This is a genomic window from Herbaspirillum rubrisubalbicans, from assembly GCF_003719195.1.
In the GTDB taxonomy this organism is placed as follows: domain Bacteria; phylum Pseudomonadota; class Gammaproteobacteria; order Burkholderiales; family Burkholderiaceae_D; genus Herbaspirillum; species Herbaspirillum rubrisubalbicans.
In genome coordinates this window covers 5343070-5457217 of the sequence record NZ_CP024996.1, presented here as the reverse complement: position 1 = coordinate 5457217, position 114148 = coordinate 5343070, and the positions used below count along the sequence as shown (strand labels likewise).

101 protein-coding genes and 1 pseudogene (1 of these 102 cut by a window edge) are annotated in these 114148 nt (G+C 62.3%); 48 read left to right on the top strand and 54 right to left on the bottom strand.

The annotated features are described in order from the left end of the window. Positions 1-307: 307 nt before the first annotated feature. Complete coding sequence (locus RC54_RS24245; RefSeq protein WP_061788588.1) at positions 308-2986, top strand: DNA topoisomerase III; 2679 nt, start codon at positions 308-310, stop codon at positions 2984-2986. 76 nt (positions 2987-3062) lie between these two features. On the opposite strand, the gene RC54_RS24240 is transcribed toward RC54_RS24245, so the two are convergent. Further along, positions 3063-3839: an exodeoxyribonuclease III gene (locus tag RC54_RS24240; protein ID WP_058897333.1), complete on the bottom strand. Its 777-nt coding sequence runs from the start codon at positions 3837-3839 to the stop codon at positions 3063-3065. 172 nt (positions 3840-4011) lie between these two features. Between RC54_RS24240 and pyrE the strand changes: the two genes are divergently transcribed. Further along, entirely contained in the window at positions 4012-4671 is a 660-nt protein-coding gene (gene pyrE / locus RC54_RS24235; protein WP_017450114.1) for an orotate phosphoribosyltransferase, read from the top strand. A 111-nt stretch (positions 4672-4782) separates the two neighbouring features. On the opposite strand, the gene RC54_RS24230 is transcribed toward pyrE, so the two are convergent. The 6 genes from RC54_RS24230 to RC54_RS24205 form a co-directional block, all read right to left on the bottom strand. Next, complete coding sequence (locus tag RC54_RS24230; protein ID WP_017450113.1) at positions 4783-5280, bottom strand: LapA family protein; 498 nt, start codon at positions 5278-5280, stop codon at positions 4783-4785. Between the two features lie 175 nt (positions 5281-5455). Beyond that, positions 5456-5983, bottom strand: coding sequence for a TlpA family protein disulfide reductase (locus RC54_RS24225; RefSeq protein WP_061788587.1), 528 nt, complete (start codon positions 5981-5983; stop codon positions 5456-5458). Positions 5984-6160: 177 nt separating this feature from the next. Continuing rightward, the gene (locus tag RC54_RS24220) at positions 6161-6820 is read right to left on the bottom strand and encodes a BON domain-containing protein (RefSeq protein WP_061788586.1); all 660 of its coding nucleotides are present in this window, start codon (positions 6818-6820) and stop codon (positions 6161-6163) included. Further along, a complete protein-coding gene (locus RC54_RS24215) occupies positions 6813-7409 on the bottom strand; it encodes a phosphoheptose isomerase (protein WP_017455023.1) in 597 nt (198 codons plus the stop codon). The genes RC54_RS24220 and RC54_RS24215 overlap by 8 nt, the downstream gene beginning before the upstream one ends. A gap of 123 nt (positions 7410-7532) precedes the next feature. Further along, a complete protein-coding gene (locus tag RC54_RS24210; RefSeq protein ID WP_058897330.1) occupies positions 7533-7901 on the bottom strand; it encodes a YraN family protein in 369 nt (122 codons plus the stop codon). Positions 7902-7908: 7 nt separating this feature from the next. Beyond that, positions 7909-9174 carry a penicillin-binding protein activator gene (locus RC54_RS24205; protein ID WP_061788585.1) on the bottom strand — a complete coding sequence of 422 codons (1266 nt, stop codon included), beginning with the start codon at positions 9172-9174 and terminating at the stop codon, positions 7909-7911. Between the two features lie 13 nt (positions 9175-9187). Between RC54_RS24205 and rsmI the strand changes: the two genes are divergently transcribed. After that, a complete protein-coding gene (gene rsmI, locus RC54_RS24200; RefSeq protein ID WP_058897328.1) occupies positions 9188-10111 on the top strand; it encodes a 16S rRNA (cytidine(1402)-2'-O)-methyltransferase in 924 nt (307 codons plus the stop codon). On the opposite strand, the gene RC54_RS24195 is transcribed toward rsmI, so the two are convergent. The 6 genes from RC54_RS24195 to RC54_RS24170 all read right to left on the bottom strand — a co-directional run bounded on the left by RC54_RS24195 (position 10112) and on the right by RC54_RS24170 (position 17630). Further along, positions 10112-11341 carry a septal ring lytic transglycosylase RlpA family protein gene (locus tag RC54_RS24195; protein ID WP_373281428.1) on the bottom strand — a complete coding sequence of 410 codons (1230 nt, stop codon included), beginning with the start codon at positions 11339-11341 and terminating at the stop codon, positions 10112-10114. Positions 11342-11495: 154 nt separating this feature from the next. Beyond that, positions 11496-12605: a rod shape-determining protein RodA gene (rodA, locus tag RC54_RS24190; protein ID WP_058897326.1), complete on the bottom strand. Its 1110-nt coding sequence runs from the start codon at positions 12603-12605 to the stop codon at positions 11496-11498. A gap of 106 nt (positions 12606-12711) precedes the next feature. Beyond that, a complete protein-coding gene (mrdA, locus tag RC54_RS24185; RefSeq protein ID WP_058897325.1) occupies positions 12712-14685 on the bottom strand; it encodes a penicillin-binding protein 2 in 1974 nt (657 codons plus the stop codon). Between the two features lie 19 nt (positions 14686-14704). Continuing rightward, the gene (mreD, locus tag RC54_RS24180; protein WP_058897324.1) at positions 14705-15214 is read right to left on the bottom strand and encodes a rod shape-determining protein MreD; all 510 of its coding nucleotides are present in this window, start codon (positions 15212-15214) and stop codon (positions 14705-14707) included. Further along, positions 15211-16302: a rod shape-determining protein MreC gene (gene mreC / locus RC54_RS24175; protein WP_174526044.1), complete on the bottom strand. Its 1092-nt coding sequence runs from the start codon at positions 16300-16302 to the stop codon at positions 15211-15213. The genes mreD and mreC overlap by 4 nt, the downstream gene beginning before the upstream one ends. A 284-nt stretch (positions 16303-16586) precedes the next feature. Next, positions 16587-17630, bottom strand: a complete 1044-nt coding sequence (locus RC54_RS24170; RefSeq protein WP_006465688.1) for a rod shape-determining protein — start codon at positions 17628-17630, stop codon at positions 16587-16589. 360 nt (positions 17631-17990) lie between these two features. Here RC54_RS24170 and gatC point away from each other — a divergent pair, with 360 nt between their 5' ends. The 3 genes from gatC (at position 17991) to gatB (ending at position 21345) form a co-directional block, all read left to right on the top strand. Continuing rightward, entirely contained in the window at positions 17991-18293 is a 303-nt protein-coding gene (gene gatC, locus RC54_RS24165; protein WP_017450101.1) for an Asp-tRNA(Asn)/Glu-tRNA(Gln) amidotransferase subunit GatC, read from the top strand. Between the two features lie 72 nt (positions 18294-18365). Further along, on the top strand, positions 18366-19832 hold the full coding sequence (gene gatA, locus RC54_RS24160; RefSeq protein ID WP_058897321.1) for an Asp-tRNA(Asn)/Glu-tRNA(Gln) amidotransferase subunit GatA: 1467 nt from the start codon (positions 18366-18368) through the stop codon (positions 19830-19832). A gap of 52 nt (positions 19833-19884) precedes the next feature. Next, a complete protein-coding gene (gene gatB, locus RC54_RS24155; protein WP_061788583.1) occupies positions 19885-21345 on the top strand; it encodes an Asp-tRNA(Asn)/Glu-tRNA(Gln) amidotransferase subunit GatB in 1461 nt (486 codons plus the stop codon). Positions 21346-21446: 101 nt separating this feature from the next. On the opposite strand, the gene RC54_RS25840 is transcribed toward gatB, so the two are convergent. The 4 genes from RC54_RS25840 to RC54_RS24130 form a co-directional block, all read right to left on the bottom strand. Continuing rightward, on the bottom strand, positions 21447-22202 hold the full coding sequence (locus RC54_RS25840) for a putative type VI secretion system effector (protein ID WP_244216413.1): 756 nt from the start codon (positions 22200-22202) through the stop codon (positions 21447-21449). A gap of 9 nt (positions 22203-22211) precedes the next feature. Beyond that, positions 22212-25139, bottom strand: a complete 2928-nt coding sequence (locus RC54_RS25550; RefSeq protein ID WP_156481257.1) for a T6SS effector BTH_I2691 family protein — start codon at positions 25137-25139, stop codon at positions 22212-22214. Positions 25140-25141: 2 nt separating this feature from the next. Continuing rightward, on the bottom strand, positions 25142-26068 hold the full coding sequence (locus RC54_RS24135) for a DUF4123 domain-containing protein (RefSeq protein WP_244216412.1): 927 nt from the start codon (positions 26066-26068) through the stop codon (positions 25142-25144). A 308-nt stretch (positions 26069-26376) separates the two neighbouring features. Continuing rightward, complete coding sequence (locus tag RC54_RS24130; protein ID WP_061788580.1) at positions 26377-27324, bottom strand: cupin-like domain-containing protein; 948 nt, start codon at positions 27322-27324, stop codon at positions 26377-26379. Positions 27325-27473: 149 nt separating this feature from the next. Here RC54_RS24130 and RC54_RS24125 point away from each other — a divergent pair, with 149 nt between their 5' ends. Further along, complete coding sequence (locus RC54_RS24125) at positions 27474-28364, top strand: TauD/TfdA dioxygenase family protein (RefSeq protein WP_026051880.1); 891 nt, start codon at positions 27474-27476, stop codon at positions 28362-28364. On the opposite strand, the gene RC54_RS24120 is transcribed toward RC54_RS24125, so the two are convergent. The 11 genes from RC54_RS24120 to aptA form a co-directional block, all read right to left on the bottom strand. Next, on the bottom strand, positions 28328-29932 hold the full coding sequence (locus RC54_RS24120; RefSeq protein WP_058897318.1) for a methyl-accepting chemotaxis protein: 1605 nt from the start codon (positions 29930-29932) through the stop codon (positions 28328-28330). The genes RC54_RS24125 and RC54_RS24120 overlap by 37 nt on opposite strands. 197 nt (positions 29933-30129) lie before the next feature. Further along, positions 30130-31644, bottom strand: coding sequence for a M81 family metallopeptidase (locus RC54_RS24115; protein ID WP_061788579.1), 1515 nt, complete (start codon positions 31642-31644; stop codon positions 30130-30132). A gap of 37 nt (positions 31645-31681) precedes the next feature. Next, a complete protein-coding gene (locus tag RC54_RS24110; RefSeq protein WP_061788578.1) occupies positions 31682-32941 on the bottom strand; it encodes a Zn-dependent hydrolase in 1260 nt (419 codons plus the stop codon). A gap of 28 nt (positions 32942-32969) precedes the next feature. Next, positions 32970-33674: an ABC transporter ATP-binding protein gene (locus RC54_RS24105; RefSeq protein WP_061788577.1), complete on the bottom strand. Its 705-nt coding sequence runs from the start codon at positions 33672-33674 to the stop codon at positions 32970-32972. Beyond that, entirely contained in the window at positions 33671-34438 is a 768-nt protein-coding gene (locus RC54_RS24100) for an ABC transporter ATP-binding protein (protein ID WP_058897314.1), read from the bottom strand. The genes RC54_RS24105 and RC54_RS24100 overlap by 4 nt, the downstream gene beginning before the upstream one ends. Beyond that, positions 34435-35433: a branched-chain amino acid ABC transporter permease gene (locus tag RC54_RS24095; protein WP_061788576.1), complete on the bottom strand. Its 999-nt coding sequence runs from the start codon at positions 35431-35433 to the stop codon at positions 34435-34437. Before RC54_RS24095 ends, RC54_RS24100 begins: the two co-directional genes overlap by 4 nt. A 32-nt stretch (positions 35434-35465) precedes the next feature. Next, positions 35466-36332 carry a branched-chain amino acid ABC transporter permease gene (locus tag RC54_RS24090; protein ID WP_044531565.1) on the bottom strand — a complete coding sequence of 289 codons (867 nt, stop codon included), beginning with the start codon at positions 36330-36332 and terminating at the stop codon, positions 35466-35468. A gap of 84 nt (positions 36333-36416) precedes the next feature. Continuing rightward, positions 36417-37610 (bottom strand): ABC transporter substrate-binding protein, encoded by a 1194-nt coding sequence (locus RC54_RS24085; RefSeq protein WP_082686131.1) that lies wholly within the window; start codon positions 37608-37610, stop codon positions 36417-36419. Beyond that, entirely contained in the window at positions 37607-37897 is a 291-nt protein-coding gene (locus RC54_RS24080; protein ID WP_231738839.1) for a hypothetical protein, read from the bottom strand. Before RC54_RS24080 ends, RC54_RS24085 begins: the two co-directional genes overlap by 4 nt. A 290-nt stretch (positions 37898-38187) precedes the next feature. Then, positions 38188-39681, bottom strand: coding sequence for a CoA-acylating methylmalonate-semialdehyde dehydrogenase (locus tag RC54_RS24075; RefSeq protein ID WP_017450083.1), 1494 nt, complete (start codon positions 39679-39681; stop codon positions 38188-38190). A gap of 27 nt (positions 39682-39708) precedes the next feature. Beyond that, positions 39709-41037 (bottom strand): omega-aminotransferase AptA, encoded by a 1329-nt coding sequence (aptA, locus tag RC54_RS24070; RefSeq protein ID WP_058897312.1) that lies wholly within the window; start codon positions 41035-41037, stop codon positions 39709-39711. A gap of 336 nt (positions 41038-41373) precedes the next feature. Between aptA and RC54_RS24065 the strand changes: the two genes are divergently transcribed. Continuing rightward, the gene (locus tag RC54_RS24065) at positions 41374-42792 is read left to right on the top strand and encodes an aminotransferase-like domain-containing protein (RefSeq protein ID WP_058897311.1); all 1419 of its coding nucleotides are present in this window, start codon (positions 41374-41376) and stop codon (positions 42790-42792) included. Positions 42793-42797: 5 nt separating this feature from the next. On the opposite strand, the gene RC54_RS24060 is transcribed toward RC54_RS24065, so the two are convergent. Then, positions 42798-43730, bottom strand: a complete 933-nt coding sequence (locus tag RC54_RS24060) for a DMT family transporter (protein ID WP_061788575.1) — start codon at positions 43728-43730, stop codon at positions 42798-42800. A gap of 139 nt (positions 43731-43869) precedes the next feature. Here RC54_RS24060 and RC54_RS24055 point away from each other — a divergent pair, with 139 nt between their 5' ends. The 9 genes from RC54_RS24055 (at position 43870) to RC54_RS24025 (ending at position 49465) form a co-directional block, all read left to right on the top strand. Beyond that, a complete protein-coding gene (locus RC54_RS24055) occupies positions 43870-44817 on the top strand; it encodes a LysR family transcriptional regulator (protein ID WP_058897309.1) in 948 nt (315 codons plus the stop codon). Positions 44818-44859: 42 nt separating this feature from the next. Next, complete coding sequence (locus RC54_RS24050) at positions 44860-45312, top strand: AAA family ATPase (protein WP_058897308.1); 453 nt, start codon at positions 44860-44862, stop codon at positions 45310-45312. Between the two features lie 43 nt (positions 45313-45355). Further along, positions 45356-45982 (top strand): LbetaH domain-containing protein, encoded by a 627-nt coding sequence (locus RC54_RS24045; RefSeq protein ID WP_061788574.1) that lies wholly within the window; start codon positions 45356-45358, stop codon positions 45980-45982. 141 nt (positions 45983-46123) lie between these two features. Then, complete coding sequence (locus RC54_RS24040; protein WP_061788573.1) at positions 46124-46660, top strand: GbsR/MarR family transcriptional regulator; 537 nt, start codon at positions 46124-46126, stop codon at positions 46658-46660. 2 nt (positions 46661-46662) lie between these two features. Beyond that, a complete protein-coding gene (locus tag RC54_RS25835; protein WP_061788572.1) occupies positions 46663-47079 on the top strand; it encodes a thiol-disulfide oxidoreductase DCC family protein in 417 nt (138 codons plus the stop codon). A 58-nt stretch (positions 47080-47137) separates the two neighbouring features. Then, positions 47138-47593: a hypothetical protein gene (locus RC54_RS25830; protein WP_061788571.1), complete on the top strand. Its 456-nt coding sequence runs from the start codon at positions 47138-47140 to the stop codon at positions 47591-47593. Beyond that, positions 47590-47712, top strand: coding sequence for a hypothetical protein (locus tag RC54_RS25935; RefSeq protein ID WP_255220982.1), 123 nt, complete (start codon positions 47590-47592; stop codon positions 47710-47712). Before RC54_RS25830 ends, RC54_RS25935 begins: the two co-directional genes overlap by 4 nt. Beyond that, entirely contained in the window at positions 47709-48989 is a 1281-nt protein-coding gene (locus tag RC54_RS24030; RefSeq protein WP_061788570.1) for an SDR family oxidoreductase, read from the top strand. Before RC54_RS25935 ends, RC54_RS24030 begins: the two co-directional genes overlap by 4 nt. Before the next feature lie 14 nt (positions 48990-49003). After that, positions 49004-49465: a DUF2269 family protein gene (locus RC54_RS24025; protein ID WP_058897303.1), complete on the top strand. Its 462-nt coding sequence runs from the start codon at positions 49004-49006 to the stop codon at positions 49463-49465. A gap of 175 nt (positions 49466-49640) precedes the next feature. Here RC54_RS24025 and RC54_RS24020 read toward each other — a convergent pair whose 3' ends face one another. The 9 genes from RC54_RS24020 to RC54_RS23980 form a co-directional block, all read right to left on the bottom strand. Further along, positions 49641-52070, bottom strand: coding sequence for an FAD-dependent oxidoreductase (locus RC54_RS24020; RefSeq protein ID WP_061788569.1), 2430 nt, complete (start codon positions 52068-52070; stop codon positions 49641-49643). 574 nt (positions 52071-52644) lie between these two features. Beyond that, positions 52645-53286, bottom strand: a complete 642-nt coding sequence (locus RC54_RS24015) for an ANTAR domain-containing response regulator (protein WP_171427086.1) — start codon at positions 53284-53286, stop codon at positions 52645-52647. Between the two features lie 4 nt (positions 53287-53290). After that, on the bottom strand, positions 53291-54451 hold the full coding sequence (locus RC54_RS24010) for a transporter substrate-binding domain-containing protein (RefSeq protein ID WP_017450068.1): 1161 nt from the start codon (positions 54449-54451) through the stop codon (positions 53291-53293). 9 nt (positions 54452-54460) lie between these two features. After that, the gene (locus tag RC54_RS24005; protein ID WP_058897301.1) at positions 54461-55462 is read right to left on the bottom strand and encodes an asparaginase; all 1002 of its coding nucleotides are present in this window, start codon (positions 55460-55462) and stop codon (positions 54461-54463) included. 130 nt (positions 55463-55592) lie between these two features. Next, complete coding sequence (locus tag RC54_RS24000) at positions 55593-56300, bottom strand: ABC transporter ATP-binding protein (protein WP_058897300.1); 708 nt, start codon at positions 56298-56300, stop codon at positions 55593-55595. Beyond that, entirely contained in the window at positions 56297-58030 is a 1734-nt protein-coding gene (locus tag RC54_RS23995; RefSeq protein WP_123020494.1) for an ABC transporter permease subunit, read from the bottom strand. The genes RC54_RS24000 and RC54_RS23995 overlap by 4 nt, the downstream gene beginning before the upstream one ends. A gap of 70 nt (positions 58031-58100) precedes the next feature. Then, complete coding sequence (locus RC54_RS23990) at positions 58101-58934, bottom strand: branched-chain amino acid ABC transporter permease (protein ID WP_017450064.1); 834 nt, start codon at positions 58932-58934, stop codon at positions 58101-58103. 82 nt (positions 58935-59016) lie between these two features. After that, entirely contained in the window at positions 59017-60126 is a 1110-nt protein-coding gene (locus tag RC54_RS23985; RefSeq protein ID WP_231739141.1) for a substrate-binding protein, read from the bottom strand. Positions 60127-60247: 121 nt separating this feature from the next. Then, the gene (locus RC54_RS23980) at positions 60248-61144 is read right to left on the bottom strand and encodes a nitrilase family protein (protein WP_058897297.1); all 897 of its coding nucleotides are present in this window, start codon (positions 61142-61144) and stop codon (positions 60248-60250) included. 544 nt (positions 61145-61688) lie between these two features. On the opposite strand from RC54_RS23980, the gene RC54_RS23975 reads away from it, so the two are divergent. Both RC54_RS23975 and RC54_RS23970 read left to right on the top strand, forming a co-directional pair. After that, positions 61689-62156, top strand: a complete 468-nt coding sequence (locus RC54_RS23975; RefSeq protein ID WP_058897296.1) for a GNAT family N-acetyltransferase — start codon at positions 61689-61691, stop codon at positions 62154-62156. Between the two features lie 56 nt (positions 62157-62212). Beyond that, positions 62213-62854, top strand: coding sequence for an HAD family hydrolase (locus RC54_RS23970; RefSeq protein WP_061788568.1), 642 nt, complete (start codon positions 62213-62215; stop codon positions 62852-62854). 7 nt (positions 62855-62861) lie between these two features. On the opposite strand, the gene RC54_RS23965 is transcribed toward RC54_RS23970, so the two are convergent. Both RC54_RS23965 and RC54_RS23960 read right to left on the bottom strand, forming a co-directional pair. Next, on the bottom strand, positions 62862-63587 hold the full coding sequence (locus RC54_RS23965) for a DsbA family protein (protein ID WP_058897294.1): 726 nt from the start codon (positions 63585-63587) through the stop codon (positions 62862-62864). Positions 63588-63655: 68 nt separating this feature from the next. After that, positions 63656-64267: an NAD(P)-dependent oxidoreductase gene (locus tag RC54_RS23960; protein ID WP_061788567.1), complete on the bottom strand. Its 612-nt coding sequence runs from the start codon at positions 64265-64267 to the stop codon at positions 63656-63658. 142 nt (positions 64268-64409) lie between these two features. Here RC54_RS23960 and RC54_RS23955 point away from each other — a divergent pair, with 142 nt between their 5' ends. After that, positions 64410-65327, top strand: coding sequence for a LysR family transcriptional regulator (locus tag RC54_RS23955; RefSeq protein ID WP_061788566.1), 918 nt, complete (start codon positions 64410-64412; stop codon positions 65325-65327). Positions 65328-65343: 16 nt separating this feature from the next. Here the strand turns inward: RC54_RS23955 and RC54_RS23950 are convergent, their stop codons facing one another. Continuing rightward, positions 65344-65904 carry a PAS and helix-turn-helix domain-containing protein gene (locus tag RC54_RS23950; RefSeq protein ID WP_026051878.1) on the bottom strand — a complete coding sequence of 187 codons (561 nt, stop codon included), beginning with the start codon at positions 65902-65904 and terminating at the stop codon, positions 65344-65346. 270 nt (positions 65905-66174) lie between these two features. Between RC54_RS23950 and RC54_RS23945 the strand changes: the two genes are divergently transcribed. Together RC54_RS23945 and RC54_RS23940 are read left to right on the top strand one after the other, a co-directional pair. Continuing rightward, the gene (locus RC54_RS23945; protein ID WP_058897291.1) at positions 66175-66870 is read left to right on the top strand and encodes a CoA transferase subunit A; all 696 of its coding nucleotides are present in this window, start codon (positions 66175-66177) and stop codon (positions 66868-66870) included. Between the two features lie 13 nt (positions 66871-66883). Beyond that, positions 66884-67534, top strand: coding sequence for a 3-oxoacid CoA-transferase subunit B (locus RC54_RS23940; RefSeq protein WP_017450056.1), 651 nt, complete (start codon positions 66884-66886; stop codon positions 67532-67534). Between the two features lie 107 nt (positions 67535-67641). Here the strand turns inward: RC54_RS23940 and RC54_RS23935 are convergent, their stop codons facing one another. Further along, positions 67642-69117, bottom strand: a complete 1476-nt coding sequence (locus RC54_RS23935) for a sensor domain-containing diguanylate cyclase (protein WP_174526043.1) — start codon at positions 69115-69117, stop codon at positions 67642-67644. A gap of 198 nt (positions 69118-69315) precedes the next feature. On the opposite strand from RC54_RS23935, the gene RC54_RS23930 reads away from it, so the two are divergent. Then, positions 69316-70716 carry a sensor histidine kinase gene (locus tag RC54_RS23930; protein WP_058897290.1) on the top strand — a complete coding sequence of 467 codons (1401 nt, stop codon included), beginning with the start codon at positions 69316-69318 and terminating at the stop codon, positions 70714-70716. Beyond that, complete coding sequence (locus RC54_RS23925) at positions 70701-72044, top strand: sigma-54-dependent transcriptional regulator (protein WP_058897289.1); 1344 nt, start codon at positions 70701-70703, stop codon at positions 72042-72044. Before RC54_RS23930 ends, RC54_RS23925 begins: the two co-directional genes overlap by 16 nt. On the opposite strand, the gene RC54_RS23920 is transcribed toward RC54_RS23925, so the two are convergent. The 4 genes from RC54_RS23920 to RC54_RS23905 all read right to left on the bottom strand — a co-directional run bounded on the left by RC54_RS23920 (position 72041) and on the right by RC54_RS23905 (position 75503). Next, positions 72041-73276, bottom strand: coding sequence for an MFS transporter (locus RC54_RS23920; protein ID WP_058897288.1), 1236 nt, complete (start codon positions 73274-73276; stop codon positions 72041-72043). The two genes, RC54_RS23925 and RC54_RS23920, sit on opposite strands and share 4 nt — an antisense overlap. Before the next feature lie 81 nt (positions 73277-73357). After that, positions 73358-74116 (bottom strand): SDR family oxidoreductase, encoded by a 759-nt coding sequence (locus RC54_RS23915; protein ID WP_058897287.1) that lies wholly within the window; start codon positions 74114-74116, stop codon positions 73358-73360. 111 nt (positions 74117-74227) lie between these two features. Beyond that, positions 74228-75037: an SDR family NAD(P)-dependent oxidoreductase gene (locus RC54_RS23910; protein ID WP_061788565.1), complete on the bottom strand. Its 810-nt coding sequence runs from the start codon at positions 75035-75037 to the stop codon at positions 74228-74230. Positions 75038-75170: 133 nt separating this feature from the next. Beyond that, entirely contained in the window at positions 75171-75503 is a 333-nt protein-coding gene (locus RC54_RS23905; RefSeq protein WP_017450050.1) for a DMT family transporter, read from the bottom strand. 232 nt (positions 75504-75735) lie between these two features. Here RC54_RS23905 and RC54_RS23900 point away from each other — a divergent pair, with 232 nt between their 5' ends. The 3 genes from RC54_RS23900 to RC54_RS23890 all read left to right on the top strand — a co-directional run bounded on the left by RC54_RS23900 (position 75736) and on the right by RC54_RS23890 (position 78132). Then, on the top strand, positions 75736-76470 hold the full coding sequence (locus RC54_RS23900; RefSeq protein ID WP_058897285.1) for a hypothetical protein: 735 nt from the start codon (positions 75736-75738) through the stop codon (positions 76468-76470). 91 nt (positions 76471-76561) lie between these two features. Continuing rightward, positions 76562-76909, top strand: coding sequence for a DMT family protein (locus RC54_RS23895; RefSeq protein WP_017450048.1), 348 nt, complete (start codon positions 76562-76564; stop codon positions 76907-76909). Continuing rightward, positions 76906-78132, top strand: coding sequence for an MFS transporter (locus RC54_RS23890; protein WP_061788564.1), 1227 nt, complete (start codon positions 76906-76908; stop codon positions 78130-78132). The genes RC54_RS23895 and RC54_RS23890 overlap by 4 nt, the downstream gene beginning before the upstream one ends. A gap of 4 nt (positions 78133-78136) precedes the next feature. Here the strand turns inward: RC54_RS23890 and RC54_RS23885 are convergent, their stop codons facing one another. Then, on the bottom strand, positions 78137-78880 hold the full coding sequence (locus RC54_RS23885) for a helix-turn-helix domain-containing protein (protein ID WP_058897283.1): 744 nt from the start codon (positions 78878-78880) through the stop codon (positions 78137-78139). A gap of 183 nt (positions 78881-79063) precedes the next feature. On the opposite strand from RC54_RS23885, the gene RC54_RS23880 reads away from it, so the two are divergent. From RC54_RS23880 to RC54_RS23860, 5 genes are all read left to right on the top strand, one after another. Further along, positions 79064-79477, top strand: coding sequence for a hypothetical protein (locus tag RC54_RS23880; RefSeq protein ID WP_061788563.1), 414 nt, complete (start codon positions 79064-79066; stop codon positions 79475-79477). 21 nt (positions 79478-79498) lie between these two features. Next, positions 79499-80323 (top strand): DUF2145 domain-containing protein, encoded by an 825-nt coding sequence (locus RC54_RS23875; RefSeq protein ID WP_061788562.1) that lies wholly within the window; start codon positions 79499-79501, stop codon positions 80321-80323. 11 nt (positions 80324-80334) lie between these two features. Next, the gene (locus RC54_RS23870; RefSeq protein WP_058897280.1) at positions 80335-80706 is read left to right on the top strand and encodes a c-type cytochrome; all 372 of its coding nucleotides are present in this window, start codon (positions 80335-80337) and stop codon (positions 80704-80706) included. Between the two features lie 68 nt (positions 80707-80774). After that, complete coding sequence (locus RC54_RS23865) at positions 80775-81704, top strand: glycosyltransferase family protein (RefSeq protein WP_058897279.1); 930 nt, start codon at positions 80775-80777, stop codon at positions 81702-81704. Next, complete coding sequence (locus RC54_RS23860; protein ID WP_058897278.1) at positions 81701-82600, top strand: hypothetical protein; 900 nt, start codon at positions 81701-81703, stop codon at positions 82598-82600. Before RC54_RS23865 ends, RC54_RS23860 begins: the two co-directional genes overlap by 4 nt. Positions 82601-82606: 6 nt before the next feature. Here the strand turns inward: RC54_RS23860 and RC54_RS23855 are convergent. Continuing rightward, positions 82607-83477 (bottom strand): annotated as a pseudogene (locus RC54_RS23855) (oxygenase MpaB family protein). 390 nt (positions 83478-83867) lie between these two features. Here RC54_RS23855 and RC54_RS23850 point away from each other — a divergent pair. From RC54_RS23850 to RC54_RS23835, 4 genes are all read left to right on the top strand, one after another. Further along, a complete protein-coding gene (locus RC54_RS23850) occupies positions 83868-87044 on the top strand; it encodes an efflux RND transporter permease subunit (protein ID WP_061788561.1) in 3177 nt (1058 codons plus the stop codon). A gap of 3 nt (positions 87045-87047) precedes the next feature. Next, entirely contained in the window at positions 87048-88256 is a 1209-nt protein-coding gene (locus tag RC54_RS23845; RefSeq protein WP_061788560.1) for an efflux RND transporter periplasmic adaptor subunit, read from the top strand. Between the two features lie 44 nt (positions 88257-88300). Continuing rightward, on the top strand, positions 88301-89758 hold the full coding sequence (locus RC54_RS23840; RefSeq protein WP_373281430.1) for an efflux transporter outer membrane subunit: 1458 nt from the start codon (positions 88301-88303) through the stop codon (positions 89756-89758). Between the two features lie 174 nt (positions 89759-89932). Further along, positions 89933-91483, top strand: coding sequence for a methyl-accepting chemotaxis protein (locus RC54_RS23835; RefSeq protein ID WP_061788558.1), 1551 nt, complete (start codon positions 89933-89935; stop codon positions 91481-91483). A 120-nt stretch (positions 91484-91603) separates the two neighbouring features. On the opposite strand, the gene RC54_RS23830 is transcribed toward RC54_RS23835, so the two are convergent. Together RC54_RS23830 and RC54_RS23825 are read right to left on the bottom strand one after the other, a co-directional pair. Further along, entirely contained in the window at positions 91604-92347 is a 744-nt protein-coding gene (locus RC54_RS23830) for a response regulator (RefSeq protein WP_058897272.1), read from the bottom strand. After that, a complete protein-coding gene (locus tag RC54_RS23825) occupies positions 92344-93888 on the bottom strand; it encodes an ATP-binding protein (RefSeq protein WP_244216411.1) in 1545 nt (514 codons plus the stop codon). The genes RC54_RS23830 and RC54_RS23825 overlap by 4 nt, the downstream gene beginning before the upstream one ends. Before the next feature lie 136 nt (positions 93889-94024). Between RC54_RS23825 and RC54_RS23820 the strand changes: the two genes are divergently transcribed. The 4 genes from RC54_RS23820 (at position 94025) to RC54_RS23805 (ending at position 101057) form a co-directional block, all read left to right on the top strand. Continuing rightward, the gene (locus tag RC54_RS23820) at positions 94025-95317 is read left to right on the top strand and encodes an efflux RND transporter periplasmic adaptor subunit (protein ID WP_061788556.1); all 1293 of its coding nucleotides are present in this window, start codon (positions 94025-94027) and stop codon (positions 95315-95317) included. 11 nt (positions 95318-95328) lie between these two features. Next, entirely contained in the window at positions 95329-98484 is a 3156-nt protein-coding gene (locus RC54_RS23815; protein ID WP_058897269.1) for an efflux RND transporter permease subunit, read from the top strand. Continuing rightward, entirely contained in the window at positions 98484-99965 is a 1482-nt protein-coding gene (locus RC54_RS23810; protein ID WP_061788555.1) for an efflux transporter outer membrane subunit, read from the top strand. Before RC54_RS23815 ends, RC54_RS23810 begins: the two co-directional genes overlap by 1 nt. A 234-nt stretch (positions 99966-100199) precedes the next feature. Next, positions 100200-101057 (top strand): NAD-dependent epimerase/dehydratase family protein, encoded by an 858-nt coding sequence (locus RC54_RS23805; RefSeq protein WP_061788554.1) that lies wholly within the window; start codon positions 100200-100202, stop codon positions 101055-101057. Positions 101058-101076: 19 nt separating this feature from the next. Here the strand turns inward: RC54_RS23805 and RC54_RS23800 are convergent, their stop codons facing one another. Then, positions 101077-101799 carry a FadR/GntR family transcriptional regulator gene (locus RC54_RS23800; RefSeq protein WP_061788553.1) on the bottom strand — a complete coding sequence of 241 codons (723 nt, stop codon included), beginning with the start codon at positions 101797-101799 and terminating at the stop codon, positions 101077-101079. 442 nt (positions 101800-102241) lie between these two features. Here RC54_RS23800 and RC54_RS23795 point away from each other — a divergent pair, with 442 nt between their 5' ends. Next, complete coding sequence (locus RC54_RS23795; protein ID WP_017450036.1) at positions 102242-103498, top strand: MFS transporter; 1257 nt, start codon at positions 102242-102244, stop codon at positions 103496-103498. An 85-nt stretch (positions 103499-103583) separates the two neighbouring features. Here the strand turns inward: RC54_RS23795 and yfcF are convergent, their stop codons facing one another. Beyond that, entirely contained in the window at positions 103584-104234 is a 651-nt protein-coding gene (yfcF, locus tag RC54_RS23790; protein ID WP_061788552.1) for a glutathione transferase, read from the bottom strand. A gap of 432 nt (positions 104235-104666) precedes the next feature. Between yfcF and RC54_RS23785 the strand changes: the two genes are divergently transcribed. Together RC54_RS23785 and RC54_RS23780 are read left to right on the top strand one after the other, a co-directional pair. After that, positions 104667-105071 carry a DUF2384 domain-containing protein gene (locus RC54_RS23785; RefSeq protein ID WP_244216410.1) on the top strand — a complete coding sequence of 135 codons (405 nt, stop codon included), beginning with the start codon at positions 104667-104669 and terminating at the stop codon, positions 105069-105071. Beyond that, a complete protein-coding gene (locus tag RC54_RS23780) occupies positions 105068-105583 on the top strand; it encodes an RES family NAD+ phosphorylase (protein ID WP_082686130.1) in 516 nt (171 codons plus the stop codon). Before RC54_RS23785 ends, RC54_RS23780 begins: the two co-directional genes overlap by 4 nt. Positions 105584-105591: 8 nt before the next feature. Here the strand turns inward: RC54_RS23780 and RC54_RS23775 are convergent, their stop codons facing one another. Beyond that, a complete protein-coding gene (locus RC54_RS23775; RefSeq protein ID WP_058897262.1) occupies positions 105592-106326 on the bottom strand; it encodes a GntR family transcriptional regulator in 735 nt (244 codons plus the stop codon). A gap of 246 nt (positions 106327-106572) precedes the next feature. Here RC54_RS23775 and RC54_RS23770 point away from each other — a divergent pair, with 246 nt between their 5' ends. The 3 genes from RC54_RS23770 (at position 106573) to RC54_RS23760 (ending at position 110348) form a co-directional block, all read left to right on the top strand. Beyond that, on the top strand, positions 106573-107814 hold the full coding sequence (locus tag RC54_RS23770) for an MFS transporter (protein WP_058897261.1): 1242 nt from the start codon (positions 106573-106575) through the stop codon (positions 107812-107814). After that, on the top strand, positions 107811-108629 hold the full coding sequence (locus RC54_RS23765; RefSeq protein ID WP_061788550.1) for an amidohydrolase family protein: 819 nt from the start codon (positions 107811-107813) through the stop codon (positions 108627-108629). Before RC54_RS23770 ends, RC54_RS23765 begins: the two co-directional genes overlap by 4 nt. Before the next feature lie 168 nt (positions 108630-108797). Continuing rightward, the gene (locus RC54_RS23760) at positions 108798-110348 is read left to right on the top strand and encodes a methyl-accepting chemotaxis protein (protein WP_058897259.1); all 1551 of its coding nucleotides are present in this window, start codon (positions 108798-108800) and stop codon (positions 110346-110348) included. Between the two features lie 105 nt (positions 110349-110453). Here RC54_RS23760 and RC54_RS23755 read toward each other — a convergent pair whose 3' ends face one another. Next, positions 110454-111092 (bottom strand): cysteine hydrolase family protein, encoded by a 639-nt coding sequence (locus tag RC54_RS23755; RefSeq protein ID WP_058897258.1) that lies wholly within the window; start codon positions 111090-111092, stop codon positions 110454-110456. Positions 111093-111320: 228 nt separating this feature from the next. On the opposite strand from RC54_RS23755, the gene RC54_RS23750 reads away from it, so the two are divergent. Beyond that, the gene (locus tag RC54_RS23750) at positions 111321-112991 is read left to right on the top strand and encodes a phosphoethanolamine transferase (RefSeq protein WP_061788549.1); all 1671 of its coding nucleotides are present in this window, start codon (positions 111321-111323) and stop codon (positions 112989-112991) included. A gap of 80 nt (positions 112992-113071) precedes the next feature. Beyond that, positions 113072-114148 carry the 5' portion of an NAD(P)/FAD-dependent oxidoreductase gene (locus RC54_RS23745; RefSeq protein WP_061788548.1) on the top strand. The gene runs 210 nt beyond the window's last position, so only the first 1077 of its 1287 coding nucleotides appear in the window; the start codon lies at positions 113072-113074; its stop codon lies beyond the right edge, outside the window.

The following is a 114148-nucleotide window of genomic DNA, read 5'->3' as shown; positions in this document are numbered from 1 at the left end:
ACATTCGTATGAATGCGTATAAAAGCGTATGAAACACCGAGACGGCAAGCCCTTGTGCTTGCCGTTTCATTTGCATCACGCTTATCATTCCCCCGCATTGGCCCGATATTGGCTACTATATAAAATTCTGTTGTCCACAGGCAATGAAACGCCGGCCACTTGCGCAGCTTGCCGCCGCTGATCGTTTCCCAACTGGGATGACATGACGTTGTTTCGGGACATTCCGGCCCCACTTAAGGCTGGTGCATTTTCCACACAACGCCAGCAACCGCTAGCAACCGACCTCTCACCACCGAGACCCATACTTATGAGCAAGACCCTCATCATTGCCGAGAAGCCCTCTGTCGCCAACGACATCGCCAAGACGCTCGGCGGCTTCACCAAGCACGATGAGTATTTCGAATCCGACGAGTACATCCTGTCCTCGGCTGTCGGTCACCTGCTGGAAATCGCAGTCCCCGAGGAATACGACGTCAAGCGCGGCAAGTGGAGTTTTACCCACCTGCCGATGATTCCGCCGCACTTCGCGCTCAATCCGATTGCCAAGACCGAGTCGCGCCTGAAGGTGCTCTCCAAGCTCATCAAGCGCAAGGATGTGACCACCCTCATCAACGCCTGTGACGCGGGCCGCGAAGGTGAACTGATCTTCCGCCTGATCGCGCAATACACCAAGGCCAAGCAGCCGGTGAAGCGCTTGTGGCTGCAATCGATGACGCCCGGCGCCATCCGCGAGGGCTTCGCCCATCTGCGCGATGATGAAGAAATGCTCCCGCTGGCCAATGCCGCGCGCTGCCGCAGCGAAGCCGACTGGCTGATCGGCATCAACGGCACCCGCGCCATGACCGCCTTCAATTCCAAGGAAGGCGGCTTCTACCTGACCACCGTGGGCCGCGTGCAGACGCCGACCCTGTCCATCGTGGTGGAGCGTGAAGAGAAGATCAAGAAGTTCGTCCCGCGCGACTACTGGGAAGTGCACGCCGAATTCGTCTGCGCGGCCGGCATCTACAAGGGCCGCTGGCTGGACAAGGGCCACAAGAAGGATGAAGCCGATCCCGAGAAGCGCCCCGAGCGCCTCTGGAGCAAAGCTGCTGCGGACTCCATCGTGGCCGCTTGCCGCGACAAGCCGGGCAGCGTCACCGAGGAATCCAAGCCGACCACGCAGATGTCGCCGGGCCTGTTCGACCTGACCAGCCTGCAGCGCGAGGCCAACTCGCGCTTTGGTTTCTCGGCCAAGAACACCCTGGGCCTGGCCCAGGCGCTGTATGAAAAGCACAAGGTGCTGACCTATCCGCGTACCGATTCGCGCCACCTGCCCGAGGACTACATCAACACGGTCAAGGACACCCTGGAGGCGCTGGCGGAGAACAACAACTACCACCAGTTCTCCAAGCAGATCTTGAAGCAAGGCTGGGTCAAGCCCAACAAGCGCATCTTCGACAACACCAAGATCAGCGACCACTTCGCCATCATCCCGACCACCCAGGTGCCCAAGAACCTGTCGGAGCCGGAACAGAAGCTCTACGACCTGGTGACGCGCCGCTTCATGGCGGTGTTCTTCCCGCCAGCCGAGTTCCAGGTGACCACCCGCTTCACGGAAGTGTCGGGCCACCAGTTCAAGAGCGAAGGCAAGGTCATGATCAACCCCGGCTGGCTGGCCATCTACGGCAAGCAGGTCGAGGAAGACGACAAGGACAAGGAAGGCGGCGGCAACCTGGTGGCCGTGGCCCCCGGCGAGAAGGTCAAGACCGACAAGGTCACCGCCAACGGCCTGGTCACCAAGCCGCCCGCCCGCTACACCGAAGCCACGCTGCTGTCGGCCATGGAAGGCGCGGGCAAGCTGGTGGATTCGGATGAACTGCGCGAAGCCATGGCCGGCAAGGGCCTGGGCACGCCGGCTACGCGTGCGGCCATCATCGAAGGCCTGCTGAACGAAAAGTACCTGCTGCGCGAAGGCCGCGAAATGATGCCCACCGCCAAGGCCTTCCAGCTGATGACGTTGCTGCATGGCCTGGGCGTGGACGAACTGACCGAACCCGAACTGACCGGCGAGTGGGAACACAAGCTGGCCCAGATGGAGCGCGGCAAGATCAGCCGTGACGAGTTCATGCGCGAGATCGCGCAGATGACCCAGATCATCGTCAAGCGCGCCAAGGAATACGACAACGACACCATCCCCGGCGACTACGCGACGCTGAAGACGCCTTGCCCCAACTGCGGTGGCGTGGTGAAGGAAAATTACCGTCGCTTCGCCTGCACCAAGTGTGAATTCTCGATGAGCAAGGTGCCGGGTGGTCGCCAGTTCGAGATCGCCGAAGTGGAAGAACTGCTGCAGAACCGCACCATCGGCCCGCTGCAAGGCTTCCGCTCCAAGATGGGCCGTCCGTTCGCGGCCATCCTGAAGATTTCGCGCGACGAAGAGATCAAGAACTTCAAGCTGGAATTCGACTTCGGCCAGGATCAGGCCGAAGGCGAAGGCGGCGAGCCGGTGGACTTCAGCGAGCAGACCCCGCTGGGCGCCTGCCCCAAGTGCGGCAGCGGCGTCTACGAAATGGGCCTGGCCTATGTGTGCGAAAAGACCGTGGCCAAGCCCAAGGCCTGCGACTTCCGCAGCAGCCGCATCATCCTGCAGCAGGAGATCCTGCCGGAGCAGATGGCCAAGCTCCTGAACGATGGCAAGACCGACCTGCTGCCGGGCTTCATCTCGCAGCGCACGCGCCGGCCCTTCAAGGCCTTCCTGGTACGTGGCAAGGATGGCAAGATCAGCTTCGAGTTCGAGGAACGCAAGGCCAAGGCGCCCGCCAAGGGCAAGGCGGCAGCAGCGGATGCCGATGACGGTGCCGACGAGGCAGTTGCCAAGCCGGCCGCCAAGAAGACGGCGACCAAGACGGCGGCCAAGACCACCGCCACCAAGACCAAGGCGGCAGCAGCCAAGAAGCCGGCCTTGCGCAAGGCGACGCCGAAGAAAGCAGCGGCTCCCGACGCCTGATTCTCGGCCGGCCGGAAACGACAAAGCCCTCGCACTTCACGGTGCGAGGGCTTTTCGTTGGCGAGCTCAGTGTGGCTTAGTCGCTGTAGACCACCGTCAACGGCGCATGATCCGAAAAACGCTGCTCCTTGTAGATCGCCGCGCTCACCGCCTTGGCCGCAATGCCCGGCGTGGACACGTGGTAATCGATACGCCACCCGACGTTGTTGGCCCAGGCCTGGCCGCGATTGCTCCACCAGGTGTAGGCTTCGCCGGTGGTCTCGGGATGCAGGCGGCGATACACATCCACCAGGCCCAACTGATCGAAAATGCGTGTCATCCAGGCGCGTTCTTCCGGCAAAAAGCCCGAATTCTTCTGGTTGCTCTTCCAGTTCTTCAGGTCGATTTCCTTGTGGGCGATGTTCCAGTCGCCGCAGATGACCACTTCGCGGCCGCTCTTTTCCAGTTCCATCAGGTGCGGCAGGAAGGCTTCCATGAAGCGGAACTTGGCTTCCTGGCGCTCCTCGCTGGAGGAGCCCGAAGGCGCATAGAGCGAGATCACGGTCAGGTCGCCATAGTCGCATTCGACATAGCGGCCTTCGTCATCGAATTCGGTATTGCCAAAGCCGATGCGCACCGAGTCCGGCTGGCGGCGGCTGTAGACGCCCACGCCCGAGTAACCCTTCTTCTGGGCATAGTGGAAATGGCCGACATAGCCGGCCGGGGCCAGGAATTCATCGGTCATGTCGGCTGCCTGGGCCTTCAGTTCCTGCACGCAGACGAAGTCCGGCGCTTCCTTTTGCAACCACTCGAAGAAGCCCTTCTTGGCGGCCGAGCGGATTCCGTTGAGGTTGGCGGAGACGATTTTTGGCATGGATGTCCTGTTTGCTTGCTGCGCTAGAGTGTTCAGTCAGGCCGGTAGCATAACCGATAGGATGAATCATTTAAAATGACGGCCTGATGAAGGCTTTGCACCGCCGGCCTTGCCCAACGGCAAGCGCCAACGGTTCGCACCTTCCGTTTTGACTCTTCCCGGGAAATGCATTGTGAGCAACTTGAGACAGGAATTCATCGAATTCGCGGTATCGGCCGGCGTGCTGCGCTTTGGCGAATTCGTCACCAAGGCGGGCCGTACCTCGCCTTACTTCTTCAACGCCGGCCTCTTCAGCGAAGGCGCGACCCTGGCCCAGGTGGCGCGCTTCTATGCCCAGACCCTGCAGGATTCGGGGGTGGAATATGACATGCTGTTCGGCCCCGCCTACAAGGGCATCACCCTGGCTTCGGCTACCGCCGTGGCGCTGGCCGGCATGGGCCGCAACGTGCCTTTCGCCTTCAACCGCAAGGAAGCCAAGGACCATGGCGAAGGCGGCACCATCGTCGGTGCCAAGCTGCAGGGCAAGGTCGTCATCATCGATGACGTGATCTCGGCCGGCACCTCGGTGCGCGAGTCGGTGGACATGATCCGCGCCGCCGGTGCCACCCCTTGCGCGGTGCTGATCGCACTGGACCGCATGGAGCGCTCGGGCAAGGATGGCGCGCTGTCGGAACTGTCGGCGGTGCAGGAAGTGGCCCGTGAATATGACATGCCGGTGGTCTCCATTGGCAACCTCAACGACCTCTTCGACTACATCTCCAACGGTGGCGATGCCGGCCTGGCCCAGTACAAGGATGCGGTGGCGGCCTATCGTAGTCGTTACGGCGTTTGAGTCATTCCAGTCGGCTGGAGAGCTGGATAAGGCTTTGTCAGGCAATAAATGAAGGAAAAAGGCTGGTTCCTCGCGGATCCAGCCTTTTTTACGGGTACGGGTGAATTTTTCTTACATCGTCCTGATCGCCCCAGCCACCTGCTGGCGTTGTAGACGATCATCGAGTTCACCGACCTGGGCGGCCACGGCATTCTCGGTCTGTTCCACGCGCTGGTGGATATCCCGCTGCAGGGCATCCAGGCGTTGCGCCAGCAGGGTTTGTTGTTCGCTCTGGCGGGTCTGCAACTGTTCCAGCTCGGTCTTGAGATAGTTGCGCAAGTCGTTGAAGCGCGAATGTTCGGCCTGGTCAGCCAGGGCGCGCTGGGCTTCCAGCTGCTTGGTCAGGCGCCGGCTTTCCAGCATCACGCTGGTCTGCAAGGCCAGGATGTAGAGCAGGAAGAAGGCCGTCAGCACCACCACTACGCCCAGCATCACCGCGCCCAGCGGGGCCTGGAATTCGGTATAGATCAGCGACAGGGTGGTGGTGGCGGTAAAGGCGGTCCAGTTGACGGCGGCGAAGATGGCCACCAGCGCCAGCAGCACGATCAGGAACAGGGTTCGGAATTTCATGGCAGCCTCCTTGTTTGTGAATATGTCGGCAGGTGCAGGCAAGTGCTTGTCATGGCGACTATGAATTTATTGGACTGCGACCAGCCAGGGGATGTTCCTTGCAGTTGCCATCCTGCAATCGGAAATGAAAAAGCCGGCATCAAAGCCGGCCTTTAATGGGTAGAGGGGGAGGGGCTCAGGCTGCCGCCAGTGCCTTCTCCAGCAATTGATGCAATTCCGCAAACTGCGGCTCGCCGACATAACGCTTGATGATGTTGCCATCCTTGCCGATGACGAAGGTGGTCGGGGTCAGCTTGACGTCGCCGAAGGCGTTGGCCAGCTTGTCTTGCGTGTCCAGCGCGACCTTGAAGGGGAGCTTGCGGGTTTCGGTGTAGTTCAGCACGTAGTTGGGCGGGTCATAGCTCATGGCCACGGCCACGAAGTCCAGGCCGCGGTCCTTGAACTTGTTGTAGGTGTCGATCATCTTGGGCATCTCGCCCACGCAGGTGGTGCAACTGGTAGCCCAGAAGTTGACCATGACCACCTTGCCGCGCAAGTCCTTCAGGGCCACCTGCTGGCCATCGAGCTGGGTGAAGGTGACGTCGGGTGCGGCGTTGCCGGCATTGACCTTGAAATAGGCGAAGGCGGCGATGGCGGCCACCACCAGGACGGCGGCCAGCTTGATCATGAGACCGCTCTTGGCAGCGTTTGCCTGTGCTTGCATGAAGAACTCCGGGTTCCGGGTAACGGATGCGATGAAGGAGCCGGCACCAAGCCGCTCCAGACGTATCCCGCCATTATAGACCGCCGTGCCGGATCCTGCGGGCGAGCGCTTGACGTGAAAACCGCCGGACGGGCCGGCGGTTTGACCTGTATCAGGCATCAGGGGCGAAGCCTGCCATCAACTGGTGGCCTTGTTCTCGCTGGCCGGCTTGCGTTGGTATTCCTTGAGTTGGTCTTCGGTGATGTACTCGAACAGGGTCACGACCTTGTTCACATCCGAGACACCGCTGGCGATCTGCGCTGCGCGCTGACCTTCACGCGGGGTCACGCGGCCCATCATGTAGACGATGCCACGCTCGGTGGTGACCTTGAAGGCGCTGGCGTAGAGTGCCTTGTCGTCCACCAGGCTGGCCAGCACCTTGCTGGTGATCAAGGCATCGGTGGAACGCGAACCGAAGCTGGAAGAGGGGCCCACTTCCAGTTCGTTGTACACCGTCTCGACGTTCTGGATGGCCTTGACCTCGCGCTCGGCGGCGGCCTTGGAGGCTTCGTCAGGCACTTCACCCGACAGCAGCACCTTGCGGTTGAAGGCGGTCACGTTGACGTGGGAGCCGGCGGCCACCACTTCGGGAATGCGGGCTTCGCCCTTGACCACGATCGCTTTGTCTTCCGTCTGTGCGCCCAGGGTGCGGCGGTCGGTGGCGGCAAAGGTGGTGGCCAGCGCACCGCCGGCCAACACGGCAAAGCAGCCCTGCAGGCTCAAGGCCACCATGCCACCCAGTGCCACCGCCGCCAGTGGGCGGCGCAGGCGGGTCAACAGCGATCGTGCATCATTCATTGGCTTCATCTCCGAAAAGAGCGACGTCGATACCGTCGCAAATGCAGTGCAGCGAGACCAGATGCACTTCCTGGATGCGCGCAGTACGGTCATGCGGCACACAGATATGCACATCGGCATCGGTGAGGATCTTGCCGATCTTGCCACCACCCTTGCCGGTCAATGCCACCACGCGCATATCGCGTTCGTGGGCCACTTCGATGGCCGCCAGGATGTTGCCCGAATTGCCCGAGGTCGAGAAGGCCAGCAGGATGTCGCCAGCCTGGCCGAAGGCCTGGACTTGCTTCGAGAAGATTTCCTGGTAGCTGTAATCGTTACCGACCGCCGTGAGGATGGAGGTGTCGGTGGTCAGGGCCAGGGCCGGCAGTGGCAGGCGCTCACGTTCGAAGCGCCCCACCAGTTCGGCGGCGAAGTGCTGGCTGTCGGCGGCCGATCCACCATTGCCACAGGCAAGAATCTTGTTGCCATTCGACAGTGCAGTGAACATAAGTTCAATCGCCTGTTCGATCGGTTGCGCCAGAACGCTGGCTGCTTTCATCTTCAGGTCGGCGCTTTCCTGGAAATGGGCGAGGATGCGGGGATTTGTCATAGTGGCTGCGATTATAGAGGACTTGGCGGTGGCCAAGCCCGGGCAATTGGTAACGTGAAGTTTCTGGCAATCCGGTCGCACATGATACGACCAGCGCCGGGATGATGCAGCACTCCTGCCCCTTCAGGCGCTGATGGCGTTGCGCAACCACTGCATTTGTCCGCCCTCCAGGGCAATGACGTCGAAGCGGCAGGGTGGCAAACCGGGCTGGCCTTGCAGCCAGACCTGGGCCGCCAGCAGCAGGCGCCGTTGCTTGGCCGGGGTGATGCTGGCCGCTGCCCCGCCATAGGCGGCACTGGCGCGGGCGCGCACTTCGACGAACACCACCGTGGCACCCTCGCGCAGGATCAGATCGATCTCGCCACCCTTGCAGCGGAAATTACGTTCGACCAGCGTCAAGCCCTGGCGCTGCAGATAGGCCAGGGCCTGGTCCTCGGCTGCGTCGCCGCTGCGCTGGCGGGAAGTTCGCCCTAGCAGGTCGCGCAGCGCCATGCCCGCCTCAGTACTGGTCGGCCAGCGGCACCGGCCAGCCATCCTGGTAGACGGCCTGGGTTTCCTGGCGCTGGAAGAAGGTGGCGCCGCCGCTGTTCATGTTCACATTCAGGCGACCGGTGACGCCATCGATGTCGAAGCTGGATTGGCGCTGGGCGATGCCGTAGGCCACCCGATAGGCGTCGATGCCCAGCGCATACAGGCGCGCCAGATCCGCATTGGGACGCTCGCCCTCATTGATGGCCGGGCGCGGATAGCGGGCCACGGCCAGGTTGTCCGGCTGCAGTTGCCAGGGAATGTCGATGAGGCGCACGCCATCCAGTTCGGGCAGCTTGTCGTTGGGATTGTCGCGTTTGAGCGTATAGGGATTGATCTGCGAGGTGCCGTACAGCGGCAGCTCGTTGCCCACGGCGCTGCGCAATTGCGCGGTCTGCGCCGCATCCAGGGCCACGAAGATCAGGGCCGGCTTTTCCTGCTCCACGCGCTTGGCCAGTTGCGCCAGGCCGGGGGCGGACAGGGCATTGGCAGGGGTACTCAATTCCAGCGTTTCGACCTGCAGGCCCAGTTGCCGGGCGCGTAGCTGGAAGGAACGGGCTGCGCGCTTTTGCCAGGCGATACCGGTGGACACGGCGAAGATCTTGCCGGGTGCTTTTTCCTTTTCCACCCAATTTGCCACCTGGCGTGCCTCTTCATCGATGGACAAGCCTACGGCCAGCATCTGCGGCGGCAAGGGGAGGTCGGCTTCGCCATTCATGTCCGGCTGGGCCAGCGCCACGGTGGGTTTGTTCACGCGCCCGCTTTGCGCCACGGCGGTGACGGCGCTGCGCGAGAGCGGGCCGATCAGGATGTCGTACTTGCTGGCCGCCTCATCATAGGCGCGCTGCATGTCGGCGGCCGAGTCGCCGGTCTCGACGATGGCTAGCTGGATGTTTTCCTTCTGGCGTGAATAGGCGGTCAACAAGCCCATGCGCACTGCATCGGCCGCCGCGCCGAAGGCCCCGCTGCGGGAAGGCAGCAGCAACACCATCCGAATCGGGGCCGCAGCCGGAGCGGCTGCTGCGCCTTCGGCGGCGGCTTCCATCTCGGGTGAGGTGCCCGGCGGCAAGGCCAGCGGGGCAGGGTTGGAATTCGTTGCGGAGGATGCCGGTGTGGCAGCCTGGGCCAGCAGGGGTACACTGTCGGCTGCTGCAGCGCTGGCCGTCACCATCCAAGGCGCCAGCACGCTTGCCAGCAAGGCCGCTTGTGCGGTCATTTTCTTCAAACCAGTGAACATCCCGTCCCCTTCAATGAATCAGAATTCCAGCGTCGCCGCCGCCATCCTGCAGGATGCCGCCCAGCAAACCTATCCGGTGTCGGCATTATATGTGCTGGCCACGCCCATCGGGAATGTCTGCGACATCAGCCTGCGCGGCCTGCACGTGCTGGCCCTGGCCGATGCCGTGGCCTGCGAGGATACCCGCAATACCAGCCAGTTGCTGCAGCGCTATGGCCTGTCCAAACAGTTGCTGGCCACCCATGAACACAATGAGCGCGAAGCCGCCGCCAAGATCATCGAGCGTCTGCAGGCCGGCCAGCGCGTGGCCTTGGTCTCCGACGCCGGTACGCCCGCCGTCTCCGATCCGGGCGCCCGTGTCGTGGACGCCGTGCGCGCAGCAGGGTTCCAGGTCATTCCGCTGCCGGGGGCATCGGCGGCGGTGACGGCCTTGTCGGCCTCGGGCCTGGCCGATGCACGCTTCCTCTTCGTCGGCTTCCTGCCGGCCAAGACGCGCCAGCGCGAGACCGCTCTGCAAGAGCTGGTCGATCAGCAAGCCGCGCTGGTGTTCTATGAAGCTCCGCACCGCATCGTCGAGACGGTGCAATCGATGCTGCAGGTGTTCGGCCCCACGCGCCAGGTTGTGCTGGCGCGCGAACTGACCAAGCTGTTCGAGCACATCCACCGCTGCCCGCTGGGCGAAGCGCCAGCCTGGCTGGAACAGGATGCCAACCGCCAGCGCGGTGAATTCGTGGTCTTGCTGGAGGGGGCGCAGCCGGTCGAGGGTGAAGATGCCGAGGGTGAGCGCGTGCTGCGCATCTTGCTGGAAGAGTTGCCGGTCAAGCAAGCTGCGGCCCTGGCCGCGCAGATCACCGGCCAGAAGAAGAATGCCTTGTATGAACGCGCCCTGCAGATCAGGCAGGGCGCGCAAGAGGATGATCAGGCGTCAAGCCAATGATCAGCGCTCGACGATGAAAGGCGTGCCGGCGCTGCGCTGGCGCACCAGCATGGCGGCATTCTGCGCCTCCGGGCGGGTCGGATAAGGCCCGGCGTAGAGACGATAGAGGCCGTTGACCTGCACTGCCTGCATGTTGTCCACAATGCCCGAGAGGCTGGGCAAGAGCTTGTCGCGCGCCACCAGGGCATTGGCTTCCTGGGAATAGGCGCCGAACTGCAGGTAATAGCCCGCCGTCAACGGTACTGCCTGCGGCATGGCTGGGGAGGGTGCCGTGCCGCTGGCCACCGCATTGATGATGCCGCCGCCACCGGCCAGGCCGGCGCCGCCTGCGGCACTGCTGGTACTGGCGTTGATCGGCTGCACCGCCGCGACGGTGGGTTGCGGCGGCAGATTTTGCGCACTCACCCGATTGATTTCCACCGCGCCCGTGGACACCCCAGCACCGGTGTCGGCCGCGCGGTTGATGGGATCGGCCGCCGCCAGCATGGTGGTGCTGCTGCCATTGCGGCGCGCATCGGCCATGCGCTGCGCTTCGTCGGGCAGTATGCGTTCGACTTCCAGTTCGCTGCTGCCGGTGCCGAGATAACCCAGCTTGAGCGCGGCGGTATAGGAAAGGTCGATGATGCGGTTGGAGTGGAAGGGCCCGCGGTCATTGATGCGCACGATGACTTGCTTGCCGGTCTTCAGGTTGGTCACCCGGGCATAGGACGGGATGGGCAGCGTGGGGTGCGCGGCCGTCATCTTGTACATATCGTAGAGCTCGCCCGAGGAAGTCTTCTGGCCGTGGAACTTCTTGCCATACCAGCTACCGATGCCGCGCTGGATGAAGGGCTGGTTGTTGTCGGTGATGGGCACGTAGGTCTTGCCGAACACCGCATAGGGCCGGCTGGCGGCCTTGGAGATGGGTTCCACCTGCGGTTCGGCATCGGCCACGTCCAACAGGCCATCGGGAATATGGTCACCCGGGCCGTCATCCTTGTAGTAGCCGCCCCGCCCCGATCCGGCGGCCGGCAGGGCCGGCACATTCGACGGCCGGGCGCTGGCGGACTTGGTCGGTGTGCCCGGCACCTGGGCGCCCTGATAGGGCGATTGCTGGGTGGTGCCGCAGGCCGCCAGCAGCAGTGGCAGCACCAGGCTGCCCCAGCGCAGTGCCGCCGGCATCGGCAGCGCCAGCGGCCGGCCCGCTCGAGAGCTGGCCCTGCGGAAATGTTCGTAAGAGATGGTTCCCATAGCCTGTCCTTGGTCAACAGTCGATGCGCCGGGCCAGGTGACCTGTCCCGGCCGGAATGTTCGCAACGATACCAGAGTGCGCCGCAACGAGGCTGACAACTTGTCAGTGCCGCAAGTTCAGCTGCGGCCTGCATATCGCCCGACGGAATAGGCCCTAGCTCTGCACCAGCTTGCGATGGCGCTGGATACTCATCAGGATGCCGGCGCCCAGGCCCAGCGTCACCAGCGCGGTGCCGCCATAGCTCATGAAGGGCAAGGGCACGCCCACCACCGGGAGGATGCCGCTGACCATGCCCATGTTCACGAAGGCATAGGTGAAGAAGATCATGGTGATGGCCCCGCCTAAGAGACGCGTAAACAGCGATGGGGCATTGGCCGTGATCATCAGGCCACGGCCGATCAAGAGCAGGTACAGGATCAGCAGCACGATATTGCCGATCAGCCCGAATTCCTCGGAATAGACCGAGAAGATGAAGTCGGTGGTACGTTCGGGGATGAATTCCAGGTGGGTCTGCGTGCCCATCAGCCAGCCCTTGCCGGTCACCCCACCCGAGCCGATGGCAATGGTCGACTGGATGATGTGGAAGCCCTTGCCCAGCGGATCGGAGGTGGGGTCGATCAGCATCATGACGCGCTGACGTTGGTAATCGTGCATGAACGACCACACCACCGGCAAGCTGGCCGCCCCGGCAATCACCAGGCCCAGCAGGATCTTCCATGGCAGACCGGCAAAGAAGATCACGTAGAAGCCCGCGGCCAGCACCAGCAGGCCCGTGCCCAGGTCAGGCTGGCGGATGATCAGGAAACCCGGGATCAGCAGCAGGACCGCCGCCACCAGGAAGGCATCCCAGCGCAACATGCCCTCCCGTTTCTGGAAGTACCAGGCCAGCATCAGCGGCATGGCGATCTTCATGATCTCGGAGGGTTGCACCACCATCCCGATGTTGAGCCAGCGGCGCGAGCCCTTCTTGATGATGCCGAACAGCGCCACTGCAATCAACAGCGTCACGCCTATCGTATAGACCGGTACCGCCAGCCGCAGCAGCAGTTGCGGCGAGACGTTGGCGGCGATCCACATGATGACGAAGGCCACCAGGATGTTGCGCAGCTGGTCTTCCACCCGACCCGGAAAGTTCATGCCGGCGGAGTACAGCGTGACAATGCCGACCGACACGATCAGGAACACGATCAGCGACAGCGCGCCGTCGAACACCGTCAGGTGCGGCTTGATGATTTGCCACAGGGGCGGACGTTGCAGGCTCATGCCGGCTCCTCGTGCGTACTGCTTGTTGCGATGTCTGGCTTGGCGCCGGGCCGGGCCCTGGCGCAAGGGTTCCTATCAGGTGCCGGGTACCGTGCAGGAAAAGACTTCATTCCTGCACATCCGGCTGGACGGTCGGCGTATTGCTGCTGCCGCCTTCCTCGGAGGTGGGGCCTTCGACCGGGGTATCCGCGCTCACCGCCTCGGGTGCGACCGACTTGATCGGCTCGTTGGGACGCTTGCCCAGCATGAAGTAGTCCATGGCCTTGCGCACCAGAGGCGCGGCCACGCCGGCCCCCCAGCCACCGTTCTCGACCACCGCCGCAATGGCGATGCGCGGCGCATCCGCCGGGGCAAAGCCGATGTAGAGGCCGTTGTCATGGAAGATGCGCGAGAGTTTCTTGGAATCATACTTCTGGTTCTTGGCGATGTTGACCACCTGCGCCGTACCGGTCTTGCCGCCCGATTCATACGGTGCGCCCCGGAAGGCGGCCGCACCGGTACCTTCCTTGACCACGCCCACCATGGCGCGCTTGATGAAGTCGATGTTTTCCTGCTTCAAGGGGATGCGGTAGCTTTCCTTGGGCACGGTCTCGGTGCGCTCGTGGGTCACGCCATCCTCGATGATCTTGACCAGATGCGGCTTCATCACCACGCCATTGTTGGCCAGGATGGCGGTGGCCTGCGCGAGTTGTAGCGGGGTGAAGCTGTTGTAGCCCTGGCCGATGCCCAGCGACACCGTGTCGCCGGCGATCCAGCGCTTCTGTTCGGGTTTGCGGAAGGCGGTGCGTTTCCAGTCGGTGGAGGGCAGGATGCCGCGCTTTTCATGTTCCAGGTCGATGCCGGTGATCTGGCCGAAGCCAAAAGGCTTCATGAAGTCATGGATGGCATTGACTCCCATGTCGTTGGCCAGCATGTAGTAGTAGGTGTCGCAGGACACTACGATGGAGCGGTACATGTCGACAATGCCGTGGCCGCCTTCCTTGTCGTCGCGGAAGCGGTGGTTGCCCAGCACGAAGAAGCCCGGATCGCGGATGGCGTCCTGCGGACGACGCTTGCCCAGTTCCAGCGCGGCCAACGCCATGAAGGGCTTGTAGGTCGAGCCGGGCGAATACAGGCCCGACAGCGGGCGGTTCAGCAGTGGTCGGTCGGGCGACTTGTTCAACTCGTCCCAGCTCTGCTGGTCGATGCCTTCGACGAACAGGTTGGGGTCGTAGGAGGGCTGCGAGACATAGGCCAGGATGTCGCCGGTGGCCGGGTTGATCGCCACCAGCGCGCCCTTCTGGTCGCCGAAGGCTTCTTCCACCACCTTCTGCAGCTCGATGTCGATGGACAGGATCAGGTTCTTGCCGGGTGTAGCCGGGGTGCGCGAGAGCGAGCGCACGGCGCGTCCGCTGGCCGAGATTTCCACTTCCTCGTAGCCGGTGGTTCCGTGCAGCTGGGTCTCGTAGCTCTTTTCCAGGCCTTCCTTGCCGATGTAGTCGGTGCCGTTGTAGTTGGCTTCGTCGTCGGAGTCGGCGATGCGCTCGGCATCGCGCTGGCTGATGCGACCGATGTAGCCGATCACGTGGGCCGCCGTCTTGCCATACGGATACTGGCGGAACAGGCGCGCCTGCACTTCCACGCCGGGGAAGCGGTAGCGCTGAGCGGTGAACTTGGCCACTTCCTCATCGGTCAAGCGGGTGCGGATGGGTACGCTTTCGAAGTTCTTGGATTCTTCTTGCAGGCGGCGGAAGCGGCGGCGGTCGCGCGGCTGGATTTCCACGATGGTGCTTAACTCATCAATGAGGTCATCGATGTTGGTCTTGATCTTGGAGGGCGTGATTTCCAGCGTATAGGCCGAATAGTTGCGCGCCAGCACCACCCCATTGCGATCCATGATCAGGCCGCGGTTGGGTACGATGGGCACCACCGAGATGCGGTTTTCCTCGGCCTGGGCGGCGTAAGCGTCGTGGCGTACCACCTGCAGCCACAAGAAACGCGCCAGCAACAGGCTGAAGCACACCAGCACCAGGACGCTGGCGGCCAACAGGCGCATCCGAAACAGCCTCAGCTCATGCGCGGTATTCTTGAATTCGGTCATGCTGCTTGCACCTGGCCCCTCAGATGGGACGGTTTTCGTCGCGATCCACGGCGCGGCGCTGCGGCGCCAGCAACAGGATGCTCACCACCGGCCACAGCAGGGCCGACACCACGCTCTCGCTGAAATAAAACCAATCCGGCGACTTGCCCGTGACCAACAGCTGGATCACCAGTTGCACCGCCTGCGCCAGCAACATCAGCGGCAGCACATGCAGTGCCTGGGTGCGCAGCGGGAACCACAGCACGCGGCGGTGGATCATGATGGCGAAATACGACAGCAGGGTATAGGCCAGAGCATTCTCTCCCAGCAGCGTGGATTCGTTCACATCCATCAGCAAGCCCATCAGGAAAGCTGCGCTGATGCCCACCTTGCGCGGCTGGTGGATGTTCCAGAACACCAGCGCCAGCGCCACGAAGTCGGGCACGCCCACCATCTGCCCCCAGGGCATCAGGTTCAGCACGAAGGCCACGATGAGGCTAAAGGCGATGAATAGCGGACTGGCCGGCAGGAGGATGGTTTGATTGTTCATCGTGCAGATTCCTTGGCGGCTGGCTTGGTACTAGCGGCCGGTGCAGCCGGTTTGGTCGGGGTTGCCGGTGTTGCAGCGGCTGCGGGCTTGGCCGCAGGCGGTGCCACCTCGGCTGCGCCCTTGCGCTCTTCCGTCGGCTTGTCTTTTTGGGAGGCACTGGCCTCCTCGCCACCGTTGTCGCGGGTGCTGTCACGCAGGCGGCGCTTGAAGAGCTTGGCCGACTTTTCATCGACCACGTCCGGCTCCGGGCGCGGCGGCATGTTCTGTTCCACCAGCAGGATCAGCAACTGGCGATGGCGGTCGATGCCGGCCAGCGGGCGGCAGACGATACGGGCGAAAGAGTCGGCCGAACGGGTTTCCACCAGTACCACGCTGGCCACCGACAGGCCGGGCGGGTAGACGCCGTCGATACCCGAGGTCACCAGCACGTCACCCTTCTGGATATCGGCGTTGGCCGGCATGAAGCGCAGGTCCAGCGCGCCGGTCTGGCCGCGGCCATAGGCCACGCTGCGCAAGCCGTTGCGTAGTACCTGGACCGGGATGGCCTGGTCCTTGTCGGTCAGCAAGGTCACTTCGGAGGTGAACGGAAACACCCGTGTCACCTGGCCCACGATGCCCACATCGTCAATGACCGGCTGGCCGGGCATGACGCCCTGCTGCGAGCCGCGGTTGAGGATGATCTTGCGGGTGAAGGGATCGCGTGCGTCATACAGGATTTCGCCCACGATGGACTTGACCGGCACCTTCTGCTGCATGTCCAGCAGCTTGCGCAATTGCGCGTTTTCGGCCGCTAGCAGGCGCTCCTGCTGCATCAGCTGGGCATTGACGATCTGTTGCTGGCGCAGTTGGTGGTTTTCCTTCTGCAGCGAAGCCATCGAAGAAAAATAGTCGGCCGAATTGGTGAAGGCGTCGCGCGGCACCATGGCCACCGTCTGGAACGGATAGAGGGCCGTGCCCAGTGCCTGGCGTAGCGTGCCCAGCACGTGCATACGGGCGTCGACCACCAGCATGACGACCGAGATCAATGCGAAGACGGTCACGCGCACCCGGGCTGAGGCGCCCTGCTTGAAGAGTGGTGGGATTTCCATGGCGTCAGGCCGCCAGCAGGGCCGCGAAAAGCAGCCGTCTGCAGGCGGAGAACTCACTTCCTGCGTCAAAAACGGTAACAAAAAGGGGAGCCGAAGCGTTCCTCGGACCCGGTTCCGGCCGACCTCCGACCCCAGGCGCAAAGGAGATGCGCCCCGGGTGGCTGGTCGGTGTGAACTGCGTCATAGTGAACGTATCGGTTCCCCGCTCATCCGGCAGTACATCGCTGCCGGTTCATGCTTGACTGCAATCCCGTCCCGTGGGACGGGGGCCGGCGTCGGCCGGCTTATTCGGCCGAGAAGATCGAACCCAGCTTGTCCATGCGGTCCAGTGCCATGCCCGAGCCGCGCACCACGCAGGTCAGCGGGTCTTCGGCCACGATCACCGGCAGGCCGGTTTCTTCCATCAGCAGACGGTCCAGGTCGCGCAGCAGCGCGCCACCACCGGTCAACATCATGCCCTTTTCGGCGATGTCGGCGCCCAGTTCCGGCGGGGTCTGTTCCAGCGCGTTCTTCACGGCCGAGACGATGTTGTTGAGCGGATCGGTCAGGGCTTCCAGGATTTCATTGCTGGAGATGGTGAAGGAACGCGGGATGCCTTCGGACAGGTTGCGGCCCTTGACTTCCATTTCCTTGACTTCCGAGCCGGGGAAGGCCGAGCCGATTTCCTTCTTGATCGCTTCGGCGGTCTGTTCGCCGATCAACATGCCGTAGTTGCGGCGGATGTAGTTGACGATGGCTTCGTCGAACTTGTCACCGCCCACGCGCACCGAACCCTTGTAGACCATGCCGCCCAGCGAGATGATGCCCACCTCGGTGGTGCCGCCGCCGATATCGACCACCATCGAGCCGGTGGCGTCCGAGACCGGCAGGCCCGAGCCGATGGCAGCGGCCATCGGTTCCTCGATCAGGTACACCTGCGAAGCACCGGCGCCCAGGGCGGATTCGCGAATGGCGCGGCGTTCCACCTGGGTCGAGCCGCAGGGTACGCAGATGATGATACGGGGGGAGGGACGGAACAGCTTGGAGTCGTGCACCATGCGGATGAATTGCTTCAACATCTGCTCGGTGACGGTGAAGTCGGCGATCACGCCATCCTTCATCGGGCGGATCGCCTCGATGTTGCCGGGCACCTTGCCCAGCATCTGCTTTGCTTCCTTGCCGACTGCCTGGATGGTCTTCTTGCCGTTGGGGCCGCCTTGCTGGCGGATCGCCACCACCGACGGCTCGTCCAGCACGATGCCATGGCCGCGCGCGTAGATCAGCGTGTTCGCGGTGCCCAGGTCGATCGCCAGATCGTTCGAAAAGTAACTGCGGAGAAATCCAAACATGAGTTGTCCTGATGCGCCCGCCACGGGGCGCCTAGCTTTTTGATAGGGGGAGGGTGTCCGTTCATGCTGCGGCGACGCGAAAATCAGGCGCCAGCAAGGCATTAATCCGACATTCTACCTTATAATTTGCGAGAAACCAGCAAGCCGGTTTGCCAAAAACATCCGCATCCCGAGTCGTTCCGGCCGCCATTTGGCGCGGGTTTGCCGTTTTTTGCGCGAACCATGCCATGACTAGGTCGACCTGTCCTGCAGGTACCCCGTCATGGGTACCGAGGCCCTGCAAAACCGTTTCCGGCCTCCTTGGCTCACGGGTCTTCCCATTTCAACATCTCGCGGCGCGCCCGGCGCGTCCTATCGACCATGTCACTAGCCCTTTCCGACGTCAAACGCATCGCCAACCTATCCCGACTGGAGCTCACCGAGGCCCAGGCCGAGCAAACGCTGGAGAAGCTCAATGGCATCTTCGCCCTGGTGGAACAGATGAAGGCCATCGATACCTCCGGCGTAGAACCGCTGTCGCACCCGATCGCCGCCATCGAGCCGGCACTGGCGCTGCGCCTGCGCGAGGACGTCGTGACCGAGTCCAATCGCCGCGAGGACTATCAGCAACCGGCCCCGGCCACCCAGGATGGCCTGTACCTGGTCCCCAAGGTGATCGAGTAAGCCCGGCACCACGCCCAGAACCCGTCCGCATCCGGCCCAGCCGGCCCGCCAGACCGCAGCGTAACCCATTCCATGCACAAGCTCACCCTCAAAGAACTGTCCGCGCAACTGCAAGCGCGCAAGATTTCCGCCACTGAACTGGCGACCCTGTTCCTGGACCGCATCGAGGCCAGCGATCTCAATGCCTTCCTGCACGTGGATCGCGCCTTGACCCTGGCGCAAGCCCAGGCCGCCGATGTCCGCCTGGCAGGCAATGATGCCGGCCCCCTGACCGGTGTGCCCATTGCCCATAAGGACATCTTCGTGACCCGCAACTGGCGTACCACGGCCGGTTCGCACATGCTGCAAGACTACGTGAGCCCCTTCGACGCAACCGTGGTCGAACAGTTCAATGCAGCCGGAACCGTCACCCTGGGCAAGCTCAACTGTGACGAATTCGCCATGGGCTCCAGCAACGAGAACTCCTTCTACGGCCCGGTCAAGAATCCCTGGGACAAGACCGCCATCCCCGGCGGCTCCTCGGGCGGCTCGGCCGCTGCCGTGGCCGCGCGCCTGGCGCCAGCGGCCACCGCCACCGACACCGGCGGCTCGATCCGCCAGCCAGCCTCGCTGTGCGGCGTGACCGGCATCAAGCCCACCTATGGCAGTGTCTCACGCTACGGCATGATCGCCTTCGCCTCCTCGCTGGACCAGGGCGGCCCGATTGCCAAGACCGCCGAAGATTGTGGCCTGCTGTTGAACGCCATGACCGGCTTCGATGAGCGCGACTCCACCAGCCTGCAACGCCCCAAGGAAGATTTCACCCGCTCGCTGAACCAGAGCCTGCAAGGCCTGCGCATCGGCGTGCCCCGTGAATTCTTCGGCGCCGGCTTGGCCGCCGACGTGGAAGCCGCCGTGCGTGGCGCCCTGGCCGAGTTCGAGAAGCTGGGCGCGACCCTGGTTGACATTTCGCTGCCCAAGACCGAACTGTCCATTCCCGTGTATTACGTGATCGCCCCGGCCGAAGCCTCGTCCAATCTGTCGCGCTTCGATGGCGTGCGCTACGGCCATCGCGCCGCCACCTACGGCAATCTGGACGACATGTACAAGAAGTCGCGCGCCGAAGGCTTTGGCGAAGAGGTCAAGCGCCGCATCCTGGTCGGTTCCTACGTGCTCTCGCATGGCTACTACGACGCCTACTACCTGCAGGCCCAGAAGATCCGCCGCCTGATCGCCGAAGACTTCCAGCGCGCCCTGGCCGGCGAGAACCGCCAGTGCGACGTCATCATGGGCCCGGTCTCGCCCACCGTCGCCTGGGACCTGGGCGACAAGACCGACGATCCGGTAGCCAACTACCTGGCCGACATCTTCACGCTCTCCACCAGCCTGGCCGGTCTGCCTGGCATGTCCATTCCTTGCGGATTCGGACAAGGCGAGAAGAACGCCAAGCGTCCGGTCGGCCTGCAGATCATCGGCAATTATTTCGACGAAGCGCGCCTCCTGAACGTGGCGCACCAGTTCCAGCAGGCCACCGACTGGCACCTGCGCGAACCGGCCTGAGCCTGCAAGTCCAGCCCTCGTCACCAACAACAGCATTCGCAAGGACAACATCATGCAGTGGGAAGTCGTCATCGGCCTCGAAACGCACACGCAGCTTTCGACCCAATCCAAGATTTTCAGCGGCAGCTCGACCCGCTTCGGCGCCGAACCCAACACCCAGGCCAGCCCGGTGGACCTGGCCTTGCCGGGCGTGTTGCCGGTCTTGAACAAGGGCGCAGTGGAACGTGCGATCCAGTTTGGTCTGGCCATCGGCGCCACCATCGCGCCGCGCTCCATCTTCGCGCGCAAGAATTACTTCTATCCTGACCTGCCCAAGGGCTACCAGATCAGCCAGTTCGAGATCCCCGTGGTGCAAGGCGGCACCATGTCCTTCGCGGTAGAGAAGGACGGCAAGACCGAGATCAAGACCATCAACCTGACCCGCGCCCACCTCGAAGAAGACGCCGGCAAGTCCCTGCACGAGGATTACCAGGGCATGACCGGCATCGACCTCAACCGTGCCGGCACGCCGCTCTTGGAAATCGTCACCGAACCCGAGATGCGCAGCGCCGCCGAAGCCGTGGGCTATGCCAAGGCCCTGCATTCGCTGGTGATGTGGCTGGGCATCTGCGATGGCAACATGCAGGAAGGCTCCTTCCGCTGCGACGCCAACGTCTCCGTGCGTCCGGTCGGCCAGGAAAAATTCGGCACCCGCTGCGAGATTAAGAACCTGAACTCCTTCCGCTTCCTGGAAGAAGCCATCAACTACGAAGTGCGGCGCCAGATCGAGCTGATTGAAGACGGCGGCACCGTGGTGCAGGAAACCCGCCTCTACGACCCGGACAAGAAGGAAACCCGCTCCATGCGCAGCAAGGAAGACGCGCAGGATTACCGTTACTTCCCCGACCCCGACCTGCCGCCGCTGGCCATCTCGCAGGAATGGATCGAACGCGTCAAGGCCACCATGCCCGAGCTGCCTGCCGCCATGCGCGAACGTTTCGTGGCCGACTATGCGCTGCCGGAATACGATGCCATGGTGCTGACCCAATCCAAGGGCATGGCCTCCTACTTCGAAGCCGTGGTGGCTGCAGCCGGCAAGGAACAAGCCAAGCCGGCCGCCAACTGGTTGATGGGTGACGTTGCCTCCACGCTCAATCGCGAAGACACCGACATCGCCGATGCCCCCGTGAAGGCTGCACAATTGGCGCTGCTGTTGAAGCGCATCGCCGATGGCACCATCTCCAACAAGATCGCCAAGGAAGTCTTTGCGAGCATGTGGGAAGCCAAGTCCGACAAGGACTCGCTGGCCGACGACATCATCGAAGCCAAGGGCCTGAAGCAGATCTCCGATAGTGGCGCGCTGGAAGCCATCGTGGACCAAGTGCTGGCGGCCAATGAAAAATCGGTGGCGGAATTCCGCGCCGGCAAGGAACAGGCCATCAACGCCCTGATCGGCCAGGCCATGAAGGCCACGCGCGGCAAGGCCAATCCGGCGCAATTGACTGAACTGCTGCGCAAGAAGCTGGCGGGCTGATTCACGCCCGTTGCCTGGTAGCGCAATAAATTGGTGGATGAACCCCACGCCTGGCAACGGGCGTGGGGTTTGCTATTGGGTGCTTGGAAAGAGGGGCGGTTTTAATATTTGAAATAGAGGCCGTTGTCTTCCTCATCTTCGTAATCCTCATCCGGTGCGGTCAGCCGTGTGGTGGACTCCCACAAATTGATGTCGGAAGGTGACGGGAACTCCAGCGCACGAAAAATCTTTTCTGCCAACTTGGCAAAGGGAATCCACTTTCGGGTCATTGCTACGCAACTTCCCGTTGTGAGCACTATGGCGAGCAGGAAGCTCCATATACCGCCCATTGAAGAAACGAATTTGATTCCTTGCTCTAGTGACTGATTACCAACAAACAGGAACAAGATGCAAAGAACGGTGATGAAGAAAGCATTCACAAGCAAGGTCCGTTTAAGGGCGCTACGCAGGTACGCACGGGTCCCTTTGATGCAATGAGGATAGAGCGCAATAGTTCGTTCCTCAGGTTTGTACAAGGCGAACAGCTCGTAACGGCTGCCTTGTTTTTTGACGGCCGCTTCCACATAGTCGCCCTCCTTGAAGGGACTGCCCCAGAGCCATCCGGCCAGGGAACGTCCGTCCAGTTCAAATTGAACGTAATCGCCCATGTCCTCCATGGACGAGGCGTAGTTCGATAGAGTCGCCGCCTGCCCGGAGTCGCCGATCAAGGCCGACAGAATCGCTCCGAGTCGCATGTTGCTCTGATCGCGTGCGGTAAAGAAGAAATTGGCTGTCTCGCGTGACTTCCTGAAATTTTGGATGTGGCCTGTCACTTTCTGAAGATCGCTACTGTTGGGGACGTCTATAAAATCGGTCATCTCTGTCTTTCAAAAATACATTCGTAACTCTTCCAATGTGGGTTCTTCAAGTGCTCCCCAGGCTCTTTGGGAGTTCTCTTCTTTTGCAGGAGGTGCTAGCGCCAGCTCCACCAGGGCCTTGTTGAGAGCCAGCATTTGCTCCCTATTGGACGCGTACCCAGCGCGGGTGTCGCGTTTTTCTCCGAATGAGCAAAGGGAGCACCATATTTGCAACTCGTCCTCGTCGAAAATCCATATAAGAACTTGTAACGTGAACAGAGTGATTGAGAGCGCCGCTCCCATACTCATCAGCAAGCCTCTTGCCACAAGGAACGGAATTTCTTTCTGTCCCACTTTCTTTGCCGTAAGAATGAGAACTGACCTCGTAGTTAAATGACGGATGTAAGGAGTTGAGTACGTTAGGGCAGTTGCTACCGATATGATTGCGCTGGACGCTCCTCCGGCTAATCTCAGACCATATAAGCCAGTTAAAGCCGTGTGCTCTCTATGCTTTGCGCTCACATACTGCTCATAGTCCAAATAAGCCCCAATCGCCGATCCCCCCGCACTCAACAATCCCCCCGCCAACTTCAACCGCTGATAGCTCCAGAGCGAAGCGCCCTTGTCAAAATCACCTGCCGCATCCTGCGCAATCCCTTTCACCAGCGTCGCCGTGATATCGCACAGTCCCGCGGTAATCGTCATGCCTGAAGCGGCCAGCGCCAGCCAGCTTTTCTTGTCGCCCTTCTTCAGGACTTCGCCCATCATCTTGGCAAAGTTGCCGCCCTCAATGAACATGACCAGCAAGTTCAACCGGATGTCCTTGACGGCATTGCTGTGCGTCCCGCTGTTCTTGAATCCTTCCCAGGCCGCACGCAACTTCTCTGCCTGCACTGTTCTCATCTCCGGCTTGTCTTCCAGCAGGAAGGTCCTGGCCGTGCGCAGCCGTTCCATGGTCTGCTGTCGCGCAATGCCTTCTTCCTTCGATTGCACCCGTATCAGTTGCAGCGAGTCTGTCGGATCCACCAGCGCCCGGATGCTCAAGAGGTGCTGGATCATTTTCTCGCCCCCATAATCGAGCACGCTGTTGATCCGGAATCGCCGCATGATGGCGTCGCCCGTCGTCATGATCTGACGATCGATGCCCCGCGTGGGATACGCCTTGAGTGCGACATCGAAGGCCATCGACCCTTTGGCGGAGGCCGCCTTGTCGTTAGCGACGTAGAGGCTGTTGGCCTTCTTGTAGACGTCGGCCACCGACTTCAGGCTCTTTTGAAAGACGGTGTCCCAGCCAAGGCTGGACGCCAGCACCCGCTTGTCGTTGTGGGCGCTGGCCTCTTTCAGGTAGGTATCGAGTTCGCGCATCGCATCGACCTGATTGAGCGCCATCGCCCGCCATATCAGATTGTTTTCGGTGGCCTGCATGTCGTCCACCCAGGCGGCGATCTTGAGCTGGCCAACCAGGCTGTGGTTCACGCCAAAGAGCGCACGGCCGACCTGATCGTCAAACACCATGCCGTCATGGACGTTCTTTCCATGAAACTCGCTAAAGGCGTCCAGCAGACTCTTCGATTCCAGCCAGAGCACCAGGTCTTCCGTACGCTCCTCGGCGATGCGAGCGACCTCGTCCTGAAAAGCCTGGTAGTTCTTCTTGAATTTTTCCAGTAGTGGCTTGTCCAGCCGGCTTTCATACTTTTTCCAGGCACCGGCACGCGCGTAGGCAACATTCTTGCGGCCCGCTCTTCCCCGTGCACGGACCAGTTCGTCAGCCTTCAGGCGCGCCTTTGCCAGTTCTTCGCTACGCTGCGGTTCAGGTAGTCGATTGACGCGGTGGAGCAGATGGTCAGGATCAATGACCCGGGGGGAAATGTCCTTCATGCGCAAGTCATCGATGAGGTCGCAGATTTCCTCAAGCTTCTGCCGCTCCTGCGTCGGACGGGTCGCGGCACGGGCCCGTATCGGCTCAGTATCAGGTTGCCTGATGGGCTGTGCCTGCTGCACCTCCTCCTGAAATTGAGCCGCGCGCTCCCCCAGCACTTCCCGCAAGCCATCAATGGTCATCATCGCCGAGACCTGCTGCTCCAGCTCGTCCATGTACTTCTCCGACCAGCCGACCACGTCATTGCGATAGCCATTGAGCTCATGCACGATGCCTACCGCATCCCACAGCCCCATGATCATTGGCGGATGATCTTTTCCCTTTGTCTGTTTGCCGATCTGCTGCATCAGGCTGGCGACGGTCTCACTTTGATCCGGACGGGCATAGGAGATATGGACGGTGCTTTCCCGCGCGAGTACCTCCTTGAAATAGCTGCCATCCTTGGCCGGCTTGCTGATGTTTCTCATACCGCGTCTGTTGAGCGTGCCAGCGTCATACCGCGGGCGATACTCCAATATCTGCTCGATGTTGCGTTTGCTCGCGGCAAGCCCGTGGCGATAGCCGCCGGCGGCTATCCAGGTCGCCGGCTCCAAGCATTGCATCCGGCGGTCACGGAGTTTGACGTCACGCTCAAACTCGGCCAGCGTCTCCGCGCTCCATATATGCTCGGAAAACGCCAGCCAGACTCGCTTGCAGTGTTGCGGCTCTTCGATCGTGATGACCGATGCCGGGAGATTGTGCCCATTGCGCGCACACTGGGGGTCCTCGCTGACCAGCCTGATGGCGCTCGCCGATGGCATCTTCCATAGCGTGCCGGCCTCGGAGACTGCATAGACTTCCCATTTGATGTGGCTACCGCTGGGATGCTTCTCGTGGAAGAGATAGAGGAAACCCTGTCTCAAGGTGCGCAGCGCATAGTTGTGATTGCGCAGAGGGACCGTCAAGACCTTGTTACCCAACGGAGCGGGCACAAATGCATCAACCTCCTTGGGGACCACGCAATAGCGTACCGGCAGGATGGCCAGACCGCTTTTGTTGCAGTTCGGGCAGGATGGATTCTGAGGATTGGTACAAGCCATGATCAAAGCCCCTTTCGAAAAATCCCTGCCAGCAAGTCAGGGCGGTCGTGGATGAGGTCTTCCAGAGCCCGTCCATATGGCACGCCCTCCGCCGTTTTCAGCCATACCGGGGACAACAAGGGAGCAAGATGAAAGTCCGAGCCGATCTCCAGCGCGTGTTTGGCAAACAGCGTGCGGCAACGGGCGTCGTGCAAACCGTAACGGCTGGCATGTTGCAGACTGTGGAAGGTGCGCTGAGGCCAGCCGGCTTGCATGGCGAGCCGGTCAGCCCACAGACTGTCTTGCGAACACAGCTGCAGCCATGCGGCATGGACGTTGGCAAAGTCACTGACGCCAGACCACTGGTCGGCCCTGAGTTGCAGGCGCATCATGGATGGCGCGCTTGCGATGGCAGTCAGGTCTTCTGGAGAACGCTCCTGAACCAGCAAGCTGTGTTGCCGCCCGATGGCCCAGATGCTCTGGGCCGGGCCAAGCAAGGTGTGGCGTTGCTGCGCATCGAGCATGGGCCAAAGCCATTCGCGCACCCCGGGATCATGAAACCGCAGCAAGGTGTCCAGTCCGTTCCATCTGTGGAGATAGCAGCTTGCAGCCCAATGTCGGGCCAGATCGTTGGCACTGACGGCGCAGGTGATCCATCCGCATACCGACTGCCCACGCATTCTTTGTAGCTGCTCCATTGTCCAGCCGGCCCAAGCCCATTCCACGCTGCGTTCCAGCAGATCGGAGTCGTGGCGGCGCGCCAGATCCAGCGTCACAAGATAGGGGCCCAGCAGCGGGTCGAAGTTGGCATGAGCGACAGGAAAGCGCACGCGCCTGTCTTGGTCCACTTCACTGGAGTCGAAGGGATCCTGAAGCACAGGATTAATCCGCAGCAGGCATCGACTTTCCGAATGAGTGCTGAAATGGCGGTGCAGATTCTGGATCAGCACATTAGCAGAGCCAGCACCAGCTGGCGCTGGTCGGCTCACGTGGTCCATGCGTTTGATGTCGCTGGTATCGGCGCAGCGAGCCACCGGGCTGATAGCGCGGGTTGAGGCTGGGACTTCACGGTTTTCCTCGTCGTCAGGTCTTCAGGAAGACGCTGCGATCTGGACTGTTGGGTGAAGCGAAAACAGGTGCAGAAGCGTGTCTGCATCAGGCCGCAGCAAAGCCGCACATGATGCGCGGCCAACATCTGCGGAAGGAGGAACGGAAGGAAAAAGAAGCTGAAGCCAGAAAATAATCGAGGTTTATCTCGTCAACATTTCGATCCTGCCGATTCTGCGGCAGCCAACACCAATGGCCGCCCCCGCGCCCAACGATTGCTGGACAGCGAGAAGCTCAATGAACTGACCTGGTGATACCACCCCGCCGGGATATACAGCATCTCCCCCGGCTGCACTTCGCAGCACACCAGCGCCGCCTGGCGCGCCAAGGGGTAGCGCTCCAGGTCGGGATGGTCGGGATCGAAGGGCGAGCCGAACAGGATGGCGTTGGCTTCTTTCGGATACAGATACTGGTCATGATGCGGCGGCGCCAGCCAGACGCGCTTGTTTCCCCATACCTGGGCGAACACATTGTCGTCATAGTCGCAATGCAGCGGTGTGATGCAGCCGGCCGGTCCGATCCAGAAGCGCGGCGGCCCCATCTTCTCGAAGAAGTTGGGCCAGTGGCACAGCGCATTTAAGGCCCGCAATTCCAGATTGCCGAGATAGGGCGGAAGCCCGCTCTCATCGGCCATCGCCCGCTCCAGATAATCGACCAGCGTCATGTCCTGCATGGCTCGGTCCGGTGCGAAGGCGGTATTGATGTAGTCGCCCACACGCGCCCGCACCGGCAGTTGGCCGAAGTGCTTGCGCAGGTCTTCCATGGACATCGCCGCCAGCGGCCAGCGGCTGGCCATGCCGGTCATGATGAAAGGCAGGCCCGCCCGCGCCCGCTCACGGAAGGCAGCGGTCTTCTGCGGACCGATGCGCACGATTTCCCGCACCGTGGGCAACACGGCGCTGGCCTCGCGGATGGCCTGGCGCATCTCGGCCACCGACGCTACGCCGCGCACCTGGGCATCGCGCAGGTCACGCGCTGCTTTGCGCGCCGCGACTTCCTCGGCGCTCAGCCCGATGAAGTCGGGCCGCGGCGGCAAGGCACGTGCCGCAGAATGGGCGGGTTCAGGGGCATGTGAAAGAAAAGGCTTGGGCTGTTTCATTCTGGCTATTGTAGCGGCAGGGGCAAGCGCGCTTAGCGCATAAGGATATGAATTCTTCTTCCTTGTTCGAGGGGGGGCGGCGGGAGTGTAATAAACCCTTTAGCCAGCCGGGTCTTTGCGGCCTGGCCTTGGATACACAGGAGCCCCCAATGTCGGTCGCCACACTGGAACGCACGCAGCAGACCCATCAACAATTCGAGATTCTTCCCTTCGACGCCCCGCTGGGTGCCGAAATCATCGGGCTGGACCTGAACCTGCCGATTTCTGCTCAAGAGCTGGCCCGCATCCGCAGCGCCCTGGTCAATCACGGGGTGCTGGTCTTTCGCGACCAGCGCATCACGCCGCAGCAGCACATCGACTTCAGCCGCCGCTTCGGCCCCTTGCAGGTGCATGTGCTCAATCGCTTCCACCTCGCTGGCCACCCGGAAATCCTGATCGTCTCCAACGTGGTCGAGAACGGCAAACCGATCGGTCTGGTCGATGCCGGCGCCGACTGGCATTCGGACCTGTCCTACATGCCCAAGCCCAGCCTGGGCGCGCTGCTGCATTCACAGGAATTGCCGGCCGAGCGCGGTGACACCCTCTACGCCAATACCGCCGATGCCTGGGATACCCTGCCGGCTGCCTTGAAGACCCTGCTGGCAGGCAAGCGCGCCGTGCATTCCTACGTCTATCGCTACGAACGCCTGCGCAAGCTCTCACCCTGGCGCGCGCCGCTGACCCAGCAGCAGATCGACGAAGTGCCGCCGGTAGAGCATCCGGTGGTGATCACCCATCCCGAAAGCGGTCGCCAGATCCTCTTCGTCAGCGAAGGTTTCACCTCGCATATCGTGGGCATCCCGCGTGATGAAAGCGATGCGCTGCTCAAGGAATTGCACGCCCACATCACCCGCCCGTCCAACCTTTACACCCACAAGTGGCAAGCGCACGACCTGGTGTTCTGGGACAATCGCAGCACCCAGCACTACGCTGCGATCACCCCACAACACCTGCGCCGCACGCTCTATCGCACCACCGTCGAGGGCGACGTGCCGCGCTGAAGATTGGCCGGTGGCGTTGCTACCACCCTGGTATCAAGACGGAATACGCTGACAGCTTCTGTCAGTGAGGCAGCCTGGTCTTGCATGGACCGGGCCGCTGCTGCAGCCTCTTCCACCAGCGCGGCATTCTGCTGGGTGGCTTCATCGATGTGGGCGATGGCCAGGTTGACCTGCCCGATGCCATCACTCTGTTCCTGGCTGGCGCGCGTGATTTCACCCACGATCTCGGTCACGCGCGCCACACTATGGACGACTTCATGCATGGTGTCGCCGGCCTGCGCCACCAGCCGGCTGCCATCGCCGACCTTGGCCACCGACTCATCGATCAATTGCTTGATTTCCTTGGCCGCCGAGGCCGAGCGCTGCGCCAGCGAACGTACTTCGGATGCCACTACCGCAAAACCGCGTCCCTGTTCGCCGGCGCGTGCCGCTTCCACCGCTGCATTCAAGGCCAGGATATTGGTCTGGAACGCAATGCTGTCGATCACACCAATGATGTCGGCAATTTTTTCGGAAGAGGCATGGATCTGGCTCATCGTCGCCACCACCTGGTCCACCACTGCGCCCCCCTGGCTGGCCACCTGCGAGGCCGAGGCCGCCAACTGGTTGGCCTGGCGAGCGTTGTCGGCGTTCTGCTTGACGGTGGAGGTCAGTTGTTCCATCACGGATGCGGTTTCTTCCAGCGAGCCGGCCTGTTGCTCGGTGCGAGCTGACAGGTCCAGGTTGCCGGTGGCGATCTCGCGTGAGGTGGCGTTGATGCTCTCGGTGCCTACGCGCACGCGTCCCACGATGTCTTGCAGGTTGTCGTTCATCGACTTCAGTGCAGTGAGCAACTGACCGGTTTCGTCGCGGGCATCGCTATCGATGCGCGAGCTCAGGTCGCCGGCTGCCACGCTCTGGGCAATGGCCAGCGCCTGGTTCAACGGAGCTGTGATGCTGCGCGTGAGCAACCAGGCCAGCAGCGCGCCCAATACCAGTTCGCAGGCGCCAAGGATCACCAACATGCTGCGACCCGAGCGGTAATTGTGGTTGATGTCGGCGGCCGTCTCATCGATCACTTTCTTCTGGAACTCGGCATAGCGCAGCACGCTGTTGGCGTAGTCATCCATCAGTTTGACCAGTATGGTATCGGTCATCTCGCGGGCGCGGGTGGGGTCACCTGCCTTCTTGATGTCGAAGATATTCTGGCGCGTCTCACGATAGGTCGTGCGCAGCTTGCCGACGTGTTCGAACAGCTGTTTTTCTTCGGGGGTCGTGATGGCTGCCTCCACCTGCTTTTGCAACTGAGAGACTTTGGCCGACTGCGCATCGATCTGTTTCTGGAAATATTGCTGGACGGCGGGGTCGTCGCTCTTCATTACGGCGAAGGTGCGCACACCGTTTTCCTTGATGGCAGCGTGCCATTGCACGGCATCGCGTTCCTTTTTCAGTGCAACCTGGATCATCGCATCGGTCGCATCGCCGATGCTGCCCAGGCGCCAAGCGCCCAGTCCCACCATCACTATCATCAACATCAGCAATGCAATGAAGCCGATGGTCAGGCGTGCCCCGATCTTGAGGTTTTTCATCCTCGTTTCCCTTGAGTAATGCCCCGGGCGGCTACTTTGGCTTTTGTGATCGTGGGCCCGGTGCAGGTTGCAATCATGAAGTGCAAATCCGTACAGCCTGTCGAGGCTAACACAGGCCTGGGCTCATGCATCAGGACTCAGGAATGCCCTGATGCTGATGTTGTATTGAAACAAAGAAAGTATCGATGAAATGAGTTCTAGTGGCCCGTCGCGGCCGCATCCCACTCCATGGTGGCATCCAGCGGATAGACAGGCCGCCGCACCTGCTTGATCGGGAACAGCCGGAAATTGGCGCTGGTCGGCCCGCCGCTATCGGAATCGCATTCCACCAGCGCCCGGCTGATAGGCACAAATACCGGACGGCAATACATCCGCGACTTCAGGATCAGAAAGGCTTGCTGCGCCGGATCCAGGCCCAGGCTGGTGAACACGCCCAGGTCATACGGCTCGACCCGTTCTTCGGTGACCACGATGCGCGCCGCGCCGATATCGAACAGCACGCTGCGCCCCATCTGCAAGGTCGAGCCGGTATAGATCGGCCCGCTGACCGTAAAGCGTCCGTCGCTGATGGCCACGACCTTGCCGGTATAGACCGGCGGCACTTTGACGATGCCCTGTGCCGCCAGCGCCACCTTGTTGCCAACCGCCAGTGTGACAGTGGCACCGACCCCGGCCTGGATCAACTGCGCCACCGCCTCCGGGTCGCTGATGGGGCCCACGGCGATGCCTTCAAGCCCTGCCGCCAACGCCGCTTCCAGCACGTCCATGGTGTTGCAGGTGCCGCCAGACATGACATTGTCGCTATGGTCCAGCAACAGCACCGGCCCCTGGCCCGGCGCCAGGCTCAATTGCCGGGCTTGCGCCAGCGACTGCGCCAGCGGCAGGCTGTCGTAGACGAAGTCGGCGCGTTCGTCCCAGATCTGCCGGGCGATGCGGGCCGCCACGGCATCGGCCAGCGCCGTGTCATGTTCGGTCACGACGACCACCGACATGCCGGCATCGCGAAAGTCCGATAACGGGAAACCCGCCAGCACCGACACCGCCAGCACCCCTGCCTCCTGCTCAGCGGCCTTGGCGGCCTCTACCGCGCGCTGCATGGCCGAGGCCGAGGTATTGCTGGTCAGCGTGGCCGATAGCACCGGTACCTGACGCCAGGCCATGGTGGGTTGCGATTTTTTTTGCAGCAAGGCCAGCAACAGGCGTGCCGCGTGTTCGCCGGTCTCGGCCATGTCGATATGCGGATAGGTCTTGAAGCTGACGATGATGTCGGCATTGGCCACCATCTTCTGCGTGACGTTGCCATGCAGGTCCAGTGCCACCGCCAGCGGCGTGTGTGGGGCGATGCGGCGGATGCGTTCTAGCAGTTCCCCTTCGCCATCGTCGGCATTCTCGGCCACCATGGCGCCGTGCAGGTCCAGCAGGATGGCATCGCAGCCAGCCTCGACGGCGCGCACGATGGCCGCGCACATCAGCGTATAGGCATCGGCTGCCACCGCCGCGCTGGGGTTGGCCCAGGCGGCCACTGGCGTGACGATCTCGGCGCCGATCCGTTCAGCCATGTCGAGGAAGGCGCCCATGGCGGTGCGTGCGCCCTTCTGGTCAAGATAGGCGGCGTGATCCCATTGCGGAGCGAAGGCATCCAGGGGCGTGGCAATCGGCGAGAAGGTATTGGTCTCGTGATTCATGCGTGCAATGACGATTTTTGGCTTCATGTTCAGTTTTTTGCATCAATCTATTTTCATGCACCGATTACGCGGTGACCACACCTGCGCTAGCCAGCATGGCCTGCAACAGCACGTTGCAGCCGGCTTCCAGATGCTCCGGGCGGGCGTCTTCGATTTCGTTGTGCGACACCCCATCCTTGCAGGGCACGAAGATCATGCCAGCCGGGGCCAAGCGCGCGGCATAGATGGCGTCATGCCCGGCCCCCGAGACCACGTCCATGGTCTTGTAACCCAGCGCTGCGGCAGCGGCACGCACATTGTCCACGCAGTGCGGATGGAAGGGGCAGGGTGGGAAGTAGGACACCCGTTCCAGTTCGATGGAGAGCCCGGTCTTCTTGCGCATGGCTTCCAGATAGGCCAGCAGGTCTTCGTGCATCCGGGTCAGCGAGGCCTCGCTGACATTGCGCAGGTCGATGGAAAACTTCACCTGCCCCGGAATGACGTTGCGGCTATTGGGCAGCACCTGCACCTGACCCACCGTGCCACGGCCATAAGGCGCATAGCGATGGGCGATGGCCACCACCTCCTGCATGATGTAGGTCGAGACCTGCAGCGCATCCTTGCGGATTTCCATCGGCGTTGGTCCGGCATGGGATTCGAAGCCGGTCACCGTGCAGTCGTACCAGGACAGACCCAGCACCGCCGGCACCACACCGATGACGGTATCGGCATTTTCCAGCACCGGTCCCTGTTCGATATGCGCCTCGTAATACGCGCCGATGGGATGCTCGCCGCAGACCTGTTCGCCGATGTAGCCGATGCGCTCCAGTTCGTCGCGCACTTTCTTGCCTTCGACGTCGGTGGCGTGGTAGGCGTGTTCCAGCGTAAAGGCGCCGCAGAAGACCCCGGAACCCATCATCACCGGCACGAAGCGCGAGCCCTCTTCATTGGTCCATACCGCCACCTCGATCGGGGCTTCGGTCTGGATGTTGTGCTGGTTGAGCGTGCGGATCACCTCGATGCCGGCGAGCACGCCATAGTTGCCGTCGAACTTGCCGCCGGTGGGTTGGGTATCGATGTGCGAGCCGGTCATCACCGGTGGCAGCGCATTGTTGCGCCCAGGGCGACGCATGAAGATGTTGCCGATCTGGTCCACCACCACGCTCATGCCCTCGGCGCGCGCCCAGGATGTGACCAGGTCGCGACCCTGCTTGTCGAGGTCGGTCAGCGCCAGGCGACACACGCCCCCCTTGGGGGTGCCGCCGATCTGCGCCAGTTCCATCAGGGAATTCCACAGGCGGGCGCCATCGATGCGCAGGGTGGAGGCTTGGGTCTTCATATCCATATCGAGTCCTTGTTCGGTTTGGCGGTGTTCAGGCCGCCAGATTCACACCCAGATAACGGTCCTTCACCCCCTCATCAGCCAGGAACTGGGCATTGCTGCCGCTATAGACGATGCGCCCCTGTTCCACGATGTAGTGCCGGTCCGCCAATTGGGTACACACTTCCAGGTTCTGTTCCACCAGGATGATGGACATCCCGGTGCTCTTGATCTGCTTGATCTGCGCCACGATCTCATCGACGATCACCGGCGCCAGTCCTTCCACCGGTTCGTCCAGCATCAGCACGCGCGGATGCGTCATCAGTGCGCGCGCAATGGCCAGCATCTGTTGCTCGCCACCGGAGAGCTGGCCACCGCCATTCTTGCGACGCTCCTTCAGGCGCGGGAAGATGGCATAGATCTCTTCCAGTCCCCACGCCGATTCCTTGCGCGCGGCCATGGTCAGGTTCTCTTCCACGGTGAGCAACTTGAAGATGCCGCGATGCTCCGGCACCAGGCACACGCCGCGCGCCGCTATTTGGTAGGAGGGCAGGCCACTGATGACCTTGCCCTCGAACAGCACCTGTCCCTGCGCCGGCGGCACCACCCCGACGATGCTCTTCAAGGTGGTGGTCTTGCCTGCGCCATTGCGCCCCAACAGTGTCACCACCTCGCCCGCATCGACCTGCAGCGATACGCCCTGCAGGATGTGGCTCTTGCCATAGTAGCCGTGAACGTCTTGTACTTGCAGGATCATGCTTTGCCTCCGGTGATCATGCTGCCGAGATAGGCCCGGCGCACGCGTTCGTCACTGCGGATCTCGGCCGGCTTGCCCTGGGCCAGGATCTGGCCCAGCTGCATCACCGTGATGCGGTCCGAGATATCCATCACGATATCCATGTTGTGTTCGATCAGCACCACCGTGTAGTCGCGCCGCAACCCGTGGATGAGCTGCTTCATCTCCGCGATGTCGTCGATGCCCATGCCCGAGGTCGGCTCATCCAGGAAGATCACCTTGGGCCGCCCGGCCATGGCCATGCCCACTTCCAGCCGGCGTTGCTGGCCATGTGAAAGTTCTGCACAGGCGCGCCCCGCCACCGCCTGCAGAGACAGGCGCACCAGCAGCTCATCGGCCAGCGCACAGGCGGATGTGAATTGTTCCGCACGTTTCCACGGGTTCAGTGCCGCCAGTGGAGCGCGGCCTTGCGCCGCCAGGCGCAGGTTCTCGCGTACGCTCAGGTTGGGGAACAGGCTGGTCACCTGGAAGGAGCGCGCCAGACCTTTCTGCACCCGGCGATTGCCGGGCAGATGGGCCACCTCTTCGCCTTCGACCAGGATGCTGCCTTCGGTGATGGGCGTGGTCCCGGTCAGCGTATGGAACAGGGTAGTCTTGCCCGCGCCATTGGGGCCGATCACCGAATGCACGGTGCCGGCCTCGATATCGAGCGTGATGCCATTGACGGCGGTGAACTTGCCATAACGCTTGGTCACGTTCACCGCTTGCAGGATGGGACGGCTCATGAGTGCTTCTCCTTGGTCACGGTGGCGCTCTGTGCCGGGTCTTCCTTGCTGCCGCGTACGGCGTCGATGATCTTCATCGCGAGGCCGAACAAGCCCTTCTGCATGTAGAGACTGACCGCGATCAACAGCAGCCCCAGCAGCATCAGCCAGCGCGGCCACAGCGTGGAGAGCCAGTTGCCCACCAGCACGTAGAAGCTCGCGCCCAGCACCGAGGCAAACAGGTTGCCGGTGCCGCCGATGACGGTCATCACGAGAATCGCCTCGCTGGTGTGGTATTCGATGTTCGACAGCGGGGCCACGCCGGTCATCATCGCGTGCAGTCCACCTGCCAGACCCGTCACCGCACCCGAGATGACGAAGGCGGCCAGCTTGAGCAGCCGCACGTCATAGCCCAGTGCCGAGGCACGCGCTTCGTTTTCGCGCACGGCCAAGAGCGTCTTGCCCAGCACCGAATCGACCACCCGTTGCAGCAGCCAGAACACCAGCACGAACAAGATGGCCACCACCGCGTAGTACTGCCAGGAAGACGTGGTGGGCAGCAGCGTCAGCCCGAACAGCGACAGCGGCGGTCGCGGAATATCCAGCAAGCCGTTGTCGCCGCCGGTGACGTCCTTCATCGTATAGGCCAGGAAGTAAAACATCTGGGCAAAGGCCAGCGTGAGCATGACGAAGTAGGTGCCGCGCTGGCGGATCGAGAACCAACCCACCAGTAGCGCCACCAGTGCGCCACCCAGCGCCGCCAGGGCCAGTGCGGGCAGCAGCGCCAGCTTCCACTGCAGCAGCACCACGCCGGTGGTATAGCTGCCCACCCCAAAGAAGATGCCCTGGCCGAAGGACATCAGCCCGGTATAGCCCAGCAGCAGGTTGCAGCCCAGCGCGGCCAGCGCAAACACCAGTACTTCGGTGGCCAGCGTGCCCGAGGGCAGCAGCAACGGCAACAGCAGAGCCACGGCGGCCGCCAGCAGGGTGTAACGGAAATGCGCAATCTGTTTCATGGAAACCTCGGTGCAGAAAACGTCAAACTGCCTCAGGCCGCGCCGGGCCGACCCAGCAGACCGTTGGGACGCAGCAGCATGACTGCCGCCATCGCCACGTAGATCATCAGGTGTGCGCCCTCGGACCATACGGTGCTCATCACACTCTGCACGATGCCGACCAGGATGCCGCCGATGAGCGCGCCCCAGAAACTGCCCAGCCCACCGATGACCACCACCACGAAAGCAATCCCCAGCGCCTCCACGCCCATGAAGGGATCGGCACCGCGGATGGGCGCGGCCAGCGCTCCGGCAAGCCCGGCGGTGGCCGCGCCCAGGGCGAACACCAGGCTGAAGATGCGGTTGATGTTCAGGCCCAGCAGGCTGACCATTTCGGTCGATTCCGAGCCGGCGCGCACGATCGAGCCCAGGCGCGTGCCTTCCAGCACCCACCACAGCAGCAGTGCCATCACCGCCGTCAGGCCGATCACGAAGAGCCGGTACTTGGGATAGACGAAGCTGCCCCAGATCACCACCCCTTGCAACAGATCGGGTGGCGAGACATTGTTGCCCAACGGCCCCCAGGTCGAGATCACCGCTTCCTGGATCACCAGCGCCATGCCCACCGTAAAGAGGATGTGGAAATGATGCGGCAGGGCATACACATGGCGCAGTACAAAGCGCTCCACCACCCAGGCGAACAGGCCCACCCCCAGTGGTGCCACCAGCAAGGACCACCAGAAGCTCAAGCCCAGGTCGGTGACCTCGAAGCACAGGTAGGCGCCCAGCAGGAAGAAGGCGCCATGCGAGAAATTGACGAAGCGCAGCAGGCCGAAGACGATCGACAGGCCCACCGCCAGCAGGAAGTAGAGCATACCGATGCCTACGCCATTGGCGATCTGCAGCAGATAGATGTTCATGGAACCTCGTGACGAAGATGCAGCAAACGCGGCCCGCCCGCAGCGCTGAACGACGGACGGACCTTGGATCTCAAGCGCGGGACATCACAGCTTGCACTGCGTCTTCTCCAGCGCCAGGAACGACTTGCCGGAAGAGACGATGTCCGCATAGTCATTCTTGTTGGCCATCTTCGCCTTGGCCTTGCCCTTGAGCAGGTAATAGTTCTTGATGACCTGGTGATCGCCCTTGCGGATTTCCTCGGTACCGGTCAGGCCTTCGTACTTCATGCCTTCCATGGCCGCGATCACCGCCTTGGGGTCGGTGCTGTTGGCCTTGATGATGGCGTCCAGGATGATCTTGGTACAGATGTAGGAGCCGGCCAGGCTGTAGTTGGGATCGATCTTCAGGTTGTCGTTGACCAGCTTGACGAATTCCTTGTTGAAGGGCGAGTCGATGCCGTGCCAGTATTGCGCGCCGAAGTAGACGCCATCGCAGATATCCGCACCCAGCGCCTCGAACTGTTCCAGCCCAGAGGCCCAGGCCATGAGGATGGTGCAATTGTTCTTCATACCGAAGCTGACCGCCTGGCGCAAGGTGTCCGAGGATTGTGAACCGAAGTTCAGCAATAGCAGCACGTCCGGCTTGGCGGCGATGGCATTGGTGAGGTAGCCGGAGAACTCCTTTTCGGTCAGCGAGTGGTAGCTGTTGCCTACGTGCTCGATGCCCTTTTCCTTGAAGATGTTCTTGGCCGCCGACAGCAGGCCTTCGCCGAATACGTATTGCGGCGTGATGGTGTACCAGCGCTTGGCATTGGGCAGCTTTTCCAAGAGCGGGCGCACGGTCTGTTCAATGGCGCCAAAGGTCGGCACCGACCAGCGGAAGGTAGCGCGGTTGCAATCGCTGCCGGTGATTTCATCGGCGCCGGCGGTGGTGATGAAGACGGCGCCAGCCTTGTCGGCTTCCTTGCCCATGGCCAGTGCTTCGCCGGAGAGGATGCCACCGGCAAAGAAGCGCGTGCCCTTCTCGATGGTTTCCTGCATCTTGCGTACGGCGGTGGCCGGCTTGCCTTCGGTGTCGAGGGTGACATAGCTGGTGCTCTTGCCGAGCACCTTGCCGTATTTCTGCAGGGCCAGCTTCATGCCCATGTCGGCGAATTTGCCATTGGCGGCAAAGGGGCCGGACATCGGCACCGGACAGCCGAAGGCGATGCTCTCGGCCTGGGCCAATACATCGTGATAGGTCAGTGCGCCAGGTGCGGCCAGTGCAGACAGTTTCAGGAAATTGCGACGGCTGATCATGCTTGTTTCTCCCTCGAAGCTAACGATTGACAGATGACATCCATGGAAATACGCAACACTGCATTACCGCTCGCCCACGCAAGTTCCATGCCCATACTTTCCATAAAACTTAGGAAATGATGGGCAGTGAAGATGGCGTGAACGTGTGAAAGCCTGCGCTGTGAACGGGCGGAAAAGAGCCGATCAATAGGGATGCGCTGCCTGATGCGCATGACGCAAGGCAGTGCCGTGACGATGAAAAAACGCTGCAGCAGCGCGTCTTTGCGCCGCATGGCGTGAGCCATCATGGGGATCCTCCTGCCGCTCAGATGAGCGGGTCTCCTACGTTATGTTGCCGTTCTCCCGTGCTGCCGGTGTATGTCCACCGGTCTGCCACGACGGTCTGGTTTTTTAAGTTTTCTTGCTTTTGGTGCAGGCCTGCAATGGCTTTCTTGCGGGCTGGGGAAGGCTGACGTCTTCTGCACCGCGCCTGACGTTTTCTGCACCAACAACACGATGGCCATGTGCCGGCCAGCTCTTGCATCATACCTGCGCGCCAAAGAAAAACGGCATGAAAATTTCATGCCGTTGATCCTGGTTATTTCATCTGCGGGAAAGCGAATTCCGCACCGGCACTGGCCGTATTGGGCCAGCGCTGCATCACTGCCTTGGCCCGGGTATAGAAGCGTACGCCTTCCGGCCCGTACATGTGATGGTCGCCGAACAGGCTGCGCTTCCAGCCGCCGAAGCTGCTGAAGGCCATCGGCACCGGCAGCGGCACATTCACCCCCACCATGCCTACTTCGATCTGGCGCACGAATTCGCGCGCCACGCCGCCATCGCGGGTATAGACCGCCACACCATTGCCATATTCATGCGCGTTGATCAGTTCCACCGCGCTGGCGATGTCCGGGCAGCGCAGCACGCACAGTACCGGGCCAAAGATTTCTTCCTTGTACACCGTCATTTCCGGCGTGACGTGATCGAGCAAAGTACCGCCAACGAAGAAGCCTTTCTCGAAGCCGGGCACCTGGTAGCCGCGGCCATCCACCACCAGCGTCGCGCCTTCCTCGACGCCACGGCCGATCAAGCCTTCGATGCGCTCCTTGGCGGCGGCGGTGACCACCGGTCCCATCTCGGCCCCGGCCGCCATGCCTTCGTTGATCTTCAGCGCGCGGGCGCGTTCGGCCAGGGCCGCGACCAGTTCATCACCGGCGCTGCCCACGGCCACCGCCACCGAGATCGCCATGCAACGCTCGCCAGCCGAGCCGTAGGCCGCGCCCATCAAGGCATCCACGGCCAGCTGCATGTCGGCGTCGGGCATCACCACCATGTGGTTCTTGGCGCCGCCCAGGGCTTGCACGCGCTTGCCCTTGGCCGAGCCACGGGCGTAGATGTATTCGGCAATCGGGGTCGAGCCGACGAAGCTGATGGCTTTCACCTGCGGGTGATCCAGCAGAGCGTCCACGGTCACCTTGTCACCCTGTACCACGTTGAAGACGCCATCGGGCAGACCGGCCTCCTGCAACAGATCGGCGATCAGGAGCGCAGCCGAAGGGTCGCGCTCGGAAGGCTTCAACACAAAGCAGTTGCCACAGGCAATGGCGATGGGGAACATCCACATCGGCACCATCGCCGGGAAGTTGAACGGCGTGATGCCGGCCACCACGCCCAGAGCCTGGCGCATCGACCAGGCGTCGATGCCGCGGGCGATCTGGTCGGTGTATTCACCCTTGAGCATCTGCGGAATACCGGCGGCGAACTCGACGATCTCGATGCCGCGCGCCACTTCGCCCTGGGCGTCCGAGAAGGTCTTGCCATGCTCGCGCACGATGATGCGGGCAAAGTCATCGGCCCGTTGCTGGATCAGGTGCAGGAAGCGAAACAGCACTCGCGCGCGCGTGAGCGGCGGGGTGTTGGACCAGGCCGGGAAGGCGGCCACGCCGGCCTTCACCGCGGCATCGACTTCGTCGCTCGTACCCAGCGCCACTTGCGCCACCGGCACGCCTTGCGCCGGGTTGAAGACATCGGCGTAACGTCCGCTCTTGGTATCGACGCGCTGGCCGCCGATGTAGTGTGCAATCTTTTCCATGAATCTTTCTTGCGTTGTGATGTGGGATCAGGCCAGGGTCTTGAGGATGGCCGCCAGCTTGCCGAACAGTTCGTCGATCTGCTGCTTGTTGATGATCAACGGCGGCGACAGCGCGATGATGTCGCCGGTCACGCGGATCAGGATGCCGTCATTGAAGGCACGCACGAAGGCGTCATAGGCGCGTGCGCCGACGCGACCGGGGAGGGAGGCCAGTTCGATACCGGCGATCAGGCCAATGGTGCGCACGTCGATCACGTGCGGCAGGCCGCGCAGCGCGTGCGCGGCTTCCTGGAAGTAGTCCGCCACCGCTTGGGCATTGTCCAGCACGCCCTCGGTCTGGAACACCTCCAGCGAAGCCAGGCCGGCCGCGCAGGCCAGCGGGTGGCCGGAATAGGTATAGCCGTGGAACAGCTCGATGCCGTCCGGGCCGTTCATGAAGGCATCGTGGATTTCCTTCTTCACGAACACGGCGCCCATCGGCACCACGCCATTGGTCAAGCCCTTGGCGGTGGTGAAGATATCCGGTTCGACATCGAAGTAGTCCGACGCAAAGGGCGTCCCCAGGCGGCCGAAGCCGGTGATGACTTCATCGAAGATCAAGAGGATGCCGTGCTTGGTGCAGATTTCGCGCAGACGCTTCAAGTAGCCCTTGGGCGGGATCAGCACGCCCGTGGAGCCGGCCACCGGTTCCACGATCACCGCGGCGATGTTGGAGGCGTCGTGCAGGGTGACCAGGCGTTCCAGCTCATCGGCTAAGTGTGCGCCGTACTCTGGCTCGCCCTTGGTGAAGGCGTTCTTTTCCAGGTTGTGGGTATGCGGCAGATGGTCCACGCCCGGCAGCAGCGCGGTGCTGAAGGTCTTGCGGTTGCCGCCGATGCCGCCCACCGACATGCCGCCGAAGCCCACGCCGTGATAGCCGCGCTCGCGACCGATCAGGCGGGTGCGGGTGGCGTTGCCTTTGGCGCGGTGGTAGGCCAGGGCGATCTTGAGGGCAGTATCCACCGATTCCGAGCCGGAGCCGGTATAGAACACGTGCGCAAAGCGGTTGCCGGTATAGGCTTTCAAGCGCTCGGCCAGTTCGAAGGCGCTCGGGTGGCCCAACTGGAAGGAGGGTGCGTAGTCCAGCGTGGCCACCGACTTCTGCACGGCGGACACGATCTTGGGATGGGCGTGGCCCAGCGGCACGCACCACAGGCCGGCCGTGCCGTCCAGGATGGCATTGCCGGCATCGTCGCGGTAATGCATCCCTTCGGCCGACACCAACATGCGCGGCGCGGCCTTGAAATTGCGGTTGGCGGTGAAGGGCATCCAGTAGGCCGATAGGCTGGAGGGATGCGATGAGTCTTGGCTGGACATGGCAGGCACCGTGGAAAATGGAGAAATGAAGGAAACAGAATAAGAGTGCTTGATTATTGCCAGACAGGGGCAGTATTGTTAGATACACTTTTGATTTTGCTCTGAAACTGTATTGCCAGTGTTAATGAACTGTATTGTCTTGGGCGGCGATAAACTTTCTCTCCGGCACTCCTGGCGTTAGCTTCCATGGCCCGCTATCAGCCTTTATTTGGCGCTGGATCGGCAGAGCAGGATGGGCTGATCCGATGAGCAATACAGTTGTCGATTAAGCGATACACATCGCTCATTGTCAGCAATGCAGTAGCAGGCAAGCACACCCCTGCCCGAAAGGATGACATGGCCAAGCCGGCACGCGCACCGCTGCAACTGGACCTGCAACGCAACACCTCGGCCCGCCTGGTAGAACAGGTCGCCGACGGCCTGGCCGGCCTGATCGAAGCCGGTGAACTGCGCTCGGGCGAACGCCTGCCTTCGGTGCGCCAGTTCGCCCACAGCCACGCCATCGGCGCCTCCACCGTGGTGGAAGCCTATGAACAACTGGTGGCGCGTGGCATGTTGCTGGCGCGGCGCGGGGCGGGCTTCTTCGTTGCTGCCCGGGCCGGGCAATCGGGACCGCGTGCGGTCTTCGTGCCGCCCGAACCGGTGATCGACTCAGCCTGGCTGCTCTCGGAAATGTTTGCCGATGAGCGCGTCCCCATCAAGGCCGGCTGCGGCTGGTTGCCTGGCAAGTGGCTCAACGACGAAGGCCTGCACCAGGCCGAGCGCCGCATCATCCGCTCGCCCGGCGCGCAGCAGGTCGGCTATGGCCACCCCTACGGCTATGCCCCGCTGCGCCAGTTGATCACGCAATTCCTTGGCCACTGGTCGCTGGAACTGGGCATCGAGCAGGTGCTGACCACCCACGGCGCCACCCAGGCGCTGGACCTGGTGATCCGCACCATGACCCAGCCCGGCGACACGGTCCTCATCGACGATCCCGGCTACTGCAATCTGATCGCCATGCTGCGCCTGGCGGCCTTGAACGTGATCGGCGTGCCGCGCACCCCGGGCGGGGTCGATACCGATGTGCTGGAAACACTGGCGCGCACGCACCGCCCCAAGATGTTCTTCACCACCAGCGTCTTGCAGAACCCCACGGGCACGTCCTACACCCCGGCCTGTGCCATGCGCGTGCTGCAGGCGGCCGAGCGGCATGGCTTCTGGGTAGTGGAAGATGACATCTTCCGCGAACTCGGCCAGGCCACCGACCCCATGCTGGCCGCGCTGGATGGCTTGCAGCGGGTGATCTACGTGGGCAGCTATTCCAAGACCATCGCGCCCTCGCTACGGGTGGGCTATATCGCCTGCCAGCGTGAACTGGCGCGGCAGATCGTGCATACCAAGATGGTGTTGACGCTCACCAATTCCGAGATCAACGAGCGCCTGGTGCATAACGTGTTGACCGAAGGCCATCACCGACGCCATGTGCAGACCCTCAACGCCACCTTGCTCAATGCCCAGGCGACCTTGAATGCCAAGCTTACCGAGGTCGGGCTGACGCCCTTTACGGCGGCGCGCGGCGGCATGTTCAGCTGGGCGACCATCGAAGGGTGCGAGTTGTCGGCACGCGAGATTGCAGACCGCGCCCGGCAGAAGGGGATCTGGCTGGCGCCGGGGGATTTCTTTCATCTGTCGGCGCCGCACAAGACCAGTTTCCGCTTCAATGTGGGGTATGCGGATGTGCCGGAGTTGTTTGATTTTTTGCGGGGGTTGTAGGCCGCCTAAGGTGACCGACGCCCAGGACGCAACACCAGCCATGTGGAGCTCACGATCAGCAAGCCGCCTATCCAACCCTGCAAGGACATATGCTCCTTCATCCAGATGACGGCGATGAGCGCACCCCAAAGTGGCTCGCTACCCATCAGCAAGGCCACGCGTGACGGACTTGTGCGTGCCGCAGCATAGTTCTGGACGAAGAAGGCAAGGATCGTACAGAACAAGACAAGAAAGGCCATGGCCCACCAGAACGACGGCGTGGCCGGCACCGCCGTCCAGCCTGTACCGGGCGCGAGGGTCATGAGCATGAGCGAGCCAACGGTCATGACGCCCATCTGGACAGCGGTCAGGGTGAGCGCGGGCAATTTGAAGCGCAGGCTTTGGCGGCGTGTCAGGCAGACCATCACCCCGCGCAGGACGGCCGCCAGCACCATCAAACCGTCGCCCAACGTCAATTGCGAAAGGTCGCCGCCTCCCTGAAATGCCAGTAATGCCGCGCCGAGAAACGACAAGCCACAGGCCATCAGCGCTGCCCGGTCCGGGCGCTCTCCCAGGAAAAGCCATTCGCACAATGGCGTGAAGACCACGCATAGACTGATCAGGAAGGCGGCGTTGGAGGCTGTCGTCTGCGTTACCCCGAAGGTCTCGCAGACAAAAATGGCCAGCAGAATGGCGCCCAGCAAGCTGGCGCCTGCCAGTGAGCTTTTCCATGACGCCACTGAAGTGATGCCGCGCAATGCGGGTGCCAGCAAGAGAAACGTCAAACCGAAACGCAGTACAAGAAACTGCAATACGGGTAGCTCGGTCGTGGCCAGCTTGGCGGCGCTATAGCTTCCGCCCCAGATTACGGCGACCAGGAGCAGCAGCCATTCGACGGGTTTGAGGAGCAGCCAATATCTGTTCCCGGTTTCAGAGTGTATGACGAAGGGCTTATGCATGGGGTCTCATGGTTGGAACTGTGAATCTTGTGTCTTGGCATGTCATTGCCGGCTGGGTTGATTGTTCAATCAGCTGGTGTATTGTCTTGGGGCTGGGGAGGTCTGACTAGATGGGGATGAAGAACAGGAGTTGTGCCGCATGAGAACAAATGATCTGGTCGATGTATTGCATGAACTAGTCACGTTCGTGCAAGTCGTGGAAGCCGGCAGCTTTTCTGAAGCAGCCCGCCAGCAAGGCATGACGCCTTCGGCCGTCAGCCGCCAAGTGGCTCGGCTGGAAAAGATGATGGGCGTCTCGCTGTTTCAGCGAACGACGCGGCAGCTGCGTCTGACCGACGCGGGACTGGATGTGCTGGAACACGGGCGCAAAATGGTCTCTGCCGCACGGGCCACGCTCCTGGCCGCTGAAGGCCATGCAGGTACCCCCAAAGGTCTGGTCAGGATGAGCGCCCCCAAGGCCTTTGCCCGTCGCATCCTGCAGCCGGTACTGCTGGAATTCCTGAAATGCTACCCCGAGGTGGATGTGCATCTGCTGGTCGTTGACCGGCCGGTGGACCCGCTGCGCGAAGGGGTGGACTTGGTGATCCGCCTGACCGATGTTCCGCCGCAAGGCATGGTGGCGCGGCCACTGCTGCCGGTAAGGCAGCTGGTGCTGGCGAGCCCGGAATACCTTGCAGTCCATGGCGCGATCAATCATCCAGAAGACTTGATGAGCCATAGTTGCCTCACGCTGGGGGAGGAGGAGCGCGATAACCGCTGGCGTTTCGTTTCAGGAACCGAATCGGCAGAGATCATCGTGGCAGGGCGATGCGCCGTCAATCACAGCGAAATGAGATTGGCGGCCATCGAAGCAGGCATTGGTGTGGGCTGTGTTCCCGATTTTGTGGCCAACGAAGCCGTGGCTGCCGGTCGTGTCGTTCGTCTGCTGCCGGAGTGGAACTTCGATATCAACTATCAGGGGATGGCCTATCTGCTTTTCCCGGCGTCTCGTTATATCGCTCCCAAGATGCGGGTGCTTATTGACTATCTGGTGGGGGCTTTGCAGTCGCAGGTTGCGGAGAAGCACGCCGTTGAAGAGGCATTTTGATCAATCATTAAGCGCCTTAAAACGAAGACCAGAGGCAAACCTATGCATCTCAATCCCGACCATTATTTGCAGACAGATGCCGGTCGCATCTTTACCCCCGAACGCAATGCTGCAGCATGGGAGTGCTTGTATACGGATTTATCTGAAGCGCTTCAGGCTTGTCCGCGCCAGATAGTCATGGTTCTCGGCGTGCAAGGGGCTGGCAAGTCCACCTGGGTCAGGGAACGATTGTCGCAGTCAGGGGATACCATCTATGTCGATTCGACTTTTGCCACAGTGCTTCGTCGAGCAAGGCTCATTGAGATTGCCGCAAAAGCGGGAGTTCAGGTGTCGGCGGTATGGATCAAGGTCGCTTTGGAAACAGCGCTTCGGCGTAACAGGGAAAGACCGGTTGACGAGGTTGTCCCGGATGAGGCGATTGAAAATGTCTTCAGGATCTTCGAGCCACCTTCGCTTGCTGAAGGTTTCTGCGAGGTACAGGTTCTCGATGACTAGCCTGATATTGCTACCCAAACGGCGACCCGAAAGTTAACCGATCATGCAACCTGTACACCTCTCACAGTTCATTGCTGCCATCGAGAAGTCTTCACTCTCCCGATGGGCAACTCTCCTTCCATGGCAACTGACTGCGCAAAGCGACCAGATCGTGCGGCGAATGCTGGCAGACCTCGACCCTTCGCAATTCCGCATCGAGAACGAAGTCGCCATCCACGTCACTTCCGTGGTTGAACAAGGGGTGATCCTGAAAGGACCGGTCATCATCAGCGCTGACGTATTCATTGGCGCCCATGCCTATCTTCGCGGCGGTAATTGGATTGATGTGAATTGCTCCATTGGCCCGGGCTGTGAGCTGAAGTCATCCTTTCTCTTTGCCGAGTCCCGGTTGGCGCATTTCAATTTCATCGGCGACTCCATCATCGGTCGGGATGTCAATCTCGAAGCGGGCAGCGTGATCTGCAATCACCGCAATGAGCGTGTCGATAAGGATATTGCTGTGCGTGTCGATGGTGATCTGGTCAGTACCGGCATCACCAAGTTCGGTGCCGTGGTGGGAGACGGGAGTCGTCTAGGAGCCAATTCGGTAGTCGCGCCTGGGGGGCTACTCCAGCCGGGTACCCTGGTGGGGCGAGGAACCGTGTGGGACCAGGAGGCTGGTCAGGCATAAGTGTCCTGTTCGACTATTTTGGCTCCTTACTTTACACAGCCTCGGCCAATGACGGACATGCATCATCATTTTCCAATTGGCTTTGACTTTGCTGGTATTTTGTTCCATTATTTCTGTAATGACAGAAATAATGGAAATCGAATGAACCTATCCCCCACCATGCAAAAGTACATCCTCCACTGGGGAGAGATGGGTACTCGCTGGGGTGTCAACCGCACCGTGGCCCAGCTCCACGCCCTGCTGTTCTTGGTCAACCAGCCGCTGCCAGCCGAAGATATCGCCGATACGCTGGGCGTGGCCCGCTCTAACGTCAGCAACAGCCTGAAAGAGCTGCAAAGCTGGGGCTTGGTGCGCATTACCCATGTGGCAGGAGACCGGCGCGACCACTTCGTCGCCTTGCAGGACGTCTGGGAAATTTTCCGCGTCATCATGGAGCAGCGCAAGCGCCGGGAAATCGATCCCACCCTCACGGTACTGCGTGAATGTGCGCTGGAAGCGGAAGACGACGCAGGCTTGGAAAGTGCCACCAAGGCCAAGATGGATCAGGTGCTGGCCTTCTTGGAAATGCTGATGTCCACCTACGACGACTACAAGCACCTGCCGCCTGCGACCCTGCAGCGCTTTCTCAAGATGGGTGGCAAGGTCGCGCGACTACTCAGCAGCGACGACAAGGAATAATCATGGCCAGTCCCGCACTCACCCTTTACTTCGACGGTCGTTGCGGCCTGTGCGCAACGGAAATGCGAAGGCTGCGCCGCTGGGACAAGGCCGGCAGGCTGGCTTTCGTCGATATCTCGCAAGAAGACTTTTCGCCGGCCTCGCTGGACACGGACCTGGCCGCGCTCAATGCCCTGCTGCATAGCTGCACCGCCGATGGCCGCCTGCTGGTTGGCATCGACAGCATCCTGGCCGCCTATACGTTGGCCGGGCGTGGCTGGATGGTATGGCCGCTGCGCGTGCACGCATTGCGCAAGCCCTGGTCCGCGCTGTATCGCGTCATCGCCCGTCACCGCTACCGGCTATCCGCCCTGTTCGGCTACCGATCCTCGGCGCGCTGTGACAACGGCGTATGCCGGCACGACGGATGGTTTTTGTGAAAGCATTTTTTTAACCAAATATTTCTGTCATTACAGAAATAAAAGACATAAAAATAAGATGATCACTCCCTCATGCACAAGAAAATGGCTGGTGCGCTGGATGTATGCCGCGGTAGCGGTGCATCTGCTGGTCGGCATCCTGTTGCCGCTGGTCGCGGGTGCCGCGCCCTTGGAGTCCTATCACCACGGCATTGAACGATATTTCTGGGGCGACGCCGTTCCAGCCGCCGCACGCGCCCAGCAGATCTGGTGGCTATCGCTATTCGGCCCGACCGTGCAGGCCGCGTCGATCTGGATGGGCGTGCTGCTGCTGATCGCTGACAAGCAGCGCAATGCCGCCGCCTGGATGGGCTTGATCGCGGGGCTGGCCGTGTGGGGCCCACAGGACATGCTGATTTCCCTGCAAGCGCACTGCTCGTCCCATGTATGGCTCGACGCTGCCGCCTTGCTGGGTATGTTGCCGCCATTGTTCTGGCTCTTCCGACACGACTTGAAAAGAGGAAAGACAAGATGAGCGCCGTGCTCTGGTTACTGGTTGCCCAAGGAGTGCTGGTCCGGGGTGTGCGCGACGCCATGGCCGCATGGTCGATGACGTCGCGCTTGCCGGTGGCGATGACGGGAGAACCGTCATGAACATCCTCGTCATCGGCGCTACCGGACTGATCGGCAGCCACACGCTGGCGGCGCTGCAGCGGACAGGCCACCACGCTATCGGTGCCAGTCGCAAGAAGCCGGCCGGTGCGCTGGCCACATGGAAGGAACTCGATATTGGTTCGCTCACCGACGCACAGGCGTGGCTGCCGCATCTGGAAGGCATCGATGCCGTCATCAACTGCGTCGGTATCATCCGCGAAAGTCGCCCCAACGATTTCCAGCGACTGCACCAGCAGATGCCTATCGCCCTCTTCGCCGCCTGCGAACAAGTCGGTGTATCCCGGGTGGTGCAGGTATCTGCGCTAGGCAGCCAAATGCACGCGTCGACCGCCTATTGGCGCAGTAAGGGCGCCGCCGATGCCGACCTGCTGCAGCGCCGGTTGTCGGCCACGGTGGTGCGGCCGTCGTTGGTCTACGGCGACCAAGGCGCCAGCAGCCGCGTGTTCACCATGATGGCCAGCTTGCCACTGACCATCATGCCGATGGCGCACAGCGCGTTGGTACAGCCGATTCATGTCGATGACCTGGCCGACGTGCTGGTCAAGCTGCTCACTGGCACATCGCCCGCGCCACGCGAACTGGCGGCGGTCGGTCCGCGAGCGATGACCATCGCCGCTTATATCGAGGCCCTGCGTGCGGGAATGGCTTGGCCGCCCGGTCGGGTACTCGCGCTTCCCGCCGTGCCGGCCCGGCTACTGGCGCGCTGTGCTGAACTACTGCCGGCCAGCGCATTGACCCTCGACTCGCTGCGTATGCTGGAACAAAGCGCCGATGGCAGCAATACCGCCGAGACCGGCGCGGTGTGCGCAATACTCGGGCGTGCCTTGCGCCGCCCCGAAGATTTCGCCGGCCCCGGGCAAAGGGCGCGCGCCATCTGCGTCTGGGCGTTTCCGGTCTGTCGATGGGTGATCGCGTTCTTATGGCTGTGGACGGCATACGCCTCGTGGTTCGGCTGGCCCCATGCCCAAAGCCTCGACTGGCTGGCGCAATGCGGCCTGCCACACGCATGGGGCGCGCCGGTGCTGCTGGCCGCCAGCGTGCTGGACGCTGCCATCGGCATGACTGTACTGATCGCGCGGCGCGCATGGATATGGCCACCGCAGATGGCACTGGTGCTCGGCTACACGACGATCATGTCGCTCCATCTGCCGCAGTTCTGGATGCACCCCTTCGGCCCATTGAGCAAGAACTTGCCTCTGCTGGCCCTCATGTTCGTCATGTGGCGGCTTGCAGCAAACGCTGGAAAACAAGACTAGAGAGGAAGAGCAGCATGGATTATCTCGCCATCAAATGGCTGCACATCATGTCGGCCACCTTCATGTTCGGTACCGGATTTGGGACCGCGTTCTACATGTTCGTCACCAATCGCAGCCGCAACGTGCAGGCCATCGCCGTCGTGACACGCTGGGTAGTGCGAGCGGACTGGTGGTTCACCACACCGGCGGTAATCATCCAACCGATCTCCGGGTTCTGGATGATGCATCTGGCCGGCTACCCGGTCACTGCGCCCTGGCTGGCCTGGTCGCTGGCGCTGTACGCGCTGGCGGGGAGCTGCTGGCTGCCGGTGGTATGGCTGCAGCTGAGAATGCGAGACATGGCTCAAACCGCGGCTGCCGGGGCCAGCGATCTGCCGGAGCGGTTCTGGCGCTTCGAACGGATCTGGATCGTGCTGGGGTTTCCCGCCTTTGGCGGGTTGGTCATCGTCTATTGGTTGATGGTCCACAAGCCCTAGAACTCATTTCATCAATAGGCGTGAGTGCGAGCGAGTCTCGTGGGAGAAGGGCGTCCTCTAGGAGCCAATCCGGTAGTCGCGCCTCCGCAGCTTATGGGTGGGCCGTGCCTGTTGACAGAGGGTGGTCTCAAGGAACCCGCCCGAGGGCAGGTTCCGGTCCATCCAAAAGGTTGACTTACAGCAGTTCTTGGTGGAATGGCGAGTGAGGCGGCACCGAACCGCCACGACGCAGCACCATCTGCTGCAGGCCATTGATGGCGGCTGCGACCGCGCCGCTGGCGAAGCCACCCTCGGCAGTGTTTTCCTCGTTGATGAAGATGGCGCCATCGCTCATCTTGAGCAATGCACCGAAGAGTACCCGTGTGTTGTCCAGTTGGTTGGGGGCGTCCATCTTGAAGGCACCATACTGATGCTTGGTCAGGCTCCAGTGGGTATAGGAGATGCGCTGCTTGCTCTGCTCCACAACGTCAGCGAGATTCTTGAGTTTCTGGTGGACTGCATCCCCCGGATTCTGCGAGGCGATGTCGCGTAGTGTACGAATGTAGTTATTGAGCTGCTCATCACCGCTCATACCGGCTACTTTGGTGGCATTGTCGCCCAGCGTATAGCTGGGGTAGAACACCGCATTGTCGCTGCCGGGCAGCGCCGGCACCAGATAGGATTGCTGGAACAACTTGCTGGCCTGAACGTTGCCCGGAAGCTCTACGCCGCTCATCAAGTCCTTGGCGATCTTGATGGCCATCTTGGTTGCGCCGACGACATTGGCTTTTTCCATGGCATTGGCGAATTCCTCAGGCATCAGCGCTTCCGAACCTTCCTGGGGGCCAGTCAGGCCCAAGCGCACGGCTTCCCGCGGGCCACCCGCGAAGAATAGTTCGTCATAGGATTCGACGCTGACCTTTTGGGTCTGCTTGTCCAGCGAACTGACGTAGTACTTGCCATCCTTCTTCTTGATACCGGTCACCTCGACACCCAGTCGGATGGCCTGCTGTTGTTCCAGCGATTGCGCCCCCTCTGGCAGGTCCTCGGTATCGTTAAGGACCGCATACAGCGGTGCATCGGCGCCGTCCACCAGCGCCACATGTCCCTCCAGACGTTCGTCCGCCAAGAAGCGCATTTCTTCCAGGAAGCCGGTGTTGTAGTAGCCCTCGTAGCCACCGACACCAATGCCGGTAGCGCCGAAGGTCTGCCACTCCTTCTGGTTCCATTCGATGCCTTTCTCTTTGAGCAGAGTATCCAGTCCAGAGCGGAAGTTGTGGCTATCGAACTTCTTCTTGGCGGCATCACAGAGTTCGCGGAACAAAGCGGTGTCGGCAGCGTCGCGCGCGGCCCGAATGGGGGCCAGCAAAGGTTCGGTCATGGAGCGCAAGACGTCCTGGGCGACCTTTTGCATGACCGCATTGCCAGGCGACTTGCCAGGTTCGGCTTCGTGCACCTCATTGCCGATGATGTAGGAAGTCTGAACCGAGCTTGAGTTGGGAAACGGCACGTGTTGCAACTGATAGTGTTCGGCCAGGCTCCAGTAGACGTTGCCGCGCGTGGTGTGGAAGCGCATCCCGCCCGGATGCAGCGGCGTCGGACTCATGGAGCCGTCCTGGCGTGGCCACCTTTCGGCGGCAATGCGACCGCCGATCTTATCGGCCTGCTCGAGCACGACCGGCTTGACGCCCAGCCGGTTCAGCCCATCGGCGGCGATGATGCCGGCTGGACCGGCACCGACCACGCATACTTTGAGATTCTCGGCCACGCCCGGCGGCAACTCGCCGACCTTGCGCTTGTTGTCCCAGAAGAACCCGGTGTAGTCATACATGTGATCGAGCGGCATGGTCATGCGCAAACTGGCGAAGCGTTGCTTGATCATCGTCCTGACTTGAGCGTCCTCGCCGGCACCCTTGAACACCGTGGCGAGATTTTTCTGCGCAGTCGGGGTGCAGGACTTGAGCAAGCGGGTGGCCTCGTCGGGTTTCATGTTGACAACGGTATGTTCGACCCAGTCCCGTACAGGTGAAAGTATGGCATCCGGGGTCGTGTCGATTGCAGTATCACCCAACAGGTGGCTTTGCTCGCTGCCCAGCGTATCGAGCACATTGCGTTTCTCGGCTTCACTCAGGCAATGCCAGTGCAGCGTGATTTCCAGATGATGCTGTTGGCGCTTGGGGCCATCGGCCAGCGCAGTCAGGTTGTGGCAGAGCGCATCGGCAAGGTCTTCGCGTTCACTGGGCCATTGGCCGGCGACTTCCTGGAAATAGCGCCCGACCGATTGTGGATTGAGCGGCGGAAGAGGCCGACCGATCGTAGACAACGGGGCTTGCTCGTCGGGCGAAGCGTCTGCCGCGCCGCTGATGCGCTGCAGATGCGCGCGCATGTCTACGCGGCCTGCGGGCCAAGCAGGCGCGCTCGCAGTCAGGACTTCGGTATTGAGCGCGGGGATCAGTACTGACAAGCGCGCGCGTTTGGCTGCCGGGCTGTCGGTACGGGGAGAGGAGCTGCTGGCGACCGGCGAAGTGCTATCCCCGGTTGGGATCTGGGTCGAGGTTGTGGCTGCCGGTACATCGGCAGCAGAGATGGGCAGGGAGTGATCCGCGCCCGAAGTGATTTTGGTCATGGGATGGATGTCTTGAAAAATGATGAAGTGTCTGCACGCCTGCGCAACGATACGCGGCACCGGCAGCGACACTGGAAATGGATGGTTCGGAATTCGGTAGATTCGGGAAGATGTTTTTCTGCATGTCCGGCACCGAGATTGCCTGCCCGGACGATGGGCATCGCCCACCTTGGCGACACGCAAAAACGATCAACAGGAAGAACCCGACGAGAGAAAGTAAAATCATATAAATAATAAAACCGAGCCATAAGACCGCCGCCCCGAAGAGCACAGGTCGGGTGTGCCGATAGAGGTTCAGGGAAACGGGCGGTAACGCAACCGTATCAAGCCACCGTTGCCGTCGTAGATAGCGAATGAGACGGGTGACAAGTTGATGCGATTGTGAATTTATGTTGCCGGGCCAGATGGATCAGTTCCATCCCTTACTTGGGCGCGACGCTTTCGGTGGAAAAGAACCGCACCGCAGAGGCCGGGGAACCACTTTGCCCCTCAGCCGGCCAGCGCCCTCGTGAGCAAGCGCTCGAGGCCACGGCGCAACGGCTTGGTAACAGCGGTGGGGCGCGGTGTTGAAGCCTCAGTTGCCGCAGCCGCCATTCTTTTGTTTCGGGGCAGGTACAAAGCCCAGTTTTTCCATTGCATCCTGCGTCTCCAGCAACATGGATGCCACTTCGGCTACCGTTACCCGCAGGCTGGTAGCGCGTTCTCTCATGAATTGGTATGCGCTTTCTTCGCTGTGCGCTTGGTAGTCGACCAGTACCCGGATCGCCTTTTCAATCTGGCGCCGCGACTTGATGGTCGATTCGAGTTTGTCTATCTTGGCCTGCTGGCGTTGCTGGAATCCTTGGGAAGACCTCGCCAGTACCAGCGTACTCAGTATCCCCTGTGAACGGAACGGGCGGGTCAGTACACCGTGCGCCTTGGTATCGAGCAGCAGCTTCAAGGTGGTCGGGCTTTCATAGTCGGAAAGTGCCACCAGGGCAGCGTCCACGGCGCTGGCATTCCATGCGGTGCGCTCCTCCAGCTCCTGGGAGATCTGGAAGAAAATAACATCGGCTCCTGCCGGCGGCTCAACCGGGCTGGGCCAGATGACGCGCAGACGACAGCCGATACGCTGTAACTGCTGAATCACGACGTCGCGATCCTCTCCTGGCGGATAGACCACGGCCACGCAAATGCTGCGCAGGTCTTCGTAAAGTCTTCGTAGGCTTTGTCCCATGATTTCACCTCAGCCAAAAGTCGGAAAAGCCGAAAGTGGACAAGTAAGGATCCGGCTTGACCGGCTCCGACGCCTCCCAGGCAATATCGAACTGCCCGTCGCTGCGGCAAATGCCGATGCGCGGGGTGAGGGCACAGTGATTGTTCTCCGCGTCAACGCTGATGCGGCCTTCGGGTGAATCGAAGGACACAGCGTGCGTGGCCTCCACCAGCTTGCGCCGGTCCAGGCTTCCGGCACGTTGCAAGGCCCGGGCAAAAAGATGAATCTGGGTGTAGGCCATCTCGGACCAGGTACTGGTGGGACGATCATTGAAACGCTTGCGCCAGAGCTCGACGAAATGTCGATTGCTCGCGTTGTCCAAGGATCCGAAATAGGTCGCTGCGGTAATGTGGCCGGCGCAAATCTCGGGGCCGATCAAGCGCACCTCCTCTTCCGCCATCGACAGGCTGGCGATGGGCGTGACCTTGGGGTCAAAGCCGAATCCCGGATAGAGCTGGTAAAACTGCCGCGCCGATTGGCCGACCAAGGTCGAAAAAACCACATCGGGTTGGGCTGCCCGGATCTCTGTGAGAATCTCTTCCAGCTCCGCGCGCCCGGCTTCCAGGGGGAGGTAGATTTCGTCGAGCACCTCACCGCCATGCTGTTCGACCATGTCACGCATGAGGCGATTGGATTCGCGTGGATAGATGTAATCGGTCCCCACCAGGAAGAAGCGGGTGCGCTTGTTCTGCATCAAATAGGCGGCCAGCTGCACACTGTTCTGGTTGGGTACCGCACCGGTATAGATCACGTTCGGCGAATACTCGAAACCTTCGTAGAAGGAGCAGTACCACAGCAATGCGTTATTGCGTTCAATCACCGGCAGCACCGCTTTGCGGCTGGACGAGCGGGAACACCCGAAGACCACGTTGATTTCGTCTTCCAGCAGCATCCGCGTCACCAGCTTGCGGTATTCGGTAATGTCGCCCTTGGGGTCGTAGGCGACCGGAATCAGCGGCCGGCCGAGTACGCCGCCAAGCTGGTTGATTTCTTCAATGGCCAGTGCAGTCCCGAAAAAATGCTCGGACTCGGTGACGCCCGTCGCTCCCGAGCGTGAAAACAGCACGCCGATGCGCCAGCCGTCTTCCCGGCGTGGTGGCTTGTCTCCAGATGGATGGATGGTCATGAGCTGTCCTTATCGGTCGAACAACGCCTGCAATTGCGTCGCGTCGTGGGTAGATTGCAGGCCGAGCATCAACAGGATACGCGCCTTCTGTGCACTGAGGTCATCGGCAAAGATCGCACCTGCCGCCTTGAGCGTGGCTCCGCCGCCGTCGAATCCGTAGGATGGCAGCACCCGGCCGTTGGCCACCCGGGTGGAAATGACGACCGTCACGCCCTGAACAATAGCCTCCCGAATGGCCTCGTACAGGGCGGCATTCACGTTGCCGAAACCGAGCGCCTGAATCACGATCCCGCGTGTACCCAGTGAGACCGCAGCGCGTAGCAGATCGCCGCTGGCGCCGCCGAACATGGGAATGATCTCCACCCGCGGCAACGTGCCGCCCAGCAGGGGAAGGTATTGGCGGCGCAGCGGACGGCGCGCGAACACGATGCGATCCTCATCGGCCACACCCAGCACGCCGAAATCCCCCGACTTGAAAGTCTCGACATCGGCAGTATGGGTCTTGCTGACATCTCGTGCGGCGTTGATCTGGTTGTTCATGGCGATCATGACGCCCATGTCACGCGACTCGGGGCAGACGCATATGCGCGCCGCATTCAGAAGATTGCGCGGTCCGTCAAAATCCGGGCTGGAAGCATTGCGCTGTGCGCCGATCAGTACCACCGGCTTGTCGCTGGAGAGGGTCAGGTCGAGGAACCAGGCGGTCTCTTCCAGGGTGTCGGTGCCATGCGAGATGATCACCCCGCTGATTTCGGGCCGGTCCAGCGCCGCTGCAGTGGCTTGCTGCAAGGCGATCCAGCGCGGTGGGTCCATGTAGTCGGAGGGCAGGTTGAACAGATTGTTGACCTCCAGCGTTGCAATGGTGGCCATGGCGGGCACCGTGGCTAGCAAGTCGTCGCCTGACAAGGCCGGCACCGGTGCTTTTCGGATCGGATCGATCTTCATGGCAATGGTGCCGCCGGTGGAGATGAAAGCGCACAGTGGCAGATCGGAAGGGGATGAGCTCATCATGAGAGGGAAGAGGAAAGAAATATGCCTGCAGTCGCAACGACCCCGCACCTCGGAGCTGTGCTCACCCCGATCATGGTCATGGAGTCTGCTCCGGCACAAGCGCTACCAGCGCCAACTGTACGCACCATGTTCATACCCGTAAATGAGCAAATACCGTCTCGGTCGCCCCCGCGTGCTTGGCGTCCCCCTCCTCCACCAGCTCACCCTGCTTGAGAATGAGGTAGCGGTCCGCCACCTGTAGGGCGAATGGCACATTCTGCTCGACCAGCAACAGGGTGGTGCCATGCTGACGGCGCTCTTCCAGCAGCGCATGAGCCAGCCGATCGATCACCGAAGGTTGCAGGCCTTCGGTGATTTCGTCGAGCAGGATCAGCGCAGGTCGCATCATCAGCGCACGCGCCAGCAGCAGCATCTTCTGTTCGCCACCGGAGAGCGTGCCCGCGTATTGCTGCAGCCGGCTGCGAAATACAGGGAACAGTCCTTCGATCGCCGCAAAACGCTCTTCGAACAGGGCTGGCCGCGTCAAGCCCAGGCGCAAGTTGTCGGCGATGCTCAGTTCGGCAAACAGGGCATTCTCCTGGGCTGCATAGGCCACGCCCAGGCGCGCAATGCGATGGGGGGACATGCGTGTGATGTTGCTCCCATGCAGATGCACGGCGCCGCTCTGCTTGCCTAGATATCCCATGACGGTCTTGAGCAAGGTGCTCTTGCCCATGCCGTTCTTGCCCAGCAAGGCGACCGCCTCGCCCTGTGCGATCTCCAGTGACAGACCACGCAGCACCACCGAGGCTCGATAACCGCTGGTGATGTCCTTCATAACCAATGCCGATTGTTTCATTGCGCCCCCGTTGCATGGGTACTACCCGAATAGATGGTCTTGACCAGTTCGGAATTGACCACCTCCTCGAAACTGCCCTGCATGATGATCGTCCCCTGATGCAGCACCACGATGCGCGTGGCGATCTGCTGCACGAAATCCAGATCATGCTCCACCAGCAGGCAGCACAGTCGATATTTGAAGGCCAGCGACGACAGCACCGCACCGATCTGGGTGCGCTCGGTCTTGGTCAGGCCGGCGGTGGGCTCGTCCAGCAGCACTACACGGGGCTCCAGCGCCAGCACCATGGCCAGCTCCAGCGCCTGCTGCTGGCCGTGTGAAAGGTCTCCAGCGATACTGTCAAGCATCCCGTCCAGCCCGGTGGCGCGCATTACGTGCAGGGCATAAGGCGGTAAATGCAGCGTGTCGGCGCGTTTGAACAGGGCCGGGCGTTGCAGTCGCACGCGCGCAATGCGCAGGCACTGCGCCACGGTCAAGGATTCGAAGATATTGGCGTTCTGGAATTTGCGTCCCAGTCCCAGATGCACACACGCCTGAGGCGGCAACTTGGCGATATCGCTACCGCACAGCGCAACGCTGCCAGCGCTGCGCTCGGCGCCATCGCTCATGCAGCGCATCAGAGTGGTCTTGCCAGCCCCGTTGGGGCCGATCAGACCGACCAGCTCACCGGCGCGCGCCGTAAAGTCGATACCTCTGAGCACCTTGAGCGGGCCGAAATTCTTCGCCACGTTGCGCATGTGGATGGCGTCGACTTGAGGATCGTCGCCCTTGGAGTCCGCACATTCCTGCAGACGCGGCCGGTGCCTGCTGGCAGACCCTAGCCCGAACGGCCGCAACAGCAAGGGTACCAATCCCTGCGGCAGCAATACGATCACCACGATGAATGTGGCCCCGAGAATCAGTTGCCAGACGAACGGCATACTGCTGCTCAGATAAGCGGTGGCGACGTTGATCAGCACTGCGCCGACCAATGGTCCCCACAAGCTGCCGCGACCGCCCAATGCGACCCAGATGATAAATTCGGTGCCCAGAGCGAAGCCTGTCAGCTCGGGTGCGACCACGCCGCTGAAGGCGCCGTAGCCCAATCCTGCCAGACCGGCCAGCACCGCCATGGCGATCAGCAAGGCGATCTTCACCAGTGCAGTATTGATGCCCAGATAACTGCATCGTTGCTCGTTGTCGCGGATGGCGGCCAGAAGTCGACCGCTATCACTGCGCACTAGCAGCCAGCCGCCCAGTGCCGCCAGTGCCAACATGCCCCCAGAGATCCAGTACCAGGCATCGATGGAAAAGTCGAAGCTGTCGTAGCCGGTCAGCCCCGAGCTAGAGCCAGTCCAAGTGCCGCCCGAGAGCAGCAACTGGGTCAGTACGATGGGTAGCACCAGCGAAATGACGGTGGCAAAGAACGGTGATGCGCCTCGATAGAAAGACAGCCAGCCGGCCAGTGCGGCCACCACAGCTGTGGCGCCGACAGCCACGCCGATGGCGAGCAACACGCTGGCACCGCTGAAGCCGACATGCGTGAAGACCAGCCCGGCAGCATAGGCCCCGATACCGAAGAAGGCCGACTGACCGAAGGTGAGATAGCCGGTATATCCCCACAGGATATCGACGGTCATCGCCACGATGGCCATGAAATAGGCCTTGATCAGGATGTTTTGGAGATAGGTGTCGAACAGCCAGGGACCGGCCACCAGCAACAGTAGCCCGCAACCGATGAACAGCAACACGCTGCGAAGAGAACGGCGCCCGTCCTTGGCGCCCGCCTGGGCCGGAGCTGCGGCGGTAGAGAGATTGGTATCAAGCACGGGCCAGCCCCTTCGGTCGAATGCGCAGCGTCACCGCGGCGAGGATGACAATGGTCAAGCCGCCCAGTACCGGATTGGTGTAGGTACTGACTAGCACCTGTGCCGCACCGAATACCACACAGGCCAACAACAGGCTCAACATGGAGTGGCCCGAGATCATCACCAGCATGAAAGCGCTGATCAACCACGGCAGCCCCATGTTGGGATCGACGCTGGAGAGCGGCGTGATCATTGCCCCGGCCAACGTGCCCAGGCCTGCGCCAATACTGAAGGTCACGAAACGTACACGGCCGGAGTGAATGCCCAGGCTGCTGGCCAGTTCTTCATTCATGATCACTGCACGGGTGCGGACTCCGAAATCGGTACCATTGAGCAGTACTGTCAGGAGCACGCCCAGGCCCAATGCCAAGGGCACCAGCACCAGACGGTAGGCCGAGTAGTCCACGCCCATCACGGCCCAGGTTCCTGCCAGCGGGGCGTTGACGAACTGCACTTCACGCCCGAAAGCCATCACAATCAATTGACCGATGACGATGCTCAAGCCCCAGGTCGCCAGAATGGCATCCAGCGGTCGCTTGTACAGGCGTCGTACGATCACTCCTTCCACCAGCATCCCAACGGCAATGCCTGTCAGCAGTGCCAGCGGCCAGCCCAGCCAGGGATCAAGCTGCAGGTGGGTCACCACGTAGCTGGCGTATCCCCCCAGCGTCAGCAAGGCCCCGTGGGCAAAATTGACGATCTTCATGACACCGAAGATCATCATCAGTCCTGCGGTGACGATGAACAGTATCGCAGCCGTCGTCAGCATATCCAGCAATAGCGCCATTGCACTTTCCTCTCACGTCTCTGGCCGCCGCGATCATCGTCGCGGCGGTTTTTTTATCGTTGGTCCGTTCGCTATCCTGAGCTTACTTGATGCTCGGACACTGATTGCCCGGATCAACGCTGGCGAAAGTTTCCAGGATCTTGATCGTACCGTCATGCTGCACCTGGCCCAGGCGCATGGACAGCGGTGTATGGCGGCTCTTGTTCATCGCCACCAGGCCGCGCGGGCCATTGAACGACACTTCACCGAGCGCCTTGATCACCTTGTCGTTATCGGTGGAGCCGGCCTTTTCGACGGCGGCCTTGAACAGGTAGAAGGCTTCGTACTGCGGCTCGGACAGTTCATTGGGTGTCTTCATGTCAGCGCCGAACTTCTTCTTCAGGGCTTCCATGAATTTCTTGTTTTCCGGCGTGTCGATGCCGGTCAGGTAGGAGGCCGACATGTAGAGTCCATCGGCCGCATCACCCATGGTCTGGGCCGTGCCCTCATCGACAGCCAGGTTGCCGTATGGCAGCGTCAGGCCTGCGCCCTTGAGCTGCTTGGCCAGCGACACATTGGGTGCGCCTCCGGCGGTGGCGCTGATCAAGGCATCGGGCTTGGATGAACGGATCTTGGAGACGACCGTGGTCCAGTCGCTGCCGTCGATGGGCAGATATTCTTCGCCGATCACCTTGCCACCCTTTTGCTCGATGTACTTCTTGGTGAATTCCAACATGCCGCGACCAAAGGCGTAGTCGCTGCCGACCAGGAAGAAGGTCTTGGCATGTTTGCTCTTGGTGAAGTAGTCCACCACCGGCGCCACTTGCTGCTCTGGCACCCAGCCGTTCACATACATCCACTTGTTGCAGGAGCGCCCTTCATAGAAGGAAGTGTATATGTAAGGCAGCTTGCCGCGACTGATCACCGGCAGCGCAGCATTGCGGGCGGCGCTGGTTTCCATGGCAATGACAGCATTCACCTTCTTCTGGAAGACCAGCGTGTCGAAGGCTTTCTGCGCGCCCACCGCGCCGGAGGCATCATCGACGATATCGAGTTCCAGCTTGCGTCCTAGAATACCGCCGGCGGCATTGATTTCATCGACTGCCAGTTGCGAGGATTGCACCACCGCCGGTGCCACCACGCTGTTGGCACCGGACAGCCCGACGGCCACGCCGATGCGGATAGGATCGGCCGCCTGGGCCTGCACCGTCATGGCGGCGAAGAGAACGAACGCGCCGTGGCGCAGGGCAAAGGTGAATCTGTTCATCGTAAATCTCCTTGATGGGATAGATCGGAGTGAAAGAAAGAAAAACGGAACGGCGCAAGCAATCGAGTCAGTGCCGCGGCAACGGCCAGCCAGTTCCCAACATTGGGTCGTAGAGGTCGTCACGACGGTCCCGCAGCACATGGTTGAAAGCGGTGAGATGACGCGCCTGGCGCGTCTGCTTGAGATTGATGCTGGCATAAAGCACCTGCTCGCTATCTTCAGACGCAGGTCCGGCCAGCGGCCAGCCTTGTGCGCCAATGATCAGACTCTGGCCGATAAAGGGTTGGCCACGCTCGGTACCGATACGATTGGCACAGACGATGTTGAGCGCATTGCTGTGCGCATTGGCCATCGCCAGCGAGGTCGCCATGGCTTCACGGTTAGCAGGTTGGCCGGGCATAGGCACCCAGTTGGTCGGGATTGCCACCACGTCCGCTCCCTGCATCGCCAGCAGCCGGTACACCTCTGGAAACCAGCCGTCATAGCAGATCGCCACACCTAGTCGCCCCCATTGCGTGTGGAACAGCGGCAAGCCCTTGTCGCCTGCTTCGAAGAAGAGGTGTTCATCACCCCACAGATGCAGCTTGCGATAGACGCCCAGCCAGCCGTCGGGGCCGATCACGACGGCCGAGTTGTAGAGTCGCTCGCCCTCCCGCTCGGCGATACCGGCCACGATGTATATCTGGTTGCGTCGTGCTGCCTCGATCCAAGCGAGGGTGGTGGGGCCATCGGGCGATGTTTCGGCCAGCGCGAAGGCTTCCGCGCGGCTGGCGAACACATAGCCGGTGTTGACCAGTTCGGGTAACACGACCAACGCCGCGCCCTCAGCGGCTGCACGGTCGATGAAAGCGATTGAGCGGGCGACGTTGTCCTCCTTGTGGCCGATGCGGGGCTCCATCTGGACGCTGGCCACCGTGATATTCGGAAACGAAGATGTGGCGAGAGAGCTTTCCAAAGACGACATACGAATCTCCAAAACAAAAAGCCCCTGACTGCGCTGTGTGCGCATGTCAGGGGCTCTTATAGCCGGGTAAGAAGTCAGCAACGCTGCTGAGGAAACTGTCTGGTGGCGTTCCTAGACAGCGAGGAGCATATTGCACCACCTCAGTGAAGGCGTCAAGGGTTGTAGGCGATCTCTGCAAACGGCGGAGAATCACTACCGATGCTTTGGAGGAGATGCAGCTGCAAGCATCGTCCAACTTTTCACCGGCTGTTGATTCTCAGTTTCTGGTAATGCATTTGAGTGCGCAGCCTGGAGCGAGATTGGCGTACATCACCTATATGATGTTGTTCGACCAATGAGGGCGTGGCAGTATGCAACACCCAGATATTAAGAAATGGCCATAGGTCGCCACAGGTAAGTAATGGGGCAATGGGAATGAACGAGTGTCTGTGGAAGCCAGGTGTCGAAAAGGCTAGCGTCAAATAATGGCAGTACCGCCCTGGGCCAGCCACACTGGCACCATCCTCTGCAAACCAACACATCGATAACTCAAGATTGCCAAGACATGCCATCTCTGCCCGCAACAATAGTCGTGCGACCAGCCTTGCCCATCGATGCGGCACGTATTACCGAGCTCTATCGTCAACTTCTCAACGATACTTCGGTGGCCGTCTCGCCGGAGCGCATTGCTGCCTTGTCCCTCGATACCCATGCCCTGCTGCTGGTCTGCGAATGGGAGCAGGTCGTCAGCGGTACGGCCATGGTGTCACTCTGCCCAGACGTGATGTACCAATCACAGCCATTTGCAGTGATCGAAAATATCGTGGTGGACAAGCAAAGCCAGGAAAAGGGCATAGGTACAGCCCTCATGCACCATATCGAAGCCTATTGCCTGTCCAAGGATTGCTCAAAGATGATGTTGCTCAGTTCCGCACACAGAACCTCGGCCCACGCTTTTTTTGAACGGATGGCTTTCGACGCTTCCGCCAAGAAGGGTTTCGTCAAATACCGGCGCCAATTCGGTCGGTATTAAGATAGCGTCCGGTCGATATCGGCCCATATCGCCAGCATTTCTTAAGGATTTCAATAATGACGTTTTCTGCACCAAGCCCCATCCGCGCCGTCGTCTTCGATTTCGGTGGTGTACTCCTGGACTGGAACCCGCAGCATCTGTATCGCAAGTTGATCGCTGACGAGCAGGAGCGCCACCACTTCCTCACCCACATCTGTTCACCCGAGTGGAACGTGCAGCAAGACGGCGGCCGTACCTTGGCCGAAGGCACCGCGCATCTGATCCGGCAGCATCCCCAGCATGAGGCACTGATCCGTGCCTTCTATGACCGCTGGATCGAGATGCTGCCTGGTCCATTGCCCGAGGGCGTGGCCTTGCTGCGCGAATTGCACGCGCAGCAGGTGCCGCTGTTCGGCCTCACCAACTGGTCCGCCGAGACCTATCCCCATGCACGGGACTACCACGATTTCCTGCAGCTGTTTCTCGATATCGTGGTCTCGGGCCATGAGCGCTGCATCAAGCCCGAGCCACGCATCTTCCAGATCGCGCTGGAGCGCTATTCACGGCATCTGCCCAATTTGAAACCCGAGGAACTGGTCTTCATTGATGACCTGCAAAAGAACATCGACGGCTGCCGTGCTCTGGGCTGGCATGGTATCCATCACGTCGATGTCGCAGAAACCCGCGCGCAATTGCGCGGGCTGGGTCTCCCTGTATGAACCAGGTTCAGTCGCAACGGCCTGTCTGCAGGTCGCACTGGGCCGGCGGGTTCTCCGACGCCACCCCTGGCGCGGCCGCGGTCTCATCACGCAGATAGCTGGCCCACTGCTCGGGTTGTCCCAGCCAGCGGCCGGTATCGATCACCTCCAGCGTATCGCCCCGCTGCAGCACGAAGGTCGGGAAGCCGCGTCCGCCTACGTAGTTCAGCAATTCACGGCTGGCTTCGATGTGCTGGGCCAGCTCTTCTTGTTCCACGCGTTGCAGTTCGGCGGCGAAGGTAGCAGCATCGATCTCCAGCGCCTGTGCCAGTTCGGTCAGCGTGGCCGGTTCCGAGATGCGGCGCCCTTGCTGGTAGTGCGCGCGCTGGATCGCGGCCAGCATGTCCAGTCCTGCAGCTTCGCCCTTGAGCGCCGTTACCGCCAGCACGGCGGCAATCGGTGGGGCCGAATCGAAGACGGCATTGGTATCCTTAAGCAAGCCATTGAAATAATTCTCGCCAAAGGTTTGTCCGGTCATCTGCGCAATGCGATGGTCGTGCGGCATCACGTAGTCGCGCAACTGCGCATCGACGCGGCGGCGGTTGCGACCGGCCATCATGCCGCCGCCATGTGCCTGCACCGGCAGGATCGCGCGGGCGGCGGCCACCAGCGGCGCGGCGCCATAGCACCAGCCGCATAGCGGGTCGTGGATGTAGTGCAGCACGGTGTCGTGCGCGGCAGTGGGAGTGCTCATGATGCGATGTCCTCGTCAATGATGCTGTACCGGGCCTGACGTTTTCTGCACCATCAAGCCCGGTGGGGTCAGTAGCCTACCGTGAAACGTGCGCGCACGTGTTTCGGTTGTTCCAGTTCGTCCAGCAGGGCCACGGCGAAGTCCTCATAGGAAATCCAGCTCTTGCCATCGGCAGCCACCAGCAGTTCGTCCTTGCCCAGGCGGAACTGGCCGGTGCGCTCGCCAGCGATGAACAGGGCCGAGGGCGACAGGTAGGTCCACTCCAGGTCTGTTTCAGTACGCAGGGCGTGGAGGAAGTCGCGGCCACCGGAAGCTTCCGGCATATATTCGGCGGGGAATTCGGGGGTGTCGATCAGGGCCTTGCCGGGGGCGATTTCCAGGCTGCCGGCACCACCCACGACCGCCAGGCGTTTGACGCCGGCCGCCTTGACCGCCGGCAGCAGGTCGGCCGCACCATAGGCAGTGAAGCGGCCGCTGGAGATGACCACGTCAGCGCCCTTGATGGCGGTCGCCAGTGCGGCGGCATCCTTGACGTCGGCCGAGACGGCAGTCACGCCGGTGCGTTGGGCGATCTTGCTGGCATCGCGGGCGATGGCGATGAGGTTGTGGCCGCGGCGCAGGGCTTCGTCCACGATGCGGTTACCGACATTGCCGGAGGCGCCGATGAGTGCGATTTTCATGGGATTTCCTTTTCTGGGGTTCATGGAAAAGACAGGAGAAAACCTGATAGCAGTGGCCATCATAGGATCGCTTTTGTTTTCGAAAAACCGCATAATCGATCACAGTTTGTTTCTAAAATCGTTCGAATCATGAGAGGGCGGTATGGATCGCTTGATGGCCATGCAGGTATTCGTGGCGGTGGTGGATGGCGGCAGCCTGTCGGCAGCGGCCGAGCAGCTGGACCTGTCGCGCCCGGTGGTCTCGCGCTACGTGGCCGAGCTGGAAGACTGGGTCGGTGCGCGCCTGCTGCATCGGACTACGCGGCGGCTTTCGCTCACGCCCGCCGGCAACGAGCTCCTGCCGCGCTGCCGGCAGATGCTGGAATATTCCGATGACATGCGTCACGCCTTGGAGGCGCCCGATGAAACCCCGCGCGGGCTCTTGCGTATCACCACCAGCACCTCCTTCGCCCAGACCCAGTTGATCCAGGCCGTGGTGGACTACGGGCAGCGTTATCCGGGCGTGGCGGTGGACCTGCTGGCGCTGGACCGCACCGTGAACCTGGTGGAAGAACGCATCGACCTGGCCATCCGCATGACCAATCGGTTGGAGCCCAACCTGATCGCGCGCCAGCTAGGTGTATGTCGTTCAGTGATCTGCGCTACCCCTGCCTACCTTGCGCGGCATGGCCTGCCGCGCAAGGTGGAAGACCTGGCCCTGCACAATTGCCTGACGCACTCCTATGTCGGGCGCAGCCTGTGGCAATTCGATCCCAAGCGCAAGACCGCCAAAGCCAGCCAAAAGGCCAAGACGCAGACGGTGGCCGTGGGTGGCAGCATCAGTGCCAATGAGGTGACGGTGTTGTTGCAGGCGGTGCTGGCCGGGGTCGGCATCGGTCATATGCCGGCCTATATGGTGGCGCCGCTGGTGGCCAGCGGCCAACTGGTGCGGTTGCTGCCGGAGTATGAACCCTTGCAACTGGGCATGTACGGCGTCTATGCCTCGCGCAAGCACATGCCGGCGACCCTGCGCACCATGCTCGATTTCCTGGCGCAGCGCTTTGCCGGGCAGCCGTTCTGAGCGCTGGCAGGAGCGTTCAGGGGGTGATGCTCAGGAGCTTGTGGACCAGTTCGGAAGAGGTGGCCGCGGCAAACTTGCGCATCAGCCGGGCGCGATGCATTTCCACCGTGCGCGGGCTCAGTTCCACCTGGCGCGCGATGAGCTTGCTGGTCTTGCCTTCCACCAGCAGCGCGGCGATCTCACGCTCGCGCGGGGTCAGACCGGGGGCGATGGGACGCTTGGCGCTGACGTCCTCGAAGGTCCAGATGCCAGCCGCGTGCGGGTTTTGGCGGTTCAGGGCGTGGCCGGTCACGTGGCACCAGAACATTTCATCGTTGGAACGCTTCATGATGCGCTCGTCCGAATAGAATCCCTTTTCGTTCAGGAGAGGTACCAACCGCAGGCCGGTGCGTTCGAATTCGTCGGCGGTGGGGTAGATTTCCTGGAAGGAAGTCTGCCGCAGTTGTTCCACTTCATAGCCGAACATGGCCGCCATGGCCAGGTTGGCCTGCTGGATCACGCGATTGTGCGAGACGCACATGCCGATGGGGGCGTGCATGAAAACCTGTTCGAAATCGATGGGAAGTGGCTGGGTCATGGTTGCTGCAAATGTTCGGCTAGGTCCCTCGCATCTGGCGGGCCATCCTCGTGGACGGTACCATGCTGCATCGCGCCAGGTATTTTTACCGTATTGTATGGCCTATTTCAGCTGCCCTATGATAATTGGCGCTAATTTGGAGCAATCGAAGCCCGGCATCGCCATGGCGCGGCGCGCAAGAGAAGCTTCGGTACTCTACCCTGTTTGAGCTGGCAGGTCCGCCAGCCAGCTTGCAACCCTGCTCGCAAGACAAGAGCCGAAAGGAGACTCGTGAACAAAGTGTATCCAGACGCGGCCACCGCGTTGAAAGACATCGTCAAGGACGGTCAGACCATTGCGGTCGGCGGCTTTGGCCTGTGTGGCATCCCCGAGGCGTTGATCGCCGCCCTGCGTGATGCGGGCGTGCAGAACCTGACCGCCATTTCCAACAACGCCGGCGTCGATGGTTTCGGCCTGGGCCAGTTGCTCACTACCCGCCAGATCAAGAAGATGATCGCTTCCTACGTGGGCGAGAACAAGGAATTCGAGCGCCAGTACCTGGCCGGCGAGCTGGAACTGGAATTCACACCGCAAGGTACGCTGGCCGAGAAACTGCGCGCCGGTGGGGCAGGCATTCCCGCTTTCTTCACCAAGACCGGTGTCGGCACCCTGGTCGCCGAGGGTAAGGAAGTGCGCGAATTCGATGGCGAGCGCTACGTGATGGAACGCTCGCTGGTAGCCGACGTGTCGCTGGTGAAGGCGCAGAAGGCCGACAAGGCCGGCAACCTGGTCTTCAACAAGACCGCGCGCAACTTCAACCCCAACGTGGCCATGGCCGGCAAGATCACCGTGGTGGAAGTGGAAGAATTGGTCGAAGTGGGCCAGCTCGACCCGGACCAGATCCACACCCCCGGCATCTTCGTGCATCGCATCGTGGTCAATGCCACGCCCGAGAAGCGCATCGAACAACGCACCGTGCGCGCATAAGGAGACACAGAAAATGGCATGGACCAGAGATGAAATGGCGGCACGCGCCGCCAAGGAACTGCAGGACGGCTTCTACGTGAACCTGGGCATCGGCTTGCCCACGCTGGTGGCCAACCACGTTCCGAGTGATATCGAAGTGTGGCTGCAATCCGAGAACGGCCTGCTGGGCATCGGCCCCTTCCCCACCGAAGACCAGGTCGACCCGGACCTGATCAACGCCGGCAAGCAGACCGTGACCACTATTCCCGGTTCGTCCTTCTTCAGCTCGGCGGATTCCTTCGGTATGATCCGCGGCGGCAAGATCAACATCGCCATCCTGGGTGCGATGCAGGTCTCGGCCAAGGGTGACCTGGCCAACTGGATGATCCCCGGCAAGATGGTCAAGGGCATGGGGGGCGCGATGGACCTGGTGGCGGGCGTGGGTCGCGTGGTGGTGTTGATGGAACATGTGGCCAAGGCCAAGGATGGCAGCACTTCCAAGAAGATCTTGAACGACTGCAACCTGCCGCTGACCGGCGTGGGCGTGGTCAACCGCATCATCACCGACCTGGGTGTGATCGACGTCACACCGGGCGGCCTGAAGCTGATCGAACTGGCTGCCGGCGTGACCAAGGAAGAAGTGATCGAGAAGACCGAAGCGCCGCTGGATGTGAGCGAAGTCTGATCTGTATCGATCTCGATGACGCGGCGCTGATGGCTGCGTCGTGAGGTAGCAAGGGCGCCGTGAAACCGGCGCCCTTGGTGTTTTTACCTTCTGAAAATCACTCGCCCTCAGTCCACGCCACTGACCCGCACTGCATTGCGTCCCTCCCGCTTGGCGCGGTACAGGGCGGCATCGGCGGCATTGAGTACGTCTTCCACGCGACGATGGTGCTCGCGCTCCAGGGTCGCCACTCCCACGCTGATGGTGACCACCCGCAGCGGGCTGGTGGCGTGCACGATCAGGCGACTGTAGACCGCATCGCACAGGCGCTGGGCCATCAGGCAGGCGCCCTGGGCATCGGTGAGCTCCAGCAGCACCACGAATTCCTCGCCGCCATAGCGACCGGCGCAGTCGGTATTGCGCGGCAGGTTTTCCGAAATGGCCTGGGCCACTTCCTGCAACACGGCGTCGCCCAGTTTGTGGCCATAGGTATCGTTATAGGACTTGAAGAAGTCCACATCGATGAACAGTACCGAAAAGGTCGAATGCAGATTGCGCCGGCAACGCTCCCAGGCGGCTTGCAGGGCTTCGTCCAGGGCGCGGCGATTGAGCAGGCCGGTCAGGCCATCGGTCAAGGCCAGTTCTTCCAGGCGCTTTTCGATGGTCACGCGGCGGCGCAGTTCCTCGCGTACGTGCAAGAGCAGGTAGGCTGACAGCAGGCCGAAGATCAAGAGCGAGACGATGACCGCATACAATGTCTTGTACCAGCTCTTGAAGATCGCTTCCTCGGCATAGCCGACGAAGACGATCAGCGGTGAATTGGGGATGCGGCGGAAGGTGTAGAGCCGCTCCACGCCGTCACTGTTGGCGCGTGCAAAGAAGCTGCCTTCCTCATGCTGCAGGGCGCTCTGGATACGCTGGAAATTGGCGCTGGCGTTAATGTCGCGACCCATTACATGTTCCTTGTAGGGCACCCGCATGTAGACCACGCCATCATCGGAATACAGCGAGATCACGCCATTGGCCCCCAGCGAGAGGCCTTCGAACAATTCGCGGAAGTAGCTCAGGTCCAGTGCCATCACCACGATGCCGGCAAAGCTGCCATCATCGTTGAACAGGCGCTTGGACAGCACCACCACCTGCATGTCGTTGCCCAGGTTGGCATGGATGGGTTTGGAGACGTACAAGCCGATGTTGTCGGCATCGCGGTGAGCGGTGAAATAGGCCCGGTTGCTGTAATTGGGCGCACTCTCGCCAGGGCGTCGGCGCGAGCTGGCCAGCACTTCGCCATCGGCGCCGATGACGGCCATCACGGTGATGTGACTGACGCTGGCGGCACCGCCAAACAGGTAGGCGTAGCGCTGCGCTTCATCCAGCCGGCGCGAGCTCAGCGGATGCTGGTAGCGGTAGGCCAGGGTGTCCAGGGACAGGGACAGCACTTCCATGTTGCGCGAAATGGCGCGCTGGGCGATCAGGGTGACGTTGCTGGCGTTGTCCACCGCCGACAGGCGGGTCTGGCGATAGCTTTGATAAAGCGTACTGGCGCAGATGGCCATGACCATCAGGATGGCGATGCCCAATACCACCACCAGGTATTTCTTCAACTGCTTGATTTTCTTTCCCCCCGGAATACCCCCAGGCGCAATTAACGCATAAAGCAAATGGCGCTTCTATCTTGATCGGCGGCAATGTGATTGTCTTGCAACAAAAAGATGAACCGTGGCGCAGGCCTTCCTGTCAGATGATTCATCGCAGGGCGCGCTTTGTGTTTAAATGCGAGCGCTCCTAAAAGAACAAGAGATATGCCAACCTCGGGAGGCCTCCTGAACACCCAGAACACCATCCAGCGCGACCTGCTCATCCTGTGGGCCTTCATCGCCACCATCGCCCTGATCCTGGCCTTCCTGCTGCTGCAACTGAGCCGCCAGGGCGCTTCTTCGCAGATCAGCCAGGCCACCGGCCAGGCGACTGTGAGCTGCGCCACCATGAGCGCGGGCTTGGCCCATGCGCTCTCGGGCAGCAGCGGGGCGGCGCACAGCAAGCCGGATGCCGATGGGCTGCCCGGTACCTCGATGATGCAGGCGGTGATCGACCTGTCGCTGCGCGAGCAGGCCGGCGTGGAGGGCGGTTTCTGGCATCCGCAACGCGCTGTGGTGGCCTATGCCTTTCCCACCTACGACGGCAGCGGCATCAAGCGCGATCCGCCGGGCGCGGAAATGGAACGTATCGTCTCGACTGCGCAGCGTGCGCTCGATAGCGGGGCGAGCGTGACCGATGTGCGGCCCGGTCTGCGCGAGGCGGTAGTGTTCGCCGCCTGCCCGGTGCCGCTGTCGGGCCTGCCGCTGGCGGCCTGGACCTTGAAGCGGGTGCCGGTGATGAGCGCGGCCGTGCTCAACCAGTTGCTGGCCGCCAGTGCCCTGCTGCTGGCGTTCGTCATCATCAGTGGCGTCTGGCTGGGTGCCACGCTCACCCGCTGGCGCGGCCAGTCCGAGCGCCTGGCCGCGCAACTGGCGCAGTCCGAACGCTTGGCCACGCTGGGCCGGGTGGCCGCCGGCATGGCCCATGAGATCCGCAATCCCATCGGCGCCATGCGCATGAAGGCCGAGAATGCCCTGGCCGCACCGCCCCAGGTACGCCAGACGCGCGTGACCGGCGCGCTGGAAATGGTGGTGAGCCAGACCGAAAGGCTCGATGCGCTGGTGGCCAGCCTGCTGGCGCTGGCCCAGCCGTTCCAGGTGCAGCGCCAGGTGCTGGATCTAGCGGCCTGGATCGATGAGCGGCGCCAGGCCCATGCCGAGCTGGCCGAGAAACATCAGGTGCAATTGCAGGCGGCCATCGATCTGCCCAGCTTCACGGGCGGCCTGGCTACCAGTGCGCTGGATCCGGTACAGATGGCGCGCGCCCTCGACAATCTCTTGCTCAACGCCCTGGCCCATTGCAGCGCCGGCGGCCGCATCGAGATCGGTGCCCGCCGCCAGTCCAATGGGCGCCTGCTGCTGTGGGTGGCCGATGATGGTCCGGGCGTGCCCGCCGAATTGCGTGATAGCCTGTTCGATCCCTTCGTCAGCCAGCGCAGCGGCGGTACCGGCCTGGGCCTGGTGTTGGTGCGCGAGATCGTGCACGCGCATGGCGGCGAGATCACCCTGGCCAGCGCTGCGCGCGGGGCCCGTTTTGAGATGGAGTTGCCATGGCGCGCATCCTGATCGTCGATGATGACCTGGCCTTTCGCGGCAGCCTGGCCGAGACCGTGGGCGACCTCGGTCATGAGGTGCTGGAAGCCGGCAGCACCGCCGCCGGCCTGAAGCTGCTGGCCGCCCATGGGGTCGACGCGGCCATCGTCGATCTGCGCATGGCCGACGAAGACGGCCTGGTCTTCCTGCAACGCGCCCCGGCCATTGCCCCCATCCCTTGCATCATGCTGACCGCCTATGCCAGCGGCGACAACACCATCGAAGCCATCCGCCTGGGTGCCTTCGATCACCTGACCAAGCCGGTACCGCGTGCGGCCCTGGTAGAAACCCTGGAGCGCGCCCTGCGCCAGAGCGCGGCGCTGTCCGCGCCCCCGGCGTCGCAGGAGACGCCGCCCGGCAGCGAGCGCAATGAACTGGTCGGCGACAGCGAAGCCATGCGCCAGGTCTTCAAGCAGATCGGTCGCGCTGCCACCAGTGATGCCACCGTATTGATCCTGGGCGAGACCGGTACCGGCAAGGAGCTGGTGGCGCGTGCCCTGCATCGTAACGGTAGTCGGGCCAAGCGTCCCTTCGTGGCAGTCAATTGCGCGGCGATTCCGGCCGAGCTGATCGAAAGCGAGTTGTTCGGTCACGTCAAAGGCGCCTTCAGCGGCGCCAGCGCCAACCGCATCGGGCGCTTCCAGGAAGCCGATGGCGGCACTCTGTTCCTGGATGAAATCGGCGACATGGCCGCGCCGACCCAGGCCAAGATCCTGCGCGTGCTGCAGGAGCGTGAGCTCACGCCCGTGGGCGGCAATCAATCCGTGAAGGTGGACGTGCGCGTGATCGCCGCCACCCACCGCGACCTGCCGCAGGAAATCCGCGAGGGACGCTTCCGCGAAGATCTCTGGTATCGCCTGCAGGTGTTGCCGATCAAGGTACCGCCGCTGCGCGAGCGCCCCGGCGACATCCTGGCCATTGCCGAACATTTCCTGCGCCAGCATGGTGGCGACAGCCCCAAGCGCATCAGTCCAGCAGCCGCACGGCGCTTGTTGCAGCATAGCTGGCCAGGCAATGTGCGCGAATTGCGCAATACCATGGAGCGGGCGGCAGTGATGAGTCATGGCGCCTGCATCGAGGTGGAGCATATCGAGTTGCCCGAGTTGGCCCCTGCCAGCCCAGAGAGCGCAGTGGCCATCGATTGGGAGGGCTCGCTGGCGCAGGCGGTGGCCCAGGTCGAGCGGGTGATGCTGCAGCGGGCCCTGGCGGCGGCCAACGGCAACCGTGCCGAAGCCGCGCGCCGGCTGGGGATTTCACGCCAGCAGCTCTATCGCAAACTGGAAGAGCAGGGTATGTCCTAACTCCCCTGGCCGATACTGCGATCCAGCACCAGGCCCAGCATCGCGCAGCATCCCGCGAACAGGCCAATCCCACCCACCACGCCCAGCCCCAGGATGCCGGCGCCCACGGCACTGCCTAGCGAGAATCCCAGGTACATGGTCGAGGTATTGAGCGAGAGCGCCACCGAAGCCTGGGCCGGGGTACCGGCGGCGATGAGTCGCGCCATCTGCGCCGGGAAGAAGGCCCACACCGCAAAGCCCCATACGGCCACTGCCGCCAGTACCGGTACCAGCGCCTGCGCTGGCCCCAGCAAGGTGGCCGCAGCCAGCGCCCAGAATGCCAGCATCAACAGCAGCAGCGCTGCGCGTACCACCCGGCGCGAGCCGAAGCGGTCATTGAGGGTACCGCCGAGGGTCACCCCCACCGCAGCGGCAGCGCCCCACAGGCTGACCGTCATGCCGATGCCGGCCTCGCCGAAGGCCAGGGTGCGCGACAGGTAAGGGGCGATGTAAGGATAGGCCGCATAGGCGCCGACCGACCAGAACAGGGTCACGGCCAGCAAGCGTCGGATTTGCGACTGACCGATCACGCCCAGCCGCTCGCGCAGGCCGGCCACGTGCAACTGCCCACCCGCGCGGCGATCCACGCCCAGCCAGATGCCGGCCACGGCCACCGCGCCCATCACCGCCACGGCCAGGAAGGTGGCGCGCCAGCCGAAGGCATGACCCACCACCGAACCCAGCGGCAAGCCCAGCGCGATGGCGATGGTCATGCCGCCGCTGACGATGGCCAGCGCCCGTCCGCGCTGCTCGGGTTTGACGATGGCACCGGCCAGGGCATTGGCGTTGGGGGTGTAGAGACCGGCGGCCACCGCCATCAGCAGGCGTGAGCTCAGCAGGCTGGCAAAGCCGGTCGAGTGTGCCGCCAGCAGATTGGCCAGGGTGAAGATACCCATGGCGCCGATGAGCAGGTTGCGTCGGTTGATGCGCGCCGAGAGCACCGTGGTGATGGGCGAACTGAGCGCCAGCACCAGGGTAAAGACGATCACCAGGCTGGCCACGGCCGAGACGCTCATGCCGAAATCGGCCGCCATCCTGGGCAGCAAGGGCGCAATCATGAACCCCTCGGTACCGATGGCAAAGCTGCCCAGGGCCAGGAAACCGGCGGTCAGCAGCGAGCCCTGATGCGCCTGTGCCTGCGGCGTGGAGGAGGTGGGAGTGCTAGGAGAGGTATTCATGGTGGGTTCGAGCATCAGCGAGGTGACCGGCCCGTGGGCAAGAGAGCCAGAAAAGGATTTCTGCCAGGGCCGGTCGTGTTGGAGGAGCAGTCTCGATCAGACCGGGATGGGGTTGGCGACCAGCGCCTCGTTGAAGCCATTGACCAGCGCGTGTTCCTTGGCGCCGGGGTTGTCGCGCAGCGGCTTGATGGCCTCCACGATGATTTCCTCATCGTCGCTGGCCAGCTTGCTCATGGTCTCGGCGATGAAGGCCTCCAGCGGCATGGCGCGCGGGTCGCCGCTCTTCTTGACCAGGTCGGTATCGACCCAGGGCGGGGCGATTTCCTGCACCCGCACATGGGTATGGCGCAGCATGAAGCGTTGCGACATGGCATACGAATGCAGCGCCGCCTTGCTGGCCGAATAGACCGCCGTGACCGCCAGCGGCACATAGGCCAGCACCGAGGTGTTGTGGATGATGGTGGCGCTGGGCTGGGCCTTGAGCAGTTCGATCAGGGCCGAAGTGAGGCGGATCGGCCCCAACAGGTTGGTGTCGAGGATGTTGCGGCTGACCTGGTCATCGATGGTGCTGCCGGCGTCGTCGAAGGGCATGATGCCGGCATTGTTGATGAGCACGTTGAGCTTGGGGTAGCGCGCCTTGAGGGTGGCGGCCGCGGCATCGATGCTGGCCAGGCTGGAGACGTCGAATTCGATGGCATCCATGCCGGGATTGGCGGCAGTCACTTCATCGAGCAGCGCCTTGCGGCGGCCGCCGATGATGACCTGGTTGCCCAGTTTATGGAAGGCTTCGGCCAGGGCGCGGCCAATGCCGGAGGTGCCGCCGGTGATGAAGAGGGTGTTGTCGGTCAGCTTCATGGTGTTTTCCTTCACGATGTCAGTTGGTAGGGGCTCGCAAAAGACCGCCCGCTGGGAGGCCTTTGCAGAAAAATTCACTTGGGGTGAAAAAGGCGACGAACCGGGGGGGGATCAGTGCGTCACGGCGTAGCGCGTTGCCGGCACATTGGCCGAGAGCTGGGTGGACAGGCTCTGGCGGGCGCTGTCGAAGCGGATCCAGGCATCTTCGTCGTGCAACGAGGGGATGGTGACCAGCTCGCCGCGCTCGAACCCGACCAGGGCGGCATCGACCATCTGCTCGGCCGGCATCACGATGGCCGGGTCCAGATGTTCCAGCGGCAATCCGCCGATGGCCCAGAAATCGGTGGCGGTGGCGCCCGGCAGAACGGCCTGCACCTGCACACCTTGGTCGGCCAGTTCATGGTGCAGCGACTGCGAGAAGGCCAGCACGAAGGCCTTGCTGCCGCCATAGACGCCGTTGAGGATTTCCGGCGCCACGCCGACGATGGAAGAGATATTGATGATCGCACCCCGGCCGCGTGCCACGAAACCCGGCACGGCGGCATAGGTCAGGCGGGTCGGTGCGGTGACGTTGAGGGCGATCATGTCGGTCATGTGCTCGACATCGCTTTGCAGCAGCGGGGTATGGGTGCCGATGCCGGCATTGTTGACCAGCAGCGTGATGCTGGCGTCGCTGCGCAGCTTGTCTTCCACCTGGGCCAGCGACTGCGCATTGCCGAGGTCGGCCGACAGCACTTCGACGGTACGGCGGGTGTCATTGCTGATGCGCTCGGCCAGGGCGTTGAGGCGTTCGCGGTTGCGCGCCACCAGGATCAGGTCATAGCCCTGGCGTGCCAGGCGGTCGGCGTAGACGGCGCCGATGCCGGAGGAGGCACCGGTGATGAGGGCGGTGCCGCGTTGGGTGGTGGTGGTCTGGTTCATGATGTTCTCCTTCGGTTGTCGGTTGCGATGGAGAGCATCTTATGGCGAGGGCGGATATCATGAATGACGTAGATGGTCATGTTTTAGGACATCCTGTCCAGAAACGGTCATGGACCGTTTCCAGAGGGGGCTGTTAGTGCCCGGCGCTGCTGGAGAAGACATTGATCACCATCACCCCCGCCACGATCAGGGCGATCCCGGCCACTGCCGGCCAGTCCAGGCGCTGCTGGTGGATCAGCCAGGCGGCCAGGGTGACCAGCACGATGCCCACCCCTGACCAGATCGCATAGGCCACGCTGGTGGGCATGGTGCGCAGGGTCAGCGAGAGGCAGTAGAACGAGACGCCATAACCCAGCACCACGATCAGCGCGGGCAACAGGCGCGTGAAGCCCTGCGAGGACTTCAGGGCGGTGGTGGCGATCACTTCAGCGACGATGGCCACTGACAGGGTCAGGTAGGCGGACATGGGGAAATACTCCTGTGGATAAATCAAGATGAAGGGGGCGCTGGAAGATGTCCACAGCCTTCACAGGCGCTTGCGTGCGGCGTGGACAGTGTCCGCCAGCGGACGGGAAGGTGTCACGGGAACGGACACCTGCATTTCCTGAGAATTTGCAAGTCATTGATTTTAAAGGATTTCGTGGCAGGCACGGGGTTTGCAAAAGAAGGAGTACCCCTCTCACCTCAAAGGAGTTGCCATGAACCGTTCCACCTTCCTCCCCCGTTACCTGTCGGCGGCCTCGGCGCTGGTCCTGTTGGGCGCGCTGTGGTCGGCCCAGGCCCAGCCCTTGCCCCCCGCACCTGTGGCAGGTCCGGCGCCGGGCGTTGGCCCCGCCGTCGCTCCGCCCCCGCCGCCGGCCACCTATGAAGCCGCGCTGACGGCCCAGGCCCCGGTTACTGAAGGCCGCGTGAGCCGCTTCCTGATCAATCCCTATGGCGAAGTCGATGGCCTGGTGGTGGGCGAGCGCACCGTGATCAAGTTCCCGCCGCACCTGTCGCAGACGCTGCAGAATGCGGTCAAGCCGGGCCAGTCGGTGCGCGTGTTCGGCCAGGCCGAGGCGGCTGGCGTCATCAAGGCCGATGCCATCGTCAACCTGGCCAATGGCCAGACCGTGATCGACCGTCCGCCTGCCTTCGACGCCAACCCGCCGCTGCCGCCGCACCTGCGCGCGGCGCAGTTGCGCCAGATCTCGGTGCGCGGCAAGATCGCCATGGTCTTGACCGGCCCGCGTGGCGAAGCCAATGGCGTCATCCTCGATGACGGCAGCATCGTGCGCTTCGCTCCCGACAGCATCCGCACGCCGCTGGAACCTGGCGCGCCGTTTGCTGCCAATGGCTTGGGTACCCGCAACAGCTATGGCACCGCCATCGAAGCCATCGATGTAGGCGCCAGTGCGGATAGCCTGCAACCCTTGTACAGCCGGGTGCGCTGATCGATCCTGGCAGTAGCTCGCGGTGGAGACGAATCGGCTTGCGGCCGGCTCGTCTCATTCCTTCCACTTTTTACTTTAAAGAATAAGAACCATGTCGCCTAAAGTCCTTCCCATCGTTTTCCTGGTCATCTCCAATGTCTTCATGACCTTCGCCTGGTACGGCCACCTCAAGTTCGAGAACCGGCCGTTGTACCTGGTCATCCTGGTGAGCTGGATGATCGCCCTGGCCGAATACTGTTTCGCCGTGCCGGCCAACCGTATCGGTCACACCGTCTACAACGCCGCCGAACTCAAGACCATGCAGGAAGTCATCACGCTGGTGGTGTTCTCGATCTTCTCGGTGCTGTACCTGGGTGAACAATTCACCATCAACCACCTGATCGGCTTTGGCTGCATCTGCCTGGGCGCGTTCTTCATCTTCAAGGGGCCCATAGGATGAACCCCAAGGCCCGCTCCATCGCCTGGCTCTCCAGGCTGAACTTCTTCCTGGCCGATGTGCGCGACGGGCTGGGCCCTTTCCTGGGCGTGTTCCTGATGGGCCACGGCTGGGCCGCCGACGACATCGGCTACGTGATGACGCTGGGTGGTATCGCCGGCATGTTGGCCACCACCCCGGCCGGGGCCTTGACCGATGCCGTGCGCGCCAAGCGCCTGGTGGTCGGCCTGGGTTCGGTGCTGGTGGTGGGTGGCTCGCTGCTGTTGCTGGTCTCGCCCAGCTTCACCATCACGGCCCTCTCGCAAGTGGGCACCGGCATCGTCGGTGCCGTGATCGGCCCGGCCATTGCCGGCCTGACGCTGGGCATCGTCGGCCAGCAGGGATTGCCGGCGCAACTGGGGCGCAACGAAGCCTGGAATCATGCCGGCAACGTCTGCTCGGCCGCCCTGGCCGGCGCGATCGGCTATTACTGGGGCTTGCCAGCGGTGTTCGTGCTGATGGCGGTGATGGCCGTGGCTTCGTTGCTGTGCCTGGCGCGCATCCGTCCCGATGACATCGACCACGACGTTGCACGCGGCCTCGATCCACAGCGCGCAGCCGATGCCCCGCAGGTCTCCACCTGGCGCGTGCTGGCGGGCTCGCGACCCTTGCTGCTGCTGGCGCTGGCGATGATGCTGTTCCACCTCGGGAACGCCGCGATGTTGCCGCTGTTGAGCCAGTCGGTGGTTGCCCGTGGCAGCGCCGATCCGGCGCTCTATACCGCGCTGACCGTGATCGTGGCGCAACTGGTGATGATCCCCACGGCGCTCATGGCGGGGCGCTTTGCCGAGCGCAACGGTTACTGGCTGCCGATCACCATTGCGCTGTTGGCGCTGCCGGTGCGCGGCATGGTGGCCGGGGTGTGGGATTCACCCTGGGCGCTGCTGCCGGTGCAGGTACTGGATGGCGTGGGCGCCGGTTTGCTGGGCGTGGCGCTGCCGGGTTCGGTGGCACGCATCCTGCAGGGCAGCGGCCACATCAACATCGGCCTGGGTGCGGTGACCACCATCCAGTCCATCGGTGCGGCCATGAGCCCGGCGCTAGCGGGGGTGGTGGCCAAGCACTATGGCTATGGCGCGGCTTTTACCGTACTGACCGGTATTGCATTGATGGCGCTGCTGGTGTGGGGATGGCTGGCCGAGCGGCGCGATCATGGCGCTGCGGTCTTGCCCGTCACCGGCAGGTAGTTCCTCAGTCGGGTGGCGAGCGTAGCAGTTTCTGGAATTCACGTGGCGTCCAAGGCCGCAGTGCCACGATCATCGATGCGCCATGGCGCCGATCCAGCGGCAGTGCCAGGTCCTGGTGATGGGCCGCCAGGAAGTCGGAGCACAGGCGGTTCATTGCCCGTTGCAAGGTGGCGTTGCTGCTTTCGCTGAGGGTGCCGCTGACCATGATCATCTTTTCGCCTGCCTGGTCGAAGTGCGAGTTGAAGAAATCATTGCGCAACTGGGCGCGGAAGTATTGCTGGATCGGACCACCCGGCAGCCAGCTGAAATCGGGCGCCACCCTTACACGGATGCGGTTGTTGGGTAGCAGGTCAAGGATGCCCAGTTTGTCCAGCCGCGCCAGCAGTCGGATACATTCGGCCTTGGTCAGCGCAAAGGTGTTGATCATTTCTTCCAGCGTCCATTGCTGTAATGCGTGTACCGCCACCAGCAGCAAGCGAGGATCAGCGACCAGCCTGGCTTCCTGCTCCGCCGTCAGGCGCGAGGGGATGGGATGCTCGGCCACCACCATGCGTGCCAGGTCGCTGATCTCCATACCCAGCAGGGTACAGATCTGGTCCAGCCGCTCCAGCGTGAAGCTGCGTTCGGCGAAGACGCGTTTGACGCTGGCTTCGCTCAGGGCCAATCCCTTGGCCAATTGCGCGTAGGTGATGCCGCGCGCCTTGAGTACATTCTTCAATGCAGTGACCAGCGCGTCAGTCTGGGCCATGGCAGTCTCCATTTTTTTTGGACAGGTTGATGAGCTCGGCAGGGTATTGTATTTCGATACCAAATGTCACAGGAAGCGCACTTTTCGATACAGCACTCAACAACGCCGTTGCGCGTGGCTACAGTGCGCCTGGCTGGTTTGCCATGGTGGCGGGCCAGATGCCCATCATCCCAGGAGTCGATCATGAAGCACCCGCTGTTGCCCCGTCTTTCCCTATTTCTGGCCCTGGTCAGTGCCTTGCTGGCAGGACCGGCGCCTGCCCAGTCGATCATCCGGTTCAGTCCCTCTACTGTCTCGGTGGTGATCTCGGTGGGCTTGCCGGCGCTCTTCATTTCGCAAACCGGACGTTACGTCGTCAAGGGCGTGGAAGCCTCCGCCGATGGCACGGTCTATGTGCTGGAAAAGCTGGGCGAGGGCGTGCGCGGTTCGGTCACGGTGGGGACCAATGTCAGCGGTGCGGCCTCGATCGGTGTGGGGGAGTCGGTGAGCTTCGTGACCACGACATCGGGCACGCTGTTGGTGGCTGCCGGCAAGGTACTGGCGATCATCCCCAACGCCCTCGGCGAGGCATTGCTGAAGAACGTGAAGCTGTCCTGATCCGTTCACCGGGAGATTGTCATGTCATTGCGTCGATCTTGCATCCAGCGCCTGCTGGCCAGCCTGGCCCTGAGCCTCATCTTCATCCTGCCGATGACTGCCTATGCCGGCCAAGCCTGCGAACAGACCATCCCCGAGGCCACTGCCGTGCGTGCGCAACTGGAAATGGCTGCCAGAACCGTCGAACGACTCAATGCCAGTGGTGCCGAGGTGGTCATCATCGCCCGCGTTGGTCAGGATCTGAGCACCTACCGGCAGCGCTATTCGCATCTGGCTTTTGCCTATCGCGACGATCAGCAATGGTACGTGGTCCACAAGCTCAACGACTGTGGTACCGCACTGAGCAATATCTACGAGCAGGGCATGGGACAGTTCTTCATGGACCGCCCCTTCCTGTTGGAAGCCTACGTCAGCGTGCCACCGCCGGAGATGCAGGCCAAGTTGCGCCTGGCCATCCGTGGTGCCCAGGTCACCCACCTGCACGAGCCGCACTACAACATGCTGGCCTATCCCTGGGCCACCCGTTACCAGCAATCCAACCAGTGGGTCAACGAAACCCTGGCGCACGCGCTGGAGCCGCAGATAGAAAGCCGCGAACAGGCTCAGGCCTGGCTCAGGCTCAAGGGTTACCTGCCCGATACCTTGCACCTGGGACCGCTCACGCGCCTGGGTGGGCGCATGTTCAAGGCCAACATCGCCTTTGACGATCATCCCACTGCCTTGCGCTTCAGCGATAGAATTCAGACCACCACGGCGGATTCGGTGTTGGCCTTTTTGCAGCAAGCGGGGCTCGAATCCAGTAATTTCGTGATCCAGGCAGTGGACCTGCCCGCCGCTGCTGATTGACCGGAATTTCCATGCGCCCGATTCTGTTGCTGGCTTTTGTCGTTGCCTTTGCTCCCTTGACCACCCATGCCGCGGGCGACCCCGTCAGTGGTCGCGCCGCCTTCGCCAAATGCGCCAGTTGCCACGCAGTCGGTCCCTCGGCGCGGGGCGGCTTTGGCCCGCAACTGACCAACGTGATCGGGCGCAAGGCCGGCTCCACCACCGACTTCAAGTATTCGCCAGCGATGGCCAGCGCCGGCTTCGTCTGGACCGAGGACAAGCTGCGCGCCTTCCTCAAGGCGCCCAGCGATGTCGTGCCCGGCAACAAGATGCGCTTCTGGGGCATTGGCAGCGACCAGCAGATCGACGACATCCTGGCTTACCTGCGAACTTTCAACCCATAGGCACAGTCACAAAGCGCGGGACCTTGCCACCTTCGAGCAAGCGATAACGACAACAAGAGTACCGCGCCATGTCCGAACTGTTCGTCATCACCACCTATTTCAATCCGGTCGGCTATGCCAGCCGGCGCCGCAATTACGACCTGTTCATGCAGGGGATGCGCTCGGCCGGTGTGGCTTGCCTGACGGTCGAATGCGCTTTCGGCGATGCGCCCTTCGACTTGCCTCCCAGCCTGGACGTGATCCAGGTTCGCGCCGCCACCCTGCTATGGCAAAAGGAACGGTTGCTCAACCTGGGGGCGTCCTGGTTGCCCGCGCGCTGCCGTTACGTGGCCTGGCTTGATTGCGACATCCTCTTCGACAACCCGCGCTGGGCCGCCGACCTGGTGCAGGCGCTGGGGCGACATCGCATCGTGCAGGTCTTCGACACCTGCACCCGGCTGGATCGCCACGGTCACGCCGGACCCACACCCGACCTGTGTCGCTCCTTCGCCAGCGTGATGGCCAGCGATCCCTCCACCCTCAATGCCGGTCGCTACGATCTGCACGGCCACACCGGCTATGGCTGGGCCATGCATCGCGAAATCTTCGATCGGGTCGGTCTTTATGAAGGCGCGATCTCGGGCAGTGCCGATCACTTCATGGCCCATGCCATCTTCAACGACTGCAATTTCTGCATCCGCAATGCGCTCAAGCATGAGCCGCGTCAGATTGCCCACCTGCGCGAGTGGAGCGAACGCTTCCACGCCGAGGTCGACGGGCGACTGGGCGTGGTTCCCGGGCATATCCGTCACCTGTGGCATGGCGATGCGGTCAACCGGCGTTACTTCCTGCGGATGCATGACATCACCGAGCTTGGCTACGACCCCTGGACCGACCTGGACTTGCGCCCCGGCCAGCCATTGGAGTGGGCTCCCGGCATGGACAAGCCGGGTTTGCGTGATTATTTCGCACGTTACTTTTCGAGTCGCCAGGAAGACGGCGTGGAGCTGGCCGCATGACATCTTCACCACTGACTGATGCGCTGCGCGCCGAATTGCGCGCGGCATTGCCTATCCTGGAGCGGGCCGACAGCCTGCTGGGTCCGCGCCTGGGCCAGGTACGCCGCGCCATCGCCGATGCCGACCTGCGCCGGCGCCGTTATCGTATCCATCTGGTGGAGCGGCAATTGTTGCCGGCCATTTCGCCGACCACTCTCAAGCGCCTGATCGACAGCGTTCCCGATTTCGTGGATGAGATCATTCGCGCCAGCTTTGCGCAGCACCAGCGCCGCTTCATCTGGTTCGGCTGGATGGCCTGGTTCGCCGGCCGCCCCTATCGAGAGGCGCTCACCCTGATGCGCGTGCGTCTGACCCGGTATATCGACCGCCAGCGCTTCGGCCAGCTCGCTGCCATGCGCGACGAACTGGATCGCCTGGACGGTGAGCGTCGCGCCTTGTTCGACGCCTCGCGCGCCCTGGGTGCGATGATGCACCTGATCCGGCAATCGCTACGCAATGGCACCGATCTGGATCAGCAAAGCTGGCAGCAGTTGCGCACCTTGCTGGCGCAATTGCCGCCGCTGCAGCCGCAGACTGCGCGGCGCACGCAACGCCAGGACGATGACGACCATGCCGCTCTGTTCAGCTTCACCACTTCCAGCCAGGGCAGCAGCCTGTGGCGCGATCTGGGGCAGCGTAATCACGATCCTGACGCCTTCCAGGGCCAGTTCGATGGCGGCGGGGCCAGCGGGGACTGGGATAACGGCAAGGACAGCAGTGGCGACACCTCTGGCCCGGAAGGTAAGAGCGCGGCCCAGCAGGAGCGCGGCAATGCCGCCAATGACATGGCACCGGTAGCCGCCGCAGCCGGTGCCGTGGCCATTGCCACCGACGATAGCCTGGGTTTGTTTTCCTGAACCACTTCAGGGTTGCGGCGGCAAGCCCATGCGTCGCCGCGCCAAATGAATGGAACCGTTGCGCATGGCCCAGCGCACCGGTTGCGCCGCCAGCAGCACCGAGCGCTGCAACAGTGCGCGGCGCCAGGCCGGGCGCGGAGTGACGCCCAGCATTTCCTGCGCCCAGGGTGGCAGCAGGTCCACGCCACCGCGCATCATCAGGCGTGTCCACGGTTGCGCCACCGCGTTCGGGGCGGGCGCATTCAATACCAGTTGCAAGGTCTGGCGGGTGCGCTCGTCGCACTGCAGTTGCGCTCGCATGGCCTCGAGATAGTCGGCGATCTGCGTGCGTGAACGCGGCACGTCGCGTGCGCCCAGTGCTTCGGCGATGCGGGCGATTTCGGCGAAGTACTGATCCTGGCGCGCCGCCGGAAAGCTGGGATTGCGATAGCGCAGATAGCCCTGCAGGAAGCACTGTACTTCCGCCACATGGACCCAGGTCAGCAGTTCGGGGTCGCTAGGGCCGGCCATCGGGTGCCACCCCCGTGACGCCGAGATGGATCTGCTTGACGCGCGCAATGAGGCGCTCGGCATCGGCGCGGCTACCGAAAGTGGTGCCGGCGATGAACTGGGCGGTGCGGCGCAGGCGGCCCAGCATGTCGGCCTGGAAGTTGGAGTGATCCCACACCCCGGCCAGCGGCAGCGGATGCAGCATCTGCAACAGCAGTGCAGCCACGCCACCGGTGAGCATGGCGGTGAAATCGCTATGCACCTGCCAGGCCGCCGAGTCCGGGCCGAACAGGCCGGGGTCGCCGGGCGGTTGCAGGAAGTCGGCACTGCCGGGACCGCGGCTGATGGCCAGGACGTTGGCTTCGATACGTTGGCGCAGAAATTCCATGATGTACGCACAAGGACGGGGAAAGGCAGTGTGCCATAAGGCTTGCCTAGGGCAATGCATGGGTATGTGGACTTTTTCCAGATGGGCTTGCAGCCGGTGAGAAGTCCTCCGCTGACATTTCTGTCAGAAAGCAGATTGGCGAAAAGCCTTCTACACACCGGCTGCCAGGCCGCTACAATAGCCCACGCCGAACGGCCCAACAACACCGGGCCCGCCAGCATCGCAATTTAAGGGAACGTGGCCGGGCAACCGGGGAAACACGCCAGGCCGCGCAAGACGCACAAGCACCACGGGACAGGATGACGCTGGCCGCATGGAGCGCCGGTTGCGGTAATGGGCCGGCTGCCAACGCGGCCTTCCGACCTGCCCGCTTCACAGGGATAGCAGTTCATGAACATGGTCGCGCTGGCCTTGCGCCGCCCGTACACCTTCATCGTGATGGCCTTGCTCATCGTGCTGGCTACGCCATTGACGCTGAAGAACATGGCCACCGACATCTTCCCCGAGATCAATATCCCGGTGGTCTCCATCATCTGGAACTACAACGGTCTGTCGGCCCAGGAGATGGGGCAGCGCATCGCTGCGCAAAACGAGCGGGGACTCACCACCGTGGTCAGCGATATCGAGCACATCGAGTCGCAGTCGCTGGCCGGGGTCGCGGTGATCAAGGTGTTCTTCCAGCCCAAGGCCAACATCCAGACCGCCATCGCCCAGGTGGTGGCTTCGGTGCAATCGCAATTGCGCCAGCTGCCCCCAGGGATCACGCCGCCACTGGTGATCAAGTATTCCGCCTCCAGTATCCCGGTGATGCAACTGGCGCTGTCTTCCCCCACCTTGCCGGAACAGGCCGTCTTCGATAACGCCGTGCAGACGCTGCGCCCGCAACTGGTGACCATTCCCGGCGTGGCCGTGCCCTATCCCTATGGCGGCAAGAGCCGCCTGATCTCGGTGGACCTCGATACTCAGGCCTTGCAGGCGCGTGGACTGGCGCCCATCGACGTGGTCAATGCCATCAATACGCAGAACCTGATCCTGCCCTCGGGCACGGCCAAGTTCGGGGGGACCGAATATTCGGTGAAGATCAACGGTTCGCCCGAAGCCGTGGCAGGACTGAACGAACTGCCGGTGCGCACCACCAATGGCGCCACCATCTATCTGAAGGACGTGGCCAACGTGCGCGACGGTTTCTCGCCGCAGACCAACGTGGTGCGCCAGGATGGCGCGCGCGGGGTGCTGCTGTCGATCCTCAAGAACGGTGGCGCCTCCACCCTGGACATCGTCGACAACCTGCGCAAGCTCTTGCCTGCCGCGGCCCAGACCTTGCCGGAAGACCTCAAGATCACGCCGCTGTTCGATCAGTCGCTGTTCGTCAAGGCAGCCGTGACCGGGGTCATCAGCGAGGCACTCATTGCCGCTGGTCTGACGGCGGCCATGGTCTTGCTGTTCCTGGGCAACTGGCGCAGCACGCTCATCATCGGGCTGACCATTCCGCTGTCCATCATGGCCGCCATCCTGATGCTGGCGGCACTGGGCGAGACCCTCAACCTGATGACCCTGGGCGGTCTGGCGCTGTCGGTGGGTATCCTGGTGGACCAGGCCATCGTCACCATCGAAAACATCGAACGCCACCTGCACCTGGGCAAGCCCCTGCATGAGGCCATCATCGTCGGCGCCGGCGAGATCGGCGTGCCAGCCTTCGTGGCCACGCTCTGTATCTGCATCGTGTTCGTGCCGATGTTCTTCCTCTCGGGCGTGGCGCGCTTTTTGTTCGTGCCGCTGGCCGAGGCGGTGGTGTTCGCCATGGCGGCGTCCTATCTCCTCTCACGCACGCTGGTGATGCTGTTGATGGGCAGTCACGGCCAGGTCGATCACGCCAAACAGAGCCTGCTGCAACGCCTGTACCGCGCCTTCGACAGTCGCTTCGAACGCGTGCGCCATGGCTATACGCTGGTGCTGTCTTCACTGCTGGCGCACCGGCGCCGCTTCGCATTGAGCTTCCTCGGTTTCTGCCTGTTGTCCTGCCTGCTCTATCCTTTCCTCGGGCGAGATTTCTTCCCCAATGTCGATGGCGGCCAGATCCGGCTGCACATGCGGATGCCCACCGGTACCCGCATCGAGGAAACCGCACGCGCGGCCGATGAGGTCGAGCGCGTCATCCGCAGCCTCATCCCGGCCTCCGAACTGGAGACCATCCTCGACAACCTGGGCGTGCCCAACTCCGGCATCAACCTCTCCTATAGCAATGCCGGCACCATCGGCACCCTCGATGGCGAGATCCTGATGGCCTTGAAACCGGGCCATCGCCCCAGCGAAGAACTGGTGGCCATGCTGCGCGAGCAATTGCCACGTCGCTTTCCTGGCATAGAGTTCTTCTTCCAACCGGCCGACATCGTCACGCAGATCCTCAACTTCGGTTTGCCTGCCGCCATCGACGTGCAATTCACCGGCGCCAACATGGAAGCCAACGCACGTCTGGCGGCCGAGTTGACCAAGCAGATCCGGCAGATTCCCGGTGCCGTCGATGCCCACGTCCACCAGCGTCTGGACGGGCCATCGCTGGACCTGCGCATGGATCGCACGCGCCTGCAGCAGTTCGGTCTATCCGCTTCCAACGTCGGCCAGAACCTGTTGATTGCGCTGTCCGGCAGTTCGCAGACGCAGCCGGCCTTCTGGCTCAATCCCAATAACGGCGTGGTCTACAGCATCGCGGTGCAGTCGCCGCAATACCAGGTCGATTCGCTCGATGCGCTGCTCAATATCCCAGTAGGTGCAGGTGCCAATGCCGCCACACCGCCGCAGCTGCTGGGCAATCTGGTCGATGTGCACGCAGGACGTCAGATGGCCGTGGCCTCGCGCTACAACATCTCGCCGGCTATCGATGTCTACGTCAGCGTGCAGGGTACCGACCTGGCCAGCGTGGCCGGCAAGGTGAGCGAGTTGGTGGAACAGATCAAGCCCAAACTCGCGCGCGGCAGCCAGGTGGTCATCCGCGGCCAGGTGGAAACCATGCAGTCGTCCTTTATCGGCCTGGGCGTGGGGCTGGCCATGGCCATCGTGCTGGTCTACCTGCTGGTGGTGGTCAACTTCCAGTCCTGGATCGATGCAGCCATCATCATCGCTGCGCTGCCGGCAGCACTGGCCGGGATCGCCTGGATGCTCTTCATCACCGGTACCACGCTGTCGGTCCCGGCCCTGACCGGGGCCATCATGACCATGGGCGTGGCCACCGCCAACAGTATCCTCATCGTCGCCTTCGCGCGGCAGCGCCGGGAAGATGGGGCCACCCCGCTGGCCGCCGCCCTGGAAGCCGGTTCCACCCGTATCCGTCCGGTGTTGATGACGGCACTGGCCATGATCATCGGCATGATTCCCATGGCGCTGGGTCTGGGGGAAGGGGCTGAACAGAATGCGCCGCTGGGGCGTGCCGTGATCGGTGGCTTGTTGCTGGCTACCGTATCGACCTTGTTTTTCGTGCCGGTGGTGTTTGCCGGCGTGCATCAGAGACTGGCCCGCCGCGCCGAGCAGCGTCGCGCGCGTGCGGCCGGGCCCGCGCATCAGGAGTCTTGAATCATGTCGCATGACCGTCATTCCGAACTCGGCATCCACCCTCTGGCCGAGGGCGAGCCGCAACAACGCCAGCAGATGATGCGGCGTGCCCGGCTGGTGCTGGTGCTGGTGCTGCTGGCCGCCGGAGCCGCGCGCACCGTCATCAACCGCGTGGCCAATGCCCGCGCGCTGGAAGCGGGTACCGCCGAACGTGCCAAGGTATTCGTGCGCGTGGCGCCCGCGCGCAGCAGTGCCGATGGCCAGACGCTGGCCTTGCCTGGTACCTTGCAGGGCTTCGTGCAATCGCCGATCTCGGCGCGCTCCGGTGGCTACCTCAAGCGCTGGTATAAGGATATCGGCGCCGAGGTCAAGAAGGGCGATCTGCTGGCCGAACTGGATACGCCTGAAATCGACCAGCAATTGTCGCAAGCGTTGGCTACGCGCCAGCAGGCCGCTTCCAGCATGGAACTGGCGCGCAGTTCGATGGCGCGCTGGGAGGCGCTGCGCAAGAAGGACGCGGTCTCGCAGCAGGAACTCGATGAACGCCGCAGTGCCTTCGCCCAGGCCAGTTCCAACCTGGCCGCGGCTGATGCCAACGTCGAGCGGCTGCGTCAGGTGGAGGGCTTCAAGCGCATCGTCGCTCCGTTCTCGGGCATCATCACGCGCCGCAACGTGGACGTGGGTGATTTGATCGATCCAGGTGCCGGGCGCTCGCTGTTCGTGCTGTCGCAGACCGATCCGCTGCGGGTCTATGTGAACGTACCGCAGTCCTATGCCAACCTGGTCAAGCCCGGTCAGCAGGTGACGGTGACCCAGGCCGAACTGCGTGGTCGCAAGTTCGAGGGCAAGGTGGCGCGTACTGCGGGCTCCATCGATCCGGTCACGCGTTCGATGCAGGTCGAGGTGACGCTCTCCAACGCCGACAATGCTCTCTTGCCCGGCGCCTTCGTGCAGGTGGCGCTGCCCCTGAAACCCAGCGGCACGCTGCTGGTCGCTGCCGATACCCTCATGTTCCGACGCGATGGCTCGCTGGTGGCGGCCGTTGATGAGCATAACCGGGTGCGTCTGAAGAAGGTAAGGCTGGGGCGCAACTTCGGCCTGACCGTGGAAGTGCTGGAAGGCTTGAACGGTAACGAAAAACTGATCCTCAATCCCTCCGATTCACTGGCCGAAGGCGACCAGGTCGAGCCGACCCTGGAGCAGCCGGAACAAAAGCAAAAGGCTGCATCGTGAGGCTGCGTTCCCTGCTTGCGGCATCGACGGTGCTCACCGCACTGATGTTGGCGGGCTGTGCCAGCGGCCCCGACTACGTCAAGCCCGCCGTCGAGCTACCCGTCGCCTGGACCCCGGAAGCCCCCTGGCGCGTCATGCAACCGCAGGACGCCAGCCCGCGCGGTCCCTGGTGGGAGCGCTTCCACGATGCCCGACTGAATGCCTTGCAACAGCAAGCCCTGGCCGGCAATCAGACCCTGGCCATTGCCAGCGCCCGGTTAGCGCAGGCACGTGCGCAACTGGAGGTGGTAGGCGCCGCGCAGTCGCCGCAGGTCGGTATCAACACTCGCGCTGCCCGTGCCCGCATCTCGGCCAATCGTCCGCTGACCAACTACAATTCGCCTAACTTCTCCACCGTACAAAACGATTTCGCGCTGGGCTTGAATGTCAGTTACGAGCTGGATTTCTTCGGACGCGTGCGGCGCTCGGTGGAAGCGGCCAGCGCCTCGGCCCAGCAATCGGCCGCCGACCTGGAAAACACCCGCCTGTTGTTGACGGCTGAACTGGCCAGCAACTACTTCAATCTGCGCGAGCTCGATATCGAGCTGGATGTGGTCCAACGCGCCATCGCGCTGCAACGCAAGGCACTGGAACTGGCCACCTCACGCCATGACCTGGGTGCCACCTCGGGCCTGGATGTGGCCCAGCAACAGGCGCTTCTGGATAACACGTTGACCCAGGTCGACATCCTCGGTCGCCAACGTGCCCAGTACGAACATGCCATCGCCACCCTCACCGGCACTCCGGCACCGGGCTTCACGATTGCGCCCTCGCTGGCGCCCATCGCACTGCCGGCCATCCCGCTGGGGGTGCCTTCGGACGTGCTGGAGCGCCGCCCTGACATCGCCTCGGCCGAACGCGCCATGGCTGCTGCCAATGCCCAGATCGGCGTGGCCAGCGCGGCCTTCTATCCGAGCTTCATGCTGCAACCTGGGTATGGCGTGGATAGCCGCAATTGGGGCGCGCTCTTCAATGCACCCAGCGTGCTGTGGTCGCTCGGGGTATCGGCCTCGCAAAGTCTGTTCGATGCCGGTCGCCTGCGTGCCGGGGTGGATTTCAGCAAGGCCGGCTATGACGCCACCGTGGCCACCTATCGTCGCACCGTGCTGACCGCCATGCAGGAAGTGGAAGATGGCATCACCGGCATTGCAGCGCTGGACCGCGCCTATAGTCAATCGCAATCGGCCATTGCCAGCGCGCGCCGGGTGCTGGACATCGCCAACAGCCGCTACGAGGGCGGCGTGACGCCCTATCTGGACGTGATCACGGCGCAACAGGCCCTGCTCAACAGTGAGCGCCAGTCCGCCCAATTGATGGGGCAGCGCCTGCTGGTGTCGGTGTTCCTGATCAAGGCCTTGGGCGGAGACTGGCAGGAACGGCGCTCGCAGCAAGAGACAGGCGCGCTGTTCGTTGCACCCGCTGTTTCTGTGCAGACAAGTTTATCGCCCCAAAGGAATGACTGACCAAGGCCGGCCAATTTCCTGCCTGTTGGGTGGGCTTTCTGACGGCATTGTCAGTTACGTTGGGCATGGTCGGTAATTGCCGCGTAAACCCCCGTGTAATCAGCGATATGGCCTCATCCTGACCTGCCATAGAATCGGCCATGGCATCCATCACAGTCAAACAACGAGGCAGACATGAACTGGTTCAATAATCTGAAGATTGCCAAGAAGCTCATCCTCTCGTTTGCTGCCGTCATCGTACTCACGGTGGCCCTGGGGGTGTTTGCCATCATTGAGTTGAAAGTCGTGAACCAGGCCTCCACCGACATGGCCAGTAACTGGTTGCCGACCATTAAGGCCGCCCAATCCATCCAGGCCTCGCTGCCGCGGATGCGCATCTCGGAGTTGCAGATGATTACGGCCGTGACGCCAGCCGAACGCGAGGATGCCATCAAGGCCATCAAGTCCCGCCTGGACATCCTGACCAATCAGCGCGCCGCCTACGAGGCGCTGATTTCGGAAGCGGAAGAAAAGCTCGCCTACGACAAGTTCTCCAAGAGCTTTGCCAGCTACCTGGAGCTCGACAAGAAGCTGGCCGAGATCTCTGGCGCCGGCAAGGAAGAAGAAGCCCGCGCCCTCTTCAAGGGCGACTCCAACAAGACCTTCCGCAGCATGTTGGAAAGCATGGATGAGATCATCAAGATCAACGACGCCGGCAGCGCCCGTTCAGACCAGACCGCCAACGATGTCTTCAATGCCGCGCGGACCTGGATCATCGGCCTGCTGGCAACCATCGTGGTGATTGCCTTCGGTCTGGCTGCGGCCGTGGCGCGCGCCGTCTCGCGCCCCCTGAACGAAGCCGTCAGCGTGGCCGAGCGGGTGGCGCAGGGTGACCTGACGGTGCAAATCAATACGGCCAGCAAGGATGAAACCGGAATGCTGATGCATTCCCTGCGCACCATGAATGACAGCCTGCACAAGATCGTCAGCGAGGTGCGCTACGGCACTGATGCGATCAGCACCGCATCCCAGGAAATCGCCAGCGGCAACCTCGACCTTTCTTCCCGTACCGAGCAACAGGCCGGGTCGCTGGAAGAAACCGCCTCGGCGATGGAAGAATTGACTGCCACCGTCAAGCAGAACGCCGACAATGCACGCCAGGCCAACCAGTTGGCGGCCTCCGCTTCGGACATTGCCAGCCAGGGCGGAGAGGTGGTCAGCCAGGTGGTGCAGACCATGGAGGGCATTACCGAGAGCTCCAGCCGTATTGCCGACATCATTACGGTGATTGATGGTATCGCCTTCCAGACCAACATCCTGGCCCTGAACGCCGCTGTGGAAGCGGCACGCGCCGGGGAGCAGGGACGCGGTTTCGCAGTGGTGGCGTCCGAAGTGCGTTCGCTGGCGCAGCGCTCGGCCGCGGCGGCCAAGGAGATCAAGCAGTTGATCGACGATTCGGTGGAAAAGGTTGGTGCCGGCAGCCAACTGGTCGAGCGTGCCGGTACCACCATGAGTGATGTGGTTTCCAGCGTCAGGCGCGTCACCGGCGTGGTGGCCGAGATCAGCGCGGCCAGCAGCGAACAGAGCACCGGCATCGAGGAAATCAATCGCGCCGTGACCCAGATGGATGAGGTCACGCAGCAGAATGCGGCCCTGGTGGAAGAGGCCGCCGCCGCCGCACAATCACTGCAGGACCAGGCGGCACGGTTGTCGCAGGTGGTCAGCGTGTTCAAGATCGAGCGCTGAACTCGGGAGTGACTGGGCGATATGAAGTCCTACTTGCAGCACTGGGATGGGGCCATCGTTTCTCCGCACGACATTGATGGCCGCACGATCATCGGCAAGCTCGCGCATGGGCTTGCCGTTTCATGCCGGCGGCAACGCAAAGCTGTAACCCACGCCATACACCGCCTGGATCGCGTTGTGACCGGGGAAGAACGGTTCCAGCTTGCGCCGCAGGTTCTTGATGTGGGTATCGACGACGCGGTCGGTGACGAAGCGGTCGTCATCGTGCAGATGATTGAGCAATTGATCGCGCGAGAAGACCTGGCCTGGCGCGGCGGCAAAAGTCTTGAGCAGGCGCAGTTCCAGCGGCGTCAGGTTCAGCGGCTCGCCGCGCACGCTGGCCTGGTGGCTTGCCTCATCGATATGCAGCGGCCAATCCGTGCGCCGTGGCTGCTGCGTTTGTACAGCACGCTGTACCAGCGCATTGCGGCGAAGCATGGACTTGACCCGGGCCACGATCTCGCGCGGCGAAAAGGGGGTCTTGCCGATATAGTCGTCGGCCCCCAGCTCCAGCCCGCGTAAGCGGTCTTCTTCTTCGGCGCGCGCGGTCAGCATCAGTACCGGGACGTCTGAGAAGCTGCGCAGTTGGCGGCAGATTTCCCAGCCATCCATGCCCGGTAGCATGATATCGAGCAGGATCAGGTCCGGCCGCTGCGTGCGTACCGCTTCCAGCGCCGCATCGCCGCGCGCCACATGGCGCGCGGTATAGCCGGCCAGTGCCAGGTATTTTTGCAGCAGCTCGGCCAGCTTGGGTTCATCTTCCACGATGAGGATATCGGCCCTGGCCGGTGGAGCGAACTGGAAAGCCTCCGGGGTCCCGTTCATGTCGCATCTCCCTCGCCATCCAGCCGCGCCGGCAAGATCACCGACACGCGCAGGCCGCCCAGGGGCGAATCGCTGGCGCCGATGGTTCCCTGGTGTGCATCAATGATGCGGCGGCAGATTGCCAGGCCCAGTCCGGCGCCGCCGCTGGCGCGGTTACGCGAGGTTTCGACCCGGAAGAAGCGCTCGAACAGACGTGCCATCACCTCAGGAGGCACGCCCGGTTCGCTGTCATCGAAGAACAGGTGCCATTGCTGCTGCTGCAGTTGTGCATGTACCTGCAGGCGGCCACCGGTATCGGTATAGCGCAGGCTGTTTTCGAAGAGATTGTTGAACAGCTGCTGCAACCGCGCGCCATCAGCATGTACCAGCATGGCCGCGGGCAGGGCAGTGGTCAAGCTCATACCGCGCTGGTTGAAGCGTTCGGCGTAGGTCGCCGCGCTGTCCTGCAGCAGAGGGGTCAGGTCGATATCGGCGTGGCGATAGGTGAGGGCACCGGCATCGGCCAGGGAAAGATCGTAGAGGTCGCCTACCAGCTTGTTGAGATGCTCCACCTCGCTCTTGAGCGAGCGCAGCGTTTGTGCATCGGGTTGTAGCACGCCATCTTCCAGCGCTTCCAACTGGCCGTTGAGGATGCCCAGGGGCGTGCGCAATTCATGGGAGACATCGGCCATGAATTCACGCCGCAGCTTCTCATTGCGCTCCAGGGTCATGGCGAGCTGGTTGAAGTCTTGCGCCAGCATACCCACTTCATCGCCCGACTCCACCTCCACCCGGATTGCGTAATCGCCCCCGGCCAAGCGGTGCGTGGCGCGCGCCACGCGGGTCAGCGGGCGGGTCAGTACGCCCGAGATGCGCACTACCAGGAACGCCGCCAGCATCACGGCCACCAGCGCGATGATGAGCTGGGCCAGGAACTGGCTCTGCTGGAAGCGCAGGTCGACGGCGCCGATCACGCTTTCAAAGGGTGTCTGCGCCACCCAGCCGACGATCACGTCATCTTGCAGCAGGGGCCGCAGGCGTGCGTCGGGGCCGAGGTTGGGATAGCCGATCACGAACTGCCGGCGGGCGTCCAGCAGGGAGAAGCGCAGGGTCGCGCCGGTCAGGTCGGAGGCCGTCATGGGCGGCACCGGTCTGGAGGTCACGCCGATGTGTTCGACGATGGCCGGTCTCATCAGCTCGAACCAGAGGCGCGGATTGCCACGAATGAAGTCCCAGCTGCCATGCTCGCGATAGGCCTGTTCCAGGCGTGGCACCATGTCTTCCATGCGCTGCTGGGCCTGTTCGTTAAGGTAGCCCAGGAAGTCGCGATTGAAGATGTAATGTCCGGCACCGTTGATGGCGGCGATGACCGCCACGATCAGCGCCAGCATCGCATAGAAGAGCTTCAAGCGAATGTTGGCACGATAGAAGAAGCGGTCAGACAGCTCCGTGATGGAGTGGGCGATGGACATGGTGGTGCAAGTGGCAGCGGTAGGATCAGGCCAGAGCTTAACAAGAAGCCGGCTGGAGGTGGCGCACATCATGCCGGACTGGTCGCGCATGTTGCAGCCCTGACATACGTGCGCGTTTGCTCATTTTTTCCTCACATTTTCTTTCTATGATCGTAGGTCCGATAGCTCATTGCGCCCGGAACCCTTGCCCATGGCGGCTTGCGGACGGGCAGAAAGCCCCCCGATCATGCCCCACATTGCAAGCACTCCGCGCCACGCAGGGCGCCGTTCCTCCACCGCAGTGCGCCTGGCGCTGTCCCTGACGATGGTTGCCGTCCTGGGCGCCTGCTCCAGGTCGGGCGACCAACCCAAGTCGGCGGCCCAGTCCGAAGTCGGCTACGTGGTCGTCAAGGCGCAGCGCCAGGCGTTGACCACCGAGTTGCCCGGCCGCACCACCGCCTACCTGGCGGCCGACATCCGTCCCCAGGTGGGCGGCATCATCCAGCAGCGCCTGTTCAAGGAAGGTAGCCTGGTCAAGGCCGGCCAGCCGCTGTATCAGATCGATCCGGCCAGCTACCAGGCTGCCTATGACAGCGCCAAGGCATCGTTGCTCAAGTCCGAGGCCACCCTGGCTTCATCCAAGCTGAAGGCCGAGCGCTATGCGGAATTGAACAAGATCGATGCCGTCGCCAAGCAGGACAACGACGATACCCAAAGTACCATGCGCCAGAACCAGGCCGATGTAGAAGTGCAGAAGGCCGCTGTGCAGACCGCCGCCATCAACCTGCAATACACAAGGATTGTCTCGCCCATCTCGGGCCGTATCGAGCAATCCACGGTCACGCCCGGCGCGCTGGTGACGGCCAGCCAGACCACGGCCTTGACCACGGTACAACAGATCGATCCGATCTACGTGGACGTCACCCAGTCCACCGTGGACCTGCTGCGCCTGCGCCGAGAACTGGCCAGTGGCCAGATCAGGAAGAGCGGTGCCAACGCGGCCCAGGTCAAGATCCTGCTGGAAGACGGCTCCACCTATGACCACCCCGGCAAGCTGGAATTCACTGGCCTGTCGGTCGATACTGGCACCGGCATGATCACGCTGCGCGCCGTGGTTCCCAACCCGGATGGCGTGCTACTACCGGGTGCCTATGTGCGTGCGGTGCTGGAGGAGGGCGTGGACGAACACGCCCTGCTGGTGCCGCAGAAGGCCATCAGCCGCGACCAGACCGGTGCGGCTACCGCCCTGGTGATGGGCACGGACGGCAAGGTGCAGCAGCGCGTGGTGATCGTGGCGCGTGCCGTGGGCAACAACTGGTGGGTCAGCAAGGGCTTGCAGGAAGGTGACAAGCTCATCGTCGATGGATTGCAGAAGGTGCGCGTCGGCGATACCCCGCGTGCCATCGACGTCACCGACAGTCTGCAGAAGGACCTGGCGCGCGAAGCGGCCGCTGCTGCCGCTGACCCCTCGCTGGGCGGTGACGCCGGCAAGGCTGCCGCTACGGGAACCGCTGCTGTTTCCGGCGCCCAATCGAAGTAAGCGAGGCACACATGGCACGTTTCTTCATCGACCGGCCCATCTTCGCATGGGTCATGGCCATCATCATCATGCTGGGCGGCATGATGTCGATCCGTTCGCTTTCCCTGGAGCAGTATCCCAACATCGCCCCGCCGCAGGTCAACATCAAGGCCACCTACACCGGTGCCTCGGCCAAGACCCTGGAGGACTCGGTGACCCAGATCATCGAGCAGCAGATGAAGGGCCTGGACAACCTGCAATACATGTCCGCCAGTTCCAGTTCGGCCGGGTCCTCTACCGTCACCCTGACCTTTACCGCCGGCACCAATCCTGACGTGGCGCAGATGCAGGTGCAGAACAAGCTGCAGCAGGTCACGGCGCGTCTGCCGCAGGCGGTGCAGAACAATGGCGTGACCGTCACCAAGGCGTCCACCGACATCCTGATGGTGCTCTCGCTGAGTTCGGACGATCCGCGCATCACCAGCATCGATATCGGCGACTTCATCAACAGCAGCCTGACCGACCAGATCAGCCGCGTGCCGGGTGTGGGCGATGTGACCGCGTTCGGTACCAACTACGCGATGCGTATCTGGCTCGATCCGGCCAAGCTGCAGAAGTATGCGCTCATGCCCTCCGACATCACCAGCGCGCTCGAGGCGCAGAACACCGAAGTCTCGGCCGGCGAAATCGGCGCGCTGCCGGCCCAGCCCGGGCAGCAAATCAATGCCACCATCACCGCCCGCAGCAAGCTGACCACGGCCGAGGAATTTCGCAACATCGTCGTCAAATCGTCTTCCGACGGTTCGGTGGTGAAGATGTCGGACGTGGCGCGGGTGGAACTGGGTGGCGAAAGCTACCAGACCGCCTCGCGCCAGGACGGCAAGCCCTCCTCGGCCCTGGCGATCCAGCTGGCCACGGGCGCCAATGCGCTCTCCACGGCCGATGCGGTCAAGAAGAAGATGGCCGAGCTGGAACCCTACTTCCCGGCCTCCATGAAGCTGAAAACCCATATCGCCTATGACACTACGCCCTTCGTGCGCGTGTCGCTGGAAGAAGTGGTCAAGACGCTGCTAGAAGCCATCGTGCTGGTGGTGCTGATCATGTATCTGTTCCTGCAGAACATCCGCGCTACCTTCATTCCGGCCATCACGGTGCCGGTAGTGCTGCTGGGTACCTTCGGCATCCTGGCCATGTTTGGCTACTCGATCAATACACTGACGATGTTCGGCATGGTGTTGGCCATCGGCCTCCTGGTGGACGATGCCATCGTGGTGGTGGAAAACGTCGAGCGCCTCATGAGCGAGGAAAAGCTCAGTCCCAAGGAGGCCACGCGCAAGTCCATGCAGGAAATCACCGGTGCGCTGGTGGGCATTGCGATGGTGCTGTCGGCGGTGTTCATCCCGATGGCCTTCTTCGGCGGCTCCACCGGGGTGATCTATCGCCAGTTCTCCATCACCATCGTCTCGGCCATGGCCTTGTCGGTGACGGTGGCCCTGACCCTGACCCCGGCTCTGTGCGCCAGCCTGCTCAAGCCCCACCCGGGCGGGCATGTGCCGCATGGCAAGTTCTTCACCTGGTTCAACCGTAGCTTCGACCGCAACGCCACCCGCTATCGGGGAGGTGTGGGCGGCCTGCTCAAGCGGGGCAAGCGCGGTCTGCTGATGTATGCGCTCATTGCCGTAGCGATGGCGGTGCTGTTCATGCGCCTGCCCACCTCCTTCCTGCCGGAAGAAGACCAGGGCGTGTTGATGGCTCAGATCCAGCTGCCCACGGGTGCGACCGCCGAACAGACGGCCACCGTGGTCAAGACCGTGCAGGACTACTTCCTGAACAAGCCCGAATCGGTCGAGTCGGTGCTCGCCATCGTCGGCTCCGGCGTGGGTGGCAACAGCCAGAACAGTGCACGCGCCTTCATTCGCTTGAAGCAGTGGGACGAGCGCACCGCCGCCGACCAATCGGCCTTAGCACTGGTGCGCCGGGCCAACGCTGATCTGTCCAAGATCCGCGGCGCCCGGGTCTTCCTGATGAATCCGCCGGTCGTGCGCGGCCTGGGCCAGAGTTCCGGCTTTGACTTCGAACTCAAGGACGTGGGCGGGGTCGGCCATGATGCTTTGCTCAAGGCGCGCGATCAGTTCCTGCGGGCTGCACGCTCCAGTGCGGTGCTGGCCAACGTGCGCACGACCGGTCTGGATGATACGCCGCAGTTGCGCGTGGCCATTGATGACCGCAAGGCCGATGCCCTGTCGGTGGCGACCTCGGACATCAATTCCTCATTGGCCACGGTCATGGGTGGAACCTATGTCAACGACTTCCTCAGCAATGGCCGCGTCAAGAAGGTCTATGTGCAGGGCGACGCTCCTTTCCGTATGCAGGCTGAAGATCTGAACCGCTGGTATGTGCGCAATTCGGCCAGTCAGATGGTGCCTTTCTCGGCCTTCATGACCAGCAAGTGGAGCTATGGTCCTTCGCTGCTGGAGCGCTACAACGGCGTGTCTTCCTTCGAGATCGTCGGTGAGCCCGCAGCCGGCGTGAGCTCCGGCACTGCCATGGCCGAAGTGGAAAAGCTGGCGGCGCAACTGCCAGCCGGCATCGGTTTCGAGTGGACCGGATCGTCGTATCAGGAGCGGCTCTCGGGCAACCAGGCGCCGATGCTGTATGCGATTTCCATCCTGTTCGTGTTCCTGTGCCTGGCCGCGCTCTATGAGAGCTGGTCGGTGCCATTCGCGGTGATCCTGGCGGTGCCGCTGGGGATCATCGGCACCGTGTTGCTGACGGGGATCTTCGGGATGTCCAATGACGTGTATTTCCAGGTGGGCCTGTTGACCACCGTGGGGCTGTCGGCCAAGAACGCGATCCTGATCGTCGAATTCGCCAAGCAATTGCACGAATCCGGCAAGAGCCTGTGGGATGCCACGCTGGAGGCGGTGCAACTGCGCCTGCGTCCGATCCTGATGACCTCGCTGGCCTTCGTGTTCGGCGTGCTGCCGCTGGCCGTGGCCACCGGCGCCGGCTCGGCCAGCCGCCGTGCCATCGGTACCGGTGTGATGGGCGGGATGCTCTCGGCGACCATGCTGGGCATCTTCTTCGTGCCCTTGTTCTACTACCTGATCGGTACCTGGCTGGACCGCCGCGCGGCCAACAAACCTCGCCAGGATGACGATCACGCGATACAAAAGGAGGGCGTGTGATGAACCGTCCCGTACAACAGAAACCCACCCTGTGGCCGCGCACTGCAATGATTCTGGCGCTCACGGCAGCCCTGGCGGGTTGCGCCAATCTGGAACCCGATTACGCCCGCCCGGTAGCGCCGGTGCCGGCCAGCTGGACGCAGCAGATCGACGGCAAGACTGTGGTCAGCGCCACCGGCAAGGTGGGCCAGAGCGATGCCGACCAGCTGGGCTGGCGCCAGTTCTTCCTCGACCCGCGTCTGCAACAGGTGATTGCCGCCGCGCTGGAGAATAACCGCGACCTGCGCGTGGCGGTGTTGAACATCGAGAAGGCACGCGCGCAATATCGCATCACCGATGCCGACCGCTATCCGTCCATCTCCGCCACAGGCAGCAGCAGCGCCAGCCGCACGCCTGCTGAGTTGTCGAGTACTGGCCTGGCTACGGTATCGCACCAGCAAAGCCTGACGGTGGGTATGAGTGCCTATGAGCTGGACTTCTTCGGCCGCTTGAAGAATCTCTCCGATGCCGCGCTCGAGACCTATCAATACCAAGTCGAGACCCGACGCAGCACCCACATCAGCCTGGTCGCCGAAGTGGCGACGGCCTGGCTCACGCTGGCATCGGACCGCGACCTGCTCAAGCTGGCGCAGGACACCTATACCAGCCAGTCGCGGACCTATGAGTTGACCCAGCGCAGCCACGATATCGGCACCGTCTCCGGGGTCGACCTGGCCAGCCTGGAAGCCACCGTGGAAGCGGCGCGCGCCGACGTGGCCAGCTACACCAGCCAGGTCGCGCAGGACATCAACGCACTGCGCCTGTTGGTGGGGGCCGACGTCGATGCGGCGCTGTTGCCCACGGGCTTGCCCGACACGGCCAGCGTCTTGCCTGCCACCCCTGCCGGGTTGCCCTCGCAGGTGCTGCTGCGCCGTCCTGACGTGCTGGCAGCCGAACATACCCTGAAGTCGGCCAATGCTGACATCGGCGCGGCGCGCGCGGCCTTCTTCCCCAGCATCACGCTGACCGCCGATGGCGGCACGGCCAGCCGCACGCTGGGTGGCCTGTTCAAGCCCGGTAGCGGTAGCTGGAGTTTCGCTCCATCGATCAACCTGCCCATCTTCAACTCCGGCAGCCTGCGCGCCAGTCTGGATTCGGCCAAGATCACGCGCGACATCGATGTGGCCAATTACGAGAAGGCCATCCAGACGGCCTTCAGTGAAGTCGCCGATGCCCTGGCCGTGCGCGCCACGCTGGACCAGCGACTGGATGCCCAGAGCAAGGCCACGGCCGCCAGCGAGAAGGCGTTCCGTTTGTCCGAGGCGCGCTACAAGAACGGCATCGACAGCTATCTCACCACCTTGGTGGCACAGCGCACGCTGTATTCGGCACAGCAGACCCTGATCTCGCTGCGCCTGACCGAGCAGAGCAACCGCATCACGCTCTACAAGGTGCTGGGCGGCGGGTGGAACGAGCAGACCGTGCAGAAAGCGCCATCGTGATGGAAGTAAGCGTGATGCTGTGATGCGATCGATGACCTGCGCAAAACTTCATCTGGCAGATCTTGGTCGCCGCCGATTCGATTGACAAGCGGCAACCCTACGTGAATAATCCGTCCAGTGATATGATGACGTACAAGATCGCGCGAGCGAGTCAGGGTCCTCTCCGCAATCCACTGAGAGCGTCGGCCCGATTCGACCACCACAACAATGAGCCACCCTCAGGAGACCTCCCCCATGAGCAGCGCAGACGATGATCGCAATGCCTGGCAGAGCGCGCGCTTTTCCCGCCTGCTGTTGACCGGTGCCGCCGGCGGCGTCGGCCGCCAGTTGCGGCCGCGCCTGGCCGCTTTTGCCGACAAGGTACGGGTGGCCGACCTGGCCAGTGCCATGCAGGCCGCAGCGCCTGCGGCGGCGCATGAGGAAAGCCTGGGCTGCGATCTGGCCGACCGCGTCGCAGTGGACGCCATGGTGGCCGGCTGCGAAGCCATCATCCACCTGGGCGGGGTATCGGTGGAGCGGCCCTTCGAGGAAATCCTGGAAGCCAACATCAAGGGCGTGTTCCATATCTACGAAGCTGCGCGGCGCCACCAGGTCAAGCGCGTCATCTTCGCCAGTTCCAATCACGTCACCGGTTTCTACGGTCAGGATGAACGCATCGACGCGCGTGCTCTGAAGCGCCCGGACGGTTACTACGGCTTGTCCAAGTCCTATGGCGAAGACATGGCGCAGTTCTACTTCGACCGCTATGGCGTGCAGACGGTGAGCATCCGCATCGGTTCGATCTTCCCGGAAGCGACCAACCGCCGCATGTTGGCCAGTTGGATGAGCATGGACGACTTCGAGCAATTGCTGCGCCGGGCACTGTTCATTCCCGATGTTGGTCACACCGTGGTCTATGGCATGTCGGCCAATGCCAAGACCTGGTGGGACAACCGCTACGCCGCGCACCTGGGCTATGCGCCCAAGGACAGCTCCGAGATCTTCCGCTCCAAGGTGGAAGCGCAGCCGCAACCGGCCCCCGATGATCCGGTCATGACCCTGCAGGGCGGGGCCTTCACCGCGACCGGCCCTTTCGATCCGCTGGTGGACTGATCCGCCGGATACCTGGATTTCAGCAACCTTCGAAGATACGCAGCCGTGCGTGCCCGATATGGGCGCGCATGGCTGCCTGCGCGCGCTCGGTCGAGCCTTCGGCGATGGCCTGGATGATGGCCAGGTGTTCGTTGTCGATGACCTGGATGCGTTCGGCATCCTGGGGCGAGCCCAGGTTCTGCGCCAGTTCCATGCACTGGCGTATCGGTCCCAGCGCATGTTCGATGGTGGAAATGAAGAAGGGATTGCGCGTGGCCCGTGCGATGGCCAGGTGCAAGGCCAGGTCTTCCTCGACCCCGGTCTGTCCTTCCAACTGCGCGCGCCGCAAGGCTTGCAGGCAATTGCGCATCAAGGCCAGGTCCTCCTGCTGGCGTGCGGTGGCGGCAATGCCGGCTGCACCTGCTTCCACGCATTCACGAAAGGCGTAGTAGCGCTCCATGTCATGGATGCTGGCAATCTGCGCCGGCGTATTGTTCTGTAGCGACGGCAGGCGCTGCACGTAATTGCCCGAGCCGCGGCGCGAGACCACGATGCCTTCCGAACGCAGGCGCGAGAGGGCTTCGCGCACCGTGGTGCGGGACGCCTGGTAGCGCTGCGCCAGTTCCACTTCGGTGGGCAGCTTGCGGTTCTCGCCCAGCTCGCCGCGCAGGATGGCGGCAATGATCTGCTTGCAGATGTGCTCGGAACGGCTCAGGCTGCCGTGGCCGGGGGCGGCGGGGGAGGAAGCGATGGATTCTGACATGTACGATGACTGCTGCCGATGAGTTCTTCTCGGGACACTATGAAGGACTAGTCGTCCCGGTGCAAGCCTTCCCTCTCGTGATCTGCGGCGCAGATGCACTTTCCCGCACAAAGCCGGAAACAAGGCGTTTCTGCGCAGGAAGAGGTGTCGAATTCGATTGACTTCCGCTGCGCTGATCATTAGAGTTGTCCACCTGCATTCAAAATTAGTCCGACTAATTACAATATAACTTATACGACATCGTATAAATAAAATGATAAAAAAGAGAATACAACATCCACTGGAGACCGGTATGCCTATCCGATCTGCCTGACTCCTGGCCAGCGCCTGGCCTGGTACCTGCCGTGCCATCCACCGCTGATGCGCTCGCACGGCAGTTCCGGGCGGGTGCGGTCGCATCGCATTGCCTGCCCTGTGAAGAAAAAAACCTTTTGGAGACGCCATGAAGTACGTAAGAGGAATCCGCTGGTACATGGTGACCCTGGTCACCCTGGCCCTGATCGTCAATTATCTGGCCCGCAACACCTTGTCGGTGGCTGCCCCGACCATGATGAAAGAGCTGGATATGAATACCCAGCAATACTCTTACATCGTGGTGGCATGGCAGATCTGCTATGCGGTCATGCAGCCGGTGGCCGGCTATGTCCTTGATGCGGTGGGCACCAAGATCGGCTTCGGCATCTTTGCCCTGGCCTGGTCACTGGTGTGCGCCGCCGCCGCCATGGCCACCGGCTGGCAAAGTCTGGCCTTCTTCCGGGCACTGCTGGGCATGACCGAAGCTGCCGGCATTCCGGGCGGGGTGAAGGCGTCCACCGAGTGGTTCCCGGCCAAGGAGCGCTCGGTGGCGATCGGCTGGTTCAACATCGGCTCTTCCATCGGTGCGCTGTGCGCGCCGCCGCTGGTGGTGTGGACCATCCTGCATGGCGGCTGGAAGATGTCCTTCGTGGTGGTGGGGGTGCTGGGTGTGCTGTGGTTCTTCCTGTGGATGCTGTTCTACAAGAGCCCGCGCGACCAGAAACTGCTCTCGCCGGAAGAGCGCGCCTATATCCTGGACGGCCAGGAAAAAGCCCCCGAGAAGGTACAGCGCGAAAGCTGGACCAAGATCGTGCGCAGCCAGAATTTCTGGTCCATCGCCATTCCGCGCTTCCTGTCGGAACCGGCCTGGCAGACCTTCAATGCCTGGATTCCGCTGTATATGGCCACCGAGCGCCATATGAACATCAAAGAAATCGCCATGTTCGCCTGGTTGCCCTTCCTGGCGGCCGACATCGGGTGCGTGCTGGGCGGCTACCTGAGCCCCTTGTTCCACAAGCACCTGAAGGTGTCGCTGTTCACCTCGCGCAAGCTGGTCATGCTGGTGGGCAGCCTGGCCATGATCGGTCCGGCCTGCGTGGGCTTTGTCGATAGTCCCTATGTGGCCATCGGGCTGTTGTCCATCGGCGGCTTTGCGCACCAGACACTGTCGGGGGCCTTGTATTCGATCACCTCCGATGTCTTCACCCGCAACCAGGTGGCCACTGCCACCGGCCTGACCGGCATGAGCGGCTATCTGGGCGCCACCTTGTTCACGCTGCTCTTCGGCATCCTGGTCACGCAGATCGGCTATGGTCCCTTGTTCGTGCTGTTGGCGGCCTTCGATCTGGTGGCGGTGGCGGTGGTGTTTGCCATTGCCCGTCCGCGGCCGGAGGCGCTGGCCTGATTCGTTTGCGCAGCAAGTGACAGTGAAGGGCGGTGTCGTGAGACGCCGCCCTTTTGCATTCAAACGCTCACGCCACCCTCGCGCTTCACGCCGACAGCGGTGGCCGCTGCAGGGCCACCCAGGCTTGCACTGTCGGCCGCTGCCACTGCGCCTGCGCATAGACGGCCAGCCGCTCGGGCACAGGATCGCCATGCAGGGCCAGGCGATTGAGCATCAGCGCCAGGTCGGTATCGGCGATGCACCACTGATCGAACAGGCAAGTTGCGCCTGGGGCCAGCAAGGCCTCGGCGAACCGGAACAGGCGTTGCGTCGCGGCCAGGGCTGCTGCAGTGAGCGGCGCCTTGCGCGCGCCGTAGAACAGCACTTGCGTATTGCGCTCCTCGCGAATGGCCATCAGGTCGCTGCGCAGCCAGGCCTGCACCTGGCGCGCGCGGGCGCGTTGGGCGGGATGTTGCGGATAGAGCGGCGGACCAGTGAAGCATTCTTCCAGGTATTCGGTGATGGCCGAAGATTCCGACAGCGCCAGACTACCCTGCACCAGCGTCGGCACCCGCGCCGTCAGGGACAGGGCGACATAGGGTGCTGCGTGTTGGGCTGCGGCATCGAGATCGACGGTGTGCAGTTCGAAGGGCAACTGCTTCTCGCGCAAGGCCACGCAGACCGACATGGCGTAGGGGCTGGCGTACTGGGCATCCACGTAGAGCTGCAGTGGCGGGGTGTTCAGATTGGTTTGCATGTAGACCTCATGAAGAACGATTGAAGAAAGCCGTTCCACCGGCAGTACGCCGGGCAAGGTCTGAAAGGGGAAACGCTGCAATCCAGTCCCGCCAGGCGATCCGCCGGACGGGACGTGACATCCCCGTCAGCGGAGATGCCGTTTTTTGGTGTTCAGCCCGCCCACGCAAGAGCCTGCCGCCGCGAGGGCAGAGGGGCGCTGGGTGAGGGATCGGTTCTGGTGCATGGTGGGGGATCGATGGGCTGAGCGACGATAGTAAACGAGATCGGCGGGAAAGTTCAAATGGGCTGTGGTAATTCCTCACAGCGAGATTCAGAATCTTCGCTTTATGACTTGGCCCAGAGGAATGAGCATGTTCGGCACACACGGGAATTGTGACCTGCCGTCGGGAGTGCAATAATGGTGCAGATATTGTGCTCGCACGAGGACATCATGAACGATGGCAGTGCGGAAGCCATTCCGGCTTTTGGCCGCGACTTCGAGGCTTTCTTGAGTTTTCTGGGCGGAGCGGCTGCTCCGACTATCCTGTCTCCACACCGCTTTTGCTTGTTGCTGAGCATGGACCTGCAAGCGCTGGCGGCTGCCGCGCATGTGCACAGGAATACGATTTCGCGTGCACCCGCGGCGGAAAGCGTTCAACGCTATCTGCGTGACGCTGTCCGCATCTTGCGTATCGGTACCGAGATAGCCGGGAGCGTGGAAAAATCCCTGTTCTGGTTCAAGAATTCCCCTTTACCGGTCTTTGACTACATGTCTGCGCAGACCATGGTCTCGGAGGGGCGTACCGATGATCTGGTGCGCTATCTGTTGTCTCTGGATGCCGGTTTCGCGGGATGATCCTGACCAGTCTTGAGACGGTCGCCTATCGGGTTCATGTTCCACGCTGGTCATTTGTCCCGACTTCAGGTGCCGGTGCCGCGCGTTTCGGTGGCAGGCTCAATCGCCCAGGTGTTGCCGCCCTGTACCTGTCGCTGGATCCCGGCACGGCCTTGGCGGAATACCAGCAACTGGATGATCTGTTGCCTCCTGGCCTGATCGTGGCCTATCGGATCGTGATTGATCGGGTGGTGGATTTTCGTGGTGGCTATGCAGCGGGCTGGAGCCCATTATGGAAAGACTTCTATTGCGATTGGCGGCGTATGGTCTTTCATGAGCGCGTTGAGCCGCCGTCCTGGGCGATGGGCGATGCAGTCAGAGCGGCAGGTGCCAAGGGGATCCTGTTTCGATCCACCCGGGTCGAGACAGGTTGTAACCTGACCGTCTTTACCGAGATGTTAGCCGGTAGCGATCAACTGGCCGTCTACGATCCACAGCGTTCGTTGCCGGTGAATCAAGCTTCCTGGCCTTGAAGAAGGTCTCAGCGTATCTCCGCGCTATACCTGAACTTGCTCCCCGCCCCCCGCGATTGCCGCCATTCCAGCGGCTGCCCGTCCGAACCGAAGGCGATGCGCTCGATGACCACCACCGGGGTCTTTTCCTTCAGCCCCAGCAAGCGCGCCTGCGCTGCCGTGACCGTCTCCACCGTCAACGTCTCGCGCGCCGATGCGACGATCAGCCCGCATTCACGTTCGTACAAGGGATAGAGCAGGTCGCCGAATTGTTCCGGCGCCTTGTCGGCCAGGGCCTTGAAGCGCTGGGCGCACAGGTAGATGTTTTCGGCCAGCACCGGTTGCCCATCCACGGTGCGCAGGCGCAGCAGCTCGATCACCTTGCCATGCGGCTTGAGATGCAGGGCTTCGGCCACCTGGCGCGGAGCTTCGATGATCTTGCGGCTGACGATGACGCTTTTGGGCGCCAGCGGACGACCATCGGCTGCCTCGAAGCGGAAGAAGCGGAACAGTGAATTATCGAAGCGCGCTCGGCGCACGAAGGTGCCGCGCCCGTGGGTGCGTTCCACCAAGCCTTCACTCATCAGTGTTTCGATGGCGCGCCGCACCGTGCCCACCGCCACCTGGAAGGTCTGGCTCAGTTCAGCCTCGGAGGGAATGGCCTGGCCCGGTTGCCATTTCTGGGCGCGGATCTGGGCCGCCAACTGGTCGCGCAACTGGAGGTAGAGCGGCAGGCGTGCATCGACGCCGGTCTGGTCAAGCATGTGGAACTGCCCTGGCAGAGATGGAAAACACTCAGTCTACCCGCCAGCGGGCCAGGCCACAACGCCGGGATGAGCGGTGTGGCAGCGCGGCCATCAGCGTTCATACCCTCAAGCCTGAGGATTGTTGAGTCAGTGTAGCTGTGTTATCTTTCTTAAACTCATATATATGTCTATATGAGAACTCAACTAGATAAATCAATCAGCTTCGCGCCATCGGTGCGCGCCTTCAGCGTAGAGGAAGAGACAATGTTTTCATGGTACCGGCAGGTTACTGCCAAAGAACGCAAGACTTTCTGGGCCTGCTTCAGCGGTTGGGCGCTGGATGCGCTGGACGTGCAGATGTTCAGCCTTGCCATTCCCGCACTGATCGCCGCCTTTTCACTGTCCAAGGCCGATGCCGGCATGATCAGCGGCGCCACCCTGGTGGCCTCGGCCATCGGCGGCTGGTTTGCCGGGGCGTTGTCGGATCGCTATGGTCGCGTCAAGACGCTGCAGATCACCATCATTTGGTTTTCGCTCTTTACCTTCCTGAGCGCCTTCGCCCAGAGCTATCCGCAGCTGCTGATCCTCAAGGCCCTGCAAGGCTTCGGCTTCGGTGGTGAATGGGCCGCCGGCGCCGTGCTCATGGCCGAGACCATTCGTGCCGAACACCGCGGCAAAGCCATGGGCAGCGTGCAAAGCGCCTGGGCCGTGGGCTGGGGGGGAGCAGTGCTGCTGTTCTCGGTGCTCTTCACGATGCTGCCGCAGGAAATGGCCTGGCGCGTGATGTTCGTCATCGGCTTGCTGCCTGCCCTGCTGGTGGTCTACGTGCGCCGCTCGGTGCCGGAAACCGAGGCCTTCCTGGCCGGCCAGAAGGCGGCTGCCGGCAAGCCTGCGACCAGCACGCTGCTGGGCATCTTCCGCCCGGACGTGCTGCGCCTGACCATCATCGGCAGCCTGCTGGGTGTCGGGGCTCACGGCGGTTACTACGCCTTGATGACCTGGCTGCCGACCTATCTCAAGACCGAGAAGCACCTGTCGGTGCTCTCCACGGGCGGCTACCTGGCCGTCATCATCGTCGCCTTCTGGTGCGGTTGCATCGTCAGTGCGCAACTGCTGGACCGCATCGGTCGCCGGCGCACCGTGGCCTTCTTCGCACTGTGCTGCGTGGCCACCGTGCTGTGCTACATCTTCCTGCCGCTGTCGGATACCCAGATGCTGGTGTGCGGCTTCCCACTGGGCTTCTTTGCTGCCGGCATTCCGGCTAGCCTGGGTGCGCTCTTCAATGAACTCTACCCGAGCGGCATCCGCGGCACAGGTGTGGGTTTCTGCTACAACTTCGGGCGCGTGGCCTCGGCCGGCTTCCCGGTGCTGGTCGGTCACATGAGCGACTCCATGCCGCTGGGCCAGGCCATCGGCATCGATGCTGCCATCGCCTATTCGCTGGTGGTGATCGCCGTGCTGATGCTGCCTGAAACCCGGGGTCGCAAGATGGAAACCGGCGCATGAGCCACACCCCACTACGCATCGATACCCACGCACACGTCTTTGCACGTGGTTTGCCGATGGCCGATGGCCGACGCTACACGCCCGCCTACGATGTCACGGTAGAGCAATACCTGGCGCGCCTGGATGCCCATGGCATGAGCCATGGCGTGCTGGTACAGCCCAGTTTCCTGGGCAGCGACAACAGTTACCTGCTGCAAGCCATCGCCCGCGCGCCGCAACGCCTGCGCGGCATCGCTATGGTCGATGCCGATATCAGCGACACCGAGCTGCAGGCGCTGCAGCAAGGCGGCGTGGTCGGGGTGCGTTTCAACCTGGTGGGAGGTGCAGCGTTGCCGGACTTCAAGGGCGCCTGGCGCGACACGCTCACGCGTATTGCGGCACTGGACTGGCAGGTCGAGATCCATCGCGAGGCCATCGACTTGCCGCTGGTGCTCGATCCCCTGTTGGAACGGGGCATGAAGGTGGTGGTGGACCACTTCGGCCGGGTCGATGCCGGACTGGGCGTGGCTGACCCCGGTTTCCGCTATCTGCTCTCCACCGGCGCTTCACGTCATGTCTGGGTAAAACTGTCAGCGCAATATCGCAATGGCGGTGCGCAGGGCGGTGCAGGTTTTGCACGCCAGGCCTGGCCGTTACTGCGTGAGCATCTGGGGACAGACCGCCTGCTATGGGGAAGCGATTGGCCACATACCCAGCATGAAAGCGTGACCGATTATGCCGATAGCTGGCGACGGTTCGAACAATTGGTGAGCGATGAGCAGGATCGCCATCGCATCATCGGTCAGACGGCGGCGCAATTGTTCCACATCGCCTGACGTCTGGTCACACCGGAGGGCGCCCTGTACCGGGGGGGCTCCAGACCCAGTCCGTGATGCGGACTGGGTCTTTTGTTTTTGGCGGCCGGTATGCCGAAATGCCAATCTTCTCGAAGGCTGGCATTTCCGCCATGGTCGCTTCATGGATGGATAAAAAGGGGTATTAATATGAAATGGTTCATGGACAGGAAGATTGCAACCAAGCTCTTGCTCTCCTTCATCACGGTGCTGGGCTTGATGAGCGCGCTGGGTTTGTTTTCCTTGTATCAGATGGACAAGGTCAACGACGCAGCCACCGAGATCGCTCACAAATGGGAGCCCAGCATCCGTATCAGCCTGATGCTGGAGCGTACCCTGGTGCGGGTGCGCTCCACCGAATTCCAGCACATCCTGGGCAATGAGCAGACCATGGCCACGCTGGAAAAAGCACTGGCCGAGCGCTATGCCGAATTCACTACGCTGCAGCAGGACTATCGCAAGCTCGACCTGACCAAGGAAGAGTCTGCCGCCTTCGATCAACTCAGCAATACGCTGGCGGCCTACCTGGTGGAGCACAGGAAAATCATTGCGCTCTCCCATGAGAACCACAAGGATGAAGCGCTGGCCCTGACCAAGGGCGATTCGCTCAAGGCCTATCGCGCCATCGAGAAACAATTCTCCGCCTTGCGCCAGGCCAACATCGACCACAAGGAAGAAGCCAACACCGCCGCCGACCGCGTCTTCGACCACTCGCAGCACTGGATCATGGGCCTGCTGGTGGCCGGCATCCTGCTCGGCCTGGCACTGGCCATCGCCATTGCCCGGGTGGTCTCGCGACCGCTGGCCGAGGCCTTGCAACTGGCGCGCCGGGTGGCCGACAACGATCTGAGCGGCCAGGTCAACGTGCATAGCCGCGATGAAACCGGTCAATTGATGCTGGCGCTGAACCACATGACCTACAGCCTGGGCGAGATGGTGGGTGAGGTTCATCGCAGTATTGCCATCATCAATACCGCTTCCGGTGAAATTGCCCACGGCAATGCCGATCTGTCCGCGCGCACCGAATCGCAAGCCTCCAGTCTGGAAGAGACCGCCTCGGCCATGGAGGAACTCACCTCCACCGTGCGCCAGAATGCTGAACACGCGCACCAGGCCAACGAACTGGTGAGTACTTCGACGCGTCTGGCGCAACAAGGTGGCGCCGTGGTCGATCGCGTGGTGCAGACCATGGGCGAGATTCGTAGCGGCTCGGCGCGCATCGCGGACATCATCGGCGTGATCGATGGCATCGCTTTCCAGACCAATATCCTGGCCCTGAATGCGGCAGTGGAAGCGGCCCGCGCCGGCGAGCAGGGACGCGGCTTTGCGGTGGTGGCCACCGAAGTGCGCAGCCTGGCACAACGCTCGGCCGCGGCGGCGCGCGAAATCAAGGAATTGATCGAGGGATCGGTGCAGCAGGTGGCCAGCGGTGCCGACCTGGTGGACCAGGCCGGCAAGACCATGCATGAGATCGTCGATTCGGTGGCACGGGTGGCCACCCTGATGAGCGAGATCGCCGTGGCCAGCCGTGAGCAGAGCCGCGGCATCGATGAAATCAACCACGCTGTCACGCAGATGGATGAAGGCACGCAACAGAATGCCGCACTGGTGGAACAGGCTGCGGCGGCCGCCCATTCGCTGCGTGATCAGACCGATCAACTGGCCAGCCTGGTGGCACGCTTCCGCCTCAGGTCAGTCTGAGGTCCAGGTGAGGGTCACGCGCCATTGATGCATCTGTTGCATCAAATCGCGGTATTGATGCAGCAATCGTGATGGTGGACAAGCGGCTTATTCCTGTCCACAAACTCAGTTGATCCAGTCCAGCTGGGTCAGCTTGACCCGTTCGCCCAGGCGCGGCGCATTGACCAGATGCCAGGCCGTGTATTGCTCGGCATAGGTACTTTCGGCGGCCATCAGGTCCACCGGCACCACTACGTCGAAGCCGCGGAAAGCGGCGCTGGCGGCCGTATGCAGGACTGCCCCGTGGGCCGCGGCGCCGATGCAGACCACGGTCTTGATGCCTTTGTCGCGCAGCATCTTTTCCAGGTCGGTGTGGATGAATTTGTCCGGGCCGGACTTGAGCAGCGCTTCATCGCCTTGCATGGCCGCTTGCGGCCAGATATCGGCGGCCGTGCTGTGTCCACCCAGGGTATGGATCACCGTCATCTTCTTTTCGCGCGCCATGCTCAGCAGCTTGGCCACGCCCGGCAGCATCGCCACGCAGCGCGGACGGGTATCGGGATGGCAGGTCTGGCGCGCCAGGTCCAGCACCAGCACGGCCGTGGTGGCCGGGTCGAGCACCACGTGCGAGAGCGCCGGCGCAGCGGGGGGCTTGACGTTGGACCAGTCATCATAGATGCCTTGGGCCGAGGCCGGGCCAGACCCGCCCAGGCAAGCCGACAAGCCGAGCAGCGCAGACAGGAAGGCAGAGCGGAGGGGGCGCATGGTGTTCCTTTCAAAACCGGGGGGAGGTCAGGGACGCCGGGGGCGGCCGATTTTCTGTAAGCTGCGATAATACGCCAGCCAGCGTGGAAACCAATCATCGTTGAGCTGGTCCTATCGCCCAGGTCATCTGTAGCGTGGCCCGCCGGAGCACAGCCGCAAGGGAGCGGCAGCGCCGGACGACATTTCCTGACAACAATATCCTGCCGGCTGGGGCGGTACAAAACAGCAATGAACAAACTGGTCAACCGACTCGTGCTGGGCTTGATCGGCCTGGCCATCTTCTGGGCGCTGGGTCGCATCAGCGTCAACGAACTGGCCAAGAGCAGCGTGCTCATGGCCACCGCCTTGCCCGGCATCGCTGGCTTGTGCCTGGTTCTGCCCTGGCTGCGCGAACGGCCGCGCTGTTTTTCGGCGGCCAATGTGGGCGTGGTCGGACTGTTCTTCCTGGATGCCGCCATCAAGGGTTTCCTGCGTGACTACTTTGGCCTGCGACCCAATCCCATCCTGGTATTGCAAGCCATCTTCAACACCAATCCCGCCGAGAGCAGCGAATTCTTCCGCCACAATGGCCGCGACCTGGCCGAGGCCGTGGGCCTGCTGTGGCTGATGTGGGGTGGCTTGTGGCTGGGTGAGCGCTGGCTGCGCCGGCGTGAATCCGGGCGGGCGCCAGCCCCCTGGCGCTGGCGCGGCAGGGCCGTTGTGGGCGGCCTGCTGGGGGTGTTCGTAGCACTGCATTTCAATCCCACCATGGCCAAGGAAAACCCGCTGCTGTTCTGGCCCATCCGCTATCTCGACTACCGCGCCCAGATGGCCCAGGCCGCCAGCATGGAAGCCAACGTGGCGCGCAACATGGCGCATCGGTCCGACTGGCAGGTGAGTTACCACGGCCCCGAGCGCAACACGCTGGTGTGGGTGATCGGCGAGAGCCTCAACCGCGCCAACATGTCGCTGTATGGCTATGAGCGCCACACCTCGCCCACTCTGGAGGCGATGCGCCAGGACTTGATCGTGTTTCGCGACGTGGTCTCTTCCGAGCCGGCCACCATGGCCTCGCTGATGAAGATGTTGACCCCGGCCGACCTGAACGACCCGCAAGCCTGGAACAGCAAGCCCGACGTGCTGATGCTGGCGCGCGAGGCGGGCTTTCGCATCCATTGGCTGTCCAACCAGCCGCCCAATGATGGCTGGTTGGGTCTGGTCTCGCGCCGGGCCGATGAGCAGGTCTTCATCAACAAGGGCGCCGGACGCGGTGAAAACAATTTCGACGGCAACCTGCTGCCCGCCCTGCAGAGCGCTCTCCAAGATCCGGCGCCGAAGAAGCTGATCGTGGTCCATCTGTTGGGGGCGCATCCCACCTACGACATGCGCTACCCCAGCCAGTATGCGCAGTTCGACAGCGTGCGCGATGGCGTCATGGAAAAGCTGGAAAATGCCGACCGCTCACCCTGGATACGCCAACTGCGCAACGAGTATGACAATGCCATGGCCTACAACGATTACGTGGTCGGCAACATGCTCAGACTGACCATGAACACGGCGCGCCAGGACAATGCCAGTCTGCTGTTGAGCTCTGACCATGCGCAGGAAGTCGGCCATACCCGCAACCATGCCGGCCAATCGGTGGCTGACGCCAGCGGTTACGAAATCCCAATGCTGGTATGGACCCGCGCCTTCACCGGCAAGAGCGCGCAAGACAAGGCCCAGCTCGAATACCGTCCCTATCAGACCGACCAGCTGGAGCATACCGTCATGGGCTTGCTGGGCGTGCAATCACGCTACTACGACGCACGTCACGACATTCTCAGCGAGCAATTCGCCGCGGCCCATTTCCATCGGTCGCGGCGTATCAATGGCCAGCCCTACCAGCCACGCACTTTGCTCTACAACCAGGGGAGCTGAACAACGCAGGGCAAGTTCTCGTATGATGCTGTTTTTGCGTCCGCCTCCTTTCGCCTCTTCTGCCGCTTCTGCCTCTGCTCATGCCGACCTCCCCGGAAATCGTCTTCCCCCGCCATGCCGTGATCATCGGCGCTGGTGCCGTGGGCCTCATGAGTGCCATCCATGCCTTGGACCAGGGCTTGCAGGTGAGCCTGCTGGACTTCAATCCGGTCGGTAGCGAGGAAGCGGCCAGCTATGGCAATGCCGGCTGGCTGTCTTCGCATTCGGTGATACCGCCGGTGGAGCCTGGCATGTGGAAGAAGGTACCGGGTTACCTGATGGACCCGCTGGGACCGCTCTCGATCCGCTGGCGCTACCTGCCGCGCCTGACGCCCTGGCTGCTGCGCAACCTGGCCAGTGCCCGCCGCGAGCGCATCCGCAGTACCGCGCGTGCGCTGCGCACGCTGGTGGTGGACGCCCGCAGCCTGCATCTGGAGGTAGCGCAGCGGGCCGGCGTGGCGCACCTGATCGACACCTCCGGCGTGCTGCACGTCTATCGCTCGCGCCAGCATTTCGACAACGATGCCTTCGGTTGGGGTGTGCGCCGTGAGCTGGGCATCAGCTGGCAGGAACTGGAAGGCGAGGCCTTGCGTGAGCGGGAGCCGGACCTCGACCCGGCCTTTGGCTTCGCGGTGCAGGTCGATGAGGCCGGTCATTGCAAGAACCCTGCTGCCTACCTGCAGGCCTTGCAGGCCTATGTGCTGGCGCGGGGCGCCACCCGCATCGATGGTCGTGCTACCGGCTTCCGGGTGGAACAGGGGCGGCTCAAGGCGGTGTTGACCGACGCTGGCGAGATCGTCTGCGACGCTGCCGTGATCTGTGCCGGCGCGCGCTCCAAGGCGCTGGCAGCGGCCGCGGGCGACGCGGTGCAACTGGAGAGCGAGCGCGGCTATCACGCCGTCATCCGTGGCCACGAGCAGCAAGCCCGGGCGCGCACGCCGATGATGGTGTCCGAATTTAAGGTCATTGCCACGCAGATGGAGACCGGCTTGCGCATCGCCGGCCAGGTCGAGTTCGCCTCCTTCGAGGCGGCGCCGGACTGGCGGCGCGGCGAGATCATGCGCGATATCGCCTGCAAACTCTTCCCCGGCCTGCCGCGCCCGCTACCGGCCGAGGAT

What these genes read in the sequence shown, in the direction of transcription:
- RC54_RS24245 (WP_061788588.1), top strand. Translation starts at nt 308, where the DNA reads ATGAGCAAGACCCTCATCATTGCCGAGAAGCCCTCTGTCGCCAACGAC.
- RC54_RS24240 (WP_058897333.1), bottom strand. Translation starts at nt 3,839, where the DNA reads ATGCCAAAAATCGTCTCCGCCAACCTCAACGGAATCCGCTCGGCCGCC.
- RC54_RS24230 (WP_017450113.1), bottom strand. Translation starts at nt 5,280, where the DNA reads ATGAAATTCCGAACCCTGTTCCTGATCGTGCTGCTGGCGCTGGTGGCC.
- RC54_RS24225 (WP_061788587.1), bottom strand. Translation starts at nt 5,983, where the DNA reads ATGCAAGCACAGGCAAACGCTGCCAAGAGCGGTCTCATGATCAAGCTG.
- RC54_RS24220 (WP_061788586.1), bottom strand. Translation starts at nt 6,820, where the DNA reads ATGAATGATGCACGATCGCTGTTGACCCGCCTGCGCCGCCCACTGGCG.
- RC54_RS24215 (WP_017455023.1), bottom strand. Translation starts at nt 7,409, where the DNA reads ATGACAAATCCCCGCATCCTCGCCCATTTCCAGGAAAGCGCCGACCTG.
- RC54_RS24210 (WP_058897330.1), bottom strand. Translation starts at nt 7,901, where the DNA reads ATGGCGCTGCGCGACCTGCTAGGGCGAACTTCCCGCCAGCGCAGCGGC.
- RC54_RS24205 (WP_061788585.1), bottom strand. Translation starts at nt 9,174, where the DNA reads ATGTTCACTGGTTTGAAGAAAATGACCGCACAAGCGGCCTTGCTGGCA.
- rsmI (WP_058897328.1), top strand. Translation starts at nt 9,188, where the DNA reads ATGAATCAGAATTCCAGCGTCGCCGCCGCCATCCTGCAGGATGCCGCC.
- RC54_RS24195 (WP_373281428.1), bottom strand. Translation starts at nt 11,341, where the DNA reads ATGGGAACCATCTCTTACGAACATTTCCGCAGGGCCAGCTCTCGAGCG.
- rodA (WP_058897326.1), bottom strand. Translation starts at nt 12,605, where the DNA reads ATGAGCCTGCAACGTCCGCCCCTGTGGCAAATCATCAAGCCGCACCTG.
- mrdA (WP_058897325.1), bottom strand. Translation starts at nt 14,685, where the DNA reads ATGACCGAATTCAAGAATACCGCGCATGAGCTGAGGCTGTTTCGGATG.
- mreD (WP_058897324.1), bottom strand. Translation starts at nt 15,214, where the DNA reads ATGAACAATCAAACCATCCTCCTGCCGGCCAGTCCGCTATTCATCGCC.
- mreC (WP_174526044.1), bottom strand. Translation starts at nt 16,302, where the DNA reads ATGGAAATCCCACCACTCTTCAAGCAGGGCGCCTCAGCCCGGGTGCGC.
- RC54_RS24170 (WP_006465688.1), bottom strand. Translation starts at nt 17,630, where the DNA reads ATGTTTGGATTTCTCCGCAGTTACTTTTCGAACGATCTGGCGATCGAC.
- gatC (WP_017450101.1), top strand. Translation starts at nt 17,991, where the DNA reads ATGTCACTAGCCCTTTCCGACGTCAAACGCATCGCCAACCTATCCCGA.
- gatA (WP_058897321.1), top strand. Translation starts at nt 18,366, where the DNA reads ATGCACAAGCTCACCCTCAAAGAACTGTCCGCGCAACTGCAAGCGCGC.
- gatB (WP_061788583.1), top strand. Translation starts at nt 19,885, where the DNA reads ATGCAGTGGGAAGTCGTCATCGGCCTCGAAACGCACACGCAGCTTTCG.
- RC54_RS25840 (WP_244216413.1), bottom strand. Translation starts at nt 22,202, where the DNA reads ATGACCGATTTTATAGACGTCCCCAACAGTAGCGATCTTCAGAAAGTG.
- RC54_RS25550 (WP_156481257.1), bottom strand. Translation starts at nt 25,139, where the DNA reads ATGGCTTGTACCAATCCTCAGAATCCATCCTGCCCGAACTGCAACAAA.
- RC54_RS24130 (WP_061788580.1), bottom strand. Translation starts at nt 27,324, where the DNA reads ATGAAACAGCCCAAGCCTTTTCTTTCACATGCCCCTGAACCCGCCCAT.
- RC54_RS24125 (WP_026051880.1), top strand. Translation starts at nt 27,474, where the DNA reads ATGTCGGTCGCCACACTGGAACGCACGCAGCAGACCCATCAACAATTC.
- RC54_RS24120 (WP_058897318.1), bottom strand. Translation starts at nt 29,932, where the DNA reads ATGAAAAACCTCAAGATCGGGGCACGCCTGACCATCGGCTTCATTGCA.
- RC54_RS24115 (WP_061788579.1), bottom strand. Translation starts at nt 31,644, where the DNA reads ATGAAGCCAAAAATCGTCATTGCACGCATGAATCACGAGACCAATACC.
- RC54_RS24110 (WP_061788578.1), bottom strand. Translation starts at nt 32,941, where the DNA reads ATGGATATGAAGACCCAAGCCTCCACCCTGCGCATCGATGGCGCCCGC.
- RC54_RS24105 (WP_061788577.1), bottom strand. Translation starts at nt 33,674, where the DNA reads ATGATCCTGCAAGTACAAGACGTTCACGGCTACTATGGCAAGAGCCAC.
- RC54_RS24100 (WP_058897314.1), bottom strand. Translation starts at nt 34,438, where the DNA reads ATGAGCCGTCCCATCCTGCAAGCGGTGAACGTGACCAAGCGTTATGGC.
- RC54_RS24095 (WP_061788576.1), bottom strand. Translation starts at nt 35,433, where the DNA reads ATGAAACAGATTGCGCATTTCCGTTACACCCTGCTGGCGGCCGCCGTG.
- RC54_RS24090 (WP_044531565.1), bottom strand. Translation starts at nt 36,332, where the DNA reads ATGAACATCTATCTGCTGCAGATCGCCAATGGCGTAGGCATCGGTATG.
- RC54_RS24085 (WP_082686131.1), bottom strand. Translation starts at nt 37,610, where the DNA reads ATGATCAGCCGTCGCAATTTCCTGAAACTGTCTGCACTGGCCGCACCT.
- RC54_RS24080 (WP_231738839.1), bottom strand. Translation starts at nt 37,897, where the DNA reads ATGATGGCTCACGCCATGCGGCGCAAAGACGCGCTGCTGCAGCGTTTT.
- RC54_RS24075 (WP_017450083.1), bottom strand. Translation starts at nt 39,681, where the DNA reads ATGGAAAAGATTGCACACTACATCGGCGGCCAGCGCGTCGATACCAAG.
- aptA (WP_058897312.1), bottom strand. Translation starts at nt 41,037, where the DNA reads ATGTCCAGCCAAGACTCATCGCATCCCTCCAGCCTATCGGCCTACTGG.
- RC54_RS24065 (WP_058897311.1), top strand. Translation starts at nt 41,374, where the DNA reads ATGGCCAAGCCGGCACGCGCACCGCTGCAACTGGACCTGCAACGCAAC.
- RC54_RS24060 (WP_061788575.1), bottom strand. Translation starts at nt 43,730, where the DNA reads ATGCATAAGCCCTTCGTCATACACTCTGAAACCGGGAACAGATATTGG.
- RC54_RS24055 (WP_058897309.1), top strand. Translation starts at nt 43,870, where the DNA reads ATGAGAACAAATGATCTGGTCGATGTATTGCATGAACTAGTCACGTTC.
- RC54_RS24050 (WP_058897308.1), top strand. Translation starts at nt 44,860, where the DNA reads ATGCATCTCAATCCCGACCATTATTTGCAGACAGATGCCGGTCGCATC.
- RC54_RS24045 (WP_061788574.1), top strand. Translation starts at nt 45,356, where the DNA reads ATGCAACCTGTACACCTCTCACAGTTCATTGCTGCCATCGAGAAGTCT.
- RC54_RS24040 (WP_061788573.1), top strand. Translation starts at nt 46,124, where the DNA reads ATGAACCTATCCCCCACCATGCAAAAGTACATCCTCCACTGGGGAGAG.
- RC54_RS25835 (WP_061788572.1), top strand. Translation starts at nt 46,663, where the DNA reads ATGGCCAGTCCCGCACTCACCCTTTACTTCGACGGTCGTTGCGGCCTG.
- RC54_RS25830 (WP_061788571.1), top strand. Translation starts at nt 47,138, where the DNA reads ATGATCACTCCCTCATGCACAAGAAAATGGCTGGTGCGCTGGATGTAT.
- RC54_RS25935 (WP_255220982.1), top strand. Translation starts at nt 47,590, where the DNA reads ATGAGCGCCGTGCTCTGGTTACTGGTTGCCCAAGGAGTGCTGGTCCGG.
- RC54_RS24030 (WP_061788570.1), top strand. Translation starts at nt 47,709, where the DNA reads ATGAACATCCTCGTCATCGGCGCTACCGGACTGATCGGCAGCCACACG.
- RC54_RS24025 (WP_058897303.1), top strand. Translation starts at nt 49,004, where the DNA reads ATGGATTATCTCGCCATCAAATGGCTGCACATCATGTCGGCCACCTTC.
- RC54_RS24020 (WP_061788569.1), bottom strand. Translation starts at nt 52,070, where the DNA reads ATGACCAAAATCACTTCGGGCGCGGATCACTCCCTGCCCATCTCTGCT.
- RC54_RS24015 (WP_171427086.1), bottom strand. Translation starts at nt 53,286, where the DNA reads ATGGGACAAAGCCTACGAAGACTTTACGAAGACCTGCGCAGCATTTGC.
- RC54_RS24010 (WP_017450068.1), bottom strand. Translation starts at nt 54,451, where the DNA reads ATGACCATCCATCCATCTGGAGACAAGCCACCACGCCGGGAAGACGGC.
- RC54_RS24005 (WP_058897301.1), bottom strand. Translation starts at nt 55,462, where the DNA reads ATGATGAGCTCATCCCCTTCCGATCTGCCACTGTGCGCTTTCATCTCC.
- RC54_RS24000 (WP_058897300.1), bottom strand. Translation starts at nt 56,300, where the DNA reads ATGAAACAATCGGCATTGGTTATGAAGGACATCACCAGCGGTTATCGA.
- RC54_RS23990 (WP_017450064.1), bottom strand. Translation starts at nt 58,934, where the DNA reads ATGGCGCTATTGCTGGATATGCTGACGACGGCTGCGATACTGTTCATC.
- RC54_RS23985 (WP_231739141.1), bottom strand. Translation starts at nt 60,126, where the DNA reads ATGACGGTGCAGGCCCAGGCGGCCGATCCTATCCGCATCGGCGTGGCC.
- RC54_RS23980 (WP_058897297.1), bottom strand. Translation starts at nt 61,144, where the DNA reads ATGTCGTCTTTGGAAAGCTCTCTCGCCACATCTTCGTTTCCGAATATC.
- RC54_RS23975 (WP_058897296.1), top strand. Translation starts at nt 61,689, where the DNA reads ATGCCATCTCTGCCCGCAACAATAGTCGTGCGACCAGCCTTGCCCATC.
- RC54_RS23970 (WP_061788568.1), top strand. Translation starts at nt 62,213, where the DNA reads ATGACGTTTTCTGCACCAAGCCCCATCCGCGCCGTCGTCTTCGATTTC.
- RC54_RS23965 (WP_058897294.1), bottom strand. Translation starts at nt 63,587, where the DNA reads ATGAGCACTCCCACTGCCGCGCACGACACCGTGCTGCACTACATCCAC.
- RC54_RS23960 (WP_061788567.1), bottom strand. Translation starts at nt 64,267, where the DNA reads ATGAAAATCGCACTCATCGGCGCCTCCGGCAATGTCGGTAACCGCATC.
- RC54_RS23955 (WP_061788566.1), top strand. Translation starts at nt 64,410, where the DNA reads ATGGATCGCTTGATGGCCATGCAGGTATTCGTGGCGGTGGTGGATGGC.
- RC54_RS23950 (WP_026051878.1), bottom strand. Translation starts at nt 65,904, where the DNA reads ATGACCCAGCCACTTCCCATCGATTTCGAACAGGTTTTCATGCACGCC.
- RC54_RS23940 (WP_017450056.1), top strand. Translation starts at nt 66,884, where the DNA reads ATGGCATGGACCAGAGATGAAATGGCGGCACGCGCCGCCAAGGAACTG.
- RC54_RS23930 (WP_058897290.1), top strand. Translation starts at nt 69,316, where the DNA reads ATGCCAACCTCGGGAGGCCTCCTGAACACCCAGAACACCATCCAGCGC.
- RC54_RS23925 (WP_058897289.1), top strand. Translation starts at nt 70,701, where the DNA reads ATGGCGCGCATCCTGATCGTCGATGATGACCTGGCCTTTCGCGGCAGC.
- RC54_RS23920 (WP_058897288.1), bottom strand. Translation starts at nt 73,276, where the DNA reads ATGCTCGAACCCACCATGAATACCTCTCCTAGCACTCCCACCTCCTCC.
- RC54_RS23915 (WP_058897287.1), bottom strand. Translation starts at nt 74,116, where the DNA reads ATGAAGCTGACCGACAACACCCTCTTCATCACCGGCGGCACCTCCGGC.
- RC54_RS23910 (WP_061788565.1), bottom strand. Translation starts at nt 75,037, where the DNA reads ATGAACCAGACCACCACCACCCAACGCGGCACCGCCCTCATCACCGGT.
- RC54_RS23905 (WP_017450050.1), bottom strand. Translation starts at nt 75,503, where the DNA reads ATGTCCGCCTACCTGACCCTGTCAGTGGCCATCGTCGCTGAAGTGATC.
- RC54_RS23900 (WP_058897285.1), top strand. Translation starts at nt 75,736, where the DNA reads ATGAACCGTTCCACCTTCCTCCCCCGTTACCTGTCGGCGGCCTCGGCG.
- RC54_RS23895 (WP_017450048.1), top strand. Translation starts at nt 76,562, where the DNA reads ATGTCGCCTAAAGTCCTTCCCATCGTTTTCCTGGTCATCTCCAATGTC.
- RC54_RS23890 (WP_061788564.1), top strand. Translation starts at nt 76,906, where the DNA reads ATGAACCCCAAGGCCCGCTCCATCGCCTGGCTCTCCAGGCTGAACTTC.
- RC54_RS23885 (WP_058897283.1), bottom strand. Translation starts at nt 78,880, where the DNA reads ATGGCCCAGACTGACGCGCTGGTCACTGCATTGAAGAATGTACTCAAG.
- RC54_RS23880 (WP_061788563.1), top strand. Translation starts at nt 79,064, where the DNA reads ATGAAGCACCCGCTGTTGCCCCGTCTTTCCCTATTTCTGGCCCTGGTC.
- RC54_RS23875 (WP_061788562.1), top strand. Translation starts at nt 79,499, where the DNA reads ATGTCATTGCGTCGATCTTGCATCCAGCGCCTGCTGGCCAGCCTGGCC.
- RC54_RS23870 (WP_058897280.1), top strand. Translation starts at nt 80,335, where the DNA reads ATGCGCCCGATTCTGTTGCTGGCTTTTGTCGTTGCCTTTGCTCCCTTG.
- RC54_RS23865 (WP_058897279.1), top strand. Translation starts at nt 80,775, where the DNA reads ATGTCCGAACTGTTCGTCATCACCACCTATTTCAATCCGGTCGGCTAT.
- RC54_RS23860 (WP_058897278.1), top strand. Translation starts at nt 81,701, where the DNA reads ATGACATCTTCACCACTGACTGATGCGCTGCGCGCCGAATTGCGCGCG.
- RC54_RS23850 (WP_061788561.1), top strand. Translation starts at nt 83,868, where the DNA reads ATGAACATGGTCGCGCTGGCCTTGCGCCGCCCGTACACCTTCATCGTG.
- RC54_RS23845 (WP_061788560.1), top strand. Translation starts at nt 87,048, where the DNA reads ATGTCGCATGACCGTCATTCCGAACTCGGCATCCACCCTCTGGCCGAG.
- RC54_RS23840 (WP_373281430.1), top strand. Translation starts at nt 88,301, where the DNA reads ATGTTGGCGGGCTGTGCCAGCGGCCCCGACTACGTCAAGCCCGCCGTC.
- RC54_RS23835 (WP_061788558.1), top strand. Translation starts at nt 89,933, where the DNA reads ATGAACTGGTTCAATAATCTGAAGATTGCCAAGAAGCTCATCCTCTCG.
- RC54_RS23830 (WP_058897272.1), bottom strand. Translation starts at nt 92,347, where the DNA reads ATGAACGGGACCCCGGAGGCTTTCCAGTTCGCTCCACCGGCCAGGGCC.
- RC54_RS23825 (WP_244216411.1), bottom strand. Translation starts at nt 93,888, where the DNA reads ATGCGCGACCAGTCCGGCATGATGTGCGCCACCTCCAGCCGGCTTCTT.
- RC54_RS23820 (WP_061788556.1), top strand. Translation starts at nt 94,025, where the DNA reads ATGCCCCACATTGCAAGCACTCCGCGCCACGCAGGGCGCCGTTCCTCC.
- RC54_RS23815 (WP_058897269.1), top strand. Translation starts at nt 95,329, where the DNA reads ATGGCACGTTTCTTCATCGACCGGCCCATCTTCGCATGGGTCATGGCC.
- RC54_RS23810 (WP_061788555.1), top strand. Translation starts at nt 98,484, where the DNA reads ATGAACCGTCCCGTACAACAGAAACCCACCCTGTGGCCGCGCACTGCA.
- RC54_RS23805 (WP_061788554.1), top strand. Translation starts at nt 100,200, where the DNA reads ATGAGCAGCGCAGACGATGATCGCAATGCCTGGCAGAGCGCGCGCTTT.
- RC54_RS23800 (WP_061788553.1), bottom strand. Translation starts at nt 101,799, where the DNA reads ATGTCAGAATCCATCGCTTCCTCCCCCGCCGCCCCCGGCCACGGCAGC.
- RC54_RS23795 (WP_017450036.1), top strand. Translation starts at nt 102,242, where the DNA reads ATGAAGTACGTAAGAGGAATCCGCTGGTACATGGTGACCCTGGTCACC.
- yfcF (WP_061788552.1), bottom strand. Translation starts at nt 104,234, where the DNA reads ATGCAAACCAATCTGAACACCCCGCCACTGCAGCTCTACGTGGATGCC.
- RC54_RS23785 (WP_244216410.1), top strand. Translation starts at nt 104,667, where the DNA reads ATGAACGATGGCAGTGCGGAAGCCATTCCGGCTTTTGGCCGCGACTTC.
- RC54_RS23780 (WP_082686130.1), top strand. Translation starts at nt 105,068, where the DNA reads ATGATCCTGACCAGTCTTGAGACGGTCGCCTATCGGGTTCATGTTCCA.
- RC54_RS23775 (WP_058897262.1), bottom strand. Translation starts at nt 106,326, where the DNA reads ATGCTTGACCAGACCGGCGTCGATGCACGCCTGCCGCTCTACCTCCAG.
- RC54_RS23770 (WP_058897261.1), top strand. Translation starts at nt 106,573, where the DNA reads ATGTTTTCATGGTACCGGCAGGTTACTGCCAAAGAACGCAAGACTTTC.
- RC54_RS23765 (WP_061788550.1), top strand. Translation starts at nt 107,811, where the DNA reads ATGAGCCACACCCCACTACGCATCGATACCCACGCACACGTCTTTGCA.
- RC54_RS23760 (WP_058897259.1), top strand. Translation starts at nt 108,798, where the DNA reads ATGAAATGGTTCATGGACAGGAAGATTGCAACCAAGCTCTTGCTCTCC.
- RC54_RS23755 (WP_058897258.1), bottom strand. Translation starts at nt 111,092, where the DNA reads ATGCGCCCCCTCCGCTCTGCCTTCCTGTCTGCGCTGCTCGGCTTGTCG.
- RC54_RS23750 (WP_061788549.1), top strand. Translation starts at nt 111,321, where the DNA reads ATGAACAAACTGGTCAACCGACTCGTGCTGGGCTTGATCGGCCTGGCC.